Origin of the sequence: Microbacterium sp. ANT_H45B (assembly GCF_008369345.1) — a bacterium.
Taxonomy (GTDB): Bacteria; Actinomycetota; Actinomycetes; order Actinomycetales; family Microbacteriaceae; genus Microbacterium.
In genome coordinates this window covers 956,119-1,071,461 of the sequence record NZ_VOBK01000002.1, presented here as the reverse complement: position 1 = coordinate 1,071,461, position 115,343 = coordinate 956,119, and the positions used below count along the sequence as shown (strand labels likewise).

General features: G+C 69.6%; 102 protein-coding genes and 1 tRNA gene (2 of these 103 only partly in view). 63 read left to right on the top strand and 40 right to left on the bottom strand.

From position 1 onward, the window contains the following. The 4 genes in view from FQ142_RS11640 to FQ142_RS11625 are tightly spaced (at most 2 nt apart) and all read left to right on the top strand, a layout consistent with a single transcriptional unit that may run on beyond the window. Positions 1–52, top strand: the end of a protein-coding gene (locus FQ142_RS11640; RefSeq protein ID WP_149423367.1) for an ABC transporter permease. 875 nt of this gene lie to the left of the window's left edge; only the last 52 of its 927 coding nucleotides appear in the window; the start codon falls outside the window, past its left edge; the stop codon is at positions 50–52. Continuing rightward, entirely contained in the window at positions 45–989 is a 945-nt protein-coding gene (locus FQ142_RS11635; protein ID WP_149423366.1) for an ABC transporter permease, read from the top strand. The genes FQ142_RS11640 and FQ142_RS11635 overlap by 8 nt, the downstream gene beginning before the upstream one ends. Beyond that, positions 986–2,659, top strand: coding sequence for a dipeptide ABC transporter ATP-binding protein (locus tag FQ142_RS11630; RefSeq protein ID WP_149423365.1), 1,674 nt, complete (start codon positions 986–988; stop codon positions 2,657–2,659). The genes FQ142_RS11635 and FQ142_RS11630 overlap by 4 nt, the downstream gene beginning before the upstream one ends. Before the next feature lie 2 nt (positions 2,660–2,661). Then, complete coding sequence (locus FQ142_RS11625) at positions 2,662–3,237, top strand: PH domain-containing protein (RefSeq protein WP_149423364.1); 576 nt, start codon at positions 2,662–2,664, stop codon at positions 3,235–3,237. Positions 3,238–3,268: 31 nt separating this feature from the next. Here FQ142_RS11625 and FQ142_RS11620 read toward each other — a convergent pair whose 3' ends face one another. Both FQ142_RS11620 and FQ142_RS11615 read right to left on the bottom strand, forming a co-directional pair. Next, entirely contained in the window at positions 3,269–4,051 is a 783-nt protein-coding gene (locus tag FQ142_RS11620; RefSeq protein WP_149423363.1) for a CPBP family intramembrane glutamic endopeptidase, read from the bottom strand. Between the two features lie 31 nt (positions 4,052–4,082). Then, positions 4,083–5,222, bottom strand: coding sequence for a hypothetical protein (locus FQ142_RS11615; RefSeq protein WP_149423362.1), 1,140 nt, complete (start codon positions 5,220–5,222; stop codon positions 4,083–4,085). A gap of 150 nt (positions 5,223–5,372) precedes the next feature. Here FQ142_RS11615 and typA point away from each other — a divergent pair, with 150 nt between their 5' ends. Next, positions 5,373–7,286, top strand: coding sequence for a translational GTPase TypA (gene typA / locus FQ142_RS11610; protein WP_149423361.1), 1,914 nt, complete (start codon positions 5,373–5,375; stop codon positions 7,284–7,286). 165 nt (positions 7,287–7,451) lie between these two features. Then, positions 7,452–8,336 (top strand): phospholipase, encoded by an 885-nt coding sequence (locus FQ142_RS11605; RefSeq protein ID WP_149423360.1) that lies wholly within the window; start codon positions 7,452–7,454, stop codon positions 8,334–8,336. A gap of 90 nt (positions 8,337–8,426) precedes the next feature. Here the strand turns inward: FQ142_RS11605 and FQ142_RS11600 are convergent, their stop codons facing one another. Next, positions 8,427–8,975 carry a helix-turn-helix domain-containing protein gene (locus tag FQ142_RS11600; protein ID WP_149423359.1) on the bottom strand — a complete coding sequence of 183 codons (549 nt, stop codon included), beginning with the start codon at positions 8,973–8,975 and terminating at the stop codon, positions 8,427–8,429. A gap of 93 nt (positions 8,976–9,068) precedes the next feature. Between FQ142_RS11600 and FQ142_RS11595 the strand changes: the two genes are divergently transcribed. The 7 genes from FQ142_RS11595 (at position 9,069) to FQ142_RS11565 (ending at position 13,909) form a co-directional block, all read left to right on the top strand. Further along, a complete protein-coding gene (locus tag FQ142_RS11595) occupies positions 9,069–9,779 on the top strand; it encodes an AzlC family ABC transporter permease (RefSeq protein WP_262492134.1) in 711 nt (236 codons plus the stop codon). Then, on the top strand, positions 9,776–10,090 hold the full coding sequence (locus FQ142_RS11590) for an AzlD domain-containing protein (RefSeq protein ID WP_056416205.1): 315 nt from the start codon (positions 9,776–9,778) through the stop codon (positions 10,088–10,090). Before FQ142_RS11595 ends, FQ142_RS11590 begins: the two co-directional genes overlap by 4 nt. Positions 10,091–10,125: 35 nt before the next feature. After that, complete coding sequence (locus tag FQ142_RS11585) at positions 10,126–10,515, top strand: hypothetical protein (protein ID WP_056416207.1); 390 nt, start codon at positions 10,126–10,128, stop codon at positions 10,513–10,515. 9 nt (positions 10,516–10,524) lie between these two features. Further along, the gene (gene fdxA, locus FQ142_RS11580) at positions 10,525–10,845 is read left to right on the top strand and encodes a ferredoxin (RefSeq protein WP_056416209.1); all 321 of its coding nucleotides are present in this window, start codon (positions 10,525–10,527) and stop codon (positions 10,843–10,845) included. A gap of 3 nt (positions 10,846–10,848) precedes the next feature. Further along, on the top strand, positions 10,849–11,961 hold the full coding sequence (gene dapC / locus FQ142_RS11575; protein ID WP_149423357.1) for a succinyldiaminopimelate transaminase: 1,113 nt from the start codon (positions 10,849–10,851) through the stop codon (positions 11,959–11,961). Between the two features lie 171 nt (positions 11,962–12,132). After that, the gene (locus FQ142_RS11570; protein ID WP_082539335.1) at positions 12,133–13,428 is read left to right on the top strand and encodes a citrate synthase; all 1,296 of its coding nucleotides are present in this window, start codon (positions 12,133–12,135) and stop codon (positions 13,426–13,428) included. Between the two features lie 10 nt (positions 13,429–13,438). Beyond that, positions 13,439–13,909, top strand: coding sequence for an SRPBCC family protein (locus tag FQ142_RS11565; protein WP_149423356.1), 471 nt, complete (start codon positions 13,439–13,441; stop codon positions 13,907–13,909). A 95-nt stretch (positions 13,910–14,004) separates the two neighbouring features. Here the strand turns inward: FQ142_RS11565 and FQ142_RS11560 are convergent, their stop codons facing one another. Together FQ142_RS11560 and dapD are read right to left on the bottom strand one after the other, a co-directional pair. Continuing rightward, positions 14,005–15,429: a DEAD/DEAH box helicase gene (locus tag FQ142_RS11560; protein ID WP_149423355.1), complete on the bottom strand. Its 1,425-nt coding sequence runs from the start codon at positions 15,427–15,429 to the stop codon at positions 14,005–14,007. A 258-nt stretch (positions 15,430–15,687) separates the two neighbouring features. Beyond that, complete coding sequence (gene dapD, locus FQ142_RS11555; RefSeq protein ID WP_149423354.1) at positions 15,688–16,641, bottom strand: 2,3,4,5-tetrahydropyridine-2,6-dicarboxylate N-succinyltransferase; 954 nt, start codon at positions 16,639–16,641, stop codon at positions 15,688–15,690. A 65-nt stretch (positions 16,642–16,706) separates the two neighbouring features. On the opposite strand from dapD, the gene dapE reads away from it, so the two are divergent. The 3 genes from dapE (at position 16,707) to FQ142_RS11540 (ending at position 19,249) form a co-directional block, all read left to right on the top strand. Beyond that, positions 16,707–17,780, top strand: a complete 1,074-nt coding sequence (dapE, locus tag FQ142_RS11550) for a succinyl-diaminopimelate desuccinylase (RefSeq protein WP_149423353.1) — start codon at positions 16,707–16,709, stop codon at positions 17,778–17,780. Then, on the top strand, positions 17,762–18,979 hold the full coding sequence (locus FQ142_RS11545) for a hypothetical protein (protein ID WP_149423352.1): 1,218 nt from the start codon (positions 17,762–17,764) through the stop codon (positions 18,977–18,979). Before dapE ends, FQ142_RS11545 begins: the two co-directional genes overlap by 19 nt. A 96-nt stretch (positions 18,980–19,075) precedes the next feature. Then, positions 19,076–19,249, top strand: a complete 174-nt coding sequence (locus tag FQ142_RS11540; RefSeq protein ID WP_082069058.1) for a DUF3117 domain-containing protein — start codon at positions 19,076–19,078, stop codon at positions 19,247–19,249. 99 nt (positions 19,250–19,348) lie between these two features. On the opposite strand, the gene FQ142_RS11535 is transcribed toward FQ142_RS11540, so the two are convergent. Beyond that, on the bottom strand, positions 19,349–19,984 hold the full coding sequence (locus FQ142_RS11535) for an O-methyltransferase (protein WP_056416232.1): 636 nt from the start codon (positions 19,982–19,984) through the stop codon (positions 19,349–19,351). Positions 19,985–20,073: 89 nt separating this feature from the next. On the opposite strand from FQ142_RS11535, the gene FQ142_RS11530 reads away from it, so the two are divergent. Together FQ142_RS11530 and FQ142_RS11525 are read left to right on the top strand one after the other, a co-directional pair. Further along, positions 20,074–20,460 carry a twin-arginine translocase TatA/TatE family subunit gene (locus FQ142_RS11530; RefSeq protein WP_149423351.1) on the top strand — a complete coding sequence of 129 codons (387 nt, stop codon included), beginning with the start codon at positions 20,074–20,076 and terminating at the stop codon, positions 20,458–20,460. After that, on the top strand, positions 20,457–21,068 hold the full coding sequence (locus FQ142_RS11525; RefSeq protein WP_149423350.1) for a hypothetical protein: 612 nt from the start codon (positions 20,457–20,459) through the stop codon (positions 21,066–21,068). Before FQ142_RS11530 ends, FQ142_RS11525 begins: the two co-directional genes overlap by 4 nt. On the opposite strand, the gene FQ142_RS11520 is transcribed toward FQ142_RS11525, so the two are convergent. From FQ142_RS11520 to FQ142_RS11510, 3 genes are read right to left on the bottom strand one after another with little or no spacing between them, the layout of a single operon-like run. Further along, the gene (locus FQ142_RS11520) at positions 21,065–22,183 is read right to left on the bottom strand and encodes an Mrp/NBP35 family ATP-binding protein (RefSeq protein ID WP_149423349.1); all 1,119 of its coding nucleotides are present in this window, start codon (positions 22,181–22,183) and stop codon (positions 21,065–21,067) included. The genes FQ142_RS11525 and FQ142_RS11520 overlap by 4 nt on opposite strands. Beyond that, on the bottom strand, positions 22,180–22,716 hold the full coding sequence (locus FQ142_RS11515) for a DUF1003 domain-containing protein (protein ID WP_056416240.1): 537 nt from the start codon (positions 22,714–22,716) through the stop codon (positions 22,180–22,182). The genes FQ142_RS11520 and FQ142_RS11515 overlap by 4 nt, the downstream gene beginning before the upstream one ends. Next, positions 22,716–23,981 carry a magnesium transporter gene (locus FQ142_RS11510; protein WP_056416243.1) on the bottom strand — a complete coding sequence of 422 codons (1,266 nt, stop codon included), beginning with the start codon at positions 23,979–23,981 and terminating at the stop codon, positions 22,716–22,718. Before FQ142_RS11510 ends, FQ142_RS11515 begins: the two co-directional genes overlap by 1 nt. Before the next feature lie 110 nt (positions 23,982–24,091). Between FQ142_RS11510 and FQ142_RS11505 the strand changes: the two genes are divergently transcribed. The 5 genes from FQ142_RS11505 to FQ142_RS11485 all read left to right on the top strand — a co-directional run bounded on the left by FQ142_RS11505 (position 24,092) and on the right by FQ142_RS11485 (position 27,298). After that, positions 24,092–24,850 (top strand): general stress protein, encoded by a 759-nt coding sequence (locus FQ142_RS11505; protein ID WP_262492133.1) that lies wholly within the window; start codon positions 24,092–24,094, stop codon positions 24,848–24,850. A gap of 221 nt (positions 24,851–25,071) precedes the next feature. Then, a complete protein-coding gene (locus tag FQ142_RS11500) occupies positions 25,072–25,503 on the top strand; it encodes a DUF4870 domain-containing protein (protein ID WP_149423348.1) in 432 nt (143 codons plus the stop codon). After that, positions 25,503–26,153: an alpha/beta family hydrolase gene (locus FQ142_RS11495; RefSeq protein ID WP_149423347.1), complete on the top strand. Its 651-nt coding sequence runs from the start codon at positions 25,503–25,505 to the stop codon at positions 26,151–26,153. The genes FQ142_RS11500 and FQ142_RS11495 overlap by 1 nt, the downstream gene beginning before the upstream one ends. Before the next feature lie 12 nt (positions 26,154–26,165). Continuing rightward, the gene (locus FQ142_RS11490; RefSeq protein WP_149423346.1) at positions 26,166–26,903 is read left to right on the top strand and encodes a metallophosphoesterase family protein; all 738 of its coding nucleotides are present in this window, start codon (positions 26,166–26,168) and stop codon (positions 26,901–26,903) included. After that, the gene (locus tag FQ142_RS11485) at positions 26,900–27,298 is read left to right on the top strand and encodes a VOC family protein (protein WP_056416259.1); all 399 of its coding nucleotides are present in this window, start codon (positions 26,900–26,902) and stop codon (positions 27,296–27,298) included. The genes FQ142_RS11490 and FQ142_RS11485 overlap by 4 nt, the downstream gene beginning before the upstream one ends. Here the strand turns inward: FQ142_RS11485 and FQ142_RS11480 are convergent. The 3 genes from FQ142_RS11480 to FQ142_RS11470 are packed head-to-tail and all read right to left on the bottom strand — an operon-like array spanning position 27,290 to position 30,679. Then, on the bottom strand, positions 27,290–28,183 hold the full coding sequence (locus tag FQ142_RS11480; protein ID WP_149423345.1) for a phosphotransferase: 894 nt from the start codon (positions 28,181–28,183) through the stop codon (positions 27,290–27,292). The two genes, FQ142_RS11485 and FQ142_RS11480, sit on opposite strands and share 9 nt — an antisense overlap. Positions 28,184–28,191: 8 nt before the next feature. Beyond that, entirely contained in the window at positions 28,192–29,613 is a 1,422-nt protein-coding gene (locus FQ142_RS11475) for an aminopeptidase P family protein (protein ID WP_149423344.1), read from the bottom strand. Between the two features lie 37 nt (positions 29,614–29,650). Then, entirely contained in the window at positions 29,651–30,679 is a 1,029-nt protein-coding gene (locus FQ142_RS11470) for an endonuclease/exonuclease/phosphatase family protein (RefSeq protein ID WP_149423343.1), read from the bottom strand. An 88-nt stretch (positions 30,680–30,767) separates the two neighbouring features. Between FQ142_RS11470 and FQ142_RS11465 the strand changes: the two genes are divergently transcribed. After that, positions 30,768–31,643, top strand: a complete 876-nt coding sequence (locus tag FQ142_RS11465) for a PHP domain-containing protein (protein ID WP_056416271.1) — start codon at positions 30,768–30,770, stop codon at positions 31,641–31,643. 69 nt (positions 31,644–31,712) lie between these two features. On the opposite strand, the gene FQ142_RS11460 is transcribed toward FQ142_RS11465, so the two are convergent. Next, a complete protein-coding gene (locus tag FQ142_RS11460) occupies positions 31,713–33,236 on the bottom strand; it encodes a DEAD/DEAH box helicase (RefSeq protein WP_149423342.1) in 1,524 nt (507 codons plus the stop codon). Positions 33,237–33,402: 166 nt separating this feature from the next. Between FQ142_RS11460 and FQ142_RS11455 the strand changes: the two genes are divergently transcribed. Next, positions 33,403–34,116, top strand: a complete 714-nt coding sequence (locus FQ142_RS11455; protein ID WP_056416276.1) for a ferritin-like fold-containing protein — start codon at positions 33,403–33,405, stop codon at positions 34,114–34,116. A gap of 31 nt (positions 34,117–34,147) precedes the next feature. On the opposite strand, the gene FQ142_RS11450 is transcribed toward FQ142_RS11455, so the two are convergent. Further along, the gene (locus FQ142_RS11450; protein ID WP_149423341.1) at positions 34,148–34,435 is read right to left on the bottom strand and encodes a hypothetical protein; all 288 of its coding nucleotides are present in this window, start codon (positions 34,433–34,435) and stop codon (positions 34,148–34,150) included. A 7-nt stretch (positions 34,436–34,442) separates the two neighbouring features. After that, positions 34,443–34,667 carry a DUF3107 domain-containing protein gene (locus tag FQ142_RS11445; protein WP_045255502.1) on the bottom strand — a complete coding sequence of 75 codons (225 nt, stop codon included), beginning with the start codon at positions 34,665–34,667 and terminating at the stop codon, positions 34,443–34,445. A gap of 185 nt (positions 34,668–34,852) precedes the next feature. Between FQ142_RS11445 and FQ142_RS11440 the strand changes: the two genes are divergently transcribed. Both FQ142_RS11440 and FQ142_RS11435 read left to right on the top strand, forming a co-directional pair. Beyond that, complete coding sequence (locus tag FQ142_RS11440) at positions 34,853–38,071, top strand: ATP-dependent helicase (RefSeq protein ID WP_149423340.1); 3,219 nt, start codon at positions 34,853–34,855, stop codon at positions 38,069–38,071. 17 nt (positions 38,072–38,088) lie between these two features. Continuing rightward, positions 38,089–41,580: a UvrD-helicase domain-containing protein gene (locus FQ142_RS11435; protein ID WP_410477440.1), complete on the top strand. Its 3,492-nt coding sequence runs from the start codon at positions 38,089–38,091 to the stop codon at positions 41,578–41,580. Here FQ142_RS11435 and FQ142_RS11430 read toward each other — a convergent pair. Further along, positions 41,526–42,866, bottom strand: coding sequence for a hypothetical protein (locus tag FQ142_RS11430; protein WP_262492132.1), 1,341 nt, complete (start codon positions 42,864–42,866; stop codon positions 41,526–41,528). The two genes, FQ142_RS11435 and FQ142_RS11430, sit on opposite strands and share 55 nt — an antisense overlap. Before the next feature lie 64 nt (positions 42,867–42,930). Here FQ142_RS11430 and nudC point away from each other — a divergent pair, with 64 nt between their 5' ends. Beyond that, a complete protein-coding gene (gene nudC / locus FQ142_RS11425) occupies positions 42,931–43,833 on the top strand; it encodes an NAD(+) diphosphatase (RefSeq protein ID WP_149423339.1) in 903 nt (300 codons plus the stop codon). Next, complete coding sequence (locus FQ142_RS11420) at positions 43,830–45,551, top strand: ATP-dependent helicase (protein WP_056416291.1); 1,722 nt, start codon at positions 43,830–43,832, stop codon at positions 45,549–45,551. Before nudC ends, FQ142_RS11420 begins: the two co-directional genes overlap by 4 nt. An 855-nt stretch (positions 45,552–46,406) precedes the next feature. Here FQ142_RS11420 and FQ142_RS11415 read toward each other — a convergent pair. Further along, positions 46,407–47,840 (bottom strand): zinc-dependent metalloprotease, encoded by a 1,434-nt coding sequence (locus FQ142_RS11415; protein WP_149423338.1) that lies wholly within the window; start codon positions 47,838–47,840, stop codon positions 46,407–46,409. 117 nt (positions 47,841–47,957) lie between these two features. Between FQ142_RS11415 and FQ142_RS11410 the strand changes: the two genes are divergently transcribed. Both FQ142_RS11410 and FQ142_RS11405 read left to right on the top strand, forming a co-directional pair. Then, a complete protein-coding gene (locus FQ142_RS11410; RefSeq protein ID WP_149423337.1) occupies positions 47,958–49,052 on the top strand; it encodes a PDZ domain-containing protein in 1,095 nt (364 codons plus the stop codon). Between the two features lie 46 nt (positions 49,053–49,098). Then, positions 49,099–51,996, top strand: coding sequence for a UPF0182 family protein (locus tag FQ142_RS11405; protein ID WP_149423336.1), 2,898 nt, complete (start codon positions 49,099–49,101; stop codon positions 51,994–51,996). 310 nt (positions 51,997–52,306) lie between these two features. On the opposite strand, the gene FQ142_RS11400 is transcribed toward FQ142_RS11405, so the two are convergent. Continuing rightward, positions 52,307–52,380, bottom strand: a tRNA-Met gene (locus FQ142_RS11400). A gap of 79 nt (positions 52,381–52,459) precedes the next feature. Between FQ142_RS11400 and FQ142_RS11395 the strand changes: the two genes are divergently transcribed. After that, entirely contained in the window at positions 52,460–53,266 is an 807-nt protein-coding gene (locus tag FQ142_RS11395; RefSeq protein ID WP_149423335.1) for a carbon-nitrogen hydrolase family protein, read from the top strand. A gap of 21 nt (positions 53,267–53,287) precedes the next feature. On the opposite strand, the gene FQ142_RS11390 is transcribed toward FQ142_RS11395, so the two are convergent. After that, positions 53,288–54,490, bottom strand: a complete 1,203-nt coding sequence (locus FQ142_RS11390) for an aminotransferase class I/II-fold pyridoxal phosphate-dependent enzyme (protein WP_149423334.1) — start codon at positions 54,488–54,490, stop codon at positions 53,288–53,290. 100 nt (positions 54,491–54,590) lie between these two features. Here FQ142_RS11390 and FQ142_RS11385 point away from each other — a divergent pair, with 100 nt between their 5' ends. From FQ142_RS11385 to FQ142_RS11375, 3 genes are read left to right on the top strand one after another with little or no spacing between them, the layout of a single operon-like run. Continuing rightward, positions 54,591–56,258 carry a S1C family serine protease gene (locus FQ142_RS11385; RefSeq protein ID WP_262492131.1) on the top strand — a complete coding sequence of 556 codons (1,668 nt, stop codon included), beginning with the start codon at positions 54,591–54,593 and terminating at the stop codon, positions 56,256–56,258. Positions 56,259–56,313: 55 nt separating this feature from the next. After that, positions 56,314–57,567: a CDP-glycerol glycerophosphotransferase family protein gene (locus FQ142_RS11380; protein WP_149423333.1), complete on the top strand. Its 1,254-nt coding sequence runs from the start codon at positions 56,314–56,316 to the stop codon at positions 57,565–57,567. After that, positions 57,564–59,000, top strand: coding sequence for a CDP-glycerol glycerophosphotransferase family protein (locus tag FQ142_RS11375; RefSeq protein ID WP_149423332.1), 1,437 nt, complete (start codon positions 57,564–57,566; stop codon positions 58,998–59,000). The genes FQ142_RS11380 and FQ142_RS11375 overlap by 4 nt, the downstream gene beginning before the upstream one ends. 14 nt (positions 59,001–59,014) lie before the next feature. On the opposite strand, the gene FQ142_RS11370 is transcribed toward FQ142_RS11375, so the two are convergent. Further along, positions 59,015–60,040, bottom strand: a complete 1,026-nt coding sequence (locus FQ142_RS11370) for a glycosyltransferase family 2 protein (protein ID WP_149423529.1) — start codon at positions 60,038–60,040, stop codon at positions 59,015–59,017. A 147-nt stretch (positions 60,041–60,187) separates the two neighbouring features. Here FQ142_RS11370 and FQ142_RS11365 point away from each other — a divergent pair, with 147 nt between their 5' ends. From FQ142_RS11365 to FQ142_RS11340, 6 genes are all read left to right on the top strand, one after another. Continuing rightward, positions 60,188–61,471: a CDP-glycerol glycerophosphotransferase family protein gene (locus FQ142_RS11365; protein WP_149423331.1), complete on the top strand. Its 1,284-nt coding sequence runs from the start codon at positions 60,188–60,190 to the stop codon at positions 61,469–61,471. Continuing rightward, the gene (locus FQ142_RS11360; RefSeq protein WP_149423330.1) at positions 61,471–62,235 is read left to right on the top strand and encodes a biotin--[acetyl-CoA-carboxylase] ligase; all 765 of its coding nucleotides are present in this window, start codon (positions 61,471–61,473) and stop codon (positions 62,233–62,235) included. The genes FQ142_RS11365 and FQ142_RS11360 overlap by 1 nt, the downstream gene beginning before the upstream one ends. A gap of 72 nt (positions 62,236–62,307) precedes the next feature. Then, on the top strand, positions 62,308–62,859 hold the full coding sequence (locus tag FQ142_RS11355) for a PH domain-containing protein (protein WP_262492130.1): 552 nt from the start codon (positions 62,308–62,310) through the stop codon (positions 62,857–62,859). A gap of 88 nt (positions 62,860–62,947) precedes the next feature. Then, positions 62,948–64,072 carry a 5-(carboxyamino)imidazole ribonucleotide synthase gene (locus FQ142_RS11350; RefSeq protein ID WP_149423329.1) on the top strand — a complete coding sequence of 375 codons (1,125 nt, stop codon included), beginning with the start codon at positions 62,948–62,950 and terminating at the stop codon, positions 64,070–64,072. Between the two features lie 107 nt (positions 64,073–64,179). After that, the gene (gene purE, locus FQ142_RS11345) at positions 64,180–64,647 is read left to right on the top strand and encodes a 5-(carboxyamino)imidazole ribonucleotide mutase (protein ID WP_056419398.1); all 468 of its coding nucleotides are present in this window, start codon (positions 64,180–64,182) and stop codon (positions 64,645–64,647) included. After that, positions 64,644–66,098, top strand: coding sequence for an LCP family protein (locus tag FQ142_RS11340; protein ID WP_056416329.1), 1,455 nt, complete (start codon positions 64,644–64,646; stop codon positions 66,096–66,098). The genes purE and FQ142_RS11340 overlap by 4 nt, the downstream gene beginning before the upstream one ends. 222 nt (positions 66,099–66,320) lie before the next feature. Here the strand turns inward: FQ142_RS11340 and FQ142_RS11335 are convergent, their stop codons facing one another. Both FQ142_RS11335 and FQ142_RS11330 read right to left on the bottom strand, forming a co-directional pair. After that, entirely contained in the window at positions 66,321–66,905 is a 585-nt protein-coding gene (locus tag FQ142_RS11335; protein WP_056416332.1) for a hypothetical protein, read from the bottom strand. A 139-nt stretch (positions 66,906–67,044) separates the two neighbouring features. Continuing rightward, positions 67,045–68,805 (bottom strand): DUF4012 domain-containing protein, encoded by a 1,761-nt coding sequence (locus tag FQ142_RS11330; protein WP_149423328.1) that lies wholly within the window; start codon positions 68,803–68,805, stop codon positions 67,045–67,047. Positions 68,806–68,911: 106 nt separating this feature from the next. Between FQ142_RS11330 and FQ142_RS11325 the strand changes: the two genes are divergently transcribed. Continuing rightward, positions 68,912–69,985: a glycosyltransferase gene (locus tag FQ142_RS11325; protein WP_149423327.1), complete on the top strand. Its 1,074-nt coding sequence runs from the start codon at positions 68,912–68,914 to the stop codon at positions 69,983–69,985. A 37-nt stretch (positions 69,986–70,022) separates the two neighbouring features. Here FQ142_RS11325 and FQ142_RS11320 read toward each other — a convergent pair whose 3' ends face one another. Together FQ142_RS11320 and FQ142_RS11315 are read right to left on the bottom strand one after the other, a co-directional pair. Beyond that, a complete protein-coding gene (locus FQ142_RS11320) occupies positions 70,023–70,757 on the bottom strand; it encodes an ABC transporter ATP-binding protein (protein ID WP_056416340.1) in 735 nt (244 codons plus the stop codon). Next, positions 70,741–71,610, bottom strand: a complete 870-nt coding sequence (locus FQ142_RS11315) for an ABC transporter permease (RefSeq protein ID WP_149423326.1) — start codon at positions 71,608–71,610, stop codon at positions 70,741–70,743. The genes FQ142_RS11320 and FQ142_RS11315 overlap by 17 nt, the downstream gene beginning before the upstream one ends. 185 nt (positions 71,611–71,795) lie before the next feature. Here FQ142_RS11315 and FQ142_RS11310 point away from each other — a divergent pair, with 185 nt between their 5' ends. The 4 genes from FQ142_RS11310 to FQ142_RS11295 are packed head-to-tail and all read left to right on the top strand — an operon-like array spanning position 71,796 to position 76,986. Then, the gene (locus FQ142_RS11310) at positions 71,796–73,727 is read left to right on the top strand and encodes a DUF6541 family protein (protein ID WP_149423325.1); all 1,932 of its coding nucleotides are present in this window, start codon (positions 71,796–71,798) and stop codon (positions 73,725–73,727) included. Positions 73,728–73,779: 52 nt separating this feature from the next. Further along, the gene (locus FQ142_RS11305) at positions 73,780–74,670 is read left to right on the top strand and encodes a glycosyltransferase family 2 protein (protein WP_056416348.1); all 891 of its coding nucleotides are present in this window, start codon (positions 73,780–73,782) and stop codon (positions 74,668–74,670) included. Between the two features lie 55 nt (positions 74,671–74,725). After that, complete coding sequence (locus tag FQ142_RS11300) at positions 74,726–75,862, top strand: NAD-dependent epimerase/dehydratase family protein (RefSeq protein ID WP_149423324.1); 1,137 nt, start codon at positions 74,726–74,728, stop codon at positions 75,860–75,862. Next, positions 75,859–76,986 (top strand): acyltransferase family protein, encoded by a 1,128-nt coding sequence (locus tag FQ142_RS11295; protein WP_188042372.1) that lies wholly within the window; start codon positions 75,859–75,861, stop codon positions 76,984–76,986. Before FQ142_RS11300 ends, FQ142_RS11295 begins: the two co-directional genes overlap by 4 nt. Here FQ142_RS11295 and FQ142_RS11290 read toward each other — a convergent pair. Together FQ142_RS11290 and FQ142_RS11285 are read right to left on the bottom strand one after the other, a co-directional pair. Beyond that, positions 76,928–77,686 (bottom strand): glycosyltransferase, encoded by a 759-nt coding sequence (locus tag FQ142_RS11290; protein ID WP_262492129.1) that lies wholly within the window; start codon positions 77,684–77,686, stop codon positions 76,928–76,930. The genes FQ142_RS11295 and FQ142_RS11290 overlap by 59 nt on opposite strands. Next, positions 77,683–78,990: a lipopolysaccharide biosynthesis protein gene (locus tag FQ142_RS11285; RefSeq protein WP_149423322.1), complete on the bottom strand. Its 1,308-nt coding sequence runs from the start codon at positions 78,988–78,990 to the stop codon at positions 77,683–77,685. Before FQ142_RS11285 ends, FQ142_RS11290 begins: the two co-directional genes overlap by 4 nt. A gap of 204 nt (positions 78,991–79,194) precedes the next feature. Between FQ142_RS11285 and FQ142_RS11280 the strand changes: the two genes are divergently transcribed. After that, on the top strand, positions 79,195–80,196 hold the full coding sequence (locus FQ142_RS11280; RefSeq protein ID WP_149423321.1) for a glycosyltransferase: 1,002 nt from the start codon (positions 79,195–79,197) through the stop codon (positions 80,194–80,196). A 17-nt stretch (positions 80,197–80,213) separates the two neighbouring features. Here the strand turns inward: FQ142_RS11280 and FQ142_RS11275 are convergent, their stop codons facing one another. The 4 genes from FQ142_RS11275 to FQ142_RS11260 are packed head-to-tail and all read right to left on the bottom strand — an operon-like array spanning position 80,214 to position 84,370. Then, positions 80,214–81,128 (bottom strand): glycosyltransferase, encoded by a 915-nt coding sequence (locus FQ142_RS11275; RefSeq protein ID WP_188042371.1) that lies wholly within the window; start codon positions 81,126–81,128, stop codon positions 80,214–80,216. Then, positions 81,121–81,516 (bottom strand): DUF2304 domain-containing protein, encoded by a 396-nt coding sequence (locus FQ142_RS11270; RefSeq protein WP_149423319.1) that lies wholly within the window; start codon positions 81,514–81,516, stop codon positions 81,121–81,123. The genes FQ142_RS11275 and FQ142_RS11270 overlap by 8 nt, the downstream gene beginning before the upstream one ends. Then, positions 81,513–82,235 (bottom strand): glycosyltransferase family 2 protein, encoded by a 723-nt coding sequence (locus FQ142_RS11265; protein WP_056419401.1) that lies wholly within the window; start codon positions 82,233–82,235, stop codon positions 81,513–81,515. The genes FQ142_RS11270 and FQ142_RS11265 overlap by 4 nt, the downstream gene beginning before the upstream one ends. A gap of 47 nt (positions 82,236–82,282) precedes the next feature. After that, complete coding sequence (locus FQ142_RS11260; protein WP_149423318.1) at positions 82,283–84,370, bottom strand: hypothetical protein; 2,088 nt, start codon at positions 84,368–84,370, stop codon at positions 82,283–82,285. Positions 84,371–84,478: 108 nt separating this feature from the next. On the opposite strand from FQ142_RS11260, the gene rfbA reads away from it, so the two are divergent. The 10 genes from rfbA (at position 84,479) to FQ142_RS11210 (ending at position 98,031) form a co-directional block, all read left to right on the top strand. Then, complete coding sequence (gene rfbA, locus FQ142_RS11255) at positions 84,479–85,348, top strand: glucose-1-phosphate thymidylyltransferase RfbA (protein ID WP_056419405.1); 870 nt, start codon at positions 84,479–84,481, stop codon at positions 85,346–85,348. Then, positions 85,348–86,346, top strand: coding sequence for a dTDP-glucose 4,6-dehydratase (gene rfbB, locus FQ142_RS11250; protein WP_149423317.1), 999 nt, complete (start codon positions 85,348–85,350; stop codon positions 86,344–86,346). Before rfbA ends, rfbB begins: the two co-directional genes overlap by 1 nt. 6 nt (positions 86,347–86,352) lie before the next feature. Next, entirely contained in the window at positions 86,353–87,768 is a 1,416-nt protein-coding gene (locus FQ142_RS11245; protein ID WP_149423316.1) for a sugar nucleotide-binding protein, read from the top strand. Further along, positions 87,765–89,897, top strand: a complete 2,133-nt coding sequence (locus FQ142_RS11240; protein ID WP_149423315.1) for an acyltransferase family protein — start codon at positions 87,765–87,767, stop codon at positions 89,895–89,897. Before FQ142_RS11245 ends, FQ142_RS11240 begins: the two co-directional genes overlap by 4 nt. A gap of 108 nt (positions 89,898–90,005) precedes the next feature. Beyond that, positions 90,006–92,030: an acyltransferase family protein gene (locus tag FQ142_RS11235; protein WP_149423314.1), complete on the top strand. Its 2,025-nt coding sequence runs from the start codon at positions 90,006–90,008 to the stop codon at positions 92,028–92,030. Positions 92,031–92,121: 91 nt separating this feature from the next. Next, positions 92,122–93,258 carry a UDP-galactopyranose mutase gene (glf, locus tag FQ142_RS11230; RefSeq protein WP_149423313.1) on the top strand — a complete coding sequence of 379 codons (1,137 nt, stop codon included), beginning with the start codon at positions 92,122–92,124 and terminating at the stop codon, positions 93,256–93,258. Between the two features lie 11 nt (positions 93,259–93,269). After that, positions 93,270–95,180, top strand: a complete 1,911-nt coding sequence (locus FQ142_RS11225; protein ID WP_149423312.1) for a glycosyltransferase — start codon at positions 93,270–93,272, stop codon at positions 95,178–95,180. 43 nt (positions 95,181–95,223) lie between these two features. Then, positions 95,224–96,015, top strand: a complete 792-nt coding sequence (locus FQ142_RS11220) for an ABC transporter permease (RefSeq protein WP_045255464.1) — start codon at positions 95,224–95,226, stop codon at positions 96,013–96,015. Next, a complete protein-coding gene (locus FQ142_RS11215; protein WP_056416399.1) occupies positions 96,015–96,749 on the top strand; it encodes an ABC transporter ATP-binding protein in 735 nt (244 codons plus the stop codon). Before FQ142_RS11220 ends, FQ142_RS11215 begins: the two co-directional genes overlap by 1 nt. A gap of 100 nt (positions 96,750–96,849) precedes the next feature. After that, positions 96,850–98,031, top strand: coding sequence for a polysaccharide pyruvyl transferase family protein (locus tag FQ142_RS11210; RefSeq protein WP_149423311.1), 1,182 nt, complete (start codon positions 96,850–96,852; stop codon positions 98,029–98,031). Positions 98,032–98,095: 64 nt separating this feature from the next. Here the strand turns inward: FQ142_RS11210 and FQ142_RS11205 are convergent, their stop codons facing one another. From FQ142_RS11205 to FQ142_RS11190, 4 genes are all read right to left on the bottom strand, one after another. Then, positions 98,096–98,725 carry a hypothetical protein gene (locus tag FQ142_RS11205; protein ID WP_149423310.1) on the bottom strand — a complete coding sequence of 210 codons (630 nt, stop codon included), beginning with the start codon at positions 98,723–98,725 and terminating at the stop codon, positions 98,096–98,098. A gap of 5 nt (positions 98,726–98,730) precedes the next feature. Further along, positions 98,731–99,687, bottom strand: a complete 957-nt coding sequence (locus tag FQ142_RS11200) for a glycosyltransferase family 2 protein (protein WP_149423309.1) — start codon at positions 99,685–99,687, stop codon at positions 98,731–98,733. A 97-nt stretch (positions 99,688–99,784) separates the two neighbouring features. Next, positions 99,785–101,083 (bottom strand): rhomboid family intramembrane serine protease, encoded by a 1,299-nt coding sequence (locus FQ142_RS11195; RefSeq protein ID WP_149423308.1) that lies wholly within the window; start codon positions 101,081–101,083, stop codon positions 99,785–99,787. Next, complete coding sequence (locus tag FQ142_RS11190) at positions 101,080–102,495, bottom strand: O-antigen ligase family protein (RefSeq protein ID WP_149423307.1); 1,416 nt, start codon at positions 102,493–102,495, stop codon at positions 101,080–101,082. Before FQ142_RS11190 ends, FQ142_RS11195 begins: the two co-directional genes overlap by 4 nt. 86 nt (positions 102,496–102,581) lie before the next feature. Between FQ142_RS11190 and manA the strand changes: the two genes are divergently transcribed. From manA to FQ142_RS11170, 4 genes are all read left to right on the top strand, one after another. After that, a complete protein-coding gene (manA, locus tag FQ142_RS11185; protein WP_149423306.1) occupies positions 102,582–103,718 on the top strand; it encodes a mannose-6-phosphate isomerase, class I in 1,137 nt (378 codons plus the stop codon). 157 nt (positions 103,719–103,875) lie between these two features. Next, on the top strand, positions 103,876–104,193 hold the full coding sequence (locus tag FQ142_RS11180; RefSeq protein WP_149423305.1) for a WhiB family transcriptional regulator: 318 nt from the start codon (positions 103,876–103,878) through the stop codon (positions 104,191–104,193). A gap of 111 nt (positions 104,194–104,304) precedes the next feature. After that, positions 104,305–107,397, top strand: a complete 3,093-nt coding sequence (locus FQ142_RS11175) for a glycosyltransferase (RefSeq protein WP_223145284.1) — start codon at positions 104,305–104,307, stop codon at positions 107,395–107,397. Then, complete coding sequence (locus FQ142_RS11170; RefSeq protein WP_149423304.1) at positions 107,394–108,776, top strand: DUF5719 family protein; 1,383 nt, start codon at positions 107,394–107,396, stop codon at positions 108,774–108,776. Before FQ142_RS11175 ends, FQ142_RS11170 begins: the two co-directional genes overlap by 4 nt. 25 nt (positions 108,777–108,801) lie before the next feature. On the opposite strand, the gene FQ142_RS11165 is transcribed toward FQ142_RS11170, so the two are convergent. Then, positions 108,802–109,143 (bottom strand): metallopeptidase family protein, encoded by a 342-nt coding sequence (locus tag FQ142_RS11165; RefSeq protein ID WP_056419409.1) that lies wholly within the window; start codon positions 109,141–109,143, stop codon positions 108,802–108,804. Between the two features lie 165 nt (positions 109,144–109,308). Between FQ142_RS11165 and FQ142_RS11160 the strand changes: the two genes are divergently transcribed. Beyond that, positions 109,309–109,515: a DUF3499 family protein gene (locus FQ142_RS11160; RefSeq protein WP_045255456.1), complete on the top strand. Its 207-nt coding sequence runs from the start codon at positions 109,309–109,311 to the stop codon at positions 109,513–109,515. Between the two features lie 73 nt (positions 109,516–109,588). Here the strand turns inward: FQ142_RS11160 and FQ142_RS11155 are convergent, their stop codons facing one another. After that, the gene (locus FQ142_RS11155) at positions 109,589–110,398 is read right to left on the bottom strand and encodes an RDD family protein (RefSeq protein WP_149423303.1); all 810 of its coding nucleotides are present in this window, start codon (positions 110,396–110,398) and stop codon (positions 109,589–109,591) included. A 16-nt stretch (positions 110,399–110,414) separates the two neighbouring features. On the opposite strand from FQ142_RS11155, the gene FQ142_RS11150 reads away from it, so the two are divergent. Next, a complete protein-coding gene (locus FQ142_RS11150; RefSeq protein WP_056416427.1) occupies positions 110,415–111,407 on the top strand; it encodes a stage II sporulation protein M in 993 nt (330 codons plus the stop codon). Between the two features lie 63 nt (positions 111,408–111,470). Here the strand turns inward: FQ142_RS11150 and FQ142_RS11145 are convergent, their stop codons facing one another. The 4 genes from FQ142_RS11145 to FQ142_RS11130 form a co-directional block, all read right to left on the bottom strand. Then, positions 111,471–112,778 carry a DUF58 domain-containing protein gene (locus tag FQ142_RS11145; protein WP_056416429.1) on the bottom strand — a complete coding sequence of 436 codons (1,308 nt, stop codon included), beginning with the start codon at positions 112,776–112,778 and terminating at the stop codon, positions 111,471–111,473. Continuing rightward, the gene (locus tag FQ142_RS11140; RefSeq protein WP_149423526.1) at positions 112,779–113,702 is read right to left on the bottom strand and encodes an AAA family ATPase; all 924 of its coding nucleotides are present in this window, start codon (positions 113,700–113,702) and stop codon (positions 112,779–112,781) included. A 99-nt stretch (positions 113,703–113,801) separates the two neighbouring features. Then, on the bottom strand, positions 113,802–115,025 hold the full coding sequence (locus tag FQ142_RS11135) for a DUF4350 domain-containing protein (RefSeq protein ID WP_149423302.1): 1,224 nt from the start codon (positions 115,023–115,025) through the stop codon (positions 113,802–113,804). Next, a protein-coding gene (locus FQ142_RS11130) for a DUF4129 domain-containing protein (RefSeq protein WP_149423301.1) crosses the window boundary here: on the bottom strand, positions 115,022–115,343 show its 3' portion. Its footprint extends 320 nt past the window's final position; the window shows 322 of its 642 coding nt (coding positions 321–642); its start codon lies off the right edge, out of view; it ends in the stop codon at positions 115,022–115,024. Before FQ142_RS11130 ends, FQ142_RS11135 begins: the two co-directional genes overlap by 4 nt.

Below are 115,343 nucleotides of genomic sequence, written 5' to 3'. Positions count from 1 at the left end.
TGTCATCGACCTGCTCTACGGTCTGCTCGACCCGAGGATTCGCTATGCCTGATCCCATCTCTCAGAAGCACTACGTCGCTCCGATCGAGACGGAGTCGATCTCGGTCGACGCCGTCCGCATCTCGGACAAGGCCAGCAACCTCTGGCGGGACGCGTGGGCCGACCTTCGTCGCCGCCCGCTGTTCTGGTTCTCCGTCGTCCTCGCGCTCTTCTTCCTCGTGATGGCGCTCTGGCCGACGCTGTTCACCGCGACGCCGCCGAACGACGACTGCCAGCTGTCGAACAGCAACGGAGGCCCGACCGCGGGTCACCCGCTCGGGTTCACCTTCCAAGGCTGCGACATCTACGCCCGCATCGTCTGGGGGTCGCAGACCTCACTGGCCGTCGGTCTGATCGCCACGGTGATCTCGTCGATCCTCGGTCTGATCATGGGAGCCCTCGCGGGCTTCTACGGCGGATGGCTCGATTCGATCCTCTCGCGCGTCGGCGACATCTTCTTCGCGATCCCCTACATCCTCGCGGCGGTCGTCGTGATGACGGTGTTCCGGGACTCGCGTTCGGTGTGGACCCTCGCCTTCGCCATCGGCGGGTTCGCCTGGGCCTCCACGGCGCGCGTCGTGCGCGCCGAGGTGCTGAGGGTGAGACAGGCCGACTTCGTCATGGCGTCGCAGGCGCTCGGCCAGTCGAAGTTCAAGATCCTCCTGAACCACGTCATCCCGAACGCGATCGCGCCGCTGCTCGTGGTGTCGACGCTCGGGCTGGCGGCGGCGATCGTCGCCGAGGCGACCCTGTCGTTCCTCGGGGTCGGTCTCGGCAGCGACGTGATGTCGTGGGGGCTGGATATCGGCCGGGCCCAGGCCTCGCTGCGCGTGGCTCCGATGGCACTCATCTATCCGTCGATCGCCCTCACCCTCGCGGTGCTGGCGTTCGTCACCCTGGGCGAGCTCATCCGAGACGCCCTCGACCCGAAGGCGAGGGCCCGCCGATGAGCGAGCGAATCACCGAACAGGTCCCGCTGCTCAGCATCCGCGACCTCAGCGTCGCGTTCCGCACGCAGGAGGGCCTGCGCGAAGTGCTCCACGGAGTCAGCTTCGACGTCATGCCGGGCGAGACGGTCGCGATCGTGGGGGAGTCGGGATCCGGCAAGTCCACGACGGCCACGGCCATCGTGAACCTGCTGCCCGGTACCGGTCAGATCACGTCGGGATCGATCACCCTCGACGGTCGGGAGCTCACCACTCTCAACCGTCGCGAGATCGAGGCCGTACGCGGTCGGGACATCGGCTTCGTGCCGCAGGACCCGATGTCGAACCTCAACCCCGTGTGGAGCATCGGCTTCCAGGTCAAGGAGGCGATCCGTGCCAACGGCATCGCCCAGGGCCGAGACGCCGCCAAAGCCCGCACGATCGAGGTGCTGCAGCAGGCGGGGCTCGCCGACGCCGAGAAGCGTCTGCACCAGTTCCCGCACCAGTTCTCGGGCGGAATGCGTCAGCGTGCGCTGATCGGGATGGGCCTCGCGGCCGACCCGAAGCTGCTCATCGCCGATGAGCCGACCTCGGCTCTCGATGTGACGGTGCAGCGCGTGATCCTCGATCACATGGCCTCGTTGACTCGCGACAAGGGCACCTCGGTGCTCCTGATCACGCACGACCTCGGCCTCGCGGCAGAGCGCGCGAACAAGATCATCGTGATGAACGGCGGCAACATCGTCGAGGCGGGTCCCAGCCGGGAGATCCTCGAGAATCCGCAGCACCCGTACACGAAGCGTCTGGTCTCTGCAGCGCCGAGCGTGGCATCGCAGCGCATCCAGGCGGTGGTCGAGGACCGCGGCATCGAGACTCTCGACGACCTCGCCGACATCCCGCCGACGGTTCGTGTCGCCGGGCTGACGAAGGACTACCGGATCCGACAGGGGGGCTTCCGCAGCGAAGCCTTCCGCGCGGTCGACGACGTGTCGTTCGCGATCCCTCGCGGCAAGACGCTCGCTCTGGTGGGGGAGTCGGGCTCCGGCAAGTCCACGGTGGCGAAGATGGTGCTGAAGCTCGAGGAGCCCACCAGCGGCACCATCGAGATCGACGGCAAGGACGTCTCGAAGCTGTCGAACGCGCAGGCGTTCGGCCTTCGTCGGCGTATGCAGCCGGTCTTCCAGGACCCGTACGGCTCACTCGATCCGCTGCGCAACATCGGCAACACCATCGCCGAGCCGCTGCAGATCCACGGAGTCGGTGATCGCGCGTCGCAGCGCGCCAGGGTCGAGGAGCTGCTCGACCAGGTCTCCCTCCCGCGCGTGCTCGCCACCCGGTACCCGAACGAGCTCTCGGGCGGTCAGCGTCAGCGTGTCGCGATCGCGCGTGCGCTCGCGCTCAAGCCCGACATCATCGTGCTCGACGAGGCCGTGTCGGCGCTCGACGTGCTGGTGCAGGATCAGGTGCTGCAGCTGCTGGCCGAGCTGCAGTCGGAGCTCGGACTCACGTATCTGTTCATCACCCACGACCTCGCGGTCGTCCGGGTGTCGAGCGATCTGGTCTGCGTGATGGAGAAGGGCAAGATCGTCGAGCAGGGCACCGTCGACGAGATCTTCGCCAACCCGCAGGAGGAGTACACGGATCGCCTGCTCAAGGCGATCCCGGGTGCGTCGATCACCCTCGGCGGTCACTGAGAGTGAGCGCCGACCCTCACCCGGAGGCCGCACGGACTTTCCGTGCGGCCTCCGGGTTTGTCTCCCTCGTCATCTGCGCCCTGCTCGCCCTGTTCCTCCTCGGCGACGCCGTGGTGCGGGCCGGCTGGTGGTCGATGCTGCTGCTCGCCCCGTGGGTGCTGCTCGGCCTCTGGGTCGTCTATGAGATCGCCTTCGTCTCGATGGTGCGCGTCGACTCCGAGGGAGCGACCGTGCAGAACATGCTTCGCCGCACGTCCTTCGGCTGGGCGGCCGTGCGCGACATCGACCTGCGCTGGCAGCTGGTGTTCACCCTCGCGGACGGCTCCGACGTCACGTGCTACGGCGGGCCCGCTCGTGCCCGCCCGGCGCGACGCCCCGGTGCCGAGGGGGAAGCCGCCAGGGCCCCCACCGGGCTCCGCGACCTCACCGACATCCGTGATCGGTGGGAGGCGGCATCCTCCACCGGTCAGGCTCCGATCCGGCGTACCTGGGATGTGCGGGCGCTCTCGGCACTCGCCGCGATCGTGCTCTGGGCTATGGTGTCGATCGTGCTCGCGAACTCCGGAATGATGCGCTGACACCGCACCCCGACATCCGGCGGGCGCCGCGTCAGCCGGGCAGGCCGAAGAGCTCCGGCCACGTCGCCGCCGCCCACGGGTAGCCGACGAACACCGTGGCGTCGATCAGGAAATGCGCGACGAGGAACGGCATCAGGCGTCCGCTGCGCTGGAACAGCCATCCGAACAGCAGGCCCATGGCGAGGTTGCCGATGAAGGCACCCGGTCCCTGGTAGAGGTGGTAACTCGCGCGCAGCACCGATGTCGCGATGATGATGCTCCACGGACCCCACCCGAGCTGCCGCAGACGCGCGAACAGGTAGCCGAGCACGACGAACTCCTCCTGCAGCGCGGCGCGCGCCGCGGCGAGCAGGAGCACCGGCACCGTCCACCAGTACGCGTCGAGCCCGGCGGGATTCACGGCGACGAAGAGGCCGGATGCGCGACCGACGAGGTACAGGCCGAGGCCGGGGATGCCGATGGCCGCGACGAGCAGCACGCCGCGTCCGATGTCGGGGCCGACCCGGGTGCCGTCGAGCCCCAGGCGACCGAGATGCGGCCGCGAGGACTGCCACAGCAGGAAGCAGACCAGCAGCACGGGGACGAGGGAGAACCCGATCGAGAGCACCTGGTAGATCAGATCGAAGATCTCGCGGTCGCTGCGCGACGGATTCAGCGTGGCCGTCTGATCGGCGAGCGGCGTGACGTCGGTGAGGCGGTAGGCGAGTTGGACGACGGCGTAGACGGCCGACTGTCCGAGGCCCAGAGCCAGCACGATGGCGATCTCCCACCAGGCGCGTGCTCGCGACGGCGCTGCGGGGGGAAGGAGGCTCATGGGACCACCGATCGTACTCGGGCAGGGGCGATCACTGCGGCATGGGCGCGTGCACTTCGGCGGCCCAGGTGCGCATGAGCTGACGCTCCTCGGGGGTGCAGATGTAGCCGTACCCGTACTCGCGACCGTCGAAGGTCAGAGTCCACAGGTCGAGATAGGTGAGCGCGTAGCAGTCGGCGAAGACCTCGCTGTTGCCCTGGAAGTGGCCCTGTTCGACGAGAACGGTGGATGCCGAGAGGGCTGCCCCCTTCGCATCGCTGTCGGCGCGCGTGTAGAGGTGGGAGAGCTCGTGCAGCGCGACCACGCGCCTGGCGGTGTCGCCGCCGAGCTGGTCCTCCGGAGCCAGGTGCACCGCGAGCGGCTCCTCCGAGACGCATCCGATCGTGATGCGACCCTCATCCGCCCGCCGGGAGGTCCCGCACTCGGCGCTCGCGTCCCATGCGATGTCGATGAATCCCTGGCCGGACTCATCGACGATCGCCTCGGTGACGGAGCCCGACGCATTGGTGCGTCGGGTCGCGGCGTCGGCGATGCGCTGCTCCAGCTGCTCGCGGGCGCCCCTGGCGTCGGCGGCGTACTGCGCGACCGACGCGTCGGTGAGGCTGGGGTCGGCGATGCTCGATTCCCACCGCCGGAACGCCAACAGGTCCGCGACCAGCGGAGCGACGGGATTGCTCTCGATCTGCGCGTACAGCTCGTAGTACCTGGTGCGTTCCGCCTCGAACGCCGCCAGGGAGTCGTCGCGGGCCGTGGTCCCCTCACTCGCAGACCGGTCGCTCGTCGGCCGATCCTGCGTCGAGGGTCCGACGAGCAGCCCTCCGACGAACACGATCGCGACGATGATGACGCCCAACAGCGCGAGACCACCGCATCCGAGGAGTGCGCACAGTCCGCCGCGTCCGCGCCGCGGACCCGGAGCCATAGCAGCACCCGGAGCCGTAGGAGCACCCGGCGCCGCGGCAGAAGCCATCGCAGGACCAGCGCTCATCGCCGCCCGCACCGACGGGTTGACCTGGAAGATCCATTCGCGCAGCTGCGGATAGCACGCCGGATGGGCGAGGACGAGCGGATGCAGATCCCCTCGTCGTGCGGCGATCTCGGCCAGCTGAGCCGGCGCCGTCGAGGGGTTCTGCACACCCGCGAGATCGATGTCGTACCCTCGGTCCACCATGCGTTCACGGTATCGCACCGCTCTACGGCCTCGCGGGGAGATCGCGGCTGATCGGCGGGGGACAGAAGCCGTTCAGCCAGGATTCATGAGGGTGCGATAGGCTGTCCCGTCGGCTTCTCGGCAAAAACCCACACTCTTTAGGACTCCTGCATGGCGCACGCCCTCCGCTCTGACCTCCGCAACGTCGCAATCGTCGCGCACGTCGACCACGGCAAGACCACTCTCGTCGACGCCATGCTGCGTCAGACGGGCTCCTTCGGCGAACACGCCCACGTCGATGAGCGTGCCATGGACTCGAACGACCTCGAGCGTGAGAAGGGCATCACGATCCTCGCCAAGAACACGGCGATCACGTACAAGGGCAAGCACGCCGAGGGCAAGGAGATCACGATCAACGTGATCGACACCCCCGGTCACGCCGACTTCGGCGGCGAGGTCGAGCGCGGCCTCTCCATGGTCGACGGTGTCGTGCTGCTCGTCGACGCGAGCGAGGGCCCGCTTCCGCAGACCCGCTTCGTGCTCCGCAAGGCTCTCGAGTCGAAGCTGCCCGTCATCCTGCTGGTCAACAAGACCGACCGCCCCGACGCGCGTATCGCCGAGGTCGAAGAAGAGGCGCACGACCTGCTGCTCGGTCTCGCATCCGACCTCGTCGACGACGTGCCCGACCTCGATGTCGATGCACTGCTCGACGTGCCCGTCGTCTACGCCTCCGGTCGCGCCGGCGCGGCATCGCAGAACCGTCCGGCCGACGGTTCGCTGCCCGACAACGACGACCTCGAGCCGCTCTTCGAGGCGATCCTCCAGCACGTCCCCGCCCCGTCGTATGACGACGAGGCCCCGCTGCAGGCCTGGGTCACCAACCTCGACTCCAGCCCCTTCCTCGGCCGTCTCGCGCTGCTGCGCGTCTTCAACGGCACGCTCAAGAAGGGTCAGACCGTCGCCTGGGTCCGTGCCGACGGCACGCACCAGAACGCGCGCATCACCGAGCTGCTGAAGACCCGTGCTCTCGAGCGCTACCCGGCCGAGGACGCCGGCCCCGGCGACATCGTCGCCATCGCCGGTTTCAGCGACATCACGATCGGCGAGACCATCGCCGACCCCGAGGACGTCCGTCCGCTGCCCGCGATCACGGTCGACGACCCCGCCATCTCGATGACGATCGGAACCAACACGTCGCCCCTCATGGGCAAGGTGAAGGGCCACAAGCTCACGGCGCGCATGGTCAAGGACCGTCTCGACAAGGAGCTCATCGGAAACGTCTCGCTCAAGGTCGTCGACATCGGACGCCCGGATGCGTGGGAGGTGCAGGGTCGTGGCGAGCTGGCTCTCGCCATCCTCGTAGAGAACATGCGTCGCGAGGGCTTCGAGCTCACCGTCGGCAAGCCCCAGGTGGTCACGAAGAAGATCGACGGCAAGACCTACGAGCCCTTCGAGCACCTCACGATCGACACGCCGGAGGAGCACCTCGGAGCGATCACGCAGCTGCTCGCGAACCGCAAGGGCCGCATGGAGAACATGACGAACCACGGCACCGGCTGGGTGCGCATGGAGTTCATCGTCCCGTCGCGTGGCCTCATCGGCTTCCGCAGCGAGTTCCTCACCACGACCCGCGGCACCGGAATCGCGAACGCGATCTCCCACGGCTACGAGCCGTGGGCCGGTTCCATCACGACCCGTCAGAACGGCTCGATCGTCGCCGACCGTCAGGGTGTCGTCACCCCGTTCGCGATGATCGCCCTGCAGGAGCGGATGTCGTTCTTCGTGCAGCCCACGCAGGAGGTCTACGAGGGCATGGTCATCGGCGAGAACTCCCGCGCCGACGACATGGACGTCAACATCACGAAGGAGAAGAAGCTCACCAACATGCGTGCGGCGAGCTCCGACACCTTCGAGTCGATGACGCCCCCGCGCCAGCTCACCCTCGAGGAGAGCCTCGAGTTCGCGCGTGACGACGAATGCGTCGAGGTCACGCCCGACGTCGTGCGCATCCGCAAGGTCAACCTCGACGCGAACACCCGCGCGCGCGAGACCGCGCGGATGAAGCGTCAGGACGCCAGCGTCTGAGAATCGCCTGCGAAAAGGGCCCTGCACCGCCGAAATGGCTGGTGCAGGGCCCTTTTCTCATGAAGCGCACAGGTGTGCCGTTGCAGAATCGTTACCTTGCGCCTGGGGCGATCTCCCGATGAGTGTCCCGCGACGGGCGTACGACCACCCGAAAGTCACACCCCCATGCTTCACACTTCCCGTGCCCTTCGGCGCGCCAACGACGCAGCCGACGCCAGGAACGCCATCACCGCCCGCCGTCCGACACTGATCCTCGGCACCATCACCGGAGGCGTGCTCGGCCTCGCGCTGACCGTCGGCATGGTCTCGGCGCCGGCGGCAGGCGCCGAGATGCCGAATGCCGTCGCCAGCGTCGCGTCGTTCGTCACCGGTGCGGAGGAGGCGCCCGCGAAGAGCGTCGACGACTCCGCGCTCACGATGGTCGCGGCGAAGGATGCCGTCGCCGCAGCCGAGGCGGTGAACGCCGAGGTCGCAGCATCGGGCCTCGACCTCGGTGCCGCGCCCGCATCCGTCGACACCTCCGACGTGACCACCTGGGTCGGTCAGCTCGCGGACCGCGACGACCTCTCGCACCGCGAGCTCTCGAGCCTCACGGCCTACACGGTGACCGGTATCGAGGAGATCACCGCCGAGACGGCAGCGCTCCAGCAGTCGTACACGACGGCGCAGCAGGCCAAGGCGGCCGCAGACGCCGCTGCCGCTCAGGCTGCTCAGGAGGCTGCAGTGCTCGCGCAGACCAACACGGTCGACGGCGCCAAGGCCGCGGCCCGCGACATCGCCTCGAGTCAGTACGGGTGGGGAGAGGACCAGTTCTCCTGCCTGAACTCGCTGTGGACCAAGGAGTCGGGCTGGAACTACCAGGCCTACAACGCGTCCGGCGGTGCGACGGGCATCCCGCAGGCTCTGCCCGGCAGCAAGATGGCGTCCGCCGGCTCCGACTGGCAGACGAACGCGGCCACGCAGATCCGCTGGGGCCTCGGGTACATCTCGTCGGTCTACGGCACGCCGTGCAGCGCCTGGTCGCACTCGCAGTCCGTCAACTGGTACTGAGCGGATCGGCGCGCCCTGCGCCGCGATCCCCTTCTCCGCGAGGCGCGGGGTCGGCGGCGCAGGACGCGGAGTGCGGCGCCCGCTCCCGGGTCACCGCAACTCGGAGATGAGCACGGCCCTGGTGCCGGGAGCCGTCGCCTCGAACACGTGCGGAGCGTCTCCCGGGTAGGAGAGGTAGTCGCCCGGGTTCAGCAGCACCGGCTCGTCGACGGGACCGATCTGCGCCTGCCCGGAGAGCAGGATCACATGCTCGGTGGTCCCGGCATGGTGCGGATCCGAACGGCGGGGGTCGCCCGGTTCGGCGGTGATGAGGTAGATGTCCCGCCGGGCACCGGGCGGGCTCGCGGACAGGAGCGTGGCGCTGTAGTCCGCGGCCGACGAGGGCACCCCGGAGAGATCTGCGGCCCGGATGAGAGTCGGCGCGTTGGTCTGTTCGTCGACGAGCACGGCGAACGGGACGCCGAGAGCGACGCCCAGCGCCCACAGGGTCTCGACGCTGGGGTTGCCCGATCCGGACTCGAGCTGCGAGACCGTCGCCTTGGAGATGCCGGCGCGACGTCCGAGCTCCGAGACGGACAGGCCTGCACCCTCGCGCTCTCTGCGGAGCGTGCGCGCGATCCGCGTGCGGAGATCTTCCATGTGTTCATCATGTCAAACGATCGTTCGCTTGACTATCCCGCCCTTCGTGTTCATGATGATGATCATGTGTTCAGTGAATCGAACGTTACGCCGGTGAGTGCGGAACGCGAGGTATGGCGCGAAGCGCTCGGAGTGGTGTTCGCGACGAGCGCGTACGGCGTCTCCTTCGGCGCGCTCGCCGTGGCGTCGGGACTCGACGTCTGGCAGACGTGCGTCCTCAGCCTGCTGATGTTCACCGGTGGGTCCCAGTTCGCGTTCGTGGGCGTCTTCGCCGCCGGGGGAGTGTCGGCGCTCCCTTCGGCGATCGCATCGGCCGTGCTGCTCGGAGTGCGCAACGTCGCCTACGGGATGCGCATGGCCCCGATCGTCGGGACGACCCCCGCCCGTCGGGTCGCCGCCGCTCCCTTCACGATCGACGAGTCGACGGCTGTGGCGATCTCCCAGAGCGACCCGCGTCTTCGTCGAGTGGGATTCTGGGTCACCGGGATCGGCATCTTCCTCGGATGGAACCTCACCACCCTGATCGGCGCGCTGGTCGGAGATGTCCTCGGTGATCCTCGGACCTGGGGGCTGGATGCCGCGGCCGCCGCCGCCTTCCTCGCGCTGCTGTGGCCGCGGCTGAAGGAGCGCCAGGCGATCGCGGTGGGCATCGCGGCCGCCGTCGTCGCCGCGGCGCTCACCCCGGTGCTCATGCCCGGTCTGCCGGTCCTGGTCGCGGCCGTGGTCGCCGTCGTCGTCGGGTGGTTCGATTGGCTGGGGCGGAAGCCGTCGGTGCGCGCCGTCGACGACGGGGGAGTGTCATGAGCGTCTGGAGCGCCATCCTGCTGGCGGCGCTGATCTGTCTGGGGCTGAAGGCTGCCGGATACCTGGTGCCGACCCGAGTGCTCGAGGCGCCGCGTCCCGCGCGCATCTCCGACCTGCTCACGGTCGCCCTGCTCGCCGCGCTCGTGGCGGTGCAGAGCCTCGGAGCGGGGCAGGCGGTGATCGTCGATGCGCGGGTCCCCGCGCTGCTCGTCGCCGCCGGACTGCTCTGGCTGCGACAGTCGTTCCTCGTGGTCGTCGTCGCGGCCGCCGCCGTGGCCGCCGTGCTGCGCCTCCTCGGTCTCGCAGGGTGAGCGAGGAGGGTGCGCACCGCGCGTAGGATCATCTGGTGCGTAACGGTTGGATCTCCCGGGTGCTGTCCTGGATCGCCGCGGCCCTCGTCGGCGGCGTGTTCGGTGTCGCGGGCACCATCGGCCACAGCCTGATGTGGGGCCCCGTGCCGCTCGGCCTGATCGTCGGCGCCATCGCCTGCGGGGCGATCCTCGTGGCCATCCGCGCCCTCACCCACGACCGCGGGGCGACGCTGGCCGCAGGGCTCGGGATGCTGGGCATGCTCGTGCTCATCTCCGGGGTCGGTCCCGGTGGCTCGGTCGTGGTGGAGGACACACTGAGCGGACGGATCTGGATCTACCTCGTCGCCGGTCTCGTGCTGCTCGCCGTGGCGTGGCCGCGTCTGTCTCGGATGCCGATGGGCGATCGGACCGGCAGCGAGTCGTAGACTGAGGGGGTGACGTATGTGATCGCCCTTCCGTGCGTCGATGTCAAGGACCGCGCCTGCATCGACGAGTGCCCCGTTGACTGTATCTACGAGGGTGAACGCTCGCTGTACATCCACCCCGACGAATGCGTCGACTGCGGTGCGTGCGAGCCGGTGTGCCCCGTCGAGGCCATCTACTACGAAGACGATCTGCCCGACGAGTGGCAGGACTACTACAAGGCCAATGTCGAGTTCTTCGACGAGGTCGGCTCGCCCGGCGGTGCGGCGAAGGTCGGCGTCATCGCGCACGACCACCCCGTCATCGCCGCGCTGCCGCCTCAGGGCGAGTAGCCCGTGAGCGTCCGCGACCTCGCAGACTATCCCTGGGATGCCGTCGCCCCGTATCGCGAGCGTGCGGCGCTGCACCCGCGCGGGATCGTCGACCTCTCGGTCGGCTCGCCCGTCGACCCCACTCCGGAGCTGATCCGTCGGGCGCTCGCCGAAGCCACCGACGCGCACGCGTACCCGCAGACCGTCGGCACGCCCGCGCTGCGCGAGGCGATCGTCGACTGGTACCGGCGACGCCGGGGTGTGCCCGACCTCACGGTCGACAACGTGCTCCCCACGATCGGCTCCAAAGAGCTCGTCGCGCTCCTCCCGACGCTGCTGGGCCTGGGTGCGGGCGACGTCGTGGTGCATCCGCGCATCGCCTATCCGACCTACGAGGTCGGTGCACGGGTGGTCGGTGCGACGCCCGTCGCCGCCGACGAACCCGCGGACTGGCCGGAGGGCACGAAGCTCATCTGGATCAACACTCCCGGCAATCCCGACGGACGCACGTGGACGGTCGACGAGCTGACGGCCGCTGTGGATCGCGCACGAGAGCTCGGTGCGGTGCTCGCCAGCGACGAATGCTACGCGGAGCTCGGCTGGGACGGCCGCTGGGCGAGCGAGAGCATCCCCTCGATCCTCGACCCCCGCGTGACCGGGGGCAGCAGGGCGAATCTGCTCAGCGTCTACTCTCTGAGCAAGCAGTCCAACCTCGCCGGCTATCGCGCGGCCTTCGTCGCCGGATGCGCGCGGATCGTGGGCGACCTGCTCACGGCCCGCAAGCACCTGGGGCTCATGCCGCCGGAGCCCGTGCAGCACGCGATGGCGGTGGCGCTGGGCGACGATGCGCACGTCGCCGCGCAGAAAGAGCTGTACCGGACGCGGCGAGACGCTCTGCGGCCGGCGCTGGAGGCTGCGGGCTTCCGGATCGACGGGTCCGAGGCGGGGCTCTACCTCTGGGCGACCGAGGGTCAGGACGCATGGGCGAGCATCGCGAGGCTCGCGGATGTCGGCATCCTCGCCGGACCGGGGCCGTTCTACGGACCGCATTCGACTCGGCACGTACGGCTCGCGCTCACCGCACCGACCGAGCGGATCATGGAGGGCGCGCGACGCCTTCGCGAGCACGCCCTGTAGACATTCCCCCCAGACCCATCGTTCTTTTGTGCCTTGTCACAGTAGGCCGATGCGCCTACTAGGCTGTAAAGGCGATTTCGGTCGTGGATCGACGATCTCGATCCGGCCTGGCGCACAGCGCCGTGACATCGCCACATCCGGCTTTGAAGAAGAACCCACGAGGAGGCCCGCGTGAGCGCAGCGGCAGAGCAGCAGCCCATCGCGAAGCTGTCGATCGGTGAGACCACCGCAGAGTTCCCGATCGTGCGCGGCACGGCAGGGAACGACAGCATCGATCTGTCGACCCTGACGAAGCAGACGGGGTACACGGGACTCGACTACGGGTTCGTCAACACCGCGTCGACGAAGTCCGCGATCACCTTCATCGACGGTGACCAGGGCATCCTGCGCTACCGCGGATATCCGATCGAGCAGCTGGCCGGCAAGACGAGCTACCTCGAGGTCGCGTGGCTGCTGATCTACGGCGAGCTGCCCTCCGCCGGTGAGCTCGCGGAGTTCGACGAGAAGATCCGTCGTCACACGCTGCTGCACGAAGACCTCAAGCGCTTCTTCTCCGCGCTGCCGCACACCGCGCATCCGATGTCGGTGCTGTCGTCGGCCGTCGCCGCCCTCTCGACGTACTACGAGGGCGAGACCGATCCGCACAACCCCGAGCACGTGGAGCTCAACACGATCCGCATGCTCGCGAAGCTTCCGGTGATCGCGGCGTACGCCCACAAGAAGAGCGTCGGTCAGGCCTTCCTGTACCCCGACAACTCGCTCGGCTTCGTCGAGAACTTCCTCAAGCTGAACTTCGGCGTCCTGTCGGAGCCCTACGAGATGAACCCCGTGATGTCGAAGGCGCTCGAGCTGCTGCTGATCCTGCACGAGGACCATGAGCAGAACGCGTCGACCTCGACGGTCCGCCTGGTCGGGTCCACCGGCGCGAACCAGTTCGCCTCGGTCTCTGCCGGCATCCAGGCTCTCTCCGGACCCCTGCACGGCGGGGCGAACGAGGCGGTGCTCACCATGCTCGGCCAGATCCGCGACTCGGGGCAGAGCGTCTCCCGCTTCGTGGAGCGGGTGAAGAACAAGGAAGAGGGCGTGAAGCTGATGGGCTTCGGGCACCGTGTCTACAAGAACTACGACCCGCGTGCCAAGCTCGTCAAGGAAGCCGCGGGCGAGGTGCTCGCCGAGCTGGGCGTGACCGATCCGCTGCTCGACCTCGCGCAGGAGCTCGAAGAGATCGCGCTCGCCGACGACTACTTCAAGGAGCGTCGTCTGTACCCGAACGTCGACTTCTACACCGGCGTGATCTACAAGGCGATGGGTTTCCCGACGCGCATGTTCACGGTGCTGTTCGCGATCGGACGCCTGCCCGGCTGGCTCGCCCAGTGGCGGGAGCTGCAGCTCGACCCGCAGACCAAGATCGGTCGCCCGCAGCAGCTGTACACGGGCTCGCCCGAGCGCACCTTCCAGACTCTCTGACACGGCGTCGATGCCCGTCGTCAGCGCCGAGGCCGTCGTGCCGGTCGACCCGGCGACCGCCTTCGCGGTCTCCCAGCTGACCGGCGCGGTTCGGCGGCGCTGGGATCCCTTCATCAGCGAGCAGCACTTCCTCGATGAGGCGGATGTCGCGGCGAAGGGTGTGCGTACGTTCACGCGCCAGCGTTTCGGCCTCTCGATGGTGAGCCGGTACGTCTCCTACGCGCCCCCGACGACTGTGGGCATGGTGATGGAGCGCGGTCCCTGGTTCTTCGCGAAGCTCGGTGGAGGCTGGCGGTTCACGGAGGTTCCCGAGGGAACGCTGGCGGTATGGAAGTACAACTTCTCGTGCCGCCCTGCGTGGCTCGCCCCCCTCGCGGAGCGGATCGGCGCGCGCGTGCTCGGTGCGGAGATCCGGCGGCGGCTCGACGGGTTCGTCCGCGGATGCCAGGACCCCGAGGTCCTGGCGGCCGTGTCACGCTGACCGCTGCGTGGGACGGGAAGGCGACGCCCCGGGCACACGAGAAGGCGGGTGCGCCGATGCCTGAGCATCCGCGCACCCGCCTCGGTGTCTGTGGGTCAGCGGCCCTGCGAGCCGCCCCGGCCGCGACCGCCCTGGCCGCCGGCGCGAGGCTGGCCGCCCTGACGGGCTCCACCGCCCTGGCGTGCTCCGGCCGTCGCTCCGCCCTGGGCGCCCTGACCGCCCTGGCCGCCACGGGGGCGACGGCTGCGGCGGGACGGGGGAGTGGCGGCGGAGTTGCGCTCGCCGCCGGCGGGACGCTGCTTGGGCGTCTGGCGCTGCTGCGGGGCCTGCACCGGTGCCGGTCGCACATGCGGGGCACGCTCGGGAACCAGCTCGGTGACGGCATCCGTGGTCACGGGCTCGAGAGCGGCCGTGATCGCAGCCTTGCGCAGCAGGTCCTTCACATCGCGACGCTGCTCCGGGAGCACGACCGTGACGACCGTCCCTGCCGCGCCTGCGCGGGCGGTGCGGCCCGAGCGGTGCAGGTACGCCTTGTGCTCCATGGGCGGGTCGACGTGCACGACCAGGTCGACGTTGTCGACGTGCACACCGCGCGCGGCGACGTCGGTGGCGACGAGCACGCGCACGCCTCCGTCGGCCGGGTCGGACGAGAAGGCGCTGAGGTTGCGCTCACGGGCGTTCTGCGACAGGTTGCCGTGCAGGTCGACCGAGGGGATGCCCGCGGCGGTGAGCTGCTTGGCGAGCTTCTTCGCCTGGTGCTTGGTGCGGGTGAACAGGATGCGGCGGCCGGTGCCGGAGGCGAGGTCGCGCACGAGGGTGGTCTTGTTGTCGGTCGAGTCGACGACGAGCACGCGGTGCGTCATCTCGCCCACGGGCACGCTCTCCTCGTCGACCTCGTGGCTCACCGCGTTCGAGAGGAAGCGGCGGGCGAGCGTGTCGATGCCGCGGTCGAGGGTCGCGCTGAACAGCAGACGCTGGCCGCCGGCCGGGGTGGCGGTCAGGATGCGGGTGACACCGGGCAGGAACCCGAGGTCGGCCATGTGGTCTGCCTCGTCGAGCACGGTGACCTCGACGGCGTCGAGCTGCACGATCCGCTGCTTCATGAGGTCTTCCAGGCGGCCGGGGCACGCGACGACGATGTCGACGCCGTTGCGCATCGCGGTCTCCTGCGGACGCTGGCTCACGCCGCCGAAGACGGTGGTGACGCGCAGGCCCTTGGCCTCGGCGAGAGGCGCGATGGTCGCGGCGATCTGAGTGGCGAGCTCGCGCGTCGGGGCGAGCACGAGGCCGCGCGGGTGGCCGGGACGGCCCTTGCGCGACGACGAGGAGAGGCGGGCGACAAGGGGGAGCGCGAACGCGATCGTCTTGCCGCTGCCGGTGCGGCCGCGGCCGAGGAGGTCACGACCGGCGAGGGAGTCGGGAAGCGTGTCGCGCTGAATGGCGAACGCCTCGGTCTTGCCGTCCTTCGAGAGGACGGCGGCGAGGTCGGCGGGCACGCCGAGATCGAGGAAGGAAGTCATGGGATATCTCCGAGAATGCACGCACGAACAGGAATGCCGGGTGCGGGAAGGTGGGCGACGGCGCGGGATCGCGCATCGTTTCGCCGTTCGAAATGGCCAGAACCAGGCAAGTGGTGCGGGAGCGTGTCGACGACGCAGACGCTTCGCATCGCGAGGAGCGTCGACCTCACCCTAGCACGCGAGGTGCGGAGGAGCCTGGGAGCCCGGCATCCGCGAGTCGCGCGGCGTGCGCCCGCGTTCCTGCCCGAGATCAGGACGTCAGGCGTGCAGTGCCTCGTTCAGCGTGACGCCGACTCCTGCGCGACGCACGGCCTCGACCGCGCCGCTGAGGGAGTTGCGACGGAAGAGCAGCCCGTCGTGGCCGGACAGGTCGGCGCCCTTCACGGTCTTCCGCCCGCCGCCCGGCAGCGCGGGGCCGTCGACGAGCACGATCTTGGTGCCGGCCGTGACGTAGAGTCCGGCTTCGACGACGCAGTCGTCTCCGAGTGAGATGCCGATTCCTGCGTTCGCGCCCAGAAGGGTGCGCGCGCCGATCGAGACGCGATGCGAGCCGCCACCCGACAGCGTGCCCATGATCGAGGATCCGCCTCCGATGTCGCTGCCGTCGCCGACGACGACGCCCTGCGAGATGCGGCCCTCCACCATCGAGGCGCCCAGCGTGCCGGCGTTGAAGTTCACGAAGCCCTCGTGCATCACCGTCGTGCCGGGGGAGAGATGTGCGCCGAGGCGGACCCGTGAGGCGTCGGCGATCCGTACGCCCGTCGGCTGCACGTAGTCGGTGAGGCGGGGGAACTTGTCGAGTCCCTGCACCTGGATGCCGGCGCGCTGCAGGAGCGGGCGAAGGCGTGCGGCGTCGTCGGGGTGCACGGGCCCGGCATTCGTCCAGGCCACGTTCGGCAGATGGGCGAAGATGCCGTCGAGGTTGAGCTCGTTCGGGCGCACCACGAGGTGCGACAGCGCGTGCAGGCGCAGGTACGCGTCGACGGTCGAGGTCGGTGCGGCATCCAGGTCGATCTGCAGGTGCACGGATTCGACGATCACGTTGCGCCGCTCGTCCGGGCCCGCCAGGGCGTCGACGGTCACCAGTGCCGCCGCGGCGTCTGCGGCGGTGGGCGCGACGGTCGACACCTCGGGGAACCAGGCATCCAGAACCGTGCCGTCGCCGGCGATCGTCGAAAGTCCGGTACCCCACACGGTGCGCGCCTCAGTCATGCCTCCACGCTATCGCGACCGGATGCGCAGGCTCGCACAGATGTCGAGGTAACTAGGCTGGGGGCATGGTGCTCGATCTGACAGCGTCCTCCGTCGACCTGACCCGCGCGATCTGCGACATCCCGAGCGTCTCGGGTGACGAGACCGCCCTCGCCGACGCCATCGAGCAGTCGGTGTCGGGATATGCGCATCTCGAGGTGATCCGACACGGCAACACCATCGTCGCCCGCACGAATCTCGGTCGTGCCCAGAGGGTCGCGATCGCGGGCCACATCGACACGGTGCCGATCAATGACAACGTCCCCACCCGAGACGTCGAGATCGAGGGAGTCGCCTACCTGTGGGGCCGCGGGACGGTGGACATGAAGGGCGGCACCGCGGTGCAGCTCAAGCTCGCCGCCGAGCTCACCGAGCCTTCGGTCGACATCACCTGGATGTGGTACGACAACGAAGAGGTGGAGGCATCGAAGAACGGCCTCGCGCTGCTCGCCGCCGTGCGCCCCGATCTCTTCCAGGCGGATTTCGCGATCCTCGGTGAGCCGTCGAACGGCGAGGTGGAGGGCGGATGCAACGGCACCATGCGTGCGATCGTGCGCACCTCCGGTGTCCGGGCGCACGCCGCGCGCGCGTGGATCGGCGAGAACGCGATCCACCGGGCCGCGCCCATCCTTGCTCGCCTCGCCGAGTACCGCGCCCGCGAGGTCGCGGTCGACGGTCTGCTCTATCGCGAGAGCATGAGCGCGGTGCGGATCAGCGGAGGGGTCGCCGGCAACGTCATCCCCGACGCCTGCGAGGTCGAGGTGAACTACCGGTTCGCGCCGAGCAAATCGGCCGCAGACGCCGAGTCCCACATCCGCAACCTGCTCGCGGGCTTCGACGTCGAGATCACCGACGCGGCAGAGGGTGCGAGGCCCGGCCTCGACGCCCCGATCGCGCAGGACTTCGTCGCCGCGGTCGGCGCGGAGCCCCGTCCGAAGTACGGATGGACGGACGTCGCACGCTTCTCCGCCCTCGGCATCCCCGCCGTCAACTACGGGCCCGGCGACCCGCACCTGGCCCATCACGACGAGGAGCGGGTGCCTCTCGCGCAGATCGACGCCGTCGAGCGGGGCCTGCGCGCATGGCTCACCTCCCGCTGACCCTCAGCCGCCGGTGGGCGACGGCTCCGCTGGCGCTCAGGATCGCGCTGATCTACCTGGCGGCCCGCGCGGTCACCACGGCGATGATGATCGCAGCGGCCCTCCAGTCGACGTCCATGTCGCGGTTCGGCGCGGATCCCGGACTCGCCGACTTCGTCGTGGCCTGGGACGCGCAGTGGTACTGGCTCGTCGCCGAGGAGGGGTACCCCTCCGAGCTTCCGCTCACCCCGTCGGGCGACGTCGCCGAGAACGCCTGGGCGTTCATGCCGGTCTTCGCCTTCGCGGCGAAGGCCATCGGGTTCCTGTTCGGATCGTGGGGGACGGGGGCGTTCCTGCTCTCGTTCGTGGCAGGGTACTTCGCCTGCCTCGCTCTGCATCGCCTGCTGCGGGACCGGATCGGACACAGGGCCGCGATGTGGGCGGTCGTGTTCTTCGCCTCGGGGCCGATCGCCGCCATGTTCCAGGTCGGCTACGCGGAGACCCTGTTCCTGCTCCTGCTCTTCCTCGCACTGGATGCCACGGTGCGGCGCCACTACGTGCTGCTGTACGTGCTGATCCCGGTCATGGCCTTCACGCGGCCGGGCATCCTCGCCCTCGCGCTCTATCTCGGACTGCACGGGATCCTGCGCTGGTGGCATCGTCGCGACGATCCTCTGCCCGCGCGCGAGGTCGTGCACATCGTGGCCCTGGGCGCCCTCGCCACGGTCTGCGGCTTCGCCTGGCAGGTCATCGCATCGGTCGTCACGGGGGACCCCGGGGCATATCTGTCGACGGAGCTGGCGTGGCGGCGCAACTGGATCGCGGGTGGGGCGGAGGGATTCATGCCGTTCGACGGATGGATCCAGGCGTCGCAGTTCTGGTTCGCGCAATGGGGGCTGCCGACCGCCTGGGGGCCCGTCGCTCTGGCACTCCTGGTCGTGGCGACCGGGGCGGCGCTGCTCTATCTTCCCCAGGTGCGAGCGCTCGGACCCGACCTCCGCATCTGGAGCGCGAGCTATCTGCTGTACCTGCTCGCGGTGTTCTTCCCGCAGTCGAGCACTTTCCGTCTGCTGCTGCCGTTGAGCCCGGCATGGGGGGCGCTCGCCGTGCCGCGTTCGCGCATCTGGCGCGGGGGGATCCTCGTCGCCTGTCTGGCGGGCCAGTGGCTGTGGATCCACCACGTCTACGCCCTCGGCAACACGTTCTGGCAGGTGCCCTGAATGTTAAGGCTTGGTGCATTTCTTCATAGGCGACATCCAGGTTCGGGTAACACCCGATAAACTGGTCGTATACCACCGGAGGAAAAGGAGCCCACGATGGCAGCGATGAAGCCGAGGACCGGAGACGGACCCATGGAGGCCGTGAAAGAAGGGCGACTCATCATCGTGCGCGTCCCGCTCGAAGGAGGCGGCCGACTGGTCGTGTCCGTGAACGACGCCGAGGCGAAGGAACTCCACGACGTGCTGGCAGCCGTCGTGAACCCCGCCTGATCTACCCGGATCCCTTGATGCGGATCCGCGAGAAGGGCGACGGATCCTCGATCCGTCGCCCTTCTTCGTACCCGGAATCGCTGTCGGGACGGCCTCGGCTCAGGACGCGCCCACGCTGATCAGCTGCAGCAGCCCCTCACCCGAAGCGGAGACGGTGGCGAGCACGACCGGGGACTCCTGGGTCTCCTGCACGAGCGAGCGGTACGCGGAGGTGACCTCATCGCGCTGCACGGGGTCGGCGACGCGGCCGCCGCCCAGGATGCGGGGCACCAGGACCATGCCGCCGGTGCGCACGAGTCGCAGGCCGTGCGCGACGTAGTCGATGACGTTCTCGGGGTCGGCGTCGACGAGGACGATGTCGTACGAGGCCTCGTTCATCCGGGGCAGGACGTCGGCGGCGCGGCCGGTGATGAAGCGCGCCCGCGTCGCGGGGACCCGCGCGTCGGCGAATGCCTGACGGGCGGCGGCCAGGTGCTCGGGCTCGTTGTCGATCGAGGTCAGCACCGCCTGCGGCGCGCCGCGCAGCAGCCAGAGGCCCGAGACCCCTGCGCCGGTGCCGATCTCGACGATGGAACGCGCGCCCGTGGCCGCGGCGAGCACCGCGATCTGGGAGCCGACGGCGGGGCTGACGGGTGCGGCACCGAGCTCGAGGGCATGGGCGCGGGCACGGGCGATCGGCGCGGGCTCGACGATGGACTCGCGGATGAAACGTGCGTTCGCATCGTTCTCGCTCATTGCCTGGTTCTCCCGACTCGGATGTGTGTTCTCCCAGGGTATGCGCTCGGTGCGCGGCGTCTGGGCAGGCGCGGCGGTAGCCTGGACAGATGCAGTTCGGGATCACCTTCGAGAAGCTGCTGCTGATCGGTCTGATCGCCGTGCTGTTGGTCGGACCGGAGCGGTTGCCGCGCTACGCCGAGAGCGTCGCGAAACTCGCGCGCCGTGCGGGCGAGTTCCTGCGCGACACCAAGTCGCGGGTCCGTGACGAGATGGGCCCCGAGATCGACGACGTCGATTGGCGCAAACTCGATCCGCGCCAGTACGACCCCCGGCGGATCATCCGCGATGCGCTCTTCGAGGACGATGCGTCACCGGGGCCGGTGCGCGCCGACGCCGTGGTCGCCGAACCCGCGGTGAAACCCGTCAGTACGCCGAGGGTGCGTCCGGAGTTCTCGATGTCGAGCCCTCCGCCGTACGATCCCGAAGCCACATGACGCGGACGCTGGATCCCGACCGGCTTCGCAGCCGGGACAGGATGGCGTTCGTCGCGGCCGCCGTCTGCGCCGTCGCCGGAGTCCTGATCTGGACCCTCTGGGTGCTGCCGATCGTGCGGTCGGTCGAAGCCGCGGAGGACGTGCCCCTCGGGACCACGGCGGTCGTCGACCTCGAGGAGGGGGAGCGTGTCGGCATCTGGGCCAGTGGCATCTCCGCGTCGCTGGGCACCATGGAGTGTCGAGCGGTCGGTCCCGATCACGACGTACGCCCGCAGCGCGGTCCCTCCGCACTGAGCTGGGACGACGTGCTGTGGTGGATGACGCCACGCACCGGATTCGTGCAGTCGTCGCAGTTCACCGCGGCAGAATCCGGTGCGCACCGTGTGACTTGTCGCGATTCCCTCGACACGTACGACGGACGATTCCTCGTGGCGGGGGACTCGATCGGGCAGGGCAGCATCGGACTCGGCCGCAACGGCGGCGTGGACTTCGCCCAGGGGACGCTGTTGGCGGCCGGCGCGGTGATGTGTCCACCTCTGGCCGTGTCCCTTCCGCTGGTGATCCTTGGTCGGAGACTGATCACCGGGGCGCGCGGACGCCGCTCTTAGCCCAGCGTCATCGGCAGCGAGCGGCCGACGAGACCGCGGCCCTGCGTCGCCAGCGTGCGGGCGAGCTCGCGGATCGCGACGGCTGCGGGATCGTCGGAGTCGTCGAGCACGAGGGGGAGACCGGCGTCGCCGCCGGCACGGAGTGCGGGGCTCAGCGGTATCGACGCGAGCAGGGGCGTGGGCGCCGTCTCCGACAGCGCCGCCGCGACGGCCGCGCCGCCGCCCGAGCCGAACAGATCGACGACGGTGCCGTCCGGAAGCGTGAAGGCGCCCATGTTCTCGACCACGCCGATCACCCGCTGACCCGTCTGGCGGGCGACGAGACCGCTGCGGATCGCCACGTCCGATGCGGCGGCCTGAGGGGTCGTCACCACGAGCACCTCGGCGTGCGGCAGCAGCTGGCCGATGGAGATGGCGATATCGCCGGTTCCCGGAGGCATGTCGATCAGCAGGATGTCGAGGTCGCCGAAGAAGACGTCGGTCAGGAACTGCTGCACGGTGCGGTGCAGCATCGGTCCTCGCCACGCCACGACCGCCTCGCCGTCACGGAGGAACATGCCGATCGAGATCGTCTTCACGCCGTACGCCACCGGGGGCAGCATCAGGTCGTCGATCCTGGTCGGCTGTGTGCCGGCGGGGATGCCCAGCAGACCGGGGATCGAGAAGCCGTGCACGTCGGCGTCCACGAGACCGACGGCGAGTCCCTGATCGGCCAGCGCCACGGCGAGGTTGGCCGTCATCGTCGACTTGCCGACGCCGCCCTTGCCGCTCGAGACCAGGATGACGCGGGTGAGAGAGTCGGGACCGAAGGGCATCTGCCGCGGTGCCCGACCGGCGCGGAGCTTCTCGGTGAGGGCTTTGCGCTCGGTCGGCGTCATCACGCCGACCTCGACGTCCACGGCACGGATGCCGGGCACCGATGCGGCCGCAGCCCGCACGTCCGACTCGATGCGCGCTGCGGCGGGGCACCCGACGATCGTGAGCACGATCCCGACGTGAGCGCGGCCGTCGTCGACCGTGACGCCCCGCACCATGTCGAGGTCGCCGATCGGGCGTCTCAGCTCGGGGTCGGTCACCGCCGCGACGGCCGCGGTGACGGCATCCGCGGTGCTCATGAGGAGGATCGACCGCCGGTGCGCGTGTCACCGGGGGCGTCGTCGGCATCGCCCAGCTCGGCGAGCATCGCCTTCAGCTCCTGACGCAGCACATCACGCGTGACCACCTGATTGTTCTTCTCCTCGAGCGCCATCCGCAGGGCGACGATCTCCCTGGCGAGGTACTCGGTGTCGGCGAGGTTGCGCTCGGCGCGCTGGCGATCCTGCTCGATCTGCACCCGGTCGCGATCGTCCTGACGGTTCTGCGCGAGAAGGATCAGGGGCGCCGCGTACGACGCCTGCAGCGACAGCATCAGGGTGAGGGCCGTGAATCCGAGTGCGGCGTCGTCGAAGCGCAGGCTGTCGGGCAGCAGGGTGTTCCAGCAGATCCAGGCGACGCAGAACAGCGTCAGCATGAGCAGGAACGCCGGCGTCCCCATGGCGCGTGCGACCCATTCGGTGAACCGTCCGAAGCGGTCGCGTGACGTGGGGCGCGATCGAACCGTGCCCCGGCCGAGGGGTGCGTCGAGGCGCGGCGAGCGCGACCGGGCCATCAGCGCACCTCCTTCGGCACGCTGGGCTCGTCGCTGTCATGCGTGCGCCAGTCGTCGGGCAGGAGGTAGTCGAGCACGTCGTCGATGCTGATGGCTCCGACGAGGCGGTGCGCGGCGTCGACGACCGGAAGCGACACGAGGTCGTAGCTGGCCAGCATCCTCGCGACTTCGGCGGCGGATGCCGTCACCCTGACGGGGTCGAGGCTGTCGTCCATGATCGCGCCGAGGCGCTCGTGCGGCGGATACCGCAGCATCCGCTGGAAGTGCACCATGCCGAGCAGGCGGCCGGTCGGAGTCTCGAAGGGCGGGAGCGTCACGAACACGGCCGCGGCGAGGGCGGGGTGGAGCTCGTGCCGACGGATCAGCGCCAGCGCCTCGGCGACCGTGGCGTCGGCGGAGAGGATGATCGGCTCGGGCGTCATCAGTCCACCCGCGGTGTCGGGGCCGTAGCGCAGCAGCATCCTGACGTCTTCGGCCTCCTCGGGCTCCATGAGTTCGAGGAGCTGCTCCAGACGGTTCGGCGGAAGCTGGGCGAGGAGGTCGGCCGCGTCGTCGGGCTCCATCTGGTCGAGGATGTCGGCGGCGCGCTCGTCGCCGAGGCGGTCGAGGATGTGCACCTGCTCGTCTTCGGGCATCTCCTCGAGGGCGTCGGCGAGGCGGTCGTCGGACAGCTCTTCGGCGACCTCGATCATGCGCTGCTGGGGCAGGTCGAGGAGGGTGTTCGCGAGGTCGGCGGCGTGCAGTTCGGAGTAGGACGCGACGAGCTGCTCGGCGGACTGCGACTCGCCGGGGGAGCGCTGCTCGGCGACCTCGCTCCACGCCGCGAAGGTCGTCGGTCCCTTGGCGAACGGCGATGCGCTGGTCTTCGGCCGTCGCAGGAAGAGCTGGCTGATCGCCCACTCCCCGAGACGGTTCGGCTCGATCGCCACGTCTTCGATCACGGCGGATCCGCCGCCCTCGACGAGGCTGACCCGGCGGCCGAGCAACTCCGCCAGGACGCGCACCTCACCGGCGCGCGGGGAGAACCGCCGCACGTTGATGAGACCGGTCGTGATGACCTGTCCTGCGCGGATCGAGGTGACGCGCCCGATCGAGAGGAACACATGCCGTCGACCGGGGATCTCGACCACGAGCCCGATGACCCGGGGCGCCGCGGTACTTCGGTACACGATGACGACATCACGGACTTTGCCGAGCCGGTCGCCCACGGGGTCGAAGACGGCGCAGCCTGCAAGGCGCGCGGCGAATACCCGTTGTGTGCTCACCCGTCCAGCGTAGTGCGCGGGCCTGGACGGATGCCGCTGTCGTCGTGTCGGGGTCGTCGCCCACCGACGCGTCCCGCTCCGCCCCGTGGCGGGCATGGGAGAATGGCGGCATGAGCATGCTGAACCGTCCAGCTGACAGCCGCGATGAGGGCGAGATCGTCGCGTCCACCCGCGATTACGAGAACGCCCAGAAGACGGTGTCGAAACTGATCGCCCAAGAGGTGCCCGCGCGCGACATCGCGATCATCGGGCAGAGCGTGCGCACCGTCGAGCGGATCACCGGACGGCTCGGATACGCCGCCGCGGCGCGGTCCGGCGCCGTCAACGGCATCCTCATCGGCCTGTTCCTCTCCGCGATCCTCGTGATCGGGAACCCCGAGGTGCCGATGCAGCTCTTCGTCGGCTTCGTGTTCATCGGTGTCGCACTCGGCATGCTGCTGAGCCTCGTCACCTATGCGATCGTCCGTCGCCGCCGCGACTTCGCCAGCGTCACGCAGTTCGCCGCCGATCACTACGAGGTGCGGGTGCAGGCGACGTCACTCGCCAAGGCGCGCCTGGCGCTGGGGGCACCGACGCCGACCGCCGTGCGTGCTCCGGTGGATCTGAGCGAGCCGCCCCGGTACGGAGAGCGGATCACCCCCGGCGGCACCGCCGCGCCCACCCCTCCCGCCGCGCCCGAGCAGCCGGCGCCCGGCAGCGAGGCGACTCCGCCGCTGGGCGGGCCGCAGGGAACGCCTGAGGAGCCGAGCATCCCGCCCCGGCCCGCCGATCCCGCACCTCCCGCCGATCCCGCACCTCCCGCCGACGGCACCGGCGCGTCGGACCCGTCGGCACCCGGCGTGCCGCCGCGCTCGCCGGAGACCGCCTGATGGCGGAAGGCCAGGGCTACGAGCCGCCGCAGGCACCGGACAGTGCGTCGCCGCCGCCCCCTCCGGGATACGCGTCGCCGCCGCCCGCACCGGGGTATGCACCGCCGCAGGCGCCGGGCTATGCGCCACCGGCCGTTCAGGGCTATGCGCCACCGGCCGTTCAGGGCTATGCGCCACCGGCCGCTCCGGGCTATGCGCCACCGGCCGCACAAGGGTACCCCGTGGGCGGATACCCGGCGGGTGCGTACCCCGCCGCTGTCCCGCCCCGTGGTCTCCTGCCGTGGGCGCTCGGTCTGCTGATCCTGATCCCGTTCCCCTTCGTGGGTGGGATCGCCTCGGGCATCGCGATGGCGGTGAGCGGGGGAGCCTCACGCCGATTCGGCGGTGCGGCACGGGAGAACGCGCGCGCCGCGCTTAACTGGGGCCTCACGTATCTCCTCGTCTCGACGGTGCTGCTGGTGTCGCATTTCGTCATCCTGTCCACCCTCACCGCGGATTCCCCCGCCTCGGGCTTCTACCCGATCGGGATCCCGATCACGCTGTACTTCGCCGTGTCGGTCTTCCACCTGGTGCTCGTCATCATGGGCATGGTGCGGGCTTCGGGAGGCAAGATCATGCACGTGCCGTTCGCGATTCCCTACCTGCGCGCCTGATGTCCTCCGTATCGGTCGATCTGCCCGCCGGGGAGACGACGGTCTCGGCCGACTGGGTCGCCGGGACGAACGGCTCGACCGTCGTCGTCGCGCACGGCGCGGGCACGGGCAAGGACCATCCGTTCCTCCAGGGGTACGCGGACGCGCTCGGCGCACTCGGGTTCTCGACCCTGCGGTTCAACTTCCCGTACGTCGAGCAGGGGCGACGGATGCCGGGACCGGCCACGCACGCGATCGCGACGTGGAAGGCCGTCGTGGCGTTCGCACGCGCGCAGGATCCGCAGGCGGCGGTGTGGGCCACGGGCAAGTCGTACGGCGGGCGCATGGCGTCGATGGCGGTCGCCGAGGGCCTCGTCGTCGACGGGCTCGCGTACCTCGGGTATCCGCTGCATGCGCCCGGGAAGCCGGAGAAGCCACGTGCGGAGCACCTGGCGGACATCGCTGTTCCGCAGTTGTTCGTCGAGGGGACGAACGATCCCTTCATCCAGCCCCTCGCGCAATTCGACGACGTCGTCGCCACCTGCCAGAACGCCAGGGTGGTCTGGATCGACGGCGGCGGCCACACCTTCGAGGTGAAGGGGCGAAAGCTCCCGGCATCCGAGATCGGCGCGTCTCTCGCGCCGATCGTCGCGCAGTTCGCGCGGCCCTGAGAGCATGGTGGGGTGAGTCTCGAACGAATCGCCCTGATCGCGGATGTGCATGGCAACCTGACCGCACTCGACGCGGTGCTCGCCGACATCCGGCAGCGGGGGATCACCCGCATCGTCAACCTCGGCGACACGGCCGGCAAGGGGCCGCGCGGGGAGGCTGCGGTGCAGCGCTGCCGTGCGGCGTGCGAGGTGAGCGTCCGCGGCAACTGGGACGACTTCCTTCCCTCGATCCCCGACGATGGGCCGCCCGAGATGCTCTGGTGGCGTGACGAGCTGTCGCCCTCCAGCAGGGCATGGCTCGGTGCGCTTCCGCTGAGCGTCGACATCGCGCTCAGCGGCCGGCGGATCCGCCTGTTCCACGCATCGGCGCAGAGTCCGCACGTCAGGGTGCACCACCACCACACGCCCGAGCAGTTCTCGGCGATGTTCGAGGCGACGAAGATGACCGGCGACGGACCGCTGCCGGAGGTGGTCGGCTATGCGGACATCCACGACGCCTACATCGAGACGAACGACGGACGCACGCTGTTCAACGTCGGCAGCGTCGGAAACCCGCTCGACACGCCCGTGTCGTCGTACGTGGTCCTCGAAGGAGGGTCGTCGTCCGACGACCCCTTCGCCGTGCAGTTCGTGCGGGTGCCGTACGACATCGAGGCGGAGATCGCCGTCGCCCAGTCGCTCGACATGCCGACGACCGACGTGTGGTCGATCGAGCTCCGCACCGCCGTGTTCCGCGGCCGCCAGTCGTGAGAGGCCTGCATCACGTCGAGATCTGGGTGCCGCGCCTCGACGAGGTCGTCGAGAGCTGGAGCTGGATGCTCGCGCGACTCGGGTTCGAGCTCACCGGGGAGTGGGCGGACGGCCGCACCTGGACCGCAGGGGGCGCCTACGTGACGGTCACGGCCTCCCCGAACCTCACGTCCTCCGCACACGATCGGCGTCGTGCGGGCGTGAACCACCTGGCGTTCTGGGGCGGCACGCGCGCCGAGGTCGATGCCGTGCTGGCGGATGCGGACGCCCACGGGTGGCGTCCGCTGTATCAGGAGAGATACCCGCATGCCGGGGGACCGGACCACTACGCCGGGTGGGCGGAGAACGCCCAGGGCTTCAAAGTCGAGATCGTCGCAGACCCGACGTCAGAGTAGCGACGCGAGGTCGGCGTCGGCGAGCAGCCGATGCATCGTGGAGAGTCCGAGAGCGCTCATGTCCGGGTTCGAGTCCTCGTAGTACCAGACCAGCCCCATCGCCTGCTGCAGCGCCCAGGCCGCGCCGCGCAGCCAGTCGACATCGCCGGAATCCAGGTGGTCGCGGATGATCCGACGGCGTGGCCCATCGAACAGATGCCAGGCGACGACGAGGTCGAGCGCAGGGTCTGCAGGGCCGAAGCCGCCGCTGTCGAGGACGCCGACCAGGCGATCGCCCGACACCAGGAGGTTGAACGGAGTGAGGTCCCGGTGGCTCATGACATCGGGGCCGGAGGGGGGAACGGAACGCAGTGCGCGCCACAGCCGCTGCACGCGAGGGGCGTCGAGCAGGTGACCGCTCCGCGCCACGCACAGCCCGATCCACTCGTCGTGGTCGGTGAGGACGCCACCGCGACCCTGCCCGTCGAAGACACGTCCGCGCGCATCCGCTGTCCGCAGCGACACGATCAGCCCGGCGACGTCGACCGCCAACGAATCGGACGCCTCGTGGTGATCGTGACTCGCGGTCTCTCCGGGCACCCAGGTCTGCACGGCCCACGCTGACGGATACTCGGAGGTCGCCTCGCCGATGCCGACGGGCTGCGGTGCCGCCACGGTGCAGGTCTGCGCGAACTCGGACATGGCCTCGGCCTCCGCGGCCAGCGCCGTCTCCGTCGCGGGCAGCAGCGGGAACCGCGCCGACAGCTCATCGCCGATGCGGATGATCCGGTTCACGGTCCCCGAGGCGTGCACGGGTCGGAGCGGAAGGAGGGCGAACTCGGGGAATCTTCCGATGATCAGCCGCGCGGCGGCGTCATCGGCGAGCTCGAGCTCGCCCTCATGCATCCTCGAGGTCAGCCCTGGACCCGAGCGATCCAGGCCTCGACCTCGTCGGCGGTGCGGGGGATGTCCGCCGAGAGGTTGACCGGTCCGTCCTCCGTCATCAGGATGTCGTCCTCGATCCGCACGCCGATGCCGCGGTACTCGACCGGAACGGTGAGGTCGTCGATCTGGAAGTACAGGCCGGGCTCGATCGTGAACACCATCCCCGGTGCCAGGATCCCGTCGTAGTACATCTCGCGCCGGGCCTGCGCGCAGTCGTGCACGTCGATGCCGAGGTGGTGCGACGTGCCGTGGACCATGTACCGACGGTGGTGTCCGCCGGAGTCGCCGTCGAGCGCCTCCTGGGCGGTGACGGGGAGCAGACCCCACTCGGCCACGCGCTCGGCGATCACGCGCATCGCGGCTTCGTGCACCTCGCGGAAGCGCACCCCGATGCGTGCGGCGGCGAAGGCGGCGTCCGCCGCCTCGCGCACGGTCTCGTACACGCGGCGCTGGACGTCGGTGAACGTGCCCGAGACCGGAAGGGTGCGGGTGATGTCGGCGGTGTAGAGGCTGTCGGCCTCGACGCCGGCATCCACGAGGATCAGGTCGCCGGGCACCACGGTGCCGTCGTTGCGCGTCCAGTGCAGGTAGCAGGCGTGCGGGCCCGATGCGGCGATGGTGTCGTAGCCCTCGCCGTTCCCGTCCTCGCGGGCGCGGCGATGGAAGACGCCCTCGACGACGCGCTCGCCGCGGGCGTGCGCGATCGCGTCGGGAAGAGAGCGGATGACGTCGTCGAACCCCTGGGCGGTGATGTCGACGGCGCGGCGCATCTCGGCGATCTCGAACTCGTCCTTGATCAGACGCAGCTCGGAGACGAAACGAGTGAGGTCGTCGTCCTCCTCCAGCACCAGCTCGCCGTCGACGCCGGCGTAGCGGTCGAGGTGCTCGGTGGCGATGTCGAGGTCGGCGGCGACGCCCGCGAGCGAGGGGCGGGGGCCGATCCAGAACTCGCCGACGGTCGCGTCGGCATAGAACTCGGTCGTCGTGCGGTCGGCGCGCTCGCGGAAGTACAGAGTGACGTCGTGTCCGCCGTCGGTCGGCTCGAACACGAGCACCGAGTCGGGCTCGGCGTCTGCCGCCCAGCCGGTGAGGTGTGCGAACGCGGAGTGCGCGCGGTACGGGTAGTCGGTGTCGTTGCTGCGCTGCTTGAGCGAGCCTGCGGGGATGACCAGACGCCGGCCGGGGAAGGCTGCGGAGACGGCGGCGCGACGCGTCGCGGCGAACGACGCCTGCGGTCGGGGAGCCGGAACCGACTCCGGGCGCTCGGCCCATCCGGTCGAGATCGTGTCGAGGAAGCCGCGGGGGAACGGCTGCTTGCGGTTCGTGGTCGTCGCTTCGACGGGGGTCTCTGTCGTGGGCTCTGCGATCGTGTCGCGTTCTGCGGTGCTCATCGCTCCAGTCTGTCACCTGCGCGGAGCGCGCGGGATCTCAGCCCGCGGGCTCGAGCTGCACCACGAGTCCTCGGTGGTCGCTTCCGGTGGCGTCGTCGATCACCACGGACCCGGTGGGCACCCAGTTCGGTGATGCCATCACGTGGTCGATGGGGGTGCTCAGCAGCGCCGGGAGCGAGCTCGGCCAGGTTCCGCTGTAGCCGTTCCCGGTGCGCGAGGCGGCATCCCTGCAGTAGCCCATGTCGCCGCCGTCGACGCCGAGACCCGCCATGTGGTCGATCGTGGCGTTGAAATCGCCGGCGAGGATGAAGTCGCCCGTCGGGCACTGATCGGCGATCCAGCGCAGATCGCTCTGCCACTGCGCCATGTCCTCCATGCGCGGTGCCACGGCGTGCACGGCGACGATCGCCGGTCCTCCGGCGTTCGCGTCGACCGGCATCAGCACCACGCTGGGGACGGAGCCGGTGTTGTTCGAGCCGTCCTCCGACGACGGGATCACCGAGTACTCGCCGAGGTCGGGGGAGACGAGGACCGTGGTGTGCCACGACTTTGGACCGTCGACGACATCCGGCTGGAACTGCACGTGGTGCACCCACATCGGATGCCCCTGATCCCGCAGCGACACGGCGATCTGCTCGCCGACCTCCTCCGTGGTCTCGGGGAGGGCGACGATGTCGGCGCCGCGCTCGAGGATCTGCCCCGCCACCTCGTCGGCCGAGACCTCGTCGCCCGCGGTGTTCCAGGTGAGCACGCGGATGCTCGTGTCGGTCGCCGCCGGGAGCGTGTCGCCGCCGAATCCGCGCTGAAGCCCGATGAGTCCCGTCGCACCGGCGCCGATCAGCGCGATGATCAGCACGGACGCCGCGAAGCCGCGCAGCGGCCTGGCGAGCAGGAGCAGCAGAGCGGCCACCGCGGCCACGAGGAAGGCCGCGAGCAGGACGCCCCTGGCCGCGACGATCTGCGCGAACGGGTAGGTCTGCTCGAGGTGGAAGAACTGCGGCCATACCGCGATCGCCGTCGCGATCGCGAGCAGCACCGTGACGAGAATCCCCAGTAGTCGAAGCATCCGCTCCAGCCTAGAAGGCGTCGCTGTGAAGACCCTGCCGCGGTGAGCACGGAGCCCCGGGCCGCGCTGTCGTCGGTACGCTCGGAGGATGGCTCTCGCTCGTTCCGCCCGCTTCGCCGGTCCCGCCGACCTGCACATGCATTCCAACCACTCCGACGGCACGGAACCGCCGGCGGAGGTGGTGCGCCAGGCGCAGCGATTCGGAGTGCGGACGATGGCGCTGACCGACCACGACCGCACCACCGGGTGGGACGAGGCCGCCGCGGCGACGGCCGAGCTGGGCATGACGTTCATCCCCGGCATGGAGCTCTCCGCGAAGCACGAATGGCGCAGCGTGCACGTGCTCGGCTACCTGTTCGATCCGCTCGATCCGGCGCTGCGGGCCGAGACCGATCGGATCCGCGACGACCGCATCGGGCGCGCGGAGCGCATCGTCCGCAGCATCGGGCGCGACTACGACCTCGACTGGGACGACGTCCTCGCCCAGACGACGCGGGATGCCACCGTCGGCCGGCCGCACATCGCCGATGCGCTCGTCGCCCGCGGGATCGTCAAGGACCGCACAGAGGCGTTCGACGGCATCCTGCATCCGCGTGAGGGATACTACGAGCCGCACTACGCCCCCGATCCGCTGACCGCGGTGCGGCTGATCACGGACGCCGGGGGAGTCGCGATCATCGCGCACCCGGTCACCGTCGGACGCGACCGTATGATGCCGGTGTCGTTCCTCGAGACGCTGATCGCCGCGGGCCTCGGCGGATTCGAGATAGACCACCGCGAGAACACCGAAGCAGGCAAGAGGACGCTGCGCGCGGTCGTCGCCGCGCATGACCTGATCGTCACTGGCTCCAGCGACTACCACGGCACCGGCAAGCCGAATCTCCCGGGCGAGAACACGACAGCGGATGCCATGGTGGAGCGGTTGATCGAGCGGGCCTCCGGGTCGTCGCCGCGGTATCCCTGAGGGGAAGACGAAGGGGCGGATGCCGCGTCTGCGACATCCGCCCCTCTCATCGATCCGTCGGAGTGGCGCTCAGGCGCCGACGACCGGAGCTGCTCCCGCGCCGCTCGAGCCACCGCGGCGGCGGCGACGGCGACGAGCCGGAGCGGGCTTTCCGTCGTGGTGCTCCTTGCCGGCGCCGTCGTGCGTTCCGGCGCCCTCGGTGCTGCGGTCGGCCGACGAGTCGGACGGCGAGTCCGTCGAGGTCGACGTCTCCGCGCCCTCCGCGAACGTCGAACCCACCGGGTTCGCGCCGCCGCGGCGACGCCGACGACGGCGGGTTCCGCCCTCGTCCGTGCCCTCGGCTGCTACGACGGCGGCGCGCTCGGGGCGCGGCGCCCGCTCGGTCTTCACCGACTGCGTCTTGGGTGCGGATACCAGGCGGCCCTTGGTGCCCGCCGGGATGTTCAGCTCCTCGAACAGGTGCGGGCTCGACGAGTAGGTCTCGACCGGCTCGGGCTGACCGAACTCGAGGGCGCGGTTGATCAGCGCCCACTTGTGCAGGTCCTCCCAGTCGACGAAGGTCACCGCGATGCCGGTCTTGCCGGCGCGACCGGTCCGGCCGGCGCGGTGCAGGTACGTCTTGTCCTCGTCGGGGATCGTGTGGTTGATGACGTGGGTCACGTCGTCGACGTCGATACCGCGGGCCGCGACATCGGTCGCGACGAGCACGTCGCGCTTGCCGGCCTTGAACGCGGCCATCGAGCGCTCGCGCTGATCCTGACCCATGTCGCCGTGCACGCCGCCGACGTTGAAGCCGCGATCTCCGAGCTCGTCGACGAGGCGCTGCGCCGCACGCTTCGTGCGGGTGAAGATCACGGTCTTGCCGCGACCTTCCGCCTGCAGGATGCGGGCGATGATCTCATCCTTGTCGAGCGAGTGCGCGCGGTAGACGAGGTGCTTGATGTTGGCCTGCGTGAGGCCCTCGTCGGGGTCGTTCGCGCGGATGTGGATCGGGTTCGTCATGAACCGGCGCGCGAGCGCCACGATCGGTCCGGGCATGGTCGCCGAGAACAGCTGGGTGTGACGCACCGCGGGGACCTTCTGGAAGATCTTCTCGATGTCGGCGAGGAAGCCGAGGTCGAGCATCTTGTCGGCCTCGTCGAGAACGACCTCGGTCGCGTTCGAGAGGTCGAGCAGTCGCTGACCCGCGAGGTCGATGAGTCGACCGGGGGTGCCGACGACGATCTGCGCTCCGGCCTTGAGCTGGTCGATCTGGCCCTCGTAGGCCTTGCCGCCGTAGATGGCGACGACGCTGGTCGAGCGGTTGCTGGTCAGCAGGTCGATGTCCTCGTACACCTGCACCGCGAGCTCACGGGTCGGCACCACGATGAGGGCCTTGACGCCGTGCTCGGGGTTCAGCCCCAGTCGCTGGACGACGGGGATGCCGAAACCGAAGGTCTTGCCGGTTCCGGTCTTTGCCTGGCCGATGATGTCCTGGCCGGGAAGGCCGAGGGGGATGGTCTGCTCCTGGATCGGGAAGGCGTCGACGATGCCCTTGGCGGCGAGTGCGTCGACGATGTCCGGATCGATTCCGAGATCAGCGAAGGTAGTCAATGTTCAGATGCCTGTCCGGCGACCTGCGAAGATCGCCATGTTCACGGATCCACGCCGTCTCTTGTGCCACAGGCGCGGGCCCCGCTCCGACGGCGGGGACAACGACAGCCTACCCGAGGGGGTCGCTCGGACAGGAAGTGCGCGTCGTCCGAGTAATGTGAAGCGCGTGGTGAACTGGTTCTGGAGGCGTAGGGCGCCCCGACGCACGATGACGTTGCGCAGTCGCGGTGATCAGGGCGCGGCGACCCGCGTCGACTTCGCAGAGCTCGCCCCCGAGCTGCCGCGATTCCTCGGGCAGGCCGCCTATCTGCAGCTCGGCTATTTCGAGACGCTCACCCGCTTGATCAGAGCGACCCCCGAACTGAGCGAGAAGGAGTCCCTCTCCCGAGCGGCGGGCGCCGCCCTGACCAAGCACCGGGCCATCGTCGACCTCATCGCCGCGCGCGGCGACGACCCGACGCAGCTCATGCTGCCGTTCCGCGAGAACCTCGACGCGTTCCGACGCAAGACGATCGGCGCACGGCCGCGCGAGACGCTCCTGGCCGTCTACATCACGGCGGGGATGCTCGACGACTTCTACTTCGCACTCGCCTCGAGCTACGGCGAGACGGGAGAGCGGGTCGCCGCGATCCTCGGCGAGGACGACGCCAGGCACGAGATCGTCGCGATCATCCAGGAGACGATCGACGGAGACGGGGAATGGCGCTCGCTGCTGTCGATGTGGGCGCGCCGCCTGGTCGGCGACACGATCCTCGTGTGCCGGTCGGCTCTGCGTCAGCCCGAGCTCGCGGCGATGAGCGAGGACAGGGTCGAACTGGTCTACACCGAGCTCATGGGCGCTCACGCCCGGCGGATGGACGCGATGGGACTCGCGTCCTGATCGACTCCCGGGCTGGGCGGTCGCGCTGGGATCAGATGCCGAGGGCGGCCTTGTTCGCGGCATCCGCTCGGGTGCGTGCCGCGACGATGGCGATCGTCAGCGCCGCGGCGACCACGACGGAGCCGAGCACGCTCGCGACCCACAGCCAGACGTTGTCCTCGCCGACGCCGAGCCACTGCAGCCCGGTGTAGACGACAGCGGACAGAGCTGTGGCGATCGCCGGAGTCAGGGCGACTCCTCGGAGCTCCCGCCCGCCGATCAGGAAATGGGCGGCGACGCCGAGTACGCACGCCCCGATGAGCGCGAGCAGGATGTACATCGCGGTGTCAGGCGAAGAAGCCGACGCGACGGGACTCCTCGGTGCCGAGCTCGATGTACGCGAGGTTCGCGGTCGGGACCAGGTACGAGTTGCCCTTGACGTCGGAGAAGCTCAGGTGGGCGGTGTTCTGCTCGAGAGCCGAGGAGACCTGGCTGCGGACCTCGTCCGCGCTCGAAGCGGTCTCGAAGCTGAGCTCGCGGCCGGTGTTGGTGATGCCGATGCGGATTTCCACGCGTACTCCTGTTTTCCAGTCGACGATGCTGCGGTCGAGTCGACCACGGAGGTCGACGACTGCGCCCAACTCTACCGGGCGCGGACCGGCGGGGATCCTCCGCACGCCCGGTTTCGCCCTGAGCGCACAGGGGTGCCGGATCGCCGGAGCCGACGATGTCCCCGGGCCCCAGTAGCGTGGAGGACATGACAGAGGATGCCGCGCAGAACGCCGTGATCGGCGCCGATGCGACGGCATCCGCGGTCGTCATCGGTGCGCCGGGCACGGGCAAGACCCGCGCGCTCACCGAGCGCGTGGTGCGGCTCCTCGACACGGTCGGGATGCGTCCCGAGCAGGTTCTCGTGCTCACGCCCAGCAGACAGGCCGCCACCGCACTGCGCGACCGGATCGGTGTGCGCATCGCCCAGGCCACCCCCGGACCGCTGGCCCGGTCGCTCGGCTCCTTCGCCTTCCAGATCGTGCGCGGAGCGATGGTCCGCGCCGGAGCGGAGCCGCCGGCGCTGCTGACCGGTGCCGATCAGGACAGGCTGATCTCCGAGCTGCTCGCAGGCGACACCGAAGACGCGCACATCGACTGGCCCGAGGCCCTGAGTCCCTCCGTCCGGGCGTCGAAGGGGTTCCGTTCGGAGCTGCGGGCGTTCATCGACGCCTGCGTCGAGCTCGGCGCCCGGCCCGCCGAACTGCGGGCGACGGGCGATCCGGTCTGGACGGCGGCCGCCGACTTCCTCGTCGAGTACCGGGCGGTGCTCGACATGGCGCGCGCCTCCCATCGCGACGCGGCCGATCTTCTCGCCGAGGCCAGCACGATCCTGCAGACCGCCGACGCGGCGGCTCTCGGACCGCTCTCCGACCTGGCCGCGGTGCTGATCGACGACGCTCAGGAGCTCACGCGCGGGGGCGTGGCCGTCGTGCAGGCCCTGCGGCGACGCGGGATCGCGGTGTTCGCCTTCGGCGACCCCGACATCTCCTCGGGGGCGTTCCGCGGCGCGAGTCCCGAGCTCTTCGCTGACCTCGCCGCGGAACTCGGCGCGGTGCACGTGCTCGACGACCCCCACCGTCAGGAGCCCGCACTCACCGCGCTCACGCGCACGGTCACCCAGGCGATCGGCGTCTCGGGGCGCGTCGAGCACCGCCGAGCGCCGCTGCCGCCGGATGCGACGGAGGCGCCCACCACGGTCGCGACATTCGTGGCTCCCTCTCCCTACGAGGAGCTCGACCGCATCGCGGGGGTCATGCGCGGATGGCATCTGAGCGACGACGTGCCCTGGGACCGGATGGCGGTGATCGCCCACGACACCCGCCAGGTGAGCGAGCTCGAGGCCGAGCTCGCCGCACGGGAGATCCCGACCAGGGCGGCGGGGGTGCAGCGACCGCTCGGCAGCGAGTCGGTCGTGCGCGACATCGTGGGGGTCGTCCGCCTGGCGCTCATTCCTCCCGACGAGCGCACCGCGCAGGACTGGGAGGAGGCACTGCGCACGCCGTTCGGCGGGATGGACGCGATCGGGCTCCGGCGGCTGCGCGCGCGGCTGCGGCATCTCGAGCTCGGGCACGGCGGGTCTACTCCGGCGCGCGAACTGCTGGTGCAGGCGCTGACGGCACCGGCGCACCTCGAGCTGATCGACGCCCAGGAGTCCCGCACGGCGTCGCGCTTCGCGCAGACCGTCGCCGAGGTGTCGGCGGGGGCCGCGGCGGGCGAGACGATCCACGACCTGCTCTGGCGGGTCTGGGACGCCGCACGCGCGGTCGACGGGCGCAAGCTGCAGATCGCCTGGCGCGAGATGTCGCTGCAAGCGAGCGGTGCCGAGACCGCACGCGCCCTCGACGCGCTCGTCGCCCTGTTCGGCGCCGCCAAGCGCTTCGTCGAGCGCACCCCGAACGAGAGGGCGGAGGTGTTCGTGCGCGACGTGCTCGACAGCGAGGTCCCCGAGGATTCCCTCTCGAGCCCCGACCGGCCGGGCAGGGTGACCCTGCTCACGCCCGCCACGGCGCTCGGCACCGAATACGACGCCGTCGTGGTCGCCGGGGTGCAGGACGGCATCTGGCCGAACGTGCGTCTGCGGGGCGGACTGCTGCAGACCTGGCGTCTGGCGGATGCGCTCCTCGCGGCGAGGACCGGGACGGCGGAGCACGCGCCGGGTGCCCTCGACCGCCGCCGCACCGCACTCCACGACGAGCTGCGACTCTTCGTGCGCGCCATCTCGCGGGCACAGCGGCGGCTCCTCATCACCGCGGTCGACGATGACGATCTGACCCCCAGCCCGTTCTTCGCCTTCCTCCCGCCACCCGAGCCCCCGGGCCTGCACGCCTCCGCCGAGCATCCGCTCACCCTGCGCGGACTCGTCGCCCGTCACCGACGGGTGCTGACCTCCTCCGCGTCGGCGGCGGATCGACGCGAGGCCGCAGGTCAGCTCGCCGTGCTGGCGAGGGAGGGCGTCCCCGGAGCAGACCCGGCCGACTGGTACGGCATCGCGGCGCCGTCGACGGTCAGCGCGCTGCGAGACCTCGCGACGGAGGGCGCCCGCGTGTCGCCGTCGAGGATGGAGTCGTACGAGGAGTGCGGTCTGAACTGGGCGGTCTCCGCGCTGGGCGGCGACACGGTGATGCCTCCGACCGCGGGCATCGGCACGATCATCCACGAGGCGATGGAGAAGGTGCCCGACGGTGACCTCGAGCGGATGCGGGAGGTCGTGGCCGAGCACTGGCCGGAGCTCGACTTCGAGACCGCGTGGATCGGACGCAAGGAGCGCCGACGTGCCGACATCCTCGTCGATCGCCTGCACACCTATCTCGGTGATGTGCGCCGCGACGGCGGCCGGGAGCTCGCCAGCGAGGTGGAGTTCCGGTTCGCGGTCGACGTCGCCGGCGACACCGACGCCCCGCCGGGCGTGCACCCCGTCGGAGAAGACGCCGCGAACCGGGCCGTCATCCACGGCTACATCGACCGTGTCGAGCTGTACCCGCAGGGGGCGGGTGATCATCCTCATGCGCGAGGTCAGAAGTGGCAGCCCATCGAGGGCGACGCGGGTCGCGAGCGGGTGGTCGTCGTCGATCTCAAGACCGGGCGAAGCGATCCCGAGTCAGACCCTGCCGTGACCGAGCACGCGCAGCTCGCGGCGTATCAGGTCGCCGTGCAGCAGGGACTCATCGAGGGCGCGCCCGCAGATGCGCTCGCGGGGGCCCGCCTCGTGATCGTCTCGAAGACGCTGGCGAAGAGCGACTACCGGGTGGCTCACCAGCACACCCTGGGCGATGAGGCCAGAGAAGCGTTCCTCCGGCGCGTCGGCGAGGCGGCGAGGGGGATGTCGGCGTCGAGCTTCACCGCGCAGGTCGAGTCGCACTGCGCCGACACGCAGCGTCGGGTGAATCCGTGCCGCATCCATACGGTGCCGGCGGTGAGCTCGTGAGCCTCGATGCGGCGCCGGTGCCCGCCGCCGCGGAGATCGGACACTGGACAGGCACGCGAGGGATCTCCGCGACGGACGTCGCGGCCGCGCTCGGGCAGCCGCCCCCCACTCCCGCGCAGCAGCGTGTGATCGAAGCGCCGCCGACGCCCGCTCTCGTCGTCGCGGGCGCGGGCAGCGGGAAGACCGAGACGATGTCGGGTCGTGTCGTGTGGCTCGTCGCGAACGGTCACGTGCGTCGAGACGAGGTCCTCGGACTCACCTTCACACGCAAGGCCGCCGGCGAGCTGGCTGAGCGCATCGGCGCACGGCTGGCCGTCATCGATGAGTACGGACGGCGCGGACTGCTGCCGTTCCTGCCCGAGATCGTGTCGTCCGGCGCACTCCGACGCGTCGACGACGCGGCACCGGGACGGCAGCGTGAGCTGGTGCGTCTGCACGTGCTCGACGAGCTCGCGGCGCAGCACGGCACGGGCTGGGATCCGGCCACGCCGCGCGCCGCCGAGGAGCTGATGATCCGGCCCACGGTGTCGACCTACAACGCCTTCGCCGACGGCATCGTGCGGGAGCATGCCGCTCGCATCGGTCGTGACACGGACGTCGCGATGCTCAGCCAGGCGGCGTCCTGGATGCTCGCGCGCGAGGTCGTGCTCCGCTCCGACCTGCCCGAGCTGGAGGACATCGACTTCGCGCTCGGCACGGTGATCGACGCCGTGCAGCGCCTGGCCGGCGACGTGCTCGACCACAGGGTCGACCTCGATCGCGCCGTCGCCCTCGCCCGAGAGCAGGCCGGGCAGTTCGAGCCCTACCGCGGCAATGCCGACGTCGAGAAGGCGGCGAGCAACCTCCGGAGCCTGGAAGCCCTCGCCGAACTCGTGCGGGAGTACATCGCCGAGAAGGAGCGCCGGGGGGTGCTGGACTTCGCCGACCAGGTCGGCGGCGCCTACGACATCGTCGAGTCGGCACCGGATGTGCGTGCCGCCCTGCGCGAGCAGCATCGCGTGGTGCTGCTCGACGAATACCAGGACACCTCCGTCATCCAGACGCGGTTCCTCGCCGAGCTGTTCCGCGACTCCGCGGTCATGGCTGTGGGCGACCCGCACCAGTCGATCTACGGCTGGCGAGGTGCGAGCGCCGACAACCTCTACGCGTTCTCCCGCACCTTCTCGAGTGCCTCGCAGGACGCGCAGACCTACAGTCTGATGACGAGCTGGCGCAACGACACCCGCATCCTCGACGTCGCGAACCGCGTTCTCGAGCCGCTGCGGCGTCCCGCGCTCGACGTGCCACCGCTCGAGCCTCGCCCCGGCGCGGGAGCGGGGGCGGTGGACGTGCGGTTCCCCTTCACCGTCGATGACGAGGCGGAGCAGGTCGCGGACTGGTTCGCCGATCGCCGTGTCGCGCACGCCGCGGTATCGGGCTCACCGCACACCGGTGCCATCCTGTTCCGGTCGAAGCGCCACATGCAGACGTTCGCGGCCGCCCTCGCGGCGCGGGGGATACCGCACCGCATCCTCGGCCTCGGCGGGCTGCTGACCACGCCCGAGGTGGTCGACGTGGTCTCGACGCTGCGGGTCGTGCACGACCCGACCGCGGGATCGGCGCTGATACGGCTGCTCACCGGACCGCGCTTCGCGGTGGGGGTGGCCGACATGGCGGCGCTCTACGATCTCGGGCGCACGCTCGCCGAACGCGACACCGCGATGATGCCCCTGCCCGAAGAGGTGCGCGTGCGACTGCGCTCGTCCCGCGGGGCGGATGAAGCCGTGTCGATCGTCGATGCGGTCGACATCGTCCGCGCCGTGCGCGACGACTACCGACTGCTCGAGGGCATCAGCGCGACGGGGCGCTCACGCATCCGCGCCGCCGGAGAGATGCTCGAGCGACTGCGTCGAGCCACCTCCCAGCCGATCCCCGAGCTGATCCGTCTGATCGAGCTCGAGCTGCGACTCGACATCGAACTCGCGGCGAACGAGACCCGCGGTCCCGCACGGGTCGCGGCCACGCAGCTGCGCGCGTTCTCCGACGAGGTGCGCGCATTCCTGTCGGCCGACGAGCGAGGCACGATCGGCAGCCTGCTCGCCTGGCTCGACAAGGCCGAGAGCACCGACGAGCTGATGCCGCGCCCCGAACCCCCGGAGCCGGGAGTGGTGCAGCTGCTGACCATCCACGGCTCGAAGGGGCTGGAATGGGATTCGGTCGCGGTCGTGAGGCTGGTGGCCGACGAGCTCCCCGGCCGCGTCTCGGACACGTCGGGATGGTTCGGATTCGGTGTCGTGCCGTTCGCGCTGCGCGGCGACCGCGATGCGCTGCCGCGTTTCGACTGGGACCCGGAGTCCGCCGTCGGCGACGAGACCGATCCGAAGAGGCGCCAGGCGCTCGCCCAGTCGTCGCTGTCGGGCGGGATATCCAAGGCGCAGCCTCAGGGTGGGGCGCTTCGCCGCTTCAAGAACGCGTACCGCGATTATCAGCAGCAGGAGGAGCGACGGCTCGCGTACGTCGCCGTGACGCGCGCCCGCACGGATCTGCTCCTGAGCGGCTCGCACTGGGCCGGACAGAAGTCGCCGCGGGTGCCGAGCGCCTATCTCGTCGAGGCGATGGAGATCCTCGGCCTCGAACCGGTGGATCCGGTCGACCCCGACGAGAACCCCTACGAGGGGCCGGGGGCGACGCTGACCTGGCCGCTCGATCCCCTCGGCGCGCGGCGACGGGTCGTGGAGGCCGCGGCATCGGCGGTTCGGACGGCCGCAGAGAGCGAGCCGGCCGCCTCTCCCGAACTGTCGAGGCTCCTGGCCGAACGGGCCGCGCGCATGCGAGGAACCGACGCACCGCCGCCCACCCGCGTCCCTGCCTCTCGCTTCAAGGACTACGTGACGGACTTCGGGGGCACGCTGTCATCGATCGTCCGTCCCATGCCGGAGCGGCCCTATCGCCAGACCCGTCTGGGCACGCTCTTCCATGCCTGGGTGGAGCGTCGGAGCGAACTCGTCGGAGTGGGGCGGCGCGTCGACGAGGCCCTCTGGGAGATCGACGACGAAGACGACACCCCCTTCGGGCAGGACATCGGAGGCGCGGTGGTCTCGCCGGCGGATGCGGCCGATCTCGAGACGCTCCAGGAGATCTTCGAGCGCAGTGAATGGGCGGGGCGTCAGCCCCTCGCCGTCGAGATCGAGATCGACTTCGCACTCGGGGGAGGCGCGGCCTCGGGCGACGACGGCCACATCGTGATCTGCAAGCTCGACGCCGTGTACCGCCGGGAGGACCGCGGTGGTCGTATCGAGATCGTCGACTGGAAGACGGGAAAGGCCCCGCGCACGGCGCAGGAGAGAGAAGAGCGGATGCTGCAGCTCGCGCTCTACCGGCTCGCCTACCATCGCCGTTTCGGGGTGCCGCTCGAGGAGATCGACGTGGCGCTCTACTACGTCGCCGACGACCTGACCATCCGCGGTGATCGGATCTACTCCGAGTCCGAGCTCTTCCAGCGTTGGAGCGCAGCACGCGCCGCGCGCTGAGCCTCGTCCTCGGGGGACGACTCGTCCGATCCGTCGGCGGTGTCACCCGACGGGCGCGCATCGACGGCGTCGTCGCGGCGCGGCGCGTCACCCGGGCGTCCCGGTGCCTGATCCCGGTGCTCGTCCGCGCGCACGGACGAGAGGTCCTCGGTCGCGAGGCTGCCCACCTGCATACGGCGCGCGGCCTCTGCCGCGGCATCGGACATGTCTCCGGTGGCGTCTTCGTCGTGCCACAGCTCGTTCGGGTTGTACGCATCGGTCTGCATCGACGTGTCCACGTCCGCGACGGCGGCGGCAGGCACCCGGTCCAATGCGTCGAGTGCCGAGTCGACACCGTCACGTCGCGAGGCGATCACGCCGAGGTCGTCGTCGTGCAGGCCGTCGGCGAGCGACTCGAGCAGCGCGGCGGCGTCATCGACGATGTCCTGCCGACGCAGCGAGTCGCCGTGCACGAGCCAGCGGGCGAACTCCAGCTCGGCGTGCAACCGCGCACGGACCTCGAGGGCGGCGTCGGTGCCGCGGTCGGCGGCCCTGGCGTACGCCGCATGCACGTCATCCGCCGCGTCGGGGGCCGCCGAGAGCCACGAGAGGTCGATGGCGGGGTCGCCGACGGACAGCGAGTGCCAGCCGAGGAGACCGGTGACCTCGGGGCCGAGATCCGGGTCGTCGCGGAAGAGGAAGGAGGTGGATTGGACGCCTCCGAGCACCACGGTCGACTCGTAACGCCACAGGTCGTCGTCCGCGACGGCGTCGCGCCAGCGGATCGTCAGGCGGGCCGGGACGCGACCGGTGGATGCCGCGGCATCGACGAGGCGGATGAGCTCGTCGCGGCTCTCCTGCGCCGAGCGGGTGGCGAGGCCGGCTCCGCGTACGACCGACGTCGGCAGGGTGTGCACGGCGGCGATCGCGGTGCCCATCGATTCGGCCGCGCCGCGTCCCGCCGGGACCATGGCCGCCTCGATCTGGAATCCGGGCAGCAGCTCGGTCACGAGCGCACGGGAGTCGCCCAGACGGGTCTCGCCGATGTACTCGGGCGCGCGGAAGGGCAGCATCGCGCGCGCACCGGCCGTGAGCGCGCGCAGCGCGAGCGCCTCTGCGGCGAGTTCACGGGCGGTCTCGTCGTCGTCCGCGACGCGGATCGCGAGTTCGCGTCCGTCGGCGAGCGTGGCGACGGCGGAATCGAAGCGTCCGTCGCCGTCGGCGCTCAGCGCCCGGGCTCCGGTCACCTCCGCGCCCGGCAGTGCGGCAGTCACCGCCGCGGCTAGAGTGAAAGGAGAGCGTCGCATACCCCCAGGGTAGGTGGACGCAGGGGCGGTCCCGCTTCCGCCACGCCCGTGAGAGAGGGAGCCGATGACCATGAAGACCACGTCTCTCGACCGCGCCGCGGACCTGAGGGGCGAGCCAGGACTCATCGACCGGCTCCGCGCCGACCGCACGACCCGGGTGATCGCCACGCGCGGCGGTCGGGTACGCATCGCGGACGGCGACGTCGATCATGCCGCGCTCCTGCGGGTTCCCGCAGAGGAGATCGTCGACGCCACCTGGGCTCTGCTGGGTCGTGACACCGACGGCCATGCCATCCTGTTGGCCGTCCTGCCGCCTGAGCCCGAGACCGAGAGCGTCGATACGGCCCCGGATGAGATGTGGCTGGGTCTGCGCGATCTGGGTGCCCGCCTCGCCGCCGACGAGACCGAGCTGCTCATCGAGGCTCTCGCCCTGGGCGGCTGGCTGCGGGATGCGCCGTTCTGCCCGTCGTGCGGCGGAGGTACCGAGCTCCGACAGGCGGGGTGGTCGAGGCACTGCCTCGTCTGCGGGCGCGAGCACTTCCCGCGCACGGACCCCGCGGTCATCGTTGCCGTGGAGAGCGCCGACGGCGAGCGTCTGCTGCTCGGTGCCAACGCGAACTGGGGAGGCCGCATGTACTCCTGCTTCGCGGGATTCACGGAGGCGGGGGAGTCGCTCGAGGCCACCGTGCACCGCGAGCTCGAAGAGGAGTCCGGCGTCCGACTGGCCTCTCTGCGCTACGTCTCCTCGCAGCCGTGGCCGTTCCCGCGCTCGCTGATGCTGGGCTTCCGCGCGGTCGTCCTCGACGAGGGCGATGTGCGCCCGGACGGCGAGGAGATCATCGACGCGCGGTGGTTCACTCGGGCGGAGATCGGTTCCGCTCTCGCCGGTGACGGACCCGTCGGCCTCCCTGGCCCGTCGTCCATCGCCCGTGCCCTGATCGTGTCGTGGTTCGAGGAGCGCGCGTGAGCGCGCTCGACGCACTCGACGAACGGCAGCGGGAGGCGGCATCCGTGCTGCGTGGACCCGTCGCGGTGCTCGCGGGTGCCGGCACGGGAAAGACCCGCGTGATCACCCACCGGATCGCCCACGGCGTGGACACCGGAGCGTACTCGCCCTCGCGCGTGATGGCGGTGACGTTCACCGCCAAGGCGGCGGGAGAGCTGCGGGGGCGCCTGCGGGCGCTGGGCGTCGAGGGCGTCGCCGCGCGGACCTTCCATGCGGCCGCTCTGGCGCAGCTGAACTTCTTCTGGCCGACCCTTGCGGGCGCTCCCGCTCCGTCGATCATCGACAACAAAGTGCGGATGCTGGGGCAGGCCGCCGACGCCATGCGCCTGCGCCCGAGCACCGCCACGCTGCGCGACATCGCCTCCGAGATCGAGTGGCGCAAGGTGTCGATGCTCTCGGTCGACGCGCACGCGGCCCTCGGGCGGTCGGTGAGCGGTGTCGACACGCAGCAGCTGGTGGAGCTGCAGCAGCGCTACGAGGCCCTGAAGGACGAACGGCATCAGCTGGACTTCGAAGACGTCCTGCTGGCGTGCGCGGGGATGCTGGAGGCGGAGTCCCGTGTGGCGGCGTCGGTGCACGAGCAGTATCGGCATTTCACGGTCGACGAGTATCAGGACGTGTCGCCGTTGCAGAACCGTCTGCTCGAGCTCTGGCTGGGTGACCGGCGCGACATCTGCGTCGTGGGCGACGCCAGCCAGACCATCTACTCGTTCGCGGGCGCCGAGCAGCGCTTCCTCTTGGAGTTCGAACGACGGCATCCCGATGCGACGGTCGTCCGCCTCGAGACCAACTACCGGTCGCAGGCCCCGATCCTCGAAGCGGCGAACGCGCTCATGAAGGGCAGGCCGGGTGCGCTCGAGCTCGTCCCGGCGCGCGAGACCTTCCACGCGGATGCCCCCACCGTCACCGCGTACGACTCCGAGCGCGAGGAGGCCGAAGGCATCGCCGCGGCCGTCTCGGCCCGCATCGCCGCGGGGACGTCTCCCGCCGACATCGCCGTGCTCTACCGCGCGCACGCGCAGTCCGCCGCGCTGCAGCAGGCGCTCGCCGCCGAGGGCGTCGCGACCTCGGTGCTGGGCGGCACGCGGTTCTTCGCGATGCCCGAGGTGCGGCAGGCGATCCTCGCGTTGCGAGCAGCGGCGGTCGCTCCCACCGAACAGGGATTCCTCCCGGGTGTCCAGCGCGTCCTGCGCGAGCTCGGTCTGAGCGACGAGCCCCCGGCCGCGGGTGGCGCGCAGCGCGACGGCTGGGAGGCGCGGCGCGCGATCCTCAGGCTCGCGGAGGACGCCGGACCCGACGAGAACCTCCGCACGTTCAGCGACTCGCTGATGGCTCGCGCCAAGGACCAGCATGAGCCGACGCTGCGCACCGTCACGCTGTCGACCCTGCACGCCGCGAAGGGTCTCGAATGGCCGCACGTGCACCTCGCAGGGTGGGCCGAGGGGGCGCTGCCCATCTCGTATGCCACCGGATTCGAGGCCATCGACGAAGAGCGACGTCTCGCGTATGTCGGTGTCACGCGAGCCGCGCGTACGCTGGCGCTCTCCTGGTCTCGATCCGCGGGGCGAGGGGAACGAGCGCCGTCGCGGTTCCTGGCAGAGATGGGGACGACGGCACGCGGCACCGGCATTCTTCGTGAAATGTCACCGAACGCCACTCGCGCCGACCGTCGTCGCTGATCACCGCATACTCGCCCGGTGACGCGGATGCCGCCAGCAGCCGTGCGACGAGGGTGGCCGCGTCGGCGACGCGTGCCGCGCTGAGAGGACCGGCGGGGCGAGCGACGAGCTGCGCGTGCAGCCGCGGCCATGCCGGATCCTTCGCGCGCTCGTGCCCGTCGCGGCAGCTCAGACACGGTGAGATGCCGGGGACGATCACGGGGCCGACGGTCGTCCGCCCGCGCTCCCACGACACCGGCAGGTGGGCGAGGTCGTCGCGCAGGTAGCGTGCGAACTGCAGCGCGGCCGCCGCGCCCTCCACGAGAACGACACCGACGTGTCGAGGATCCCCGCGCACACCGTCAGCCACGCCCTCGTCGACCAGGGCCTCCCGCATCCGGTACTCGCACCGGCCGTCGAGGACGTCGATGCTCTCGACCCACGCGGCCGGGGGAGAGGCGACATCGTCGACCAGCAACGGCTCGAGCCGCGCGAGCAGCCGGCGTGCGTCGGCACGCGGTGCGCCCGCGGCGTGGGCGAGGACGTCGAACGTCGAGCGGCGGAAACCCGCCGCCATGCGGGCGACGAGGCGTTCCACCCACGGTTCGGAGGCGGGGATCCGCAGAGTTCCCTCGATGCCGATCTGCAGGGTGTCGCCATCGCGCCACAGCAACGGGACGGCGGGGTCGAGGCGGGTCGTGATCTGCGGACTCAGCGGAGGCATCCCTCGATTCTGGGGATGATCACGTGGCGCGGGGTGCCGGGAGGACGATCGGTGGAGAAGATCGGGCGCCCTCGCGGTCTGTGCAGGAGAGGTGTCGGCCCTGGTCCGGGCACCTGACCCGGCCACGGTTCCAGACCGGACCGACGGCCGGGTCAGACCGGTCGCTCGCCCCCGGTCCCGTCGCCCGGCTCCTCGTCGTCGCTCTCCTCGCCGTCGGATCCGGAAGAGGCGTCATCCGTCTCTCCGTTCCTCTCGGCGGAGAAATCGTCGCCGTCGAGCAGGCGCGCGAGGGCCTCGTCGAACTCGTCGGCCGCCGGCTGCTCGCCACGGGCCGTCGCCTGCAGCCGCGCCACCAGCGCGGAGGGGTCGTCGATGTCCTCCGAGGTGGGCATCAGGTCGGGGTAGTCCCACAGGGCGTCGCGCCCCGCGGCGCCGACCGCGTCGGTGACGGCCTGCCACATGGCCGACGCCTCGCGCAGGCGGCGCGGGCGGAGCTTGAGTCCGACGAGAGCGCCGAGGGCGTCCTCCGCCGGGCCGCCGACCGCGCGGCGTCGTCGTGCGGCCTCGGCGATGCGCGCGCCGTCGGGAAGCCGGGAGGTGGCCTGAGCGGTGACGACGTCGACCCATCCGTCGATCGTCGCGACCAGGTTCTCGAGCCGTGCCAGAGCCTCGCTCTGCGCCTCCGTCTGCGAGGGCAGCAGCGCGCCGCCCTCGATCGCCGACCGCAGCTCCTCGGGGTTCGAGGGGTCGAGACGGCTCGCGACGTCCTCCAGTGCGTCGACGTCGACCGTGACGCCGCGTGCGAAGTCGGTGATCTGCGCCATCACGTGCAGGTGCAGCCACTTCGCGTGGCGGTACAGCCGGGCGTAGGCCAGCTCGCGCGTGGCGAGGTAGAGGATGATCTGGTCTTCGGGGATCTCGAGTCCGTCGCCGAAGTCGCTGAGGTTCTGCGGGATCACCGCCGCGGTCCCTGCCGGGAGCACGGGGATGCCGACATCGCCGCCGGACACCACCTCGAGGGCGAGCTTGCCGAGCACCTGTCCGAACTGGGCCGCGAACACCGACCCTCCGAGGCCCCGCATGAGCTTGCCGGCCCCCTGCACGACCTCGCGCATCTCCTCGGGCACCTGGGTGTCGAGGGCGCTCGTGAGCGCATCCGCGATGCTCGTGGACACCGGCTCGGCGATCTCCTTCCACACCGGGAGGGTGGCCTCGACCCACTCGCCGCGGGTCATCGCCCTGGGTCGCTCGGCGAGCTCGGAGATGGTCGTCGCCTCACTCAGCCACAGATCGGCGAGGGCGAACGAGTCGACGAGCGAGGTGCGCGATCCCTCGGTGATGCCGAGCCCGTCGCGGTTCGCGATGTGCAGCGCCTGACGCAGCGCGTTCTCCCATGCGTCGCCGCCGAAGGCGCCCTGCAGCTGCGACATGATGGTCTGCATCATGGCGGGATCGAGCTGGATGCCGTCCATGCCGGAGAAGGCGTTCCGCAGCGCTTCGGGGTCGATGTCACCGCCGCCCTGGCCGGCCATCATTCGTCGGAGGAACTCTTCGAAATCCTCGGGGGTGGGGTCGTTGTCTGGCATGTCGCTCGCCTCTCAGCACGTCTGAAGCCGTGGCATCTACGCTAGTCACAGGAGTGGCCGCCAGACCCCGACGCGGGCAGATCGCTGTACGCCGCCCGCGAACGACGGAGGAAAACTGTGGATCGAACCCGGTCTGTGAAACTCGGGCTGGGCGTCTGGGCGCTGATCGTCGCTCTGATCGCGCTCGTCGTGCTCACTTTCCTCCCGACGCCCTACGTGATCCAGCGCCCTGGGCCGGTGTACGACACCCTCGGAACCGCCGCCGGCGCCGACGGCGAGCAGATCCCGCTGATCCAGATCGACGGTGCGGAGACGTACGAGACGGCGGGAACGCTCGACCTCACGACCGTGCAGGTCGTCGGGAACCGCGAGCGCACGCCGAGCTGGTTCGAACTCGCTCTCGCGTGGACGGACTCCTCGCGCGCCGTCGTCCCGATCGACTCGGTGTTCCCCGAGGGCGTGACCACCGAGCAGCGCGACGAGCAGAACGCGACGCTGATGGTCGACTCGCAGCACGAGGCCACGGCCGCTGCGCTCGATGAGCTCGGATACGACACCGGCGCCGAGGTCGTGGTGCAGGAGGTCATCGACGACGCGCCCGCCGAGGGGAGCCTCGAGGCGGAGGACGTCATCACCGCCGTGGACGGCACCGCAGTGAGCTCCGCGAAGCAGCTGAAGCAGGCGATCCAGGACGCCGGCGGAGCTCCCGTCGCGCTCACCGTGCAGCGTGCGGGTGACGAGCGCGTCGTCGAGGTCACGCCTGAGGCGCAGACCCAGGGGGATGTCACCACCTGGCTCATCGGCGTCTCGCTGCGCACCGACTACGACTTCGCGGTCGACGTCACGCTGCAGCTCGACAACGTCGGCGGTCCGAGCGCGGGCATGATGTTCGCGCTCGGGATCATCGACACGCTCACCGAGGGCGAGCTCAACGGCGGGGAGAACGTCGCCGGCACCGGCACCATTGAGGCCGACGGGACGGTGGGGCCGATCGGCGGCATCCGTCAGAAGCTCTACGGGGCGCGAGACGCGGGCGCCGAGTACTTCCTCGCGCCGTCGTCCAATTGCGACGAGGTGACCGGGCATGTGCCCGACGGGCTCACGGTGATCAGCACCTCCACCCTCAAGGAATCTCTCGCTGCGCTCGACGTGATCGCCGACGGCGGCGATGTGGCCGCGCTCCCGACCTGCGATGTCGTGACCTCCCCGTGACAGGGTGGACAGCCGCCGTACAGTGAGGCGAGCCTAGGATGGGAGGGTGACCTCGACTTCCGCACCGAACCCGGCCACTCCTCGAACTTCGCGAAGAATCTTCGGGATCTCGCTGGCGATCATCGCCGCGCTGATCGCCGCCTTCTTCCTCTTCGCGTCGTTCTACACCGAATACCTCTGGTTCGACCAGGTGGGCTTCACCGGAGTGCTCACCACTCAATGGTTCGCCACGGCGGTGATGTTCGTCATCGGCTTCCTCGGCATGGCGGTGCCGCTGTTCGTCGCGATCCAGCTGGCCTACCGTCTGCGGCCCGTCTACGTGCGCCTCAGCTCGCAGCTGGACAGGTACCAGGAGGTCATCGAGCCGCTCCGTCGCCTCGCGATGTGGGGCATGCCCATCTTCTTCGGCCTGTTCGCCGGCTTCTCGGCCGCCAGCCAGTGGAAGACCGTGTGGCTGTGGGCCAACGGCGTCACCACCGACACCACCGACCCGCAGTTCGGCGTCGACACCGGCTTCTACATGTTCGCAATGCCGTTCTATTCGATCCTGCTCGCGTTCGTGTCGGCCGTGCTGTTGCTGACGCTCGTCGTGACCGCACTCGTGTCGTACCTCTACGGGTCGGTGCGCATCGGCCAGGGTGAGCTGCGCATCTCCAAGCCCGCGCGCATCCAGCTCGCGATCCTCGCAGGTCTCTACCTGCTGGTGCAGGCGGCGAGCCTGTGGCTCGACCGGTTCAAGACCCTGGTCGCCCAGGACGATCGCATCGTCGGCCCCGCCTACACCGGCGTGAACGCGACGATCCCCGGTCTCGCGATCCTCACCATCATCGCGGCGATCGTCGCGATCCTCTTCTTCGTCACGGCCGTCATCGGTCGCTGGCGCTTCCCGCTGGCCGCGACCGCGCTGCTGATCGTCGCCTCGCTCGTCGTCGGCGTCGGCTTCCCGTGGGCGGTCACGACCTTCCAGGTGCGACCGAACCAGAACGCCTACCAGGCGGAGTTCTACCAGCGGAACATCGACGGCACGAAGGAGGCGTACGGGGTCGCCGATCTCGAGACGACGCCGTTCGAGGCCGAGACCGATGCCGAGGCGGGTCAGCTGCGCGCGGACGCCGAGACGACGGCATCCATCCGCATCGTCGATCCGGCGGTCATCAGCCCCGCGGTGCGCCAGCTCGAGCAGTACCGCGGGTACTACCAGTTCCAGCAGAACCTCGACGTCGATCGCTACGAGATCGACGGGAAGATGCAGGACACCGTGGTGTCGGTGCGAGACCTCGACATGGAGGGCGTCGACGTCAGCAACTGGAACAACCGTGCGGCGGTCTACACCCACGGCTACGGTCTCGTGGTCGCGGCAGGCAACCAGCGCACGAGCGACGGGGAGCCGGTCTTCCTCGAGCGCGGCATCCCGTCCGCGGGATTCCTCACCGACCAGGAGAACTTCGAGCCTCGCGTGTACTTCGGCGAGAACTCGCCCGAGTACTCGATCGTCGGATCGCCTGACGGCTCTGACCCGGTCGAGATCGACTACCCGCGTGGCAAGGACGGCTCGAACGAGACCAAGACCACGTTCGAGGGCGACGGTGGGCCGAAGATCGGCAATACCTTCACGAAGCTGCTCTACGCACTGAAGTTCCAGTCCGAGCAGATCCTCTTCTCCAACCTGGTGAACGACGACTCCCAGATCCTGTACGACCGCGATCCCACGACGCGGGTGCAGAAGGTCGCACCGTACCTGGAACTCGACAGCGACCCCTACCCGAGCGTGGTCGACGGGAGGATCGTCTGGATCGTCGACGGTTACACGACCAGCGCCACGTATCCGTACTCGACGAACGTGAGCCTCTCCGAGGCGATCGCCGACTCGAACCTGCCGTCTCCGACCCTCGCGATCGATGACATCAACTACATCCGCAACTCGGTGAAGGCCACGGTCGACGCCTACGACGGATCGGTGACCCTGTATGCCTGGGACGACAAGGACCCGGTGCTGCAGACATGGCAGAACATCTACCCGTCGACGCTCAAGCCGGTCAGCGAGATGTCGTCCGACCTGATGAGCCACGTGCGGTACCCGACCGATCTCTTCAAGGTGCAGCGCGACATCCTCGGGATCTACCACATCGACACCGCAGGCTCGTTCGCGCAGCAGGACAACCGCTGGCAGACGCCGAACGACCCTCGCAGCGATCAGGTGCTGCAGCCCCCGTATTACCTGACCATGCAGATGCCCGGCCAGGATTCCCCGCGGTTCTCGATGTTCTCGACGTTTATCCCGTCGGCGACCGGGAGCGGCGGCAACCGCGACGTCCTGATGGGCTACCTCGCGGTCGATTCGGATGCCGGCTCCGAGGCCGGCGTCAAGGGCGAGGGCTACGGACAGCTCAGGATGCTCGAGATCGATACCGACACGACCGTGCCGGGACCGGGACAGGTGCAGAACACCTACAACTCCGACACCGCCGTGGTGCCGCAGCTGAACCTGCTGCAGCAGGGTGAGTCCGAGGTCCTCTACGGCAATCTTCTGACGCTGCCCGTCGGAGGCGGTCTGCTCTACGTGCAGCCGGTCTACGTGCAGTCGTCGGAGGGCACCAAGCTGCCGCGTCTGCAGAAGGTCCTCGTGGCCTTCGGCGACAAGGTGGCGTTCGAGGACACCCTGACCGCAGCCCTCGACACGCTCTTCGGGGGAGACTCGGGCGCGACCGGCGGTGACGACCAGGTCGAGCCGACGCAGCCCGATCCGGACACCGGCGAGGTACCGACCGAACCGACGACGCCCACCGATGCACAGGCCGAGGCGCTCGACGCTGCGCGTCAGGCGCTCACCGACCGTGACGCCGCGCTCAAGTCCGGCGACCTGACGAAGTTCGCCGAGGCGGACAAGCGTCTCACGGACGCCGTCAACACGCTGCTCGGACTGGAGTCGACGTCGGGGGAGTGATCCCGCAGTGAGAGATACAGAATGGGCGCCCCTCCGGGGGCGCCCATTCCGGTTTCGTGCGTCGATCCACCTCATCCCGGTATCGTCCGGCGGGTACCGACTTTCCGTATCGGTGACCGGCGGGTCCAGTGACGACCACTTCGACGCGTCCATGACGCTCGGTGACTGTCAGCAGCGGTGTGCAGGAGCCTAGCCACCATGACCGCGTTCCGGTTCGCGTGTCGTGGACAGCACGTCATGAGGCAGGAAAGCAAAAGGCCCCTGATCAGGATTTCTCCTGATCAGGGGCCTTTCTTGTGTCGCATTCTCGTTGCGGGGACAGGATTTGAACCTGCGACCTCCGGGTTATGAGCCCGGCGAGCTACCGAACTGCTCCACCCCGCGGCACGAGTTACAGCCTAACACGGATTCTGAGGGCTCGCGAATCGAGGTCGGCCCCGCCGCGATGGGGGAGGATGTGAGCATGCCCGCATCCGCCGCCGTGCCCGTCGCCGTCTGCCAGTTCGCTCCGACGGGCTCCCGCGAAAGCAACCGTGAGCGCCTCGCCGAGCTCGTCGTCGCTGCCGCTGCCCGAGGCGCGCGACTGATCGTCTTCCCCGAGTACTCGAGCTACTTCGTCGATCCCATGGACGACACGCTCGCCGCGAATGCGGAGACGCTGGAGGGCGACTTCGTCACGACGCTGCGGGCCCTGGCGGCAGACCACGGCGTCGTGATCGTCGCGGGCCTGGTCGAGCGCGCCTCCGACGCCGCGCACGTGCACAACACCGTCGTCGCCGTCCGCGGCGACGGCATCCTCGGCGTGTACCGCAAGCAGCACCTGTACGACGCCTTCGGACAGAAGGAGTCCGACTGGATCGAGGCGGGCGAGCTCACGGCGCCGACCTTCGAGGTCGCCGGCATGCGCTTCGGCCTCATGACCTGCTATGACCTGCGCTTCCCCGAGGTCGCACGCACGCTCGTCGATGCCGGCGCCGACGCGCTCGTCGTCCCCGCCGAATGGGTGCGCGGCCCCCTCAAAGAGCATCACTGGACCACATTGCTCGCGGCGCGCGCGATCGAGAACACCGTCTACGTGGTTGCGGCCGATCACCCGACCCCGGTCGGGGTGGGACACTCGCAGATCATCGACCCGCAGGGTGTCGTCCTCGCCGGAGTCGGAGTGAGCGAGGGCATCGCCGTCGCAACCGTGGAGCGCGCCGTGATCGAGCGGGTTCGCGAGAGCAACCCCGCCTTGCAGCTCAGACGGTACCGGGTCAGCCCGCGCTGACCGCGGGAGCCGCTCCGTCGATCAGAAGTCGGCGGCGCTGAGCCGCGCGGCGGCCTCCTGCAGCACGTCGATGCGCTTGCACGCGGCGAACCGCACGAGCCCGGCGTACTCGTCTCGCCGCTCCGCCGACACGAAGGCGCTGAGGGGAATCGCCACGACCCCGGCCCGCTCCGGCAGCTCGCGGCAGAACTGCGCCGCATCCGCACCGCCGAGCCCCGACGCATCGGCGACGGTGAAATAGCCCCCCTGTGGCGCATGGACGACGAACCCGGCGGCCCTCAGCCCGGCGCCGAGGATCTTGTGTTTGTGCGCCAGTGCCGCCGCCGCCCCCGTGAAGTAGTCGTCGCCGAGGCGCAGACCGACGGCCACAGCGGGCTGGAAGGGCGAGCCGTTCACGTAGGTCAGGTACTGCTTCACGGTCAGGACGGCGGTGATCAGCGCGGCGGGGCCGTGCACCCAGCCGATCTTCCAGCCCGTGGCCGAGAACGTCTTGCCCGCCGAAGATATCGTCAGCGTGCGCGCCGCACCACCGGGCAGCGCGGCGATCGGAGTGTGCGGGGAGTGGAACGACAGGTGCTCGTAGACCTCGTCGGTGACGATGGTCGCGTCGTGCCGCTCGGCGAGCCGGATGACCTCGTCGAGCACCTCCCGGTCGAACACCGCACCGGTCGGATTGTGCGGGTCGTTGACGAGGATGATCCGGGTGCGGTCGGTGACGGTCTCAGCGAGCAGATCCAGATCCGGTCGGAAGTCCGGAGCGCGCAGGGGGACCGTCCGCAACCGTGCGCCCGCCAGCGCGACCGCCGCCGCGTACGAGTCGTAGTACGGCTCGAAGACGACCACCTCGTCGTCCGGTCCGTCGATCAGCGCGAGCAGAGCGGCGGTCAGCGCCTCCGTCGCACCGGCGGTCACGATCACCTCGCTCGCCGTGTCGACCTCCAGTCCGTAGAACCGCTGCTGGTGCTCGCTGATGGCGGCGAGCAGGTCGGGCGCGCCCCGACCGGGCGGGTACTGGTTGACGCCCCGGGAGATCGCCTCACGGGCGGCCTCGAGCACCTCCCTGGGGCCGTCCTCGTCGGGGAAGCCCTGCCCGAGGTTGATCGCCCCGGTTCTGGCCGCCGCGGCGGACATCTCTGCGAAGATGGTGGGTGCGACGGTTCCGTCGGCTGCGAGCAGGCCGGCTCCCGCTGCCGTACGCCGCCAGGCGCCGGGGATCTCATTCATGGAGAACAGGCTAAGGCCATAGCGGAAACTCATCTGCACCATACGAAACGCACAGACAGAGTCGTCATTCTGAAGGGGCGTTGTTGAAGGAGCACACACCATGAACGAAGACAACACCCACGACCACACGTCACCCGCGTCGAACGACGCCGTGCCGTCCACCGAGGTGCCAGGGGCCGTCGACCATTCGACGACGAACGGCGCCGCTGAGACCCGTACCGACCTCCCCGCCCCCGCGCCCGTCGGCCAGGGACACGAGATGCCGCAGACGTTCACCTCGGCGCCTGCCGCGGTCACTCCGCCGCAGACGCCTGCGGCGCCGCAGAATCCCGCACCGGGTGTCGCTCCCGCGTTCACCGCGCCCCACGCCGCACCCGTGCCGCAGCAGCCCGCGGCGTTCGCCGCTCCGAGCGGTGTCGGTGCCCCGGACGCATCGGCATACGGATCGGCTCCGGCGCACCCCGGCGCCCCCACCTCGACGGCGCCCGGCGCGGCGTTCGGCATCCACTCCGCGGCCCAGCCCGGGCAGGGCGAGCCGTTCGCCGGTCCGGTGAAGGCCAAGGAGAAGCCCCGTGCCGGTGTGAAGTTCGCCGCCATCGTGGTCGCCGCCGCGCTCGTCGGCGGTGTCGCCGGATTCGGCGGGGGAGCGATCCTCAACGGGATCTCCAACCAGACCTCGACCGGGGTCGCGCAGGGACCCGACACCGTGACGGTGAACAATCCGGGTTCCGTCAACGAGACCACCGCCGTCGCCACGGAGGCGCTGCCGTCCGTCGTCACGATCGAGGTTGCGGGCTCGGACCAGGGCGGCAGCGGTTCGGGCGTCATCATCAGCGACGACGGCTATGTGCTCACGAACACCCACGTCGTGACCCTCGGCGGTGCGGTCGCCGATCCGACCATCCGGGTCACGACGTCGGATGGCCGCATCTACGCGGCGACCGTGGTCGGCACCGACCCGATCTACGATCTCGCCGTCATCAAGCTGACCGACGCGAAAGACCTCACCCCGATCGAGTTCGCCGACTCCTCATCGCTCAACGTGGGAGACACGGCGGTGGCGCTCGGTGCGCCGCTCGGTCTGTCGAACTCGGTCACCACCGGAATCGTCAGCGCCCTGAACCGCAGCATCCAGATCGCCTCGTCCGCGCTGCCCGACTCGTCGTCGGAAGACGCCCCCCAGCAGGAGGAGACGCCGCCGGAGGGTCAGGGGCAGGGGCCGTTCCAGTTCGATCTGCCGGGGAACACCTCCCAGCAGAGTTCCGACTCGATCTCGATCGCCGTCATCCAGACGGACGCCGCGATCAATCACGGCAACTCGGGTGGCGCGCTCGTCAACAGCAAGGGCGAGCTGATCGGCATCAACGTGGCCATCGCGAGCTCGGGCAACTCCGAGGAGGGCGGATCCATCGGCATCGGCTTCGCGATTCCCTCGAACATCGCCGAGCGCGTCTCGAAGGAGATCATCGCCGACGGTGCGGCGACGCACGGTCTGCTCGGTGCCTCGGTGCAGGATGCCGCCAGCGCGGAGAACGCCGCGGTCGCCGGTGCGCTGATCGCCGATGTGTCCGGTGGAGGCGCCGCCGCCACCGGTGGACTCAAGAAGGGCGATGTGGTCACCGCCTTCAACGGCGTCCCGATCACGAGCGCCACGGATCTGACCGCCCAGGTGCGCGCGGCCGCAGGCGGCAGCGATGCCAAGGTCACCTACATCCGCGGAGGCAAGCAGTTCGAGAGCGACGTCACCTTGGGAGCTCTCGCCGGCTGATCACCCAGACCACCCGGTCACCGAGAAGGACGCCACCCCGCGATAGGCTCGCGGAGTGGCGTCCTTCTCTTTCGGCTCCGGCAATGCGGCCAAGCTGCTGCGGATCCCGGTCTACCTCGCCGGTCGCGTCGGCACATCCCTCGTACCGCGCGGCTCACGCTGGGTGTTCGGGTGCGGAGCCGGCATCGGGGACGGCGCGCTCGCGCTGCAGCGGCACGCTGCGTCCCAGGGCCACGAGACGCTCTGGCTCACGTCCTCGGATCGTGAGGATGCCGACGCCGCTGCTCTGGGCCTGCGCACCGTGCGCAAGCACGGGCTGCGCGGGTGGTGGGCGACCGCGCGGGCCGGTGTCGTCGTGGTGACCCACGGGCTCGGGGACGCGAACCGCTACGCGATCGCCGGCGCCTTCGTCGTGCAGCTCTGGCACGGCATCCCCCTCAAGCGCATCGGCCTGGACTCGCCCGCCACGACGCAGGTCCCCGACGTTCCGGGCGCGCCTGTGCTCCGACGCCTCGTCGAGTTCCTCTACCGTCGGGCCGCACAGCGCATCCGCGTGCTCCCGGCGGCGTCGCATCGATCCCGCGGGCGCCTCGAGTCGGCATTCGGCCTCGGCGACGATCGGGTGGTCGTGACCGGCGAGCCACGCGTCGACGTGCTCTCCGCGGGGGAGCCCGAGGCGCGGCGGGCGGCGGCATCCGTCGCCCTCGACCGTGCACTCGGGGAACCGCGGAGATCCTCCCGCACGATCCTCTATGCGCCGACCTGGCGCGACGGCGCACCCGACCCCGCGATACCGGATGCGGCGCAGTGGGTGCGGATCATCCGCATGCTGGAGGAGCACGATGCCGTGCTCCTCGTCCGTTCGCACCCGCTCGGTGAGGGCGGGTACGCCCCTCCGCTGCCGACCGCGCGGGTGAAGATGCTCGGATCCGGGGTGCTCGCCGACGTGACCCCGGTACTGCCGGCGGTGGACGTGCTGATCACCGACTACTCGTCGCTCGCGTACGACGTCGGGTTGCTGGCGATGCCCGTGCTCTATCTCGCCCCCGACGTCGTCGAGTACGGCCGTGCCCGCGGATTCTACGGGCGGTTCCGGGACGTGGCGGGCGACGAGTGGGCGGCCGACTGGGATGCCCTGGTGGCGCAGCTGGCGGTGCTGCTGGAGGACGACGACGTGTTCGCCGCCGCCGCCGGGCGTTCCGCTACGCTCAGCGCGGAGATGCATGCGTTCCGCGATGGGCGCAACACCCAGCGGGTGTACGAGAAGATTCGCGCGCGCGGTGTCGCCGCGCCGAAGGGAGCAGTATGACCACGGCCCGGATCGATGATGCGGCGGAGACGCTCGTCATCGCAGGGACCGGTCCGCGTCCCTCCACCGCCGAGCTGATCGGGCCGCGCGCCAGGGTCACCGCTCGGATCACCGGCGGAGGCAAGACGTGGAAGGCGACTGTCCCCCTTCGTGCGTCGCGATGGGGTGGGGCCGAGCTGCCGCTCCCGGCCGGAGACTACGAGATCCGCATCCCCGGCGTCGACCTCGCGGGTCTCGCCGTCGCCCCGGAGGTGCTGTCCGGAGTGCGCATCGCGGTCCGCGGTGCCACGGCCGCCATCGCGGCGCCCATCGATCCCGCCTACGAGACGCCCGAGGGGCAGGCGACCCTCGAGGGACGCTACCTGGCGCACACCGGCGGAACGGAGAACGCGGTGTTCTTCGAGAGCTTCTACGGGCGCACCGTCGGGTGCAACCCGCAGGCCATCGATCGAGCACTCGCCGTGGCGGCGCCGGCGGTCGTGCGCTATTGGAGCGTCGCCGATCTCTCGGTGGCGGTCCCCGACGGCGCCATCGCGGTCGTCGAGGGCAGCCCGGAATGGTGGCGCGCTCGTGCGGACGCCAGGCTCCTCGTCGTCAACGACTGGCTGCGTCGGCGCTTCGTCCGCAAACCGGGCCAGAAGGTCCTGCAGACCTGGCACGGCACGCCGCTGAAGCGACTCGCCCTGCATCGGCCGGGATTCGACCTGCGCCGTATGGCCGCGGTCGTGAAGGAATCCCGTCGCTGGGACGTTCTGCTGGCCCAGAACACGTATTCGGAGCGCATTCTCCGCAAGGCATATGCCTTCTTCGGGCGCCCCATCTGGGTCGAGGGGTACCCGCGCGATGACGTGCTGATGACGGGAGACGCGGCCACGATCCGCGCCGATCTCGGGATCGGAGCCGAGGAGCGCGTGCTGCTCTACGCACCCACGTGGCGCGACGACCGTGCCGGGATGGTCGACTTCGTCGACGCGGAGGCGCTCGCCCGGCAGACGGACTCCGTCGTGCTCGTACGCGGTCATTCCCGCACGATCGACACCGATCGCGACCGTGCCGGCGCCCGTGTGATCGACGTGACCGGGTACCCGGAGACCTCGAAGCTGCTGCTCGCCGCCGACGCGCTGATCACGGACTACTCCTCGGTGATGTTCGACTTCAGCGTCACGGGCAAGCCGATGTTCTTCCTCGTACCCGACCTCGACCACTACCGCGGGCAGCTGCGCGGTTTCTACTTCGACCTCGAGAGCCGGGCCCCCGGGCCTCTGGTCCGCACGCAGGAGGAGCTCGTCGCCGCGCTCGCCGATTCCACGCTCACGGAGGCCTTCGCCGCGCGCTACGCGGCGTGGCGGGCGCAGTTCAACGCCCGTGACGACGGCCACGCGGCGGAGCGGGTGGTCGCACGCATCCTCGACCAGGGGTACGTCACCCGCTGACCCCCGCCCCCCGTTCAGGGGAGCGGGGTGTTGCGGGTGCCGAGCCTCGACGCGTCGACAGTGTCACGGGCTCCGCGGAGCACGCCGCCCAGGAACCCGAAGCCCCATGAGAGGTGCATCGTCGGCAGCACGGCGGCCGTCCACAGCCGTTGGCGCGGGCCGCCACCGCCGGGCAGTGCGGCCACGACGATCACGAGGAGCACATAGGCGAGCAACGGCAGGTAGATCACCGCGGAGAGGATCGTCGCGAGGACCCCGGTCACGGCGCCGACGAGCTGCGTGACGCCGAGCAGCACGGCGGTGGCGAGCAGCGCGACGAGCGCGGGCGGTGCGAAGAAGCGGATGCCGTTGCGGCGCCCGTACCGACGCACGAGCTCGCCTCTCCACGCTCCGGTCGCCCGGAACTGCCGGGCCAGACGCAGCCAGCTCTCCCGCGGCCAGTACGTGACTGAGAGGCTCGGATCGAACCACACCCGATGTCCGGCCTGGCGGATGCGGAGGTTGAGCTCCCAGTCCTCGCCGCGGCGGATCGACTCGTCGAAGAGCCCGACCTCCTCGAGCACCTCGCGGCGCATGACGCCCAGGTAGGCGGATTCGGCCTCGCCCTCGTGCGTCCCTCCGTGGTACGCGCCTCCGCCGAGTCCGACAGGGGAGTTGTACAACCGTGCGACGGCTCGCTGGAACGGCGTCCTGCCGTCTGCATGCATCACGCCGCCGACGTTCGCGGCGCCGGTGCGCCGGAGTGTCTCGAGGGCGCGCGCGGCGTAGCCGGGGGAGAGCTCGGAGTGGGCGTCGACCCGCACGATCGTGGCGTATCGGCTCGCTCGGATCGCCGCGTTCAGTCCGACGGGGATGTGCGCGGCCGGGTTCTCGACGAGCCGGATCCTCTCGTCGTCGGCGGCGAGGCGCTGCGCGAGGGCGGTGGTGCCGTCGGTCGACGGTCCGAGGGCCAGCACGAGTTCGGCGGGCACCGTCAGCTCCTGCGCGAGCACGGAACGGACGGCGTGCTCGAGGTAGGCGCGCTCGTTCAGAACGGGCATGACGAAGGACACCCCGTGGTCGGGGGCGTCGATCTCGTTGTCAGGCACATGACGATCATGGCATGTGCTCTCGGACGTTCGCTGATGCGGGCGCCGGCCGCCCGGGATCGGCTGAGAACCGCGGGTCCCACTCGGTATCCTGGAGGGATGGGTGCTGTGTCCGATGCGAAGAAGGCCTACCGTCTGCTGAAGAGGGCTCTTGCCTCGCGTACCGCGGTGCAACGGGTCCGCCGCAGGCTGGCCGACCGGGAACCGCATCCGTCAGGGCGGTACCAGATCGCGGTCTACTTCGCCGACGGCGCGGTGAACATGTACCAGATGCGGCAGTGGTACCGTCCGCTGGCGGAGCTCGCGAAGCGCTGGCCGGTCGTCGTGCTGGCGCGCTCGGCCACGGGCGCGGACAGGCTCATCGATGAGGACGGCCCTCCGGTCGCCTTCGTCCCGACCGTGCGCGACCTGGAGCAGTTCGTCGCCTCGCAGGACATCCGCATCGTCCTGTACGTGAATCAGAACACCCGCAACTTCCAGATGTTCCGCTACGGCCGCCGGTGGCACGTGTTCATCAACCACGGCGAGTCCGACAAGATGTACATGACGACGAACCAGTACAAGGCCTACGACTACGCGCTGGTCGCGGGGCAGGCGGCGCGGGACCGCCTCTCACGCACGCTCTGGGACTGGGACATCGAGCGCCGCACCCTCGAGATCGGCCGCCCCCAGGCCGACCACTATTCGGGCACGCTCCCGTACACCCCGGATGACCGCACGGTCGTGCTGTATGCGCCGACGTGGGAGGGCGACCGGCCGAGCGCGCACTACGGATCGATCGCCTCGCACGGCGAGGCACTGGTGGGTGCGCTCCTCGCGTCGTCCGCGCATCGCGTCGTCTACCGGCCGCATCCTCGCAGCGGCGTGGTCGACGACGCCTATGGCGCCGCGCACCGGCGGATCGTCGCGGCGATCTCCGCGGCGAACGCCGCCGATCCCGCAGCGCAGCACGTGTACGACAACGGTCCGGACCTGGGCTGGCAGCTGGCCGCCGCCGATGTCGCGATCGTCGACATCTCGGCCATGGTCTACGACCGCCTCGCCGTCGGCAAGCCTCTGATGATCACCCGCCCGGTCGACGACCGCGCGTCGATCGACACGAACGGCTACCTCTCGGACTGCGAATGGCTCGAGGCGGATGCCGCCTCCGGCATCATCGCGGAGGTCGAGCGCGTGCGCGCGGACGAGGGGGCCATCGCCCGGTTGCGGATGTGGGTGCAGCACTACTTCGGCGACACGACACCCGGAGTCGCCACCGCCAAGTTCCACGGTGCGATCGAGGAGCTCATGCGCCGGTGGGACCGCTGGCAGGCCCACGAGATCGGTGCCGTGCGCCCCGACGAGGATGACGACGACGAAGAGGCCGACGAGGAGGAGGTCTGATGGACCTCACCGCGACCAGGGGAGTGGCCTCCCGGCTCGAAGTCCTGCCCGCCATCGGCTCCACGAACACGGAGCTCTCCGAGCGGGCGGCCGATGTCCGGGAGTGGCCGCATCTCTCGGTGCTCCTCACCGACACTCAGACGTCGGGGCGTGGACGGCTCGACCGCTCGTGGACGGCGCCTCCCGGATCCTCCCTCGCGGTGTCGGTGCTGCTTCGCCGGCTTCCGGCCGACCCCGATGTGCGCGCCTGGATCCCCCTCGCAGCGGGTCTCGCGATGTCGGAGGCGATCGCGGAGCAGCTGCCCGAGCACCGGGTGGCGGTCAAGTGGCCGAACGACGTCCTCGTGGAGGGGCGCAAGATCTGCGGCATCCTGGCGCAGGCGACATCCGATGCCGTGATCGTCGGCACCGGCGTCAACACCGCGATGACCACCGCGGAGCTCCCGGTGCCCACGGCGACATCGTTCTCCGCGCTCGGTGTCCGCGCCGATGCGGATCGGCTGCTCTCGGTCTATCTGCGGCAGCTCGACTCGCGGATCTCCGACCTCGCGGAGTCCGGAGACGCCGTGGCCGGCGGGCTGCACGCCGCCGTCTCGGAGCGGTGCGCGACGATCGGACTCGATGTGCGGGTGACGCTCCCCGGGGAACGTGCGCTGGCGGGCACCGCTGTCGCACTGGACCCCTCGGGTCGGCTCGTGGTGCTCTCAGCCGGCGAGCACGTCGCCGTCTCGGCCGGCGACGTGGTGCATGTCCGGCCGGCCTGAGTTCGACACGCCCGAGTTTGACACGCCCGGGGCGCGCGGGCCGATGTCGGCGGTTCCAGGCACAATGGAGAAGTGACGCAGCCAGTGACCCTCGGCGGACGGCCGACGATGCCACCTCCCGGTGTGCCCTCTGAAGAGCTGCTGATCGCGCGGTTCCGTGGCCACGCCCGACGGCTTTTCTGGTCGGCGCTCGTGCTGATCGCCGTGTTCGGGGCCACCGCCTACTTCTACGACAATCTTCCGGCCCCGTTCGAGAACTGGATGCTCCTGAGCGCCGCCGGCGGACTCGTGCTCCTCCTCGTGGTCGTGCCGTACATCGTCTGGTACTCGCGCTCCGTGACGGTCACGACGCGGCGGGTGATCGTGCGCCACGGCGTCGGCGCGCAGAGCCGTCGGGAGATGTCCCATGCCAGGGGCTACACGATCGGCGTGCGTCGAGGCGTCCTGCAGCGGATGTGGGGTACCGGGACGATCTCGCTCTCCAACGGCGTCGATGCGCCGCTGCGACTGGCCAACGTACCCAACGTCACCCTGGTTCACGAGACCCTCGCCGACCAGATCGAGGTCAGTCAGATCCTCGCGCACCGCGACGCGCAGTCCGGGTCCGACACCGCCTCGTTCTGAGGTCGCCGCGTGGCCTGGCCGCGCGAGGAGTGTGTGTTCGATCGCTGCGGTGATGCGCGAGAATGGTCAGGACGATGGGAGACGACACATGGCGTTGCGTGTGGGTGTGATCGGTGGTGGCCAGCTGGCCAGGATGATGATCGCTCCGGCGGTAGAGCTCGGACTCGACCTGCGGGTGCTGGCCGAAGACGAGGGGATGTCGGCCGGTCTCGCCGCGACCGCGGTCGGCGACTATCACGACCTCGATGTCGTCCGCGCGTTCGTGCAGGACGTCGACGTCGTCACCTTCGACCACGAGCACGTCCCGCAGGACATCCTCCGAGCGCTGGTCGCCGACGGCGTGGCGGTGCATCCCGGACCGGATGCCCTGCAGTTCGCCCAGGACAAGCTGCTCATGCGTGCGCGCCTCGCCGAGCTCGGTGTGCCGCAGCCCGAGTGGGCCCCGGTGCGAGACGCCGAGGAGCTGCAGGCGTTCCTCGACGACCACGGCGGCAGAGCGGTGGTGAAGACGCCGCGCGGCGGGTACGACGGCAAGGGCGTGCGAGTGGTCCGCTCCGGCAGCGATGCCGGCGACTGGTTCGACGCGCTCGCCGACGGTGATGCGCTCCTCGTCGAAGAGCTCGTCGGCTTCGTGCGCGAGCTCGCGCAGCAGGTGGCGCGTCGTCCCGGCGGGCAGATCGTGGCCTACCCCGTCGTCGAGACCGTGCAGCGCGACGGCGTATGCGCCGAGGTGCTCGCTCCCGCGCCTCAGGCGTCGGAGCGGCTCGTCCGGCTGGCGGAGGAGATCGGCCGCTCGATCGCCGAGGGGCTCGGTGTCACCGGCATGCTGGCGGTCGAGCTCTTCGAGACGGACGACGAGCGCATCCTCGTCAACGAACTGGCGATGCGCCCCCACAACAGCGGGCACTGGAGCCAGGACGGCGCGGTGACCGGGCAGTTCGAACAGCACCTCCGGGCGGTGGCCGATCTCCCTCTCGGCGACGCGACGCCGCGCGCCCCCTGGTCGGTGATGATCAACATCCTCGGTGGGCCGCAAGACGGCACGCTCGGCGACCGTTTCGCCGCGGCGATGGCCGGATATCCGACAGCCAAGATCCACACGTACGGCAAGGCGCCCCGTCCCGGACGCAAGGTCGGTCACGTGAACGTGTCGGGTGCGGATCTCGACGATGCGGTGTACGTCGCGAGGGCGGCTGCCGCGCATTTCGACTGAGGGGCACAAGGGGCGTGCCGTTCGGGGATTCTCCCAGTAGCAGACCGTAGCCTGGGGGAGTGACCGAGCCTCTTCATTCCTCCACCGCGCCCCTGGTCGGCGTCGTCATGGGATCCGACTCCGACTGGCGAGTGATGAGCGACGCCTCACAGTCGCTGACGGACTTCGGGATCCCGCACGAGGTGGAGGTCGTCTCGGCGCACCGAACCCCCGACAAGCTGATGAAGTACGCGCGCGAGGCGCGCTCTCGCGGCATCCGCGTGATCATCGCCGGCGCCGGGGGCGCCGCGCACCTGCCGGGCATGCTCGCCTCGATGACGGCGCTGCCGGTCATCGGCGTGCCGGTCCCGCTCGCCTTCCTCGACGGCATGGACTCGCTCCTCTCCATCGTGCAGATGCCGGCAGGCATCCCGGTCGCCACGGTCTCGATCGGGGGAGCGCGCAACGCCGGCATCCTCGCCGCCCGCATCCTCGGCACGTCCGACGACGACCTCGCCGATCGCGTCGAGGCCTACGCCCTCGATCTCGAGGCTCAGGTCGAGGAGAAGAACGAGCGGCTGAAGGGCTCGCTGTGACCCTTGCGCCACCGCGAGGCTCGGCGCGCCCTCTGATCGAGACCCGTCCGCTACGGCACCCGAACACCGCCGACGCCGGGTCGATGACCAAGCGCGCCTGGTGGCTGGTGGTGCTCAACCTCTTCGTGCCGGGTTCGGCGCAGGTGCTCGCCGGTGACCGACGACTCGGTCGCTTCGGGCTCGGAGCCACACTGCTCGCCTGGTTCCTCGTGATCGTCGGCGCCGGTCTCGCACTCTTCGCCCGCCCGGTGCTGCTGTGGCTGACCGTGGGCGGAGGGTGGTTCTCCGCGGTCGTCCTGACCCTCGTCCAGGTCCTGCTCATCGGCTACCTCGTGCTGTGGATCGTCCTCACCTTCGACGCGCTGCGCCTCGTGCGCCTCGTGAAAGTGCCGGGTCCCTCGAAGTTCGCGATCCCGCTCGTCGCCCTGCTGCTGCTCGGATTGGTGGGAACGGGAACCGGGTACGCGGCGTCGTACGTCGGAACCGCCCGCGGAACGATCAACACGATCTTCGGCGAGAGTGGTCCGAGCCTGCCGCCGAGCGAGGGCTACTACAACATCCTCCTGCTCGGAGCCGACAGTGGCGACGGTCGGGACTCGATGCGGTACGACAGCATCTCCGTGGTCTCCGTGAACGCGACCAGCGGCGCCGTGACCATCACGGGCATTCCGCGAGAGCTCCCGCACGCGCCGTTCAGCGAGGGCAGCCCGATGCAGGCGCTGTACCCGAACGGGTTCGAAGGGCATAATTCGAGCTCCTGCGGCTGGAACGGCTGGATGAACCACGTTCGCAACGCCGCCGAGGTCTGCCGCGACGACGACGGCGCAGGGCTCTATCCCGACGCCGCCTCGCACGGCTCCGACCCCGGGATCGAGGCCACGAAGGATGCCGCCGAAGGCGTCCTCGGCATCGAGATCCCCTACTACGTGTTCGTCGACATGCACGGCTTCGCGGCCCTCGTCGATGCGCTCGGCGGCGTGGACATCAACGTCACGGAACGGCTCCCGAAGGGTGGTCCGCCCGAGGGCGTGGACCCCCACGACGTCGACGCCTGGGCGTCGGGATGGATCGAGGTCGGTCAGCAGCACATGGACGGCGACACCGCCCAGTGGTACGCGCGCTCGCGGTACACCACGAGCGATTGGGACCGGATGAAGCGCCAGCGTGAGCTGCAGGAGGCGATCCTCGCGCAGTTCACTCCGCAGACCGTGCTGACGCGATTCAACGAGGTCGCTGCGGCGGGTACCGCGCTCATCAGCACGGATCTCCCTCAGGACAAGCTCCCCGAGTTCTTCGATCTCATGACGAAGGCCCGAGAGCAGCCGGTCACGACGGTCGAGCTCACCCCCGACAACGGGGTCGACGAGCACTCGCCGAACTACGACTACATCCACCAGCTGATGCAGCAGACCCTGCACCCGCCGACGGAGACCCCGACACCCACGCCCTGAGCGGTGCCGGGTGGGGCCGGACCGGAGGGGCCGGCTCGCCGGTGAGCATCGGACGGAACCGGCAGGTCGATGAACCGGCCCGTTAACGAACCCACGGCCGCCACCTGAGAGTTAAGGTAGCGGCCGTGGGCCTCCGGTTCGGGCCGGATTCACTGAACGACGGTGATCGGAGGGGGAGGGACCACCGCCGTCCAGCCGACACCCGCCGAAGCGGGGTCCGATCTAGGCGCGCTTGCGGCGCACGACACCGGTGGCGACGAGCGCTCCACCGGCCAGAAGAGCCGCAGCGCCACCGCCGACGACCCAGGGCGACACGCTGCCACCGGTGAGGGCGAGCTCGAGCCCGCCTCCGGTCAGGGGCATCTCCGTGCCGGACGCCGCGACGCCCGGGTCGTGGTCGCAGCGCACGGCTTCATCGTGCCCGTGCGAGACCGTGATGGTCGCCGTGTAGGAACGAGATCCCGAGAACGTGAGCGCGTAGGATCCCTCACCGTCGGCAGGCGGACGGAAGGTCACGACCAGGCTGCCGTCGGCAGCCGCCGTGTTCCCCGAGACCGCCGATTCTCCGGCGTTGTGACCCGACACGGAGACACCGACCGTCTCGGACGGCAGGAAGTACCCCGCGCCGAAGGTGACGGTGGACACATCGCAGATGCCGATGATCGGATCGTCGACCCCCACGCCAGGCGTGCCGGAGTACGTGTCGGACTCGGACGGAACGGTCAACGGCGCAGCAGTGGCGACGGCAGGAGCCATCAACACGATCGCGCCAGCGGCAAGGCTGATGGCAGCCAGTTTCTTCAGCATGATTCTCCCCAGAAATTCACGCGGAATCGCATCCGGACACACCCCTGCGTCCGATTGCGTGGATGACCCTGTCCCCACGACAGAATTGCACCCAGATATTCCCCAGTGAGACCGACACTACATCATCGGATCGGGAAAGTCACGAGGCGCACTTCAGTTCTTCTCGGGAGATCTCGGGGTCGCTGATCATCGGCGTGTGATCGACCACGGTGAGTCGCTCGCCGGCGCCGGTGCCCTGGTACTCGAGGGTGATCGTGGACGACTCGCCGGGAGCGAGCAGGACCTCGTGCTGCACGGCGGCGCGTGTGCCGAGGAGGGCCGTCTGGACGCTCTCCTGCTCGCCGTCGCGGTCGATGTGCGACGCGGTGGCGCCTTCGGGCCCGTACACCGTGATCAGAGTCCGGACGGATCCGGGCGGGACTCCGTAGAACCCGTTCGCCGTGACGTACGGCGGCAGGGTGGTGCCCGCATCCGCCGGCGCGTCGTTCGTCCAGGTGACCCGCACCTGGGTGGTCGGTTCGCCGTCGCAGACCCCCACCGAGGTGGTGATGGAGGCATCCGTGTAGTAGTCCATCTTGCCGCCGGTGGTATCGTTCACCAGCACGCCCACATGCGTCTCCGTGTCGTCGACGGGGAGAGCGCCGCCGAGCGACGACGCGGCAAGCATCTTCTGCTCGCCTTCGTGCGCGCTCCAGATGCGGATCCGGTGCTGCTCGGCCGAATCGGCCAGCGCGGCCACGAGGTCCTTCGGATCGGCGGTCGACAGCGCCGCCGACAGCAGTGCTCCCGCCGCCTGCGAGAAGACCTCGTCCTGGGCCGCAGGATCGGGGACCGCGGCGTAGATCTCCGAGAGCAGGAAGTTCACCACCGTCTCGTGCGTGACGCTGAACGGTCCGAACGTGAGCGGGCCCGTCGCCTTCAGGAGGCTCTCGGTCATGACCGCGTCCACGGCGACGACGCCGTCGATCGGCTGGCCGAACCGGTTCTGCCAGCGGGCCGCTATCGCGGGGCCCGCCTCGGTGAAGTCGGGAATGCTCGTCAGGTTCTGCATGTACCGGCCGGGGCGGTCTTCGAACAGCGCGACGGTCGACTCGCTGAGCGGGAGGGGGTCGTCGAGCTTCGGGAAGTCGGGTACCGATGCCTGCTGCACGAGGGTGACCCGTCCGTTCTCCGCGTGCAGCAGCGCGATGGCTCCGATGATGCCTCCGGAAGAGCGCAGCTCCGCGTTGTTCTGCATCGCCAGGACGTAGTTGCGGGGGCCGTCCGCACCCAGCATGCTCGGCAGCAGCGCGGCCGCACCGTGCAGCGATCCGACCACGGTCGCTGCCTGGGTGACGGTCGAGCGCATCTCGCGCACCGCATCGGCGAGCGGGGGGAGTGTCGCATCCGCATCGATCCGGAGAGCGCGGTCCTGCGCCGCGCTCAGCGTCGTGCTCGCGTTCGCGAGCGACGGCTCGATGGCGGCGAAAGGGGCGAGGTCGACGGCGCCGTTCGACAGGCCGAGGCTGGCGAGGTTCAGAGCGCCGGCGGCGTCGAGCACCGGCACGAGCGCATCGGAGGCGACGTCGTCGGCGATCTCGGCGACGTCGCTCACGGCCGCGAAGTTCGGTCCGAGCCAGGGGAGGATGCCGAAGGCGTGCCAGACGGGATCGGAGGTGAGGTCGTGCGCGGACCCGGCATGATGCGCGATGCGGGACGAGAGAGAGGCGGCCTTCTCGAGGTCGCCCTGTCCGACAGCCTCCTTGAGCGTCGACGACGACGTCGCCACCTGCTGCAGGTCGTTCACGGCACCGATGCCGCGCACCGTCACCCACCCGATCGCGAGCACGAGAATCGTCAGGATCACGCCGAGGGTCCACCGCAACCACCGACGACGTACAGGAAGGCGTCCGTCACTCACTCCTGCATTCAAGCACGAAGCGGGATATCGCCGGTACGGCGGAGCGCGTGCGCCCCACGCGGCCGTGCTCCGGGGTTCTCCAGCTGCGGACGGCTACTGTTGTCGCATGGGTGCTCGGCTGCGTGTTGTTCTGGATCAGCTGGCGCATGTCGTCGATGCGGACCACGCGTTCGCGGCATCGGATCTCGCCGCGGCGCTGATCGCCACCGCACCGTCAGGCTGCGAGGTCGAGGCGATCGTCCCGGCGGGCGCCGAGGTGTCGATCCCGGGGATCTCGGACGTGCGCAGGCTCTCGCTCGCGCGTCGAGAGCTCGCCGCCTCGTGGCAGCTGGGGATCCCGGCCGGCGCGGGTGACGGCCTCATCCACTCCGCGACGCTGATGGCGCCGCTCGTGCGGCACGACCGGGTGCACGATCACGACCAGACGACCGTCACTCTCTGGGACCTGCGCGCGTGGGACGCCCCGCAGCTGCTGTCCAAGTCGACGGTGTCCTGGCAGCGCGCGATGCTCAAGAGAGCCGTCAAGCATGCGGACGCCGTCGTGGTGCCCTCGCACGCGATCGCGGCCCGACTCGGAGAGATCACGAAGCTGGGCGACCGGATCCGCGTGATCTCCGGTGCGGTCCCGTCATCGTTCGTCGTGCCGTTCGACGCCGCCGAGCGCCGCACCGCTCTGTCGCTTCCCGCGTCCTACGTCGTCGTCACCGGCGCCGCCGACTCTCTCGAGACCGGATTCCGCGCGGCTCTCGCGACGGGCCGGGATGCCGTCGTCCTCGACGCCCCGGAGGGCGGAGAGCCGGCCCTCGCCGAGATCGCCGCGGCGGTCGGTCTGCCCGAGGCCCGCGCGCACATCCGCGGAGTGCTGTCGACGGAGGACCGCGCCGCCGTCTTCGCCGCCGCCGCCGCGATGGTCGCCACGGATGCCGGAGCCGGGTGGCCCTGGCGTGCGGTCGAGGCGATGACCCTCGGCGTCCCCGTGGTCGCCGTCGAGAGCGGTGTGCACCACGACGTGATCGCGGACGGCGGCATGATCGTCGACGCCGCGGATGCTCCGGACGCCGCCGTCGACGCCGTCGGCGACGGCGCGAGAAGGCTCAGCGTCCTCGGTGCGGACCGCTCGAGGTCGTTCTCCTGGCTCGGTGCCGCCGAACGGGTGTGGGGCCTGCACGCCGATCTCTGAATGGGTGCCTGGCCCGTCAGAGCGGGTGCCGGGCCCGTCAGGAGCGCATGAGCTCGACGGCATCCGCACTGGGGCCGTCGAAGCGCACCTTGCCGTCCTGCAGCAGGATGCCGCGCTCGCACAGGTGCGAGACCATGTTCAGATCGTGGCTCACCACCACCAGGGTCTTGCCCTGGGCGTGGAGCTCGCGCACGCGAGCGAGGCACTTCTTCTGGAAGGGCTCGTCGCCGACAGAGAGGATCTCGTCGATCAGGAGCACGTCCAGATGCGTGTGGATCGCGACCGAGAACGCCAGGCGCAGGAACATCCCGGAGGAGTAGTGCTTGACCTCGGTGTCGATGAACTTCTCGATCTCGCTGAACTCGACGATGGAGTCGAACTGCTCCTTCGTCTCCTTCTTCGACATGCCGAGGATGGCCGCGTTCAGGTAGACGTTCTCGCGACCCGACAGGTCCGGGTGGAATCCGGCGCCGACCTCGATCAGTCCCGCGACCCGACCCCGGGTGCGCACCTGTCCCTCGTCGGGGCGCAGCACGCCGGAGATGAGCTTGAGCATCGTCGACTTGCCCGAGCCGTTGAAGCCGAGCAGCGCGACGGCCTCGCCCTCGCCGATCTCGAAGGAGATGCCGTCGAGCGCCTGGAACTCCGAGGTGAGGGGCTTGCGGCGCATCGCGGCGACGAAGGTCTCCTTCATGGAGTGCGTGTGGCGCAGCTTGAAGTGCTTGTGCACATCCTCGACGAGGATGCGGGGAGCATCAGAGATCCTGGGCAAAGCGACCCTCCAGACGGCGGAAGACGATCTCGCCGATGATCAGGATGACGATGGAGACGGCGAGAGCGATCACCGCGTGGAACCACATCGACGGCAGCGGCTCGGCGTTCGCGGGATTCAGCGCGTGCCAGATGCCGTAGTGGAAGAGCTCGACGGCACCGGTGATCGGGTTCAGCGCGTACAGCTGGAACAGCCACTCGGGGACCTTCGTCGCCACCATCTGCCACTGGTACATCACGGGCGATGCCCAGACCGAGATCATGACGATGATCTCCACGAAGCTCTGTGCGTCGCGGAAGGTGACGTTGATCGCGCCGAAGAGCAGTCCGAGGCCCGTCGCGAGCAGCGAGATGATGACGAGACCGAGCACGAGCGCGGCGACGCCGACGAGGCTCGGAGACCATCCGAAGAAGAGGGCGATCACCAGCACCACGATGATCTGCGGGACCGTGTTGATGGCCGCGACCATCGTGCTCGCGACCGGGAACATCTGCCGCGGGAAATAGATCTTCTTGATCAGCGCGGCGTTCTCGACGAGGGACTTCGTGGCGTTCGCGAAAGACTCGTTGAAGAACGTCACCGCGGTGATGCCCGACAGGAGGTAGATCGGGTAGTACTCGATGCTGTCATTCAGTCGCAGGAAGACACCCAGTGCGAAGTAGAAGACGAGGAACTGGATCAGCGGCTTGACGTACGACCACAGCCACCCGAGCACGGAGCCGCGGTAGCGGATGCCGACCTCTTTGCGGACGATCAGGCTGAGCAGGTAACGACGACGGAACACGTCGAGCAGTCCAGTGCTCGATCCGGGTTGCGTCAGTCGCAGCTCGGCGGGCACAGATGTTTGCGACATGGCGTCCTCGTCACCTCCGTCAGACGTCCGGTTCGGGGGGAACGCCTCGTCAATCATAGGTTCTCCGAATCGTGCGCTCCGTCAGGGGGCGCTCGAGCGGTGTGTCGGTGGTCCCCCAGACGAACCTCGATAGGATCGACGCCGGTGGCCGACGTCCGGTCAGGTACGAGAAAGGCGCTGCGCACATGGGATGGTTCGACCTGGGTCTGGCCGTGCTGGTCACCGCCGGCCTCGTCCTCGTCCCGGGGTTCGCCGTCTCATCGCTGCTCGGCGCTCGCGGTCATGTCGCGTGGGCGCTGGCCGTCCCCGCCGGTGTCACGGTCATCGTCCTCGCCGCGCTCGGCGCGCCCCTCGTCGGCTGGGAATGGGGGATCCTTCCGGTTCTCGCCGTGACCGCGGTGATCGCGGCCATCGCGGCCGTCCTCCGGTTCGCGCCCTGGTTCTCCGTCTCCGCCCTGCGCCTCGACGTCCGCCTCGGACGTGCGGCGCTGCTGTCCGTCGTCGGTGCGATCCTCGTCGTGGTCGCACAGCTGATCCTCGTCATCGGCACCCCCGAGAACATCTCGCAGACGTTCGACAACATCTTCCATCTCAATGCCATCCGCTACGCCCTCGACACCGGCTCCGTCTCGCCTCTGACGATCGGCTCGATGACGAGCGCCGCGACCGGCGGGCTGCCGTTCTATCCGTCCGGCTGGCACGCGGTCGCCTCGCTGGTCGTGCAGCTGGCGGGGGTGAGCATCCCGGTCGCGTCGAACGCCGTGATGATCTTCTTCGCCGCCTTCGCGTGGCCGGTGACGATCCTGCTGCTGACCCGGGTGCTCGCCGGCTCGTCGACCCCCGTCATGGTGGTGGCCGCCGCGATCAGCGTGGCGATCCCGGCGTTCCCGCTGCTGCTCGTCGACTACGGCGTCCTCTTCCCGTACATGATGTCCCTGAGCATGATCGGCGTGCCGTTGGCGCTCATCGTCGCCGCGAGCGCGCGTCGGTCCTGGAGCGAACGATGGCCCTTCGCGGTGGGTGCGCTCGGCTCGGTCCCCGCCGTCGCGATCGCACACCCCGGCGGCCTCGTCGCCCTTCTCGTCTTCACGACGGTCGTGCTGCTGGTGCTCTGGGTGCGGCTGCTGCTCTCGCGCCCGACCGCGCGAGCCAAGGTCGTCTCGACGGCGTGCGCCGCGGCCTATGCGGTCGTGGTGCTGGCAGCGTGGTACGTGCTGCGTCCGCCGATCGACGCACGCTCGTGGTTGCCGACCGAGACCGTCGGGCAGGCCGTCGGCGAAGTCCTGACGGCATCGGTCTGGTCCGCTCCCGTCAACGTGGTGGTGGCCGCCCTCGTCATCGCCGGACTCGTCGTCTGCCTTCGCCGCGGCTCCGTGACGGACTGGATCGCGGTCGGCTTCTTCGCCGCGGCGGCAGGGCTCTACATCGTGGTCTCGGGTCTGCCGTATCTCGTGCAGCGCGACCTGCTGACGGGAGCCTGGTACAACAACGCCCCTCGCCTCGCCGCGCTGCTCGCGATCGCCTGGGTTCCTGTCGCAGCGATCGGTGGACACGCCCTCTGGGGCGTTCTGAGGCGCTGGAGCGCGAAGGTGCGGTCCGCGCGAGTTCGACGCCTGGCCCTCGCCGCGGTCGCCGTCGTCGTGCTCGTGCTCCTGCCGCAGGCGGGGAGCATGCGCCAGGCGGTCGCTTCCGCGCACGGCGCCTTCGCGACGACGGACGAGTCGCCGCTCCTGACGTCCGATGAGCTCGCGCTGATCGAGAGGCTCGACGACGAGGTCCCCGAAGACGCCGTCATCCTCGGCAGCCCGTGGACGGGTACGGCACTGGCCTACGCGATCGCTGATCGCGAGGTCGTGATGCCGCACACCCTGATGGACATCACCGAGGAGATGTCCGTGCTGCTCGATCGGCTCGACAGCGCGCGCCCGGGATCGGAGGAGGTGTGCTCGGCGATCGACGCCCTCGACGTGGAGTACGTGCTCGACTTCGGAACCCAGGAGATCAACGACGGCGAGCACCCCTACAAGGGACTCGATCGACTGCGCACGTCGAAGTCCGTCGAGAAGGTCGACCAGGTCGGCGACGCCGTGCTGTACAAGGTCGTGCTCTGCGGATGAGCGCGACCGACGATCGCGGATGCCGCGGTCATCGTACGAGGGAAGGAATCAGATGACTCTGGAGATCTTCGTGCCCTTCTGGGGCGATCCCGGACTGCTGCGTGAGACGGTCGACTCCGTTCGCGCCCAACGCGACGAGGACTGGCACCTGATCGTCATCGACGACTGCTATCCCGATGACTCCGTGCCCGCGTACTTCGCGGAGATCGACGACGAGCGCATCACGTACGTGCGCAACGAGACGAACCTGGGCATCACCGAGAACTATCGCGAGGCGATCCGCCGCGCGACGACGTCGCACATCACGATCCTCGGCTGCGACGACCTGCTGCATCCGAACTACGTGCAGGTCGTCAAACGGGTGATCCGTCAGCGTCCCGAGGTCGACGTCATCCAGCCGGGAGTCGAGGTGATCGATGAGACGGGGCGGGTGATCCGACCGCTCGTCGACCGCGTCAAGCAGGGGATGCTCGCCCCTCGGGGTGGCGAGGGCATCGCTCTGCTCTCGGGCGAGCGCATGGCCACCAGCCTCATCCGGGGCGATTGGCTGTACTGGCCCTCGCTCACCTTCCGTACCGAGACCCTGCAGCGCATAGACTTCCGCGACGGCCTGCCCATCATCCAGGACCTCGCTCTGCTCATGGACGTGGCCTTCGACGGGGGGACGCTCGCGTACGTTCCCGAACTCGCCTTCTCGTATCGCCGCCACGGCTCGAGCGCATCCCAGAAGACGCTGCTCGACGGCCGACGCTTCCGCGACGAGCGCGCCTACTTCGCGATCGCCCGGGATCTGGCGCGGGAGAAGGGGTGGCGTCGCACGAGTGCCGTCGCCCGTGCCCGGATCATGTCGCGGCTGCACGCCGTGAGCGAGCTCCCCGGTGTCATCCGGCACGGCGATCGCGCTGGGATACAATCGACGCTGGCGCACATCTTCGCCGTCTGAGTGGCGAGCAGGCGCGCCGGATCGCCTGGTCGACACACCCTGCAGGAGGCTTCGTATGTCCGAACACGTGCTCATCACCGGCGGGGCCGGTTTCATCGGCACCCGGCTCGCGGCCCGGTTCGCTCGCGACGGACACCGGGTGACTGTGCTGGACTCGTTGAGCCCGCAGGTGCATGGGAATGATCCCGAAACCACGTCGCCGCTGCTGCGGTCGCTGGACGGCATCGCCGACGTCGTCGTCGGCACGGTCACCTCGACGGACGACCTGCGCACCGCCCTCGAGGGGGCGACCATCGTCATCCACCTCGCGGCCGAGACCGGCACGGGGCAGTCGATGTACGAGATCGACCGCTACGTCGACGCGAACGTCGGGGGCACGGCCAAGCTGCTCGACCTGCTCGCCAACGAGGACCACGGAGTGCGCCGCATCGTTATCGCCTCCTCCCGGTCGATCTACGGCGAAGGCACCTACGTCACCGGAGACGGTCGTCGCGTCCACCCTCCGCACCGAGCGGACGCCGACATGTCGGCGGGCGACTTCGACGTGCATGCGGCGGGGGAGGGGCCGATCAGCCTCGTCCCGACGGACGAGAGCGCGCTGCTGCATCCGTCCTCCGTGTACGGCATCACCAAGCAGATGCAGGAGTCGCTGGTGATGACGGTCGCGCCGACGATCGGGATCGAGGGCACGTCGGTCCGGTATCAGAACGTGTACGGCCCCGGCCAGTCGCTCAAGAACCCGTACACCGGGATCCTCTCGATCTTCTCGACGCTCATCCGTCAGGGCAAGGAGATCAACATCTTCGAGGACGGCGAGGAGAGCCGCGACTTCGTCTACATCGACGACGTGGTCGAGGCGACCTTCCTCGCCGCCACCGACCCGCGCGCGGCGGGGGAGACCTTCAACGTCGGCTCCGGTGTGGCGACCACGGTGAACGAGGTCGTCGCCGCGCTGTTCGACGCGTTCGGACGCGAGGTTCCCACACGGATCTCGGGCAACTACCGGCTGGGCGACATCCGGCACAACGTCGCAGACACCACTCGGCTGAGGGAGACCCTCGGGTTCACGCCGCAGGTGCCCTTCCGCGAGGGCGTCAGGACCTTCGTCGAATGGGTGCTCACCGAGCCGATCGAGGCAGACGGATATCAGCGATCGCTCGACGAGATGAGCAAGCGGAACCTCCTGAAGTGACGCACTCGCTGCTGCGGGCCCGGGAGTTCCCCTATCGGAAGAACAGTCTCAACCTGTTCCGTCTCGTGCTCGCGTTCCTGGTGCTGCTGGCACACGGCTACTACGTCGTCGGCCGCACGGACAGCCCGGGCTTCAACGGAGAGAACCTCGGCGGATGGGCGGTCATCGGGTTCTTCGTGCTCAGCGGGTTCCTGATCACGCGTTCGAGGATGCGCACCGATCCGGGCACCTTCCTGCTGCACCGGATCGCGCGCATCATGCCGGCGTTCGTGGTGTGCCTGCTGGTCACGGCGCTCGTGTTCGGCCCGATCGCACAGCTCCTCACGCACGGGAGCCTCGCCGGCTACTTCACGACGGACCCGACTCCGCTCGAGTATGTCTGGGGCAACCTCTTCCTCCGCATCGAGCACTATCAGATCGGCACGTCGCTTTCCGACGTGCCGTATCCGAACGCCTGGAACGGCTCGCTGTGGACCCTCTACTTCGAGTTCCTCTGCTACCTGAGCGTCTGGGTGCTGGGCGGTCTCGCCGTGTTCCGGCGGTCCATCTCCGTCGTCGCGGGTCTCTGGGCGGCGTCCGTGATCGTGCGTGTCTGCTACGCCATGGGCGTGACCGGGGGCCTCGACGGCAACTTCGGCCTCTTCAGCCGCCTGCTGCCCTACTTCCTGGGCGGGTCGCTGATCTACCTGGTCGTGCAGCGATGGGGTCTGGTGCCGTTGGTGGGGATGATCAGCATCCCGCTCGCTGCCGTGCTGATGGTGTTCGTCCCCGTCGCAGGCGGACCGATCGCCGCGCCCCTCATCGGCTACGCGTTGCTCTACCTGTCGACGGTGATCCCGCAGCCGACATGGATCGCGCGCAACGACGTCTCGTACGGCTTCTACATCTACGCCTGGCCGGTGCAGCAGCTCGTGGTGATCCTCGGCGGAGCGGGTCTCGGGATCGCGGTCTACACGGGCATCACGACCGTGGTGACGTTCGCCCTGGGCTGGCTGAGCTGGATGCTCGTCGAGCGCCACTTCATCCGCTTCGCGCGTGGCTCTCAGAAGTCCGAGAAGGCGGTGCTCACGCCCGCCGGCGCCGCTGCGCCGTCCGCCGACGCGCCTCCCGCCACAGCCGGATGAGCAGGAGGCGCGAGCGCAGCGCCGCACCGACACCTCGAGGCCGTGACGACGACGCGTTGGCATCGTGAACCCGCCGCAGCACGCTCACCTTCTCGACATGCCCGAGAAGACCGGCCGTGTTCGCCGCCGTCGCGATCCACAGGTCGTGTGATTCGCGGAGGTACGCGGGGAAGGGCAGCACGAGGGCGAGCGCATCGCGGCGCAGAGCCATCGCGCACCCGAAGTACGGGGCGTCTCCGGCGAGGATCCGCAGCTCGTTGCGAACGCGCCTGCCGTTGTCGGAGTGGGAGAGCAGCCAGGGGCGTCCGGTGAGCGGCGAACGCAGGGGTTCCCCCGAGTCGAGCAGCAGGAGGTTGGAGGCCACGACCGCGTGAGCATCCGTCGCCGCGACGAGGGCCTCGAGGCGCCCGTCCGTCCACAGGTCGTCCTGGTCCGAGAGCAGGACGACGTCGCCGGTCGCGAGTCCGATCGCTCGCTCGAACGATCTCACGTACCCGCGATTGGCCTGGTTGCGGTGCACCACGATCCGCGGATCCCCGATGGCTTCGATCTCGTCGACGGTCGCGTCCGCGCTCGCGTCGTCGACGACGACGATCTCATCGTCGGGACCCAGCTGAGCGAGGATCGATGAGAGCTGTGCGACGACGTATCGCGATCCGTTGTACGTCGCCATGCAGACGCTGACGCGGGACGCGCTCATGATCGGATGTCTCCTTCGGGGTCGGAGGGGGTGCCAGTCGTCGCAGTCGAGGCCCGCGGAGGAGAGAGGCCGACCCTGCTGGCGAGAGCGATGCATCCGAGGAGCGTCGCCGTCTCGCTCACGGCGAATCCGATCGCGACCCCGGTGGTCCCGAGGGTCGAACCGAGAACGACCATCATGGCGACGCCGACGACGGCGGCGACCATGCTGACCGCGAGCACGAAGCCGTCACGCCGTGCCGGGATGAGAATGTTGCGGATCAGCGGCGTCGACATCGTCACGGAGATGAAGGCGATGCCGAGGAACTGGAAGGCAGTGGGATCGCCCTGCTTGTCGGCACCGAAGAGCACGCCGCTGAGCAGAGGCCCGAAGACGGCGAGGACCACCCACCCGATGGCGGCGATGACACCCATCACCGCGAAGGAGGCGAGGTTTCGGGCCCTTCGGCTGCCGGCGTCCGTCGTCTCGAGCACCCACCCCTGCAGTGCGTTGCCCGCCGCGGAGACGCCGAGGGTGCCGTAGCGGTAGATGCGATCGCTCGACGCGTAGGCGGCGACGTCGACGGGAGAGGCGATGAGACCCGCGACCGGCACGGGGGCGTTCTGGTACAGGCTCCCGATCGACTCGACGCCCCATGCCGCTTTCATGTCGCCGACGTCGGAGCCGAGCCGTGCGAGGCCGGGCCACGGAGGCCAGAGGCGCCTCAGCACGCGGCGGTGGAACGCGAGAGTCCCGAGCACGATCGACAGGCTGAGCAGGATGCCGTACCAGAGGACGTCCTGAGTGATCAGCACGACGGCGATCGCCACAGCGGTCGCGATGCCTCGGGGAACCACTTCGTACCAGAGCGCGATGCTCGGTGACGAGACCCCGACCGCGTACCAGCTGAGTCCGATGCCGTTGAGGGCACCGGCGACGGCGAAGGCGGCCGCCACCGACCACGACGACGAGGGCGAGATGAGCGATGCGATCACGGCGCTGAGCAGCGAAGCGACCACCACCACCGCAGCGCGGATGTAGAACGACCGTCCGTACAGCTCTCTGCGTTCGTCGTCCGACTCCGCCATCGCGACGAGAGGCGTTCCGAGGATGTTCCATCCGACCAGGCCGATGGCGCCGGCGAACGTCCCGACGCCGAGGCCGATGTTGAGAGCGGTCCAGTCGTCGGTGGTGGATGCGCGGGACATGAAGGGCAGCGCGATGAGCGGCAGCACCGATGCGAGGAACGGCAGGGTCGAGAAGCCGAGCAGTCGACGCGCGAGGGTGCCCGCGGGCGACGGGCGTGTGGTGCGTTCGCGCGTCATCGCAGAGAGCCGATTGGCGGGAGCGCTGACTGGGCGGTCGCCTCGATCGAGCACGGCTGAGGGAGGGCCCGGGGCATGCAATCATCCTATGGCCTCGCGTGGACCGCACGCTGAGAGCCGGTCCTCGGGGGAGCCGTGCACGCACGGCCCACCGGCACGGGTCGCCTAGACTTGAAGCGATCCGACGAGCTCCTGTGAGGAACGATGGTGTACACGCCCGGTCGTGGAGCGATTGTGCTCGCGGCATACGATCCCGACCCTGAGCTCTTCGCTCGGCAGATCGGGTCGCTCAGATCCCAGACCGTCACGAACTGGGAGTGCGTCATCACGGTCGACGGAGACGATGCGACCGTGCGGCGGGTGCTCAAGGACACCGCAGGCGGCGACGATCGATTCCGCGTCCTCGCGGACGGCGAGCGGCTCGGCTTCTACCTCAACTTCGAGCGCGGACTGCGCGCGGTCGACCCGGGCGTCTCGTGGGTGGCCCTGTGCGATCAGGACGACTTCTGGTACCCCGAGAAGCTCGAGCTCCTGCTTCCTCATCTCGCGGGAGCGGCTCTGGTCTCGGGGCAGGCGCGATTGGTGACCTATCCCGGAGAGGACGTCACAGGTCGGACCGATCGACGGGATCTGGGGCCGGCCATGACTCTGCTCAACAACCAGTTCACCGGGTCGCTCTGCATCCTTCGCGGCGACCTGGTCGCACCGTCGCTTCCTTTCCCCCGCATGTCGACCAGGGCTGCAGCACACGACCATTGGATCGCAGCTCTCGCCAGCGTCACAGGGGGTACGCGGATCGTCGATGCGGTGGTCCAGGACTACGTCCAGCACGACAACAACGTCTTCGGGGATCCGAGCCGGCTGGGATCGGGCTCTCCTCTCGCGGCGATCGCCACCGCGTGGCGCAGTGCGCGTGCCTTCACCGAACGTTACGAGGGGTCATCCGACCCCGTGGCGATGCTCAGGATGCTCTTCCGGGTGTATGTCGGATGGCGACAGCTGGTCGCCGAGACGGTCGCGGCGCGCACGGGCGATCCGTCCACGCAGATCAGAGGCTTCGGCAGCGAGCGTCGATTCTGGCCGACGGTGCGACTGCTGCGGCGAGCACGGAGCAACGGACACGTGGCCCCTCGATTCGTCGCGGAGTATCTCGCGAGCTGGGTCGCGGGGGTCCTGATCGGCGGGCGCTCGCGCACGAGGGCCTGAGGGGCAGCCCTGCAGTTCTAGCGGCGGCGCGTCGTCCGCGTGGACCAGCTGATCTGCTGCGCGGCGGCCTGGACCGTCGCCGGAGCTCGACCTCCACGGCCGCGGAAACCGTCTGCGACCCCACGCCAGAGCACCGCCAGCATCCGCCGACGAGGCCGAGCGGAGGCGGCGACCACCGCGAAATACGCGAGATCGACGGCCAGGTCCGCGAGCATCCGGCCCGGTGCCGACCGGAGATACCGGCGCGTGAGGATCAGTCGGTTGCGCATCCGGTAGTAATAACGGAACGGCGTGCTGACCATCGTCGTGATGGTCAGCGGGAGAAGCGGGAACGGTGCGAGAGCCACCGGGCTTCCCAACTCGTGGTCGATGCGCGTGGGCGCGGCGATGATCCGGAGTCCGCGAGAGAGTGAACGCAGTTCGAAATCCGTGTCGACGAGATCGATGAACAGCGATTCGTCGAAGGGACCCAGCGACTCGAATGCTGCGCGCGGGATGAGCATCCCCGACTGGATGACCCGATGAGCAGGTGCGAGCGCCTCGTCCGAGCGTGCTTGCCTGACCTGGGCGAACTCCGCGGGAACGACCGCCGAGACCCGAGGCTGAGCGGTCGAGACCCGCTCCCACGTGTCGCGAAGGATGTCGATGGTGTCGGACGTCGGCGTGGAATCCTGATCGAATGTCACGACGGTCTCCGCGCCGGCGTCGTAGGCGACGGTCATCGCCGCATTGAGAGCGGCAGCGATCCCGTCGTTCGTCGGACGGCGGATCACCGTCGCTCCGAGGTCGAGCAGCGCGGGGAACACCTCGTGAGGATCCGATCCGCCGTCGTCGACGACGACCACGGGATGCCGGGAGATGAATCGGCGCACCGTCTCGATCAGGGCGATCGGGGGAGTGAACGTGCTGAATACGAGAGTCGGCTCACTCATCGTCGCGGCTCTGAGGGCGGTCGACGACCAGCGCGCGAAGCTCGGCGACATCGGCCTCCAGCCGGTCCTGCGCGAGACGGGCGATCGCCGCCTCCTCTGCCAACCGGCGCAGGCGTTCCTCGCTTCGCGTCAGCTCCCACGAGAGGTGGAGCGAGACGGCGAGGAGAAGGGCGATCGCGAGGGTGAAGATGAGGTTCGCGGGAAGCTGGAAGCCGAGAGCGATCGTGAGCCATTGCAGGGCTGCGGGGAAGATCCCCAGCAGCAGCGCCGCGAGGCCGATCGCCAGCCAGAGGACGGCGTACTTCTCGCGCAACTGGCGTCGCAGGAGCATGGCCGTGACGCTGACGACGATGATGAGGCCGAGCGCGAGCGCTCCGAAAGAGATCATGCGCGACCCCGCATCGGACGGCGGACGACCGCGAGGGTCATCGCGAAGATGGAACGTGCGAGGTAGATCGCCGACCCCACGAACCCTTGGCTGGGGTTTCCCGACATCCGCGGACGCATGGCCACGGGGACCTGTGTGACGGTGAGGTCCGCATGGAGCGCAGCGACGAGGCTGTCGATCGTGTCGCCCAGATACTCCGCGGGGAAATAGGAGACGTACTGATCGATGGCGCGCCTGTTCGCCGCTCGGAATCCACTGGTGACGTCGGTGAGCTTCGTGCCGGCGATCCGCGAGATCGCTCCGGCGAGGAACACCATGGCCCATCGCCGGGGACCCCTCGCCTGATACGACCCGACGTCGGCGAAGCGCGCGCCGATGGAGATGTCCGCAGAGGACAACCCCTCCAGGATTCTGGTGATGTCCTCGGGATTGTGCTGACCGTCAGCGTCGACCTGGATCGCCCTGTCGTACCCGTGACGCTGCGCGTACGCGTAGCCCGTGCGCATCGCGCCGCCGACCCCCATGTTGTAGGGGAGCGTCAGCACGTCTGCTCCGGCGGCCCGCGCGACCATACCGGTGGCATCGGTCGATCCGTCGTCGACCACGACGATATCGGCGCCGGGAAGGGTGGACCTGATCTCCGTCACCGTGGTGCCGACGTTGTTCTCCTCGTTCCAGGCGGGCACGATGATGATCAGTCGTTCACTAGCCGAGCCCATGGCGTCCATTCTAAGGGCATCGGCGCTCCCGCCCCCGGTCGCTCGGCTCAAGGGATCGGCGTGCCGAACTGGTAGCTGCTCCGGTAGGCAGCGGGCAGATCCACGACTGTCGGCCACTGGGGAGCGGCGAGCCTGAGGAGACTGGCGGAGGACTGCACATGCCGCAGCACGCCCTTGTCGACGAAATACGTCTCGGGAGAGCCCAGCGTCACGAAGGTGCGGTCCGCGAGCAGCGGTGCTCCGACTGCGAAACCGCTCCTCGTGTCCGTGCTCCAGGAGAAGAAGTAGAGGGGGCGGTTGCCGTTGGCCTCCTGCAGCCGCTGCTGGCTGCGGAGGTGCCGCAGCTGGTTCCCCTGGAGGAGGTAGACGGCGTCCGCGCCGGGAGTCTTCACCAGCACGGCCTCGCCGACCGCGCGCCCCGTCTTCGGGATCGAGGAGCACAGGGAGGCGGGCAGCGGGGTGATCGTCGTTCCAGCCGGCGCGGTCTGCACACGTGTCAGACCTCCGCCGTCCACGACATACTTCACGTCGCCGCACGCGACCACTGCGGAGAACTTCGCACCGACGGGGGCGTTCTTCGCGAGGGTCCCGCTGGGCACGACACCCGCATCCCGGATCCCGGCATCGCGAGCGAGTCCCCAGGTGGGGAGGTGGATGATCTCGGCACCGGTGCCGGCGATGTAGACGTCGGGGGAGCCGTATTCGCGCACGGTCATGCCGGCGGGGAGGACGGCGACTCCTGCCGGGATCGCGGCGGCGTTCGCCGCCGGGATGGTGGCGACGTACGCGCGGTCCGCGGCGCTCTGCTGCGCCCATGCGTACGGGTTGACGATGTGGCGCTTTGTGCCGTTCTCCCAGCGGAAGTACTTATCGTCTCCTTCGGCCTTGAAAGACGTGCCGACGGCGGCTCCGGTGCGGAAGGAGTCGATGAGCGACGCCCCGAGCGAGGTGTACACGGCCATGTTGAAGCCGAGCCTTGTCACATGGTCCGCGGCGGTGAAGTGGTGCTTCGACCCGTCCGGTTCGAGCAGGTACATCCCGCCGTCCCTGGCATCTCGGACGAAGCGGGTCGCCGTCCCCGCGTTGGTGAGGGCCGCGACCCTGCCCGGATCGCTGGTGTGGTACCAGCCGAGAACGGCCATGTACGCCTGCAGATCCGTGCTGGTGGTGATGTGGTACTTGCGCGTGCCCGTCACGAGGTAGATCTCGTTGGCGTTGCTCGCCTTCACGAGTCGGATCGTGGGCACCTGCGTCGACCCGAACCAGTCGGTGAAGTACTGGTAGAAGTTGCGGTTCCCGTGCGCGGAGCACGCGTCGCCCTCGCCGTAGCCTGCGGCCAGCGCGGCGCGGTTCGGCTGGTACGGCGTGTAGTAGTAGAGCGCCGAGGTCGCGACGTTCTCGATGTAGACGGGGCCTCGGCCGCAGCTCGCCTGAGGGTTGTAGAGGATGTTCCAGGTCTTGCCGGGGGCGTAGTAGGTGAAGTACCGACCCTCGGCGTAGATCTTCATCTGACGTGCGGCGCCGTACACCTGGTAGAAGAATCCGGCGTAGGCCGGATCGCACCCGGCCGTGTCAGGGCATCCCTGACCCATGGCCGTACGGAACCTGGCCTCGCTCGGGTAGGCGCTGGTCACCAGGCTCTGCTCCTTCTCGAGCATCGTGAGAAGGACCTGCGGATTGATGCCGCACGACTGCGCGACCTTGTAGATGATGCTCGACGCGTATTCGCTGTACCCGGCCGTGTAGCCGTTGCAGTACGCGTCCGCCTTCCTGTTCGGCGTGTGCTGCGAGTAGCTCTTCAGGCAGGCGTAGCTCGACCTGCACACCTTCACCTTCGAGTCGAGGAAGGTGTTGATGTCCGAGACCGTCATCGTCGAGCTGTCGAAGAAGACCTCGTCGGCGATGATGTTCCCCGGGCGGAACTTCGAGAGGTCCGCGGTCTTGCGGATGGACGAGTCGACCACCCCGGCGGTGCTCGACGCCGGTGCCTGCGACGCTGCCACTGCCGCCACTCCGCCGGAGAGCGGTGCCGTGGCGGCGCCGGCGGGAGCAGCCACGAGAAGGGAAGCGGCGACGACGACAGCCGCCGCGCTCGCGATGAGGGCGCGCAGGTGGGGGAAGATTGAGCCGGTCACTTGCTCATTGTGGCGGAAATGTACAGATGTTGCCACTGTGATTCGTGTGACGCAAGTCAACATGCCGTGGATCCCAACCTCTCGGGCAGGATGTGGCACGATATGGGGGTGAAAGGCATAATTCTCGCTGGCGGTTCCGGTACCAGGCTGCACCCGATCACGATCGGCATCTCCAAGCAGCTCATCCCCGTGTACGACAAGCCCATGGTCTACTACCCGCTGTCGACGCTGATGCTGGCAGGGATCCGGGACATCCTGATCATCACCACGCCGCACGACGCGGAGCAGTTCGAACGTCTGCTCGGCGACGGCTCGCAGTTCGGGGTGAACCTCACGTTCGCGCAGCAGCCCTCCCCGGACGGACTCGCGCAGGCCTTCGTGATCGGCGCCGACTTCATCGGCGACGACAAGGTAGCCCTCGTCCTCGGCGACAACCTCCTCTACGGCCCGGGACTCGGAACGCAGCTCAAGCGCTACACCGACGTCGAGGGTGGTGCCGTGTTCGCCTACTGGGTGGCCGAGCCCAGCGCCTACGGCGTCGTCGAGTTCGACGCGGACGGACGCGCGGTCTCGCTCGAGGAGAAGCCCGAGCAGCCGAAGAGCAACTACGCCGTGCCCGGTCTCTACTTCTACGACAACGACGTGGTCGAGATCGCCCGCAACCTCGAGCCGAGCGCGCGCGGCGAGTACGAGATCACCGACGTCAACCGCGCCTACCTCGAGCGCGGGACGCTCCAGGTCGAGGTGCTGCCCCGTGGCACGGCCTGGCTCGACACCGGGACATTCGACCAGATGTCCGACGCCGGAGACTACGTGCGCACGATGGAGCGCCGCACGGGTCTGCGCATCGGCGTGCCGGAGGAGGTCGCCTGGCGGCAGGGCTTCCTCAACGACGACGAACTGCGTGAACGCGCGCAGAAGCTCGTGAAGTCCGGCTACGGCACCTACCTGCTCGACACCCTGGAAAGAGGTCGCTGATGTCGAACATCCTCGTCACCGGAGGGGCCGGCTTCATCGGCTCCAACTTCGTCCACTACGCCGTGGAGAACACCGAGCACACCGTCACGGTCCTCGACGCGCTCACCTACGCCGGCAACCGCGCATCGCTCGCGGGACTGCCCGAGGACAGAGTGCGCTTCGTGCAGGGTGACATCACGGACGCCGAGCTCGTCGACCGCCTGACCGGCGAGGCGGACGCGGTGGTGCACTACGCCGCGGAGTCGCACAATGACAACTCGCTGCACAGCCCCCGCCCGTTCCTCGACACGAACATCGTCGGCACCTACACGCTGCTCGAGGCCGCACGCAAGCACGAGACCCGCTTCCACCACATCTCGACCGACGAGGTGTACGGCGATCTCGAGCTCGACGACCCCGAGCGCTTCACCGAGCAGACTCCGTACAACCCCTCGTCGCCGTACTCGTCGACCAAGGCCGGCAGCGATCTGCTCGTGCGCGCCTGGGTGCGCTCGTTCGGGGTGCAGGCGACGATCTCGAACTGCTCGAACAACTACGGGCCCTACCAGCACGTGGAGAAGTTCATCCCGCGGCAGATCACCAATGTGATCCGTGGCATCCGCCCCAAGCTCTACGGCGCGGGCGAGAACGTCCGTGACTGGATCCACGCGAACGACCACTCCTCCGCGGTGCTCACGATCCTCGAGAAGGGCCGGATCGGCGATACGTACCTCATCGGTGCGGACGGCGAGCGCAACAACAAGGATGTCGTCGAGCTGATCCTCGAGGAGATGGGTCAGCCGCGCGACGCGTACGACCACGTCACCGATCGCGCAGGGCACGACCTCCGCTACGCGATCGACTCGACCAAGCTGCGCACGGAGCTCGGCTGGGCACCGGAGTTCGCTGACTTCGAGTCGGGACTCGCCGCGACCATCCAGTGGTATCGCGACAACGAGGCATGGTGGGCTCCTGCGAAGGACGCGACCGAGGCCTTCTACGCGTCGAAGGGACAGTGACCGACCGTGGGTGAGATCGCGTTCGGCAAGAAGCTGGGCATCGTGGAGACCGGAATCCCCGGACTCGTCGTCTTCGACCTCCCGGTGCACGGCGACTCGCGCGGCTGGTTCAAGGAGAACTGGCAGCGCGAGAAGATGACCGCACTCGGACTCGACGACTTCGGCCCCGTGCAGAACAACATCTCGTTCAACGACGCTGTCGGCACCACCCGCGGCATCCATGCGGAGCCCTGGGACAAGTGGGTCTCGGTCGCGACCGGGCGGATCTTCGGGGCCTGGGTGGATCTCCGCGAGGGCCCGACGTTCGGCGCGGTCTTCACCGCCGAGATCGACCCCTCGAAGGCGATCTTCGTGCCGCGCGGAGTGGGCAACTCCTACCAGACGCTCGAGCCCGACACCGCCTACGCGTATCTCGTGAACGACCACTGGTCGCCGGAGGCGTCGTACTCCTTCCTCAACCTCGCCGACGAGACCGCCGCGATCGCCTGGCCGATCGATCTCGCGGACGTCGAGATCTCGGAGAAGGACCTCGCGCATCCGCGTCTGGCGGATGTCACCCCGATCAGCGCGAAGAAGATCCTCGTGGTGGGCTCCGGCGGGCAGCTCGGGCGCGCGCTGCGCGACGAGTTCGGCGCCGCCGACCACATCGAATGGACCACCCGTGCGGAGTTCGACCTCGGCGATTCCGAGCTGCGCACCGCGCGGCGGTGGCGGGACTATGACGCGATCGTGAACGCGGGAGCGTACACGGCCGTCGATCTCGCCGAGACCGCGGAGGGGCGCCGTGACGCATGGGCGGCCAACGCCTCGGGACCGGCGCGTCTGGCCGCGATCGCCGCCGAGTACGGCGTCACGCTGGTGCATGTCTCGAGCGACTACGTGTTCGACGGCACCTCGACCCGCCCCTATCTCGAGGACGACGTGCTCTGCCCGCTCGGTGTGTACGGGCAGTCGAAGGCGGCAGGGGATCTCGCCGTGGCCACGGCGCCGCGCCACTACATCCTGCGCACCTCGTGGGTCATCGGCGACGGCAAGAACTTCGTCAGGACGATGGCATCGCTCGCCGAACGGGGGATCGACCCGAGCGTCGTGGACGACCAGCGCGGGCGCCTCACATTCGCCTCGGAGATCGCCCGCGCGATCGCGCATCTCCTCCGCACGCGCGCGCCGTACGGCACGTACAACGTCACCGGGTCGGGGGAGCCCCGCACGTGGGCCGAGCTCGCGGGCGACATCTTCGCGCTCACCGGAGCGGATCGTGCGCGGGTCTCCGGGGTCAGCACCGAGACGTACTTCGCCGGTGCGACCGGGCCCGTGGCGCCGAGGCCGCTCAACAGCGTCCTGGATCTCTCGAAGCTCGAGGCCACAGGCTTCGTCCCGCGTGACGCGGGCGAGCAGCTGAAGGAGTACCTGGCGTCGTGAGCGCGTCCGCCACGGCGGTCGCGACCTCCCGAGCGTCTGCGCGCACGCGCAGATTCCGCACCGACATCCAGGCTCTGCGGGCTGTCGCGATCGGTCTGGTGGTGCTCAACCACCTCTGGCCCGATCGCGTGCCCGGCGGATACGTGGGCGTCGACGTCTTCTTCGTCATATCCGGATTCCTCATCACCGGCCATCTGCTCTCCGAGACCGAGAGCACGGGTCGGGTGCGTCTCGCGGCGTTCTACGCACGCCGCATCAGGCGTCTGCTGCCCGCCGCGCTCACCGTCGTGTTCGTGACTCTTCTCGGCGTCTGGCTGCTGCTGCCCTTCACCCGGTGGACCGACAACGCGGTGCAGGCGCTGGCCAGCGTCTTCTATGTGGAGAACTGGACCCTCGCCGCGCTCTCGGTCGACTACTCGGCCCACAATGCCGCCTCCAGCGCGGTGCAGCACTACTGGTCGCTGTCGGTCGAGGAGCAGTTCTACCTCGTCTGGCCTCTGCTCGTGCTCGCGGCCTCCGCGGCCGCCGTGCGCGCGGGCAGAGAGAGCGGTCGCCGACGTCTGCTGTTGATCGTCGTGGCGACGGTCGCCGCCCTCTCCTTCGCCGCGGCGGTCGCCTACACCGCGGGATCGCCGGCGCAGGCGTACTTCGTGACGTTCACGCGCGCATGGCAGTTCGCTGCCGGAGCGGCGATCGCCCTCCTGCCGTGGGGTGTCCTCGGCCGGCTCAATGCCGTCGCCGCAGCGATGCTCGCCGTCGCCGGTTTCGCCGGCATCGCGGTCGCCGCGTTCGTCTTCGGGCCGGAGACCCCGTACCCGGGCGTCGCCGCTCTGCTCCCCGTGCTCGCGACCGTCGCCGTGATCGTCGCGGGTACCGGTCGTCGAGCCCCGCTCTGGGGAATCGCGCGGCTGACCGACGCCAGGCCGGTGCAGTGGGTGGGAGAGGTCTCGTACTCGCTGTACCTGTGGCACTGGCCCTTGATCGTCCTGACGCCCTTCGTGATCGGCGCGCCCCTGTCGCTGTGGTCGAGGATCGGCATCCTCGCCGTCGCGCTCGTCCTGGCCTGGGGGAGCCGGCGCTGGATCGAGGTCCCCGCGCAGCGCGCGAGGTGGTGGCGTGGCACCGGACGCGCCTTCGCGGGCGCGGGGGCGATGATGGCGGTGGTGTCGCTCGTCGCGCTCCTGCTCCTGGGCGGGGCGGCGTCCCGCACGGCGACGGCCGAGGCCGCGCAGGACCCCGGAGGTGCCTGCGTCGGAGCGGCGGCACTCGCCGATCAGGCGCGGTGCGATCCTTCCGCGCCCGTCCTCGACCCGGTCGTGACCCAGGCGGATGCCTATTTCGCCCTCGCGCCGGAGTGCGGAGACCTCGGCGACGATCTCGTGTTCGACGGACGGCAGACGACGCGCGAGTGCGATTTCTCGGACGGCGGAGCGGGTCCCCGGGTATGGCTGGTCGGGGATTCGCACGCGGAGCAGTGGCAGGCGGCCGTCTTCCCCATCGCCCGCGCAGAAGGATGGCAGCTGACCATCAGCTCCTTCCCCGGCTGTCCGCCGGCGGATGTGGCGTTCGTCGGTTTCGACTCCGCCTGGGGCCCGGCCGACTACCTGAGGTGCCGCGACTGGTCGGCGGCCCTGTCCGACGAGGTGGCCGCCGAGAGACCGGACCTCGTCATCACCTCGATGGCCGCACGCCAGCAGCTGATCGATGACGGGAGCGGACGCCCGATGCAGGAGCAGTTCGCGGAGGGGCTCCGGCGTACGTGGAGTCGCTGGACCGAGTCGGGCAGCGCCGTCGTCGCCATCGCGGACACCCCGCTCAACGGGGACGTCCGCGATCTCGACTGCCTCCTGCTGAATCCGCAGTCGCCGGACGCGTGCGCCGTTCCGCGCGCAGCGGCTATGCCCCCCGATCCCGTCTCCCTCGCGGCGAAGGACCCGCTGGCAGGTCTCTGGTCGGCCGATCTCACCTCCCTGCTCTGCGACGAGACCGACTGCTTCGCGGCGGTCGGCGGCGAACCGGTCTTCTATGATGCCGACCACCTGAGCAGCGTGTACGCATCCACGCTCAGCGACGCTCTGCGCGACGTCGTCGACGACGCCCTCGAGGCGTCGCCCGGCGCGCAGCCCTGACCGATCGGGTGGCCGCCCCTCTGCGATAGTCTCGAGGGAACCCGTCTCCGTCACCCGAAGCGGCGGAGAATCCACGCAGCGGCCGAGCGAGCCGGCAGGAGTGCCTCCATGCGACCCGAGACGACGTCGGCGGTGCCTTCGCACCGTGCGGACATCGACGGGCTGCGGACGCTGGCCATCATCCTCGTCGTCGTCTATCACGTGTGGCTCGGGCGGGTGTCCGGGGGAGTCGACGTCTTCCTCATGGTGTCGGCGTTCCTGCTCACCGGATCGCTGGCCCGTCGTGCCATCACCGGTGCGCCCCTCGCTCTCGGCGCCTTCTGGACCCGCCGCTTCCGGCGCATCGTGCCCGCTGCGGCGGTGACGCTGCTGGCGGTTCTCGGAGCCGCGTACGCGTTCATGCCTCCCTCGCAGTGGTCGCGGATCTGGAACGAGAGCCTCGCGAGCCTGTTCTACGTGCAGAACTGGCAGCTGGCGTTCTCCGAGGTCGACTACTACGCCCGTGACAGCGCCGAGACCAGCCCGCTGCAGCATTTCTGGTCGCTGTCGGTGCAGGGGCAGGTGTTCCTGCTCTGGCCGGTGCTGATAGGTGTGGTGGCGCTGCTGCTGCGCCGGCGTCGCGATCTCATCCGGGCGGTGCTCGTCGCGGTGTTCCTGGTGATCTTCGTCTGGTCGCTGTGGTTCTCCGTCATCGAGACGCGCGACGCGCAGGCGTTCGCCTATTTCGACACGCGGACACGGCTCTGGGAGTTCGCGGCCGGGTCGCTCCTCGCTCTGCTGCTGCCGCTGATCCGCATGCCGGCGGCAGCGCGGGCGGTGCTGGGCTGGGCCGGGCTCGCGGGCATCGTGCTCTGCGGCATCGTCCTGGACGTGCGCGGGGGATTCCCCGGATACCTCGCGCTCTGGCCCGTCCTGTGCACCGCCGCCGTCATCGTCGCGGGCGCGGGGGAGCAGCGCGGCGGACCCGCGGCACTGCTCGGGTCGCGACCGCTGTCATCGCTCTCATCGGACGCCTACGCGCTCTACCTCGTGCACTGGCCGATCCTCGTGATGTGGATGGTCGTCGCGGAGACCGACCGTGTCGGCCTCGTCGAGGGGGCGATCATCATCGGGATGTCGCTCATCGCCGCTCGGCTGCTGTCCCGGGGGGTCGAGAGGCCCCTTCGCGGGCCCTCCCGCACCGACCGCCCGACCGTCATCCGCGGTGTCGCCGTGATCGCGGCATCGGTCGTGGTCGTCACGGGGGCGACCGCGGGGTGGCGGTGGATGGAGCAGACGCGCACCGCCGAGTTCGCGGCCGCGGCCGCCGATTCCGACTACCCCGGGGCGTCGCAGGTCGAGGTGGCGTTCGAGATCGCCGACCTCGATGCGCCGATGATCCCGACCCCGACGGAGCTGAACGCCGAGTGGGCGGCGGTGGGACCCGCGTGCACCGGCAGATTCGCACCGAGAGACGCCGTGCTCGAGGGAACGTGCAACCAGAGCGAGGACGCGGCGGACGCGGCGATGCGGATCCTGGTGATAGGCGACTCTCACGCACAGCAGCTCTCCGCCCCGCTGATCGCCCTCTCCGAGGACCGGGATCTGGCGATCATCACGATGCTGCGCGGCGGCTGCACGGCGGGCCTCGCGGAGGAATCCCGCAGCCCCACCGAGGCGTCGTGCGAGCCGTGGGCCCGTGCCGCTCTCGACTATGCGAAGGCCATCTCGCCTGACGCGGTGTACCTCGTGGTGACGAGAGCGGACGCCCAGGAGCCCGAGCGCCTTCTGCACGGCGTCGAGGAGGCGGTCGACGAACTGCGCGCGGCGGACATCCCGGTGATCGGCGTCCGCGACAACCCGCGGTTCGACTTCGACATGTACGAGTGCGCGATCGACGAGTCGCGCGGCTGCGAGGTGCCGAGGGAGCTCGTGCTCGCCGAGGAGAATCCCTCGTCCGTGTTCGCGGACGCCGTCACGACGGTGGATTTCACGCCGTGGCTGTGCCCCTGGGACGTCTGCCAGGCGGCGATCGGCAACATCGCGGTGTACATCGACGACAACCACCTGTCCCGCAGCTACGCGCGCACCCTCTCGCCGTTCCTCGAACGAATTCTCGCGGATTCGGGCCACCTGCCGCCGCCCTCAGCTTGATCGCACCGAGCGCCAGCTAAAATGTGTGAACGCGTGCCCGTCACGGCCCGCGAACCTCGTCACGTCGGTCAGCATCAGGAAAGTTGCATCAATGGATCTCCTCGTCGTCGGGTCTGGCTTCTTCGGACTCACCATCGCTGAACGCGCAGCCGCCGCCGGCCGGAAGGTCACGGTCATCGACCGCCGTCACCACATCGGCGGCAACGCCTACAGCGAGAACGAGCCGGAGACCGGGATCGAGGTGCACCGTTACGGCGCACACCTCTTCCACACCTCCAACCCGACCGTCTGGGAGTACGTCAACCGCTTCACGACGTTCACGAACTACGTGCATCGCGTCTACACGAACCACAACGGCATCGTGTTCCCGCTGCCCATCAACCTCGGCACGATCAACCAGTTCTTCAACGCCGCGCACACGCCGGACGAGGCGCGCGCGCTGATCACCGAGCTGGCGGGGGAGTTCGACCCGAAGTCCGCGCAGAACCTCGAGGAGCGCGGGATCGGACTCATCGGACGCCCGCTCTACGAGGCGTTCATCCGGGACTACACGGCCAAGCAGTGGCAGACCGACCCGCGCGACCTCCCGGCCGAGATCATCAGCCGACTCCCCGTGCGCTACACCTACGACAACCGCTACTTCAACGACACGTGGGAGGGACTGCCGACCGACGGCTACACCGCGTGGATCGAGCGCATGGCCGACCACGAGAACATCGAGGTCAAGCTCGAGGTCGACTTCTTCGACGAGTCGCAGCCGCTCAACAAGAAGGCCACCGTCGGGCAGGTGCCGATCGTCTACACGGGTCCGGTCGACCGCTACTTCGACTACGCGGAGGGGGAGCTGTCCTGGCGCACGCTCGACTTCGAGGAGGAAGTGCTCCAGACCGGCGACTTCCAGGGAACGCCCGTGATGAACTACGCCGATGCGGGCGTCCCCTACACCCGCATCCACGAGTTCCGCCACTTCCACCCGGAGCGGGAGGACCGCTACCCCAAGGACAAGACGGTGATCATGCGGGAGTTCTCCCGCTTCGCGACGCGCGACGACGAGCCGTACTACCCCGTCAACACCCCGACGGACCGCTCGGGCCTCCTGGCATACCGTGAACTGACCAAGGGTGAGAACGACGTCCACTTCGGCGGACGTCTCGGCACCTACCAGTACCTCGACATGCACATGGCCATCGGGTCTGCGCTGTCGATGTGGAACAACGAGCTGGCCTGACGGGACTCCCCATGACTGAGAACACGAGAACGAACACCGACTTCGTCGCCGTCAATCACACGGTCTTCCCCACCGAGGGCGTGGCCGAGGTCTCGGCCCTCTACGTCGACACCGGCTCCGGAGACGGCTCCCAGCCCGGAGAGGCGTACGAGATCGTCGGGCGTCGCAGCATCCGTGTGTACGCGCACCGCCGCGTCTCGCTGAGCACCTACTTCAACGCGTTCCCGGCCAGCTACTGGCAGCACTCGACGAACGTCCGTTCGGTCCGTCTCGTCGCATCGGTCGAGGGCAAGGGACTGATCTCGGTGTACAAGTCGAGCGCCCGTGGACGCGCATCGGCGCTCGCCTCGAAGTCGTTCTCCGACGAGACGGTCACCTTCGACCTCCCGATCACCTCGTTCATCGACGGCGGCTCCTACTGGTTCGACATCGCGGCCGGGAACTCCGATGCGACGCTCGTCTCCGCCGAGTGGCAGGTCGCGGCTCCCGAGGGCTGGACGCCCGGCAAGACGACGGTGGGCATCACCACCTTCAACCGCCCGTCGTACTGCCTGAACCAGATCATCGCGGTGGGGCAGAACGAGCACGTGCACGATGTCCTCGATCGCGTGATCGTGGTGGACCAGGGCACCGATCTCGTCTCGGATCAGCCGGGTTTCGACGACGCCGCCGCGGCGCTCGGCGACAAGCTGGAGGTCCTGCGTCAGCCGAACCTCGGTGGCTCCGGCGGATTCTCGCGGGCCATGCTCGAGTCGCTGGGCTCCGAGGAGAGCCGGTACGTGCTGCTGCTCGACGACGACGCGATCTCCGAGCCGGAGGCCATCGTGCGGGCCGTGCGCTTCGCGGACTTCGCGATCACCCCGACCATCGTCGGCGGCGGCATGCTGCACCTCGACGACCGCTCCGTCCTGTACACACAGGGCGAGGTGTGGGATCAGCGCAAGTCCTGGATGCGCCCCTCCGGCGCCAGCGAGTACGACCACGACTTCGCGGAAGAGACCCTGCGCGAGACCCCGGGGCTGCACCGCCACCTCGGCGCGGACTTCAACGGGTGGTGGATGTGCCTCATCCCGACCGCGATCCTCCGCGAGATCGGTCTGTCGCTGCCGGTGTTCCTCAAGTTCGACGACATCGAGTACTCGCTGCGTGCGCGCGATCACGGATACCCGACCGTCTGCCTGCCCGGAGTCGCCGTGTGGCACATGGCCTGGCACGACAAGGACCCCACTCGCACGTGGGAGGAGTACTTCATCCACCGCAACCGGGTGATCACCGGTCTCCTCCACTCGCATGTCCGCAACGGCGGGTTCCTTCCGCTGCACTCCTTCCTCGGTGACATCAAGCTGCTGTTCATGCTGCAGTATTCGGCGGTGCGCCTGCGGCACGAGGCCCTGCGCGACGTCATGCGCGGCCCCGCCGTGCTGCCCGATCTGCTCCCGGGCAAGCAGGCGGAGATCCGCGAGATGCGCACGGCGTACATCGACTCGAAGGTCGTCGAAGACCTCTCCGCGCTCCCGCCCGTCCGACGCTCCTCGTTCGCGATCCTCGGCGGCGTGCGCAAGCCGACGAACCCGATCGCGGCGCTCGTGCTCGCCGCCAGGGTCGGAGCGCGTCAGCTCCTGATCAAGCAGTCGCCAGGCAGCCGCCTCAACCCCGAGCGGATCATCTCGGCGCAGGACATCAACTGGTGGCGGTTCGCCGACATCGATTCCGCGCTCGTGACCTCGCCCGACGGGCTCGGCGTCGCCTGGTACCAGCGTGATCGCTCGACGATGCACCGCTTCCTCCTCCGCAGCATCCGGCTCAACCTCGCTCTGGCGCGGCGCTGGAAGGTGCTGTCCGAGGAGTTCGCGAAGGGCACCACGAAGGTCACCTCGCCCGATCAGTGGCGGGCGACGTTCGATAAGGTGCAGAAGGACTGAACGCACCTCGCGCCCTCTCGGGCGGCCTGAGCACAGGAGTCACATGAGCAAGTCGACCGTCGGGGCGCCCGGCACGCCTCGACGGTACCTGCATTCGCTGTGGCTGCTGTCGGCGCGCGATCTCAAGGTGCGCTACGCGACGAGTTCGCTCGGCTACCTGTGGTCGGTGCTCGATCCGCTCGTGATGAGCGCGATCTACTGGTTCGTCTTCACCCAGATCTTCCACCGCAGCGTCGGTGAGGACCCGTACATCGTGTTCCTCATCGTGGCACTGCTGCCGTGGGTCTGGTTCAACTCGTCGGTCTCGGACTTCACACGTGCCTTCCGCAAGGATTCGAGGCTCGTCAGATCCACCGCGATCCCGCGGTCGATCTGGGTGAACCGGATCGTGCTCAGCAAGGGCATCGAGTTCCTCCTGTCTCTGCCGGTCCTCGTGCTGTTCGCGGTGTTCAGCGGGGCGACCGTCAGCTGGTCGCTGCTGTGGTTCCCCGTGGCCATGATCATGCAGGTCGTCCTGCTCGTCGGCCTGGGGCTGCTCGTGGCGCCGCTGTGCGTGCTCTACGTCGACCTCGAGCGCACGACGGCGCTGATCCTGCGGGCGCTCTTCTACGCCTCTCCGGTGATCTACAGCTTCCGCGATCTTCCGGCTCCCTTCCACACGATCGGAGCCTTCAACCCGCTCGCCGGCATCTTCACCCTGTATCGTGTCGGGTTCTTCCCCGAGCTGTGGGAGCCGATGCCCGTGATCGTCAGCGCGGTGATGTGCGTGGCGATCCTCGCACTGGGCATCTGGACCTTCCGCGCCCTCGAGCGCCCCGTGCTGAAGGAGCTGTGATGCCGGTCGCCATCGAAGTGTCGGGACTCGGGGTGCGCTTCCGGCGCAACCGTCGAGGCGGCCGCACGTTCAAGGATCTCTTCGCCGGTGCGGCCCGACGTTCGCGCCCTGGAGAGTTCTGGGCACTGCGGGACGTCAGCTTCTCGGTGCAGCAGGGGGAGTCGATCGGCGTCGTCGGTCGCAACGGGCAGGGCAAGTCGACCCTGCTGCGCCTCGTCGCCAAGGTTCTGCTCGCAGACGAGGGGACGGTGGCCGTCAACGGAGGTGTCGCACCGCTGATCGAGATCACCGGAGGCTTCGTGGGCGATCTGACGGTGCGAGAGAACGTCCGGCTCACCTCCGGCCTGCACGGGATGTCGAAAGACGAGGTGTCGCGTCGCTACGACGGGATCATCGCCTTCGCCGAGCTCGACGGTTTCGAGGACACCCCCTACAAGCACCTGTCGAACGGCATGAAGGTGCGTCTCGCGTTCTCGGTGGTGTCTCAGCTCGACGAGCCCATCCTGCTCGTCGACGAGGTGCTCGCCGTCGGCGACAAGGCGTTCCGAGACAAGTGCTATCGGCGGATCGACGAACTCCTCGCCGACGGTCGCACCCTGTTCTTCGTCAGCCACAACGAGCGCGACCTCCGCCGTTTCTGCACGCGAGGTCTGTACCTCGACGGGGGCGCACTGGTGATGGATGCCTCCATCGCCGAGGTGCTCGACCGGTACAACGCGGACATCGCGACCTGAGAGCGTCCGGAGCCTCGTGCGGTGATCGTCGGTAGGCTCGGGGGAACGGCGCGAGTACCCCCGCTCTCGCCGACACGGCCTACCCGAGGCGGTCCCACCCATGGCTCTCTCTGCTGCGCGCGCGGCGACGAATCTGCGTCGCGCCGCCTCCCGACTCTTCTCAGCGCCGCAGGGCCCGGTCTATCTGGTCTCGGCGGGGGGACAGCCGAACTTCGGCGACGAGTTCATCACTCGCTCCTGGCTCGACTGGCTCGCCGAGCATCATCCCGACCGCGAGGTATGGCTCGACACCATCGAGCCCGGGCGCGCCGCTCACCTGTTCCACGACACCCACCCGCGCCTGCGGACGACGAACACGCTGTGGCACATGGCGCACACGGGCCCGGCGGACCCGGAACCCGCCGGCGAGCGGGCCGGCACGTTGCTGCGCGACCTCGGATCCCCACGGTACGACCTCGGACTCAGGGAGCTGCGCCGGATGGAGTCGGTGCATCTGCTCGGTGGCGGATACATGAACGAGATCTGGCCCGAGAACTTCGGCGTGATCGCGGCGATGACCACGCTCAAGGCGGACTTCGGCATCAGGATCTACGCCACCGGTCAGGGATTCATGCCGGTCAGCGGCGACCTGCGCGAGCGCCTCGCGGAGCAGTTCGCGCAGTTCGACTACGCGGAGGCGCGTGACGCCGACAGTGCGGACGCCGTCGGAGTGCGTGCCGGGGTCGACGATGCCTTCCTCGCGTTCGCGAACAGCCGCGAACTCTACGCGGCCGAGGAGGACGTCCCCGACGCGATGGTCCTGGTCCAGGGCGACATGTTCGACGATGAGGACGACTCCGACCTGCGCGATCTGGTGGAGGCGTTCAGGGCGCAGCACGGTGGCTCGGGAGTCGGCTTCGCCGAGGCGATCCCGCCGGACGACTCGAAGTACGCCGCGGAGCACGTCGACGAGGGGGCGCCGTTCTTCCCCTTCGTCCGCATGTGGGACCACGGCTTCCCGGCCAAGGCGGGGCAGGACTGGCTGACCTCCCGCTTCCACTTCCACCTCCTCGCGGCGGCGGCCGGTGCGAGGGGCACCGTCGTGAACGCGCGTTCGGGGTACTACGACGTCAAGCACGGTTCGCTGATCACGCTCGGCACCGGATGGACCCTGCGCGACGACGTCGACGCCGCAGAGCTGCGCGCCACGTCGGCGGCCGACTTCCCGGCTCATGCGCGCCTGCTGGGCGAGGAGAAGGCACAGCTCGCCGCACGGCTGTACGCGTCTCCCGGGCGGGACTAGACGCCCGAGCTGTACGCGTCTCCCGAGCGGGACTAGACGCCCGAGCGGGCGGGCGCGTCGCGCGTCAGAGCTCGACGAGCGTCCGCAGGTCCTCCACGGCTTGGCGGGCCCGCGTGAGCACGTCGGACGACGGGGTTCCTGCTGATGCGCTCGAGCGCAGGTCGGTGAGGGCCTGCTGATAGGCGGCGACGCCGTCGCTCCACTCCGTCGCGATCGACCCAGGAGCGGCGGACTCCGCAAGACGCTGCGCGTCGGCCTGCAGGGTGTTGAGCACCGAGAGGGACTCCTGGCCGCTGGTCTCGCCGACGATGTCGAGCCCGGTCAGCGAGTCGTCGAGCCAGGTCCTGACGCTGTCGCGGAAGGATCCGAGCGACGGGTCGGGAGCGGTCGGAGGTTCCGTGACGGGTGCCGTCGGGTCCGGATCGGGCGTCGTGGTGGGCTCGGGCTCGGTGGTCGGCACGGGGGTCGCGGTCGCGGACGCGGATGCCGTGGGGGACGCGGACGCGGACGGCGACGGCGACCCGCTCGCGCCCGGGGTCGGCGCCTCGCCCCGGGGGAGGAGGAAGAACAGCAGGACCCCCACGACGACGAGGACCGCGACGACGAGCCCCACGATGAGCGCGATGCGGCCGCGGTTGCTCGGGGTGGGCTCCATGGGCGCCCAACGGACGTCCGGCTGCTGTTCGTCGGTCATGTCGGTCAGCCCTCCAGGGGTGGCATCGGCGTCCATGAGCGGTCGCGTCCGAGCACGCCGCCCTCTCTGAGTCCGCGGAACAGATTGCTGGTGCCGCGCACGGTGCGCTCCACGAACAGCAGCCGGATGAGTTCCTTGGCGAAGGTCATCGACGTGCCGAGCCCGAACAGGACCGGGTTGTAGGTGCCGTGCACGCGGTAGTACTGCTTGATGTACGCGCGATTGCGCATGATGTAGAAGCGGTAGGCGTTGCTGGACGCGTTCATGTGGCGGATGCCCATGTCCCACTGCTTGATCTCACGGGTGCGCCGCAGCACGAACTCGTCGACGATGACGGCGGTGGTCCTGCGCGAGGCGAGCCAGCCGTACATCTGGTCGTCCCAGTAGATGAAAAATCTGGGGTCGGGCAGGCCGATCTGCGTCACGATCGAGCGGTGGATGAACATGCCCTCGAAGCATCCGCTGTTCATCTCCTTGTAGCCGGAGGAGTCGAAGCCGGACGGGGCGAACGGGATCGGGATGCCCATGCGCTCGGCGATGCGGTACTGCCAGTAGAACTCGCTGCCGTCGTAGTCGTAGCGTCGGCCCTGGATGCTCTTGAAGCGGGGCGTCCACTTTCCCATCTTGGCGAGACCGTCGGGGACGACCTCGACGTCGTCGTCCATCATCCAGATCCACTCGGATCCCAGCTCGTACGCCGTGCGCATGCCCTCGCTGAACCCGCCGGACCCGCCGGTGTTCGTCTCGAGGCGCCGGTAGACGAGCTCGGTGCCCAGGCGTGCGCGGAAGGAATCGACGACCTCGGTGGTGTCGTCGGACGACGCGTTGTCGATGATCACGACGTGGCCCGGCTTCGGTTCCATCGAGGCGATGCTCTCGAGAAGGCCCGTCAGCAGGTGGGAGCGGTTGAACGTGACGATGACGATCGTCGCGGACGCCGGGTCGAAGGGGACATGTGTCACGAGGTGAGATCTCCGGAAGCTCGAGTCCGCGGGACGCCGCGGGCACACAACAGCCTACCCGGACGACCTCGGAAACCCCGGCGCGGACTCGAGCGCGTCAGCGCTCCGAGCGCAACGTCGGGATCGCACCCGTGTGCGCGGCGTCGATGTTCTCGCGCCAGGAGCGGGATTGCCCCGCACGCAGCGCGCACAGGACGAGCATGAACCAGCCCGCGCCGACCAGCGTGAAGCTCTCGAACATCGACTCCACCGCGAGGGCGACGAGCATGAGCGGGGTCCAGGCGTACACGACCGATCGTCGGATGCTCGCCACGAGCCACGAGCGCACGGTCGCGATGCCCCCGAACAGGAGGAAGAGCAGGAGCCCGGCCGTGCCCAGCTGCAGCAGGACGTCGAAGTAGGCGTTGAGCGCGCTCTGATGACGGTCGTCGAGCAGGAAGTTGATGTACGTGAAGGGGAACTCGCCGCGCGCCCAGGACCCGAACCACCCCCAGCCTTCGACGGGCTTGAGTGCCGCGAAGTCGAGGATGGTGTTCCACAGGGTCGCCCTGATGGAGAAGTCCGAACCGGCATCCAGCAGCGCGATGATCACATGCCGCAGAGCGAACGCCGCGGCGAGTGCCAGGGCGACCAGGACTCCGAGCACCCATTGCACGAGGGTGCGCCGTTCGGTGGGCGTGTGCCGGACGATGGTGAGGGCGACGGCGACGACCCCGACGGCCGCCGCCAGCACCAGCACGGTCGGGGATGAGGAGAAGAAGGCCAGCATCGCCGCCAGCCCGATCGACGGGACGGCGATGCGCGGCGTGAGGGACTGCGAGCGCCACTCGATCACGAACGTGATGAGCGCGATCACCGTGACGAAGCCGAGCATGTTGCGGCTGCCGAAGATGCCCTGCACGGGCCCCCCGTCGGCGAGCAGGCCCTGGATCCCCAGAAAGGTGAAGGGAGTGTCGAGCAGCACGCCGGAGAGGATCTCCAGCCCGAGCGAGACGACCAGGAGGAGCCGGAGCGTGTCGCCGAGCGCGCGCACGGTCTGCAGGGTGTCGCGGATGTGGCCGACCGTGATGGCGAGGAAGGCGAAGCCGACCAGCTCCAGCCACCCGAGGATCGTGTCGGACTTGTCCGTGCTCCACGCGAGGCTGATCGCCGCCCAGGCCAGGAAGGCGAGAAGTGATGACGGTGCGATGCGCAGGAGCGAGAGCTCCTCCCGCCGCACCCAGAGGATCGCGGCCCCCAGGGCGCACAGAGCGGCGATCACCGTCCCCAGGGTCACCGCGGACGCCGCCCGCTCGATCGTGAAGGAGGCGAAGACCGCGGTCAGGACCGCGATCGTGTAGGCGCGGGCGAATTCTGCGGAGCCGAGCAGGTCCGGCAGTCGGCGCGTCGAGGTCACGGCACCCGCCGGGTTCTCTCGCCGCGTTCGATCACACGCTCGCGTTCGCCGATGCCGACCAGGGGGACGACCTTGATCTTGAACGAGAACATGACCAGGAGCATCCAGCCCCACAGCATGATCGGGGTCGATTCGGTCAGTCCCTGCACGAGCAGCACGGCGGTGAAGAGGCTCGGCAGCAGCGTGAGGGCCGAGTACGGGCGATCGGCACCCAGGTCCCACCGTGGCCGGTCGATCGCGAAGAACCACGACCTCCACAGCAGGCTGAGGTAGGCGAAGGCCATCAGGATGACGCCGAGCACTCCGAGCTGCATGAGCACGTCGAGCCACATGTTGTGCGCGTGGAAGACCGTGATGCCGTGATCCTCGATCCAGCCCTGGAATGCCGGGTCGAAGGGCACCCAGGGACTGGAGAATCCGTTGCCGAAGAGCGGATGCTGCGCGACCCGCCCCAGGACCGCGCTCCAGATCCGGTCGGATCGACCCGTGAGGTCGGCGCTCCGACCGAGCAGTGCGAAGAGGGGCTCGCGCAGCAGCCACAGCGCCCCGCCCAGCACGGCCGTGCCGCCGATGAAGAGCACGTACAGCCGCGTGCGTGCGCCCGGGGTGCGGGCGCGGCGCATCAGCAGGGCGACCACCAGCACGAGACCCGCGGCCGCGGCGCACGCGTAGGCGGTGGCAGACCCTGCGCGGAGCAGGAAGTAGGCCGCGAGCAGAGACCACAGCGCGAGAGTCGTGCGCCACCGCGTGCGCGCCGCGAACAGCACTCCGAACGTGAGCAGCGCGAACAGGCAGATGATCGCCATGATGTTCGAGTTGCCGACGATGCCCTGGATACGGCCTCCGTCGAGGAGGTTCCCGCGCACCCAGTACCAGTGCGGGTCGAGGTCGCCCTCGGGGCGTACGAAGAAGTTCGGCAGGATCGGCTCGTGCACCACGAGAGCGACCCAGAGCTCGATCGCGAGCGAGAGGCCGAGGATCCACTTGAACGTCGAGGCGAGCGCGCGCACGATCTCGTGCCAGGTCAGCACCTGCACGATGAACAGTGCGCCGACGGTCACCGTCGCGAGCAGCACCCAGGTGATGACGGTGGCGCCACGCCACTGCGACCAGGCGACCGAGAGCAGTGCGAGCGCCGTGTAGCCCACGGCCGCCCAGGGGAGGCGGCGCCAGGGGAAGGCGCTCGGTCGGCGGCGGGCGATCATCGGGATGCCGATGGCGAGGGTGGCGATGAGGAAGGCGATCAGGGTGATGAACGCGCCGATCTCGCCGACGACGTTGTAGATCGCCGAGTGCGCGAAGGCGGCGAGCATCATCATGATCACGTATCCGCGCAGCACCAGATGCCCCGTCGATTCGCGCTCGGGCGCGCGGGGCGGGGCCGCGACCGGATGCTTCGTGTAATGCGCCATCGCGTTCAGGCTACCGCGCGCGACTCGCGCCGCACCTGTGGGTGGCGCTCGCGGCCCGTCGGCATCCGTGGCAATACTCTGGTGACATGCTGCTGAGTCTCTCGAATGTTCCCCGCGACTACGCCTGGGGGTCGCAGACGCTCCTCGCCGAACTCGAGGGCCGCCCCGCCGCGGACGCTCCGGAGGCGGAGGTGTGGTTCGGCGACCATCCTGGCGATCCGGCCGACGTGGAGGGCGGATCCACGCTCGATGCCGTCACCGGCGGCTCGCTTCCCTACCTGCTGAAGCTCCTCGCGGCAGCCTCGCCGCTGTCGATCCAGGTGCACCCGACGATCGAGCAGGCCAGGGCGGGATGGGAGCGGGAGGCCGCTCTCGCCTCCGACGACCCGACGCGCAACTACCGCGACGACAACCACAAGCCCGAGCTGATCGTGGCGCTCAGCGAGCGCTTCGAGTCGCTCAGCGGTCTTCGTCCGGTCGACGACACACTGCGCCTGCTGGACGTGCTCGGCACGGGTGCCGGTGTCGGCGCTCTCGCCGCGCGTCTTCGCGGAGAAGGGGACGTCCTGCGTGACACGATCGGCTGGCTCCTCTCCGGGCAGGCGCAGGCCGCCGTCGACGACGTGATCGACGCGGTGCGGTCCGTGACCGCGTCCGATGCGGGGGAGTGGAGCGTCGCGCTGCGTGCGGTGGCGGACATCTCGCGCACCTACCCCGGTGACCCGGGCGTCGTGGTCGCACTGCTGATGAATCATGTGGTGCTCCAGCGGGGTGAGGCCGTGTTCCTCCGGGCAGGACTGCTGCACGCGTACATCGCAGGTCTCGGCGTCGAGATCATGGCCGCGAGCGACAACGTGCTCCGGGGCGGTCTCACACCCAAGCGCATCGACGTGCCCGAGCTCCTCGGGATCCTGGACACCACGACCGGGGAGGTCCCGGTGCTCCGCCCCGACGCGGTCGGCGCGGTCACCGAGTATCCGGTCCCGGTCGCCGACTTCGCGCTGCGACGGATCGCGCTCGACGGCGCCGACGTGGACGTCGAGGTGGACGGACCGACCATGGTGCTCGCGACCGCCGGACGGGTGCAGGTGCGCGGCGCGGACGGCGAGACGCGGGACGTCCCGATCGGCACCGCGGCCTTCGCGACCGCCGACGAGGAACGCCTCACCGTCGTCGGCGCGGGGGAGGCCTTCGTGGCGTCTCCCGGATCACGCACGGACTGACCTCGACCCGCCGCGCGACACGCCGTGCGAGGCTCAAGAACCTTCAAGATCGGATTGAGGGTTTACGATCCACGACTTGACCGATGGGAATGACACGGGTGTAATTAGTTCTGCGCGGCCCGCCGAGGGGGCGGATATTCAGGGGTTGGAGAGCGAGATGACGGGTTACCGTTCAGACGTACCGGAGAACTGGTTCGTCGATCCGATCAACCTCGGTGTCCCCGGGGTCCGGAAGACAGACGCCGAGGATGACAGCGCCCTGGCCTGGCAGGCCGACGCGCTGTGCTCGCAGACCGATCCAGAGGCGTTCTTCCCCGAGAAGGGCGGCTCGACCCGCGATGCCAAGCGCATCTGCACCTCCTGTGATGTGCGCGGCGAATGCCTCGAGTACGCGCTCAACAACGATGAGCGCTTCGGTATCTGGGGCGGTCTCTCCGAGCGCGAGCGCCGCAAGCTGAAGCGCCGCGCCAGCTGACACCACGTCCGGTCGCCGTCGGCGACCGCCGTCATCCACGCGCACCGCTTCGCGGCCACGCCGGGTGCCCTGTCCAGCGCAGGCCCGGGGCACGCCTAGGCTGACGACGTCATGCCAGCCCGAGTTCACGCCATCATCGTCGCGCGCCCAGGATCTTCCGCCCGTGCGCAGCTGCTCCGCACGCTCGACGCGCTGCGTGCGCAGACCACCCCGCCTGCGGCCGTCACTCTGGTGATGTGCGGTGATGCCGCATCCGCCCGGGAGAGCGCAGCCGTCGCGGCGGCCGTCGAGGGCATCATCGAGGCGCGCGGCACCACCTCCTTCGCGGATGCCGTCGAGCTGGCCCGCCCGCGGATCGCCGAGGGGAGCGCCGTCTGGCTGCTCGCGCACGACACCGCGCCTCACCGTCGCGCCCTGGAGCGACTCGTCGGCATGCTCGAGCGCTCGCCGTCTGCGGCGATCGTCGCCCCGAAGCTCGTGCACACCGACAACGATCGTGAGATCGTCTCGCTCGGCGTCAGCATGACGACTCTCGGGCGCTCGGTCGAGCTGGCCGCGGGAGAGCTCGATCAGGGTCAGCACGACGGGAGCGACGACGCCCTCGGAGCCGACATCCGCGGAATGCTGATCCGCGGCGAGGTGCGCGACGCGCTGCGCCCCGATGCCGCACTCGCCGGGGCCGACCAGGGGCTCGACCTCGGCGTGCGCGCACGCCTCGGCGGCGGTCGTGTCGTGCTCGCACCGGCCGCGCGCGTGTCCGTCTCGCCGGATGGTCCCGCCGCGCTGCCGACAGGGCGGAGCAGGCGCGCGTTCGTCACGCGTCTCGCCCAACTGCATCGCAGACTCGCCTACGCGCCCGCTTTCGCGGTGCCTCTGCACTGGCTCGCGCTGCTCCCGCTCGCTCTCTGGCGATCGATCACCCATCTCGTCGGCAAGCGCCCCGAGGCCGTCGCTCCCGAGTGGGGTGCCGCCGCGACCGCGATGGTCCGGCTCGGTGCGATCGCACGATCACGCCGGCGGATCCGCTCGTTCCGCACCTCGAGCTGGGCGAGCATAGCCCCCCTGCGGGTCAGCGGAGGCGACCTGCGGCGTCGTCTCGACGACGGGCACGGGAGCGAAGGCGGAGCCGTGAGCGAGCTGCGGTTCTTCTCGGGCGGCGGCGCCTGGGCCGTGCTCGCGGCTCTCGTCGTGAGTCTGGCGACGTTCACCACCGTTCTCGCCTGGCCTGTGCTCGGCGGCGGCGGCCTGCTTCCTCTGCGCGCGACGGTCGGGGCGCTCTGGGACGACGCGGCCTGGGGGCTGCGCGGTCTCGGTGCCGATGTCGTCGGCCCGGCCGATCCGTTCGCCGCGGTCGTCGCGGTCCTGGGGTCGCTGTGGCCGGGATCGCCGTCGTTCTCGCTCGTGCTGCTGTGGATCCTGGCGCTGCCGCTCGCCGTCCTCGGCGGATGGTTCGCCGCCACTCGCGTCACCGACCGCTCGGGCCTCCGCATCTTCACGGGTGTCGTCTGGGCGCTCGCGCCGACCTTCCTCACGGCCTTGGTCGACGGCCGCCCGACCGCGGTGCTCGTGCATCTGCTTCTGCCCTGGCTCTTCCACGCCGCCGTCGTGACGCATCGCTCCTGGGGGGCGTCGGGCGCGGCATCCCTCCTGTTCGCCGCGGTCCTCGCCTGTGCACCCTCGCTGGCGCCCGCGCTCCTGTTCCTGTGGGTCGTCGCTCTGGGGATCACCCTCGCCTCCGCCCGCTTCCGTGGGGCTGTCCGGCTGCTGTGGCTGCCGGTTCCCGCGATCGCGCTGTTCGCGCCGCTCGCGATCTGGCAGGTGCGGCACGGGACTCTGCTCGCCGTGCTCGCGGACCCCGGATCGATCTGGGTGGGGCCTCAGGTCGCGGCGGACGCCGCCGGTCGCCTCGCACTCGCCTCGGGCTTCCCCACGGGCGGAATCGCCGGGTGGGCCGGCTGGCTCGGTACGGACCTGGCGCCCTGGGCGGGGCTTCTGCTCGCCCCGCTCGCCGTGCTCGCGCTCGTGTCCGCCGTCGCGCCACGATGGCGTGCGGGCATCACGCTGCTCGTCGTCGCCCTGTCGGGTCTCGCCACGGCCTTCCTGGCCGTCGGCATCTCGGTCTCGTTCGCGCAGGGTACGCCGGTGGCCATCTGGCCCGGCGCCGGATTGAGCCTCGCCTGGATCGGTCTCACCGGTGCCGCGGTGGTCGCCCTCGACACCGCGTTGACCGCGCCGCGCGCGCGCCTCGTGAGCGCTGCCGTGGCCGGTCTCGCGATCGCCGTGTGCGCTGCTCCCGCGCTCGCCGCCACCCACTCCGACGAATCCGCACTCCGTGACGGTCCCGTCTCGACGCTCCCCGCCTATGTGGCTGCGCAGGCGGGGGCCGACCGCCCCGTCGGCACTCTCGTCCTCACCCCGCAGAACGACGGCGGGCTCGCGACCGAGGTCGTCTGGGGCGGGAGCGAGACGCTGGGGGCCCAGGCGACGATCCTGTCGACGGCCACGGAGCTGCGCGGTACCGATCTGACCACACTCGCCGTCGACCTCCTCTCGGCGCGGGACTTCGATGCCGCAGGGGAGCTGGGGGATGCCGGCATCTCCTATGTCCTGCTGTCCAGCGCGTCGGACGAGCAGTCCGATCAAGCCCGTGCACTGGGCACATCGGCCGAGAGCTCCCTCGACCAGCGGGCCGGATTCGTGCCGGCCGGGTCCACGGATCGCGGAGTCCTCTACCGTCTCGAGTCCGAGGCATCTCCGCGAGCGTCGCTCTCCGGCGGCGAGCAGGCGACGTCGCGCCTCGTGGTCACGCTGCAGTTCGTGATGCTCTTCGCCGCCCTGCTGCTCTCGGTGCCGACGCGTGCGTCGCGTCGCGCGGCCCGTGCCACCTCGCGAATCGTGGGCCGCGCGCCCGAGGAGCCTCTGGTCCTTCCCCGGCACCCGGAGGATCGGGACGACGACATCCCCGTCGTGCCCGCCGCGGTCGCGGAGTCGGTCGAAGGACGAGGGATGCCGCAGGGCCCCGTCGGGGCAGACGGGACCGCGGTGGCTGATGGGACCGTGGTGGCCGATGCCGCCCCGGCCGATGCCGCCGAGGCAGAGGGCACGGGCGGTGCCCCGGCACCCGAGGCGGTCTCCGCCGACGGGGAGTCCGGTTCCGATGCCGATGAACCCGGTTCGACGACGCATGAGGGAGAGCGGTCATGAGCGGTACGCGCGCATTCCGAGCGGCTGCGACCGGTGCCCGCCTGCTGACCGGCGCGGTCGTCGCAGGCGCATGCGTGGTCGCGGTGGTGCTCGGGGTCACCGCGCCCTGGCCGTCGGTTCAGCACGAGCCCGCGAGCGCGGAGGTGACGCCGCTGCCCGGCGACACGGTGCTCGTGTGCAACGGCGATTTCCGGGCCATCGGCCGTGACCCCGCGAACCCCTTCCAGATGGTGACGGCCGGGTCGCCGGCCCTCTCGGCCGCCGGATCCTCGGGGTCGGCCGAGACCACCCCGCTCGTCGCCGACGACCTCGCCGAGGGGGGCTCCGCGCAGCGTCTGGTCGGAGCGGTGGAGGGACGTGTGGCGCCGCTGCTGGCCGCCACCGAGTCGATCTCGCTCGCCGCCGAGGATCTCTCGGGTCTGGCCGCCGCGCCCTGCCGTCCCGCGAGCCAGGACTCCTGGATCGTCGGCGGCTCGGTGCAGACGGGCACGGAGGACCTCATCGTGCTCACGAACCCCGGAGTCGTGCCCTCGACCGTCACCCTTGTCGCCCACGGTTCCGTCCGGGCGTCGCGCACCGTCATCGTGCCGGCCGAGTCGCAGTCGGCCGTGCCGCTGACCTCGCTCGCCGCGGGATCGGATCTGCCGATGGTGCATGTCACCGCCACCGGCTCGCCGGTGCGCGCCGTTCTCCAGTCCTCGCTCACCCGCACGCTCGATCCCGCGGGTGTCGACCTGCAGGATGCCGTGGCCGCCCCGCAGCAGCACGCGGTGCTCCCGGGGGTCCGGCTCTTCGAGACCCAGGGCGATAGCGGGGACTCGACGGTCGTGCGCCTGATGTCTCCCGACGCCGATGCGCAGGCGGTCGTGACCGTGAATGCTCTCGGGTCCGCGGCGACGGCCGGGACGTTCGACGTACCCCTGACGGCGGGCGCGCCGACCGAACTCTCCCTGTCCGCGTTGTCGCCGGGGGAGTACACGGTGCGGGTCGACTCCGACACTCCGGTGCTCTCCGGGGTCCGCCAGCAGGAGGGCGGTGGCCCGCAGGACGACTTCGCCTGGGTGCTGCCCGCACCGGAGATCGATGACGAGGTGCTCGCGGCCATCCCGCTGGGGCCCGCTCCCCGGCTGGTGCTCGTGAACACCGAGGACGTCGACGCGACGGTCCAGGTCGAACCCGTCGCCGGCGGCGAGCCCGTCGCGGTCGAGGTCCCGGCCGGTTCGTCGTCGTCGATCGAGGTGCGTCCGCGCACGGTGTACTCGCTGACCGGGTCCGGCCCGATCCATGCCTCCGTGACGATGACCGACACCGGGGCGCTCGCGGTCTGGCCGCTCTGGCCGGCGGCGGGCACGCAGCAGAGCATCACCGTCTATCCCTGACGCCGGGCGGCGCCTCGGCGGCGCATCAGTGGTCGTGGCCGCCGAAGTCCCAGGGTTCGCGGCCCACGTACTCCGCCGCGGCGCGGAACACAGCGCTCTCGATCGCCATCTTGCGGTGCGCGACGTCGTCGTGGCCGGGAGGCAGCAGGCGTTCGATCGGCAGTCGGAACAGCACGATCCGCTGCTGCTGATGATCCAGGTGCCAGCGGGGCACCTCGTCGGTCGCGTCGAAGTCCGGCATCCCGCCGATCTCGAATCTCACTTCCTGAAGCTCGGGCCAGGTTCCTCGCAGGAACTCCACCGCGGTGCCAACCGTGAGGTCGAAGCGATCGATGCGGCCGTCGAGCGGGGCGAGGGGAGGGCGCACGGCCTCGCTGCGGCCCATGCGGCCGTGCCGTCCGTGCCGAGCCCCACGGCGCGGCGAGTCGGAGGTGCGGGGGCGACGGGGCATAGCGAAAGTCTAAGCCGAGTCTGCCAGCGGCGGCGGCGCGGCATCCGGACGAGCTCCGTTCGGCGACGTAGCCTGGCGGAGATGAACGGACGACTCTGCTCGAAGGTCGGCTGCGCGCGAGAAGCCGTGGCGACGATCACCTACGACTACGGCGACCAGATGGCCGCGCTCGGCCCTCTGGGGCTCGCGGGGCATCCGCACTCGCACGATCTCTGCGCTCCCCATGCCGATCGCCTCTCGGTGCCCTCCGGCTGGATCGTCGTGCGGCACGAGGCTCTGCGGGCCTGATCCTCCTGGACGCGTCCGGGGCCGATCCGGGCGCGCCGGACACGACTCCGCGCTGCGGTCGGGAGAGGCCTCCTCAGACGCCCACGCGCCGTCCTGTGAGCTTCTCGGCTCGACGGTCGGCGTTCTGCAGGGCGCGGCCCTCGCGCTCCCTACGGAGGACCGTGATCCCGACCAGCACGATCTCCGGCGCCTCCGGGGGCAGGGGGGAGACGAACGGTGCGGCCTCGGTGAGCAGGTCCTGCGCGACGCGTGTGCGGGCCGCGGGGACCATACGGGGTGCGCTCTGCAGGAACTGCGAGATGCGCCGGGCGAGCCGGTCGGGGAGCCTCGCCACGTCGGCGATCTGCGCCCACCCTGCCAGCATCGGCGGAAGTACGGGAACGCTCGCGACGAGCGTGGGCGTGCGCACCCGCTGGCTGTACGTGCCCGCGACCATGTCGCCCAGCCGCTGCGATCGAGCGCTGAACGCCCCCGCCAGGACGGCGACGCTTCCCAGGGTCAGATAGATCTCCAGCACGCCGAGGAGCGCACGGATGAACGCGTGGCGGAACCCGGTCGCCCCGCCGTCGATGCGCACGATCCGCCCGCCCACCGCGAGCTTGCCGAGGCTGCGGCCCTTGAGGGCGACCTCCATGGTGATCGGCAGGACGACGAAGCTGATCACGATCGACACGACCGTCGCGATGCGATCCGTCGCCTCGTCCAGCAGCCCCAGATTGAGCAGCCAGATCCGCAGGAACACGGTCAGGAGAAAGACTCCGAGTCCGAGGAGCAGGTCGATGATCGCTCCGGCCGCCCTCAGGACGAAGCCCACCGGCTGCACGTCGATCGCGACGGCTTCGCCGGAGAGCACCTCGTCGGAGGCATCGAGCGGGGCAGACATGAGTACAGTAAATCAGGTGGATGCCGATGCGCTGACAGATGCACGCCGCGCCGAGTGGGAGCGGCTGGAGCAACTGAGCCGCGCGCGCCTCGACGGAGCCGGCGTCGATGAGCTGATCGTGCGCTACCGCGCGGCATCCGCTGATCTCGCCGAGCTCAAGACCTCGGTGGGAGAGTCGCCGCAGGGCGCGTACCTGTCGACGATCCTGGTGCGGGCGCGTCTGCGCCTCACCGGCGCCTCCGACAGCATCCTCACCCAGACCGCCCGCTTCTTCTCGTCGCAGCTGCCGGCGGCGCTGTACCGGCTGCGCTGGACCACTCTGATCATCGCGGTGTCCTTCATCGCCGTCGTCGTCGGCACGGCCGCCTGGATATCCTCCGACCCCGCCCTCATCGCGACCCTCGGGCCGCCCGACATGCTCCAGCAGTACGCCGACGAGAGCTTCACCGGCTACTACACCGATAACCCGGCCGCCGTGTTCATGGGGATGGTCTGGACGAACAACGCCTGGATCGCCCTGCAGTGCGTGCTGTTCGGGATCACCGGGCTGTGGCCGATCCAGGTGCTCGTGCAGAACGCGATGGGCCTCGGGGTCTCGGGAGCCGTCATGGTCGCCCACGACAAGGTCGACGTGATGATCCTCTACATCCTCCCGCACGGGCTCCTCGAGATGACGTCGATCTTCGTCGCAGCGGCTGCAGGACTGCATCTGTTCTGGTCCTGGGTGGCGCCGGGGCACCGTTCCCGGGGCGAGTCGCTGGCTGCAGAGGGACGCGCACTGGCGACGGTCGCGATCGGGTTGGTGTTCTCGTTGTTCGCATCCGGACTGATCGAGGGTTTCATCACCGGGTGGGCCCTGCCCTGGCCGCTCAAGATCGGCATCGGGGCCGCGGCGCTCGGTGCCTTCCTGATCTACATGGTCGTCATCGGAGGTCGTGCGCACCGCCGCGGCGAGACGGGCGACCTCATCGAGTACGAGGCGGGGACGCCCCGACTGCTCGCGGGCTGAGCGCGCGGACCCCGCGTCAGTCCGTGCTCACAGAAGACACCGTGATCACAGACGGGACCGTGCTCACAGACGCCCGGCGGCCTTGAGCTCCAGGTAGCGGTCGGCGATCCTCGGAGGCAGGGTCTCGGGGTCGGCGGCGATCGCCTCGCCACCGGCGCGACGCACGGCATCCGCCACGTTCTCGGCATCGCGCATCGTGCGCTCGGCCGCGGCCGCGAGGTAGATCTCCTCACGGGAGCCGCGTCTCTGCGCGAGGTCGGCGATGCCGTCGTCCGTCACGGATCCGACGAGGATGGAGGTGGCCCTCGTGGCATCGGGGAAGGCCCCGAGGAACCCGCGTGCCGACTCCGCGGCGTCCTGTGCGGTGAGCACGACGATCAGCGCGGGGCGGGTGGTGAGAGTGCGCACGGCCGCGAACGCGCCGGGCCAGTCGGTGTCGACCAGACGCGCGTGCACGGGGGCCATGGCGTCGGTGAGTGCAGGAAGCAGCGCCGAGCCGTCGACGCCGGTGACGCGCGCGCGGACCACACGGTCGTACATCAGCAGGTGCACGTGGTCACCGGCACGTGCCGCGAGGGCCGCGAGCAGCAGCGACGCCTCCAGCGCCGCGTCGACCCTCGTCCCGTCGCCCACGCGGGCCGCGGCCGTGCGTCCGGTGTCGATGATGATCACCACGTGTCGGTCGCGCTCAGGACGCCAGGTGCGCAGCATCGTGGTCCCGGCCCGTGCGGTCGCTCGCCAGTCGATCGAGCGCACGTCGTCGCCGCGCACGTACTCACGCAGCGAATCGAACTCCGTGCCCTGGCCGCGCACCTGGATGCTCGTGTTGCCGTCGAGCTCGCGCAGACGGGCCAGACGCGACGGCAGGTGCTTGCGCGAGGTGAAGGCCGGCAGCACCCGGATCGTGCCGCGCACTCGGTGGCGGGCCTGTCGGCCGGCGAGCCCGAGCGGTCCCTGCGAGCGGATCATCACGAACTCGCTGGACAGCTCGCCACGACGGCGGGGGAGGAGCGGGATCGCGACGCGACGTCGTTCCCCCGGCGGCACGATGAGCCGCTGTCGGCCCTCGTCTGCGCCGGCCGTGGGCTGCCACGCGTCGCGGATCAGTGCATGCAGGGTGCGGGAGCCGAGGTTCTGCAGAGCGACGCTCACCGGCACCGGCTCGCCGAGTCGCGTACGCGTCGGTACGCGTCTGGTCACGACGACCGTGCGCGGGCTGGGCGCTGTGAGCACGTCCACGACCAGCAGCAGGATGCACAGCCCCACCCAGATGCCGAGAGCGGCGTATGCGGGATAGCCCGCGAGCCCGGCGAGCACGACGGGAACGATGCCGACGGCGACGGCGAGCGCGAGACGACCGGTGACGAACACCTAGATCGGCACCCTCGTCTGCTGCACGACCGAGGTCAGCACGGCATCCGCCGACACGCCCTCCATCTGCGCATCCGGCCGCAGCTGCAGTCGATGACGCCAGACCGGCACCAGCATCGTCTGCACGTGGTCGGGGGTGACCGCCGACGAGGCGTTGAGCCAGGCCCAGGCCTTCGCGGCTGCGAGCAGGCCGGTCGACGCGCGCGGGCTCGCGCCCAGCTCGACCGACGGCGACTGCCGCGTGGCTCTGGCGAGGTCGACGACGTATCCGAGCACATCGTCGGTCACCTCGACCCTGCCCGCGGCGGCCTGTGCGGCACGGATCTCGTCCGCCGACACCGTGGCCTCGACACCCGTCAGCTCGCGGGGCGAGAACCCGGAGGCGTGCTTGCGCAGCACGGAGACCTCGGCGTCGCGCTCCGGCATCCCGACGACGAGCTTCATCAGGAAGCGGTCCAGCTGCGCCTCGGGCAGGGAGTAGGTGCCCTCGTGCTCGATCGGGTTCTGGGTCGCGGCGACGAGGAAGGGATCGGGCAGCGGACGGCTCATGCCGTCCGCCGAGACCTGCCGCTCCTCCATCGCCTCCAGCAGCGCTGCCTGCGTCTTCGGGGGTGTGCGGTTGATCTCGTCGGCGAGCAGGATGTTGGTGAACACGGGCCCCGCGCGGAAGTCGAACTCGCCGGTGCGGGCGTCGTACACGAGCGAGCCGGTGACGTCGCCCGGCATGAGGTCGGGGGTGAACTGCACGCGCTTGGTGTCGAGGCCGAGGGCCCGGGCGAACGATCGGACCACGAGGGTCTTGGCGACACCGGGCACGCCCTCGAGCAGGACGTGACCGCGAGCGAGCAGCGAGACCAGCAGTCCGGTGACGGTGCCCGCCTGGCCGACCACGGCCTTGTCGACCTCGATGCGCACGCGGTGCATGGCCTGACGCAGTTCGACGTCGGTGGAGTTCTCAGCGGTCACGTGGTGTCCTCGGCTTCCGTAGCGGTGAAGGGATGGCGGTCACGGGGGTTCGAGCGCTCACTCGTCCCTCCGCTCGATGAGGGTGGAGGCGTCGACGGCCTGCTCCAGCTCGGCCAGGCGCCGAGCCAGGTCGATCAGGGTGGGATCATCGGCGGGCAGCGGACCCGCGAGCAGCTCGTGCAGCGAGCCGCGCGGGATGCGGAGTCGGTCGGATGCCGCGTCGGCGATCTCCTCGGGCGTCGCGGTCACGGCCAGCCCGAGTCGTCGTGCGAGCCTGCGCCTGCTGCCGTCGCGGATCGCCTCGGAGGCGTGCGCGGCATCGCCCGCCTTCGCGGTCAGCCGCGCGCGCCCGTGCATCGTCTCGGAGGCGCGCACCGTGACCGGCAGCGTCTCCGACACGAGCGGACCGAAGCGCTGGCCGCGCCACACTGCGGCGGCGAGGCCGGCGATCATCAGCAGGAGGATGGCGGGCGTCACCCATCCCGGCGTGAGCGAGCCGAGCGTGTCGGGCGTCTCGCCCTCGATGTCCGTGTCGCCGAAGCTCGGCACGTACCAGACGACGCGATCGGTCTGTCCCAGAAGAGCGACCCCGAGGGCGGCGTTGCCGTCGTCGGCGAGATAGGCGTTGCTGAACAGTCGGGCGCCCTCGACGAGGATCCGCGTCGCATCGGCATCGTCGTCGATGAGCACAGCGGACGCGACGGTTCCGAAGCACCCTTCGACACCGTCGGCGGGGGTGAACAGCCGATCGGGGCGGATCGTGCCGACATCCGCGAACTCGGCGGCATCGCACCCCGCCGCCACGGGCGCGGAGTCGGGGGTGGCGTTCTCTCCGAGTTCGAACAGGTTCAGCAGGTGCGTGCTGCTGGAGAGGAAGACCACGCGGCCTGCGGGCTCGACGAGGTCGGCGATCCCCTCGTCGCTCAGCGTGTACGGATTGGCCATCACCAGAGTGGTGTCGGCGTCGAGCGCGGCACGTGCCTCGGTCCTCGAGCGGAAGACCGACACCTCCACACCCTGCTGCTCGAGGATCTGCGCGAGGGCCATGGCACCCGAGTCTCCTACGCTCTCGGGGTCGAGGGCGCCGCGCTGGTCCGGCATCCGGACTCCGACCTGGATCGCGACGAAGACGCCGCCGAGGACGAGGGCGGCGACGATCAGCCATCCGACCAGCGATTTCAGGCGTCGACGGCGGTGCGGCTGCTCGGCCGTCGACGAATCGGCGACCTCCGGGCCGCTCGCATCCCGCTCGGTGACCACGCTGTGGTCGATCACGCTCATGCGGGCACCAGGTCGGGGCGCAGGGAGCTGAGCCGCTCATCGGTCGCGGCGAGCTCGGCGTAGCGCTCGGCGGTCGCCGGATGCCGCAGATACCGCACATCGTCGAACGAGACCGCGGCGCGACGCACCGGATCGGTCTCGAGCGGGAAGACGGAGGCGACCTCCCGGGCGATGGCCTGGGCCGTGGCACCGGGAGACGGGTCGATGAGGTCGCGCTCCAGCAGACCTCTCGCCAGCGCGCGGAATCGGAGGATGGTCGCCTCGTCCCAGTCCTGGGCGCGGGCGGCGCGGTCGGCGTCGGTGCGGAGCTGGGCCGCC

Coding starts and splice junctions, on each gene's coding strand:
- FQ142_RS11635 (WP_149423366.1), top strand. CDS start 45: ATGCCTGATCCCATCTCTCAGAAGCACTACGTCGCTCCGATCGAGACG.
- FQ142_RS11630 (WP_149423365.1), top strand. CDS start 986: ATGAGCGAGCGAATCACCGAACAGGTCCCGCTGCTCAGCATCCGCGAC.
- FQ142_RS11620 (WP_149423363.1), bottom strand. CDS start 4,051: ATGAGCCTCCTTCCCCCCGCAGCGCCGTCGCGAGCACGCGCCTGGTGG.
- FQ142_RS11615 (WP_149423362.1), bottom strand. CDS start 5,222: ATGGTGGACCGAGGGTACGACATCGATCTCGCGGGTGTGCAGAACCCC.
- typA (WP_149423361.1), top strand. CDS start 5,373: ATGGCGCACGCCCTCCGCTCTGACCTCCGCAACGTCGCAATCGTCGCG.
- FQ142_RS11605 (WP_149423360.1), top strand. CDS start 7,452: ATGCTTCACACTTCCCGTGCCCTTCGGCGCGCCAACGACGCAGCCGAC.
- FQ142_RS11600 (WP_149423359.1), bottom strand. CDS start 8,975: ATGGAAGATCTCCGCACGCGGATCGCGCGCACGCTCCGCAGAGAGCGC.
- FQ142_RS11590 (WP_056416205.1), top strand. CDS start 9,776: ATGAGCGTCTGGAGCGCCATCCTGCTGGCGGCGCTGATCTGTCTGGGG.
- FQ142_RS11565 (WP_149423356.1), top strand. CDS start 13,439: ATGCCCGTCGTCAGCGCCGAGGCCGTCGTGCCGGTCGACCCGGCGACC.
- FQ142_RS11560 (WP_149423355.1), bottom strand. CDS start 15,429: ATGACTTCCTTCCTCGATCTCGGCGTGCCCGCCGACCTCGCCGCCGTC.
- dapD (WP_149423354.1), bottom strand. CDS start 16,641: ATGACTGAGGCGCGCACCGTGTGGGGTACCGGACTTTCGACGATCGCC.
- dapE (WP_149423353.1), top strand. CDS start 16,707: ATGGTGCTCGATCTGACAGCGTCCTCCGTCGACCTGACCCGCGCGATC.
- FQ142_RS11545 (WP_149423352.1), top strand. CDS start 17,762: ATGGCTCACCTCCCGCTGACCCTCAGCCGCCGGTGGGCGACGGCTCCG.
- FQ142_RS11540 (WP_082069058.1), top strand. CDS start 19,076: ATGGCAGCGATGAAGCCGAGGACCGGAGACGGACCCATGGAGGCCGTG.
- FQ142_RS11535 (WP_056416232.1), bottom strand. CDS start 19,984: ATGAGCGAGAACGATGCGAACGCACGTTTCATCCGCGAGTCCATCGTC.
- FQ142_RS11530 (WP_149423351.1), top strand. CDS start 20,074: ATGCAGTTCGGGATCACCTTCGAGAAGCTGCTGCTGATCGGTCTGATC.
- FQ142_RS11525 (WP_149423350.1), top strand. CDS start 20,457: ATGACGCGGACGCTGGATCCCGACCGGCTTCGCAGCCGGGACAGGATG.
- FQ142_RS11520 (WP_149423349.1), bottom strand. CDS start 22,183: ATGAGCACCGCGGATGCCGTCACCGCGGCCGTCGCGGCGGTGACCGAC.
- FQ142_RS11515 (WP_056416240.1), bottom strand. CDS start 22,716: ATGGCCCGGTCGCGCTCGCCGCGCCTCGACGCACCCCTCGGCCGGGGC.
- FQ142_RS11505 (WP_262492133.1), top strand. CDS start 24,092: ATGAGCATGCTGAACCGTCCAGCTGACAGCCGCGATGAGGGCGAGATC.
- FQ142_RS11495 (WP_149423347.1), top strand. CDS start 25,503: ATGTCCTCCGTATCGGTCGATCTGCCCGCCGGGGAGACGACGGTCTCG.
- FQ142_RS11480 (WP_149423345.1), bottom strand. CDS start 28,183: ATGCATGAGGGCGAGCTCGAGCTCGCCGATGACGCCGCCGCGCGGCTG.
- FQ142_RS11475 (WP_149423344.1), bottom strand. CDS start 29,613: ATGAGCACCGCAGAACGCGACACGATCGCAGAGCCCACGACAGAGACC.
- FQ142_RS11470 (WP_149423343.1), bottom strand. CDS start 30,679: ATGCTTCGACTACTGGGGATTCTCGTCACGGTGCTGCTCGCGATCGCG.
- FQ142_RS11465 (WP_056416271.1), top strand. CDS start 30,768: ATGGCTCTCGCTCGTTCCGCCCGCTTCGCCGGTCCCGCCGACCTGCAC.
- FQ142_RS11450 (WP_149423341.1), bottom strand. CDS start 34,435: ATGTACATCCTGCTCGCGCTCATCGGGGCGTGCGTACTCGGCGTCGCC.
- FQ142_RS11440 (WP_149423340.1), top strand. CDS start 34,853: ATGACAGAGGATGCCGCGCAGAACGCCGTGATCGGCGCCGATGCGACG.
- FQ142_RS11430 (WP_262492132.1), bottom strand. CDS start 42,866: ATGCGACGCTCTCCTTTCACTCTAGCCGCGGCGGTGACTGCCGCACTG.
- nudC (WP_149423339.1), top strand. CDS start 42,931: ATGACCATGAAGACCACGTCTCTCGACCGCGCCGCGGACCTGAGGGGC.
- FQ142_RS11415 (WP_149423338.1), bottom strand. CDS start 47,840: ATGCCAGACAACGACCCCACCCCCGAGGATTTCGAAGAGTTCCTCCGA.
- FQ142_RS11395 (WP_149423335.1), top strand. CDS start 52,460: ATGCCCGCATCCGCCGCCGTGCCCGTCGCCGTCTGCCAGTTCGCTCCG.
- FQ142_RS11390 (WP_149423334.1), bottom strand. CDS start 54,490: ATGAATGAGATCCCCGGCGCCTGGCGGCGTACGGCAGCGGGAGCCGGC.
- FQ142_RS11385 (WP_262492131.1), top strand. CDS start 54,591: ATGAACGAAGACAACACCCACGACCACACGTCACCCGCGTCGAACGAC.
- FQ142_RS11375 (WP_149423332.1), top strand. CDS start 57,564: ATGACCACGGCCCGGATCGATGATGCGGCGGAGACGCTCGTCATCGCA.
- FQ142_RS11370 (WP_149423529.1), bottom strand. CDS start 60,040: ATGCCCGTTCTGAACGAGCGCGCCTACCTCGAGCACGCCGTCCGTTCC.
- FQ142_RS11365 (WP_149423331.1), top strand. CDS start 60,188: ATGGGTGCTGTGTCCGATGCGAAGAAGGCCTACCGTCTGCTGAAGAGG.
- FQ142_RS11360 (WP_149423330.1), top strand. CDS start 61,471: ATGGACCTCACCGCGACCAGGGGAGTGGCCTCCCGGCTCGAAGTCCTG.
- FQ142_RS11350 (WP_149423329.1), top strand. CDS start 62,948: ATGGCGTTGCGTGTGGGTGTGATCGGTGGTGGCCAGCTGGCCAGGATG.
- purE (WP_056419398.1), top strand. CDS start 64,180: ATGGGATCCGACTCCGACTGGCGAGTGATGAGCGACGCCTCACAGTCG.
- FQ142_RS11335 (WP_056416332.1), bottom strand. CDS start 66,905: ATGCTGAAGAAACTGGCTGCCATCAGCCTTGCCGCTGGCGCGATCGTG.
- FQ142_RS11325 (WP_149423327.1), top strand. CDS start 68,912: ATGGGTGCTCGGCTGCGTGTTGTTCTGGATCAGCTGGCGCATGTCGTC.
- FQ142_RS11315 (WP_149423326.1), bottom strand. CDS start 71,610: ATGTCGCAAACATCTGTGCCCGCCGAGCTGCGACTGACGCAACCCGGA.
- FQ142_RS11310 (WP_149423325.1), top strand. CDS start 71,796: ATGGGATGGTTCGACCTGGGTCTGGCCGTGCTGGTCACCGCCGGCCTC.
- FQ142_RS11305 (WP_056416348.1), top strand. CDS start 73,780: ATGACTCTGGAGATCTTCGTGCCCTTCTGGGGCGATCCCGGACTGCTG.
- FQ142_RS11300 (WP_149423324.1), top strand. CDS start 74,726: ATGTCCGAACACGTGCTCATCACCGGCGGGGCCGGTTTCATCGGCACC.
- FQ142_RS11290 (WP_262492129.1), bottom strand. CDS start 77,686: ATGAGCGCGTCCCGCGTCAGCGTCTGCATGGCGACGTACAACGGATCG.
- FQ142_RS11285 (WP_149423322.1), bottom strand. CDS start 78,990: ATGACGCGCGAACGCACCACACGCCCGTCGCCCGCGGGCACCCTCGCG.
- FQ142_RS11280 (WP_149423321.1), top strand. CDS start 79,195: ATGGTGTACACGCCCGGTCGTGGAGCGATTGTGCTCGCGGCATACGAT.
- FQ142_RS11275 (WP_188042371.1), bottom strand. CDS start 81,128: ATGAGTGAGCCGACTCTCGTATTCAGCACGTTCACTCCCCCGATCGCC.
- FQ142_RS11270 (WP_149423319.1), bottom strand. CDS start 81,516: ATGATCTCTTTCGGAGCGCTCGCGCTCGGCCTCATCATCGTCGTCAGC.
- FQ142_RS11265 (WP_056419401.1), bottom strand. CDS start 82,235: ATGGGCTCGGCTAGTGAACGACTGATCATCATCGTGCCCGCCTGGAAC.
- rfbB (WP_149423317.1), top strand. CDS start 85,348: ATGTCGAACATCCTCGTCACCGGAGGGGCCGGCTTCATCGGCTCCAAC.
- FQ142_RS11235 (WP_149423314.1), top strand. CDS start 90,006: ATGCGACCCGAGACGACGTCGGCGGTGCCTTCGCACCGTGCGGACATC.
- glf (WP_149423313.1), top strand. CDS start 92,122: ATGGATCTCCTCGTCGTCGGGTCTGGCTTCTTCGGACTCACCATCGCT.
- FQ142_RS11225 (WP_149423312.1), top strand. CDS start 93,270: ATGACTGAGAACACGAGAACGAACACCGACTTCGTCGCCGTCAATCAC.
- FQ142_RS11220 (WP_045255464.1), top strand. CDS start 95,224: ATGAGCAAGTCGACCGTCGGGGCGCCCGGCACGCCTCGACGGTACCTG.
- FQ142_RS11215 (WP_056416399.1), top strand. CDS start 96,015: ATGCCGGTCGCCATCGAAGTGTCGGGACTCGGGGTGCGCTTCCGGCGC.
- FQ142_RS11210 (WP_149423311.1), top strand. CDS start 96,850: ATGGCTCTCTCTGCTGCGCGCGCGGCGACGAATCTGCGTCGCGCCGCC.
- FQ142_RS11205 (WP_149423310.1), bottom strand. CDS start 98,725: ATGACCGACGAACAGCAGCCGGACGTCCGTTGGGCGCCCATGGAGCCC.
- FQ142_RS11190 (WP_149423307.1), bottom strand. CDS start 102,495: ATGGCGCATTACACGAAGCATCCGGTCGCGGCCCCGCCCCGCGCGCCC.
- manA (WP_149423306.1), top strand. CDS start 102,582: ATGCTGCTGAGTCTCTCGAATGTTCCCCGCGACTACGCCTGGGGGTCG.
- FQ142_RS11180 (WP_149423305.1), top strand. CDS start 103,876: ATGACGGGTTACCGTTCAGACGTACCGGAGAACTGGTTCGTCGATCCG.
- FQ142_RS11175 (WP_223145284.1), top strand. CDS start 104,305: ATGCCAGCCCGAGTTCACGCCATCATCGTCGCGCGCCCAGGATCTTCC.
- FQ142_RS11170 (WP_149423304.1), top strand. CDS start 107,394: ATGAGCGGTACGCGCGCATTCCGAGCGGCTGCGACCGGTGCCCGCCTG.
- FQ142_RS11160 (WP_045255456.1), top strand. CDS start 109,309: ATGAACGGACGACTCTGCTCGAAGGTCGGCTGCGCGCGAGAAGCCGTG.
- FQ142_RS11155 (WP_149423303.1), bottom strand. CDS start 110,398: ATGTCTGCCCCGCTCGATGCCTCCGACGAGGTGCTCTCCGGCGAAGCC.
- FQ142_RS11140 (WP_149423526.1), bottom strand. CDS start 113,702: ATGCACCGCGTGCGCATCGAGGTCGACAAGGCCGTGGTCGGCCAGGCG.
- FQ142_RS11135 (WP_149423302.1), bottom strand. CDS start 115,025: ATGAGCGTGATCGACCACAGCGTGGTCACCGAGCGGGATGCGAGCGGC.